Annotated in this window: 117 protein-coding genes, 1 tRNA gene, 1 pseudogene and 1 riboswitch (2 of these 120 only partly in view); of the genes and pseudogenes, 79 read left to right on the top strand and 40 right to left on the bottom strand. The window is 51.5% G+C overall.

The annotated features are described in order from the left end of the window. The 8 genes from ACQGQ5_RS06580 to ACQGQ5_RS06615 form a co-directional block, all read left to right on the top strand. Nucleotides 1-401, top strand: the 3' portion of a protein-coding gene (locus tag ACQGQ5_RS06580; RefSeq protein ID WP_455735762.1) for a UbiA-like polyprenyltransferase. Its footprint begins 469 nt before the window's first position; 401 of the gene's 870 nt are visible here — the last part of the coding sequence; its start codon lies off the left edge, out of view; the stop codon is at nt 399-401. 11 nt (nt 402-412) lie between these two features. Continuing rightward, nucleotides 413-1,000, top strand: coding sequence for a UbiX family flavin prenyltransferase (locus ACQGQ5_RS06585; protein WP_455735763.1), 588 nt, complete (start codon nt 413-415; stop codon nt 998-1,000). Next, entirely contained in the window at nt 990-1,958 is a 969-nt protein-coding gene (locus ACQGQ5_RS06590) for an ABC transporter substrate-binding protein (protein WP_455735764.1), read from the top strand. The genes ACQGQ5_RS06585 and ACQGQ5_RS06590 overlap by 11 nt, the downstream gene beginning before the upstream one ends. A 12-nt stretch (nt 1,959-1,970) precedes the next feature. Continuing rightward, nucleotides 1,971-2,774, top strand: a complete 804-nt coding sequence (locus ACQGQ5_RS06595; protein WP_455735765.1) for an ABC transporter ATP-binding protein — start codon at nt 1,971-1,973, stop codon at nt 2,772-2,774. Further along, a complete protein-coding gene (locus ACQGQ5_RS06600) occupies nt 2,755-3,510 on the top strand; it encodes an ABC transporter permease (RefSeq protein WP_455735766.1) in 756 nt (251 codons plus the stop codon). Before ACQGQ5_RS06595 ends, ACQGQ5_RS06600 begins: the two co-directional genes overlap by 20 nt. 334 nt (nt 3,511-3,844) lie before the next feature. Continuing rightward, the gene (locus ACQGQ5_RS06605) at nt 3,845-4,405 is read left to right on the top strand and encodes an N-acetyltransferase family protein (RefSeq protein ID WP_455735767.1); all 561 of its coding nucleotides are present in this window, start codon (nt 3,845-3,847) and stop codon (nt 4,403-4,405) included. A 50-nt stretch (nt 4,406-4,455) separates the two neighbouring features. Continuing rightward, nucleotides 4,456-4,944: an N-acetyltransferase family protein gene (locus ACQGQ5_RS06610; protein ID WP_455735768.1), complete on the top strand. Its 489-nt coding sequence runs from the start codon at nt 4,456-4,458 to the stop codon at nt 4,942-4,944. A 121-nt stretch (nt 4,945-5,065) separates the two neighbouring features. Then, nucleotides 5,066-5,614, top strand: a complete 549-nt coding sequence (locus tag ACQGQ5_RS06615; protein ID WP_455735769.1) for a flavin reductase family protein — start codon at nt 5,066-5,068, stop codon at nt 5,612-5,614. Nucleotides 5,615-5,626: 12 nt separating this feature from the next. On the opposite strand, the gene ACQGQ5_RS06620 is transcribed toward ACQGQ5_RS06615, so the two are convergent. Beyond that, nucleotides 5,627-6,211, bottom strand: coding sequence for a nitroreductase family protein (locus ACQGQ5_RS06620; protein WP_455735770.1), 585 nt, complete (start codon nt 6,209-6,211; stop codon nt 5,627-5,629). Nucleotides 6,212-6,256: 45 nt separating this feature from the next. Continuing rightward, entirely contained in the window at nt 6,257-6,778 is a 522-nt protein-coding gene (locus ACQGQ5_RS06625) for a nitroreductase family protein (RefSeq protein WP_455735771.1), read from the bottom strand. 140 nt (nt 6,779-6,918) lie between these two features. On the opposite strand from ACQGQ5_RS06625, the gene ACQGQ5_RS06630 reads away from it, so the two are divergent. The 15 genes from ACQGQ5_RS06630 (at nt 6,919) to ACQGQ5_RS06700 (ending at nt 21,730) form a co-directional block, all read left to right on the top strand. After that, nucleotides 6,919-7,302, top strand: a complete 384-nt coding sequence (locus tag ACQGQ5_RS06630; RefSeq protein ID WP_455735772.1) for a winged helix-turn-helix transcriptional regulator — start codon at nt 6,919-6,921, stop codon at nt 7,300-7,302. A gap of 160 nt (nt 7,303-7,462) precedes the next feature. Beyond that, nucleotides 7,463-8,191 (top strand): LytR/AlgR family response regulator transcription factor, encoded by a 729-nt coding sequence (locus tag ACQGQ5_RS06635; protein ID WP_455735773.1) that lies wholly within the window; start codon nt 7,463-7,465, stop codon nt 8,189-8,191. A gap of 172 nt (nt 8,192-8,363) precedes the next feature. Then, a complete protein-coding gene (locus ACQGQ5_RS06640; RefSeq protein WP_455735774.1) occupies nt 8,364-9,515 on the top strand; it encodes a sensor histidine kinase in 1,152 nt (383 codons plus the stop codon). A 131-nt stretch (nt 9,516-9,646) separates the two neighbouring features. Beyond that, complete coding sequence (locus ACQGQ5_RS06645) at nt 9,647-9,802, top strand: cyclic lactone autoinducer peptide (protein WP_455735775.1); 156 nt, start codon at nt 9,647-9,649, stop codon at nt 9,800-9,802. Beyond that, nucleotides 9,802-10,395 carry an accessory gene regulator ArgB-like protein gene (locus ACQGQ5_RS06650; RefSeq protein WP_455735776.1) on the top strand — a complete coding sequence of 198 codons (594 nt, stop codon included), beginning with the start codon at nt 9,802-9,804 and terminating at the stop codon, nt 10,393-10,395. Before ACQGQ5_RS06645 ends, ACQGQ5_RS06650 begins: the two co-directional genes overlap by 1 nt. A 10-nt stretch (nt 10,396-10,405) precedes the next feature. Next, on the top strand, nt 10,406-10,606 hold the full coding sequence (locus ACQGQ5_RS06655) for a hypothetical protein (protein WP_455735777.1): 201 nt from the start codon (nt 10,406-10,408) through the stop codon (nt 10,604-10,606). A gap of 300 nt (nt 10,607-10,906) precedes the next feature. Next, complete coding sequence (locus ACQGQ5_RS06660; protein WP_455735778.1) at nt 10,907-12,616, top strand: sensor histidine kinase; 1,710 nt, start codon at nt 10,907-10,909, stop codon at nt 12,614-12,616. Next, nucleotides 12,609-13,385, top strand: coding sequence for a response regulator transcription factor (locus ACQGQ5_RS06665; RefSeq protein ID WP_455735779.1), 777 nt, complete (start codon nt 12,609-12,611; stop codon nt 13,383-13,385). Before ACQGQ5_RS06660 ends, ACQGQ5_RS06665 begins: the two co-directional genes overlap by 8 nt. A 129-nt stretch (nt 13,386-13,514) precedes the next feature. Then, nucleotides 13,515-14,588, top strand: a complete 1,074-nt coding sequence (locus tag ACQGQ5_RS06670) for an ABC transporter substrate-binding protein (RefSeq protein ID WP_455735780.1) — start codon at nt 13,515-13,517, stop codon at nt 14,586-14,588. A 34-nt stretch (nt 14,589-14,622) separates the two neighbouring features. Next, on the top strand, nt 14,623-15,711 hold the full coding sequence (locus ACQGQ5_RS06675; protein WP_455735781.1) for an ABC transporter ATP-binding protein: 1,089 nt from the start codon (nt 14,623-14,625) through the stop codon (nt 15,709-15,711). Beyond that, nucleotides 15,698-17,353, top strand: coding sequence for an ABC transporter permease (locus ACQGQ5_RS06680; RefSeq protein WP_455735782.1), 1,656 nt, complete (start codon nt 15,698-15,700; stop codon nt 17,351-17,353). The genes ACQGQ5_RS06675 and ACQGQ5_RS06680 overlap by 14 nt, the downstream gene beginning before the upstream one ends. 233 nt (nt 17,354-17,586) lie before the next feature. Further along, nucleotides 17,587-19,074: an MBOAT family O-acyltransferase gene (locus ACQGQ5_RS06685; protein ID WP_455735783.1), complete on the top strand. Its 1,488-nt coding sequence runs from the start codon at nt 17,587-17,589 to the stop codon at nt 19,072-19,074. Between the two features lie 222 nt (nt 19,075-19,296). After that, nucleotides 19,297-20,319, top strand: coding sequence for a hypothetical protein (locus tag ACQGQ5_RS06690; protein WP_455735784.1), 1,023 nt, complete (start codon nt 19,297-19,299; stop codon nt 20,317-20,319). Between the two features lie 275 nt (nt 20,320-20,594). Then, complete coding sequence (locus ACQGQ5_RS06695; protein WP_455735785.1) at nt 20,595-21,131, top strand: pyridoxamine 5'-phosphate oxidase family protein; 537 nt, start codon at nt 20,595-20,597, stop codon at nt 21,129-21,131. A 5-nt stretch (nt 21,132-21,136) separates the two neighbouring features. Next, nucleotides 21,137-21,730 carry a lactate utilization protein gene (locus ACQGQ5_RS06700; RefSeq protein ID WP_455735786.1) on the top strand — a complete coding sequence of 198 codons (594 nt, stop codon included), beginning with the start codon at nt 21,137-21,139 and terminating at the stop codon, nt 21,728-21,730. 18 nt (nt 21,731-21,748) lie between these two features. Here ACQGQ5_RS06700 and ACQGQ5_RS06705 read toward each other — a convergent pair whose 3' ends face one another. The 9 genes from ACQGQ5_RS06705 to ACQGQ5_RS06745 all read right to left on the bottom strand — a co-directional run bounded on the left by ACQGQ5_RS06705 (nt 21,749) and on the right by ACQGQ5_RS06745 (nt 31,784). Continuing rightward, nucleotides 21,749-22,330: an NAD(P)H-dependent oxidoreductase gene (locus tag ACQGQ5_RS06705; protein ID WP_455735787.1), complete on the bottom strand. Its 582-nt coding sequence runs from the start codon at nt 22,328-22,330 to the stop codon at nt 21,749-21,751. A 262-nt stretch (nt 22,331-22,592) separates the two neighbouring features. Then, entirely contained in the window at nt 22,593-23,588 is a 996-nt protein-coding gene (locus ACQGQ5_RS06710; RefSeq protein WP_455735788.1) for an MBL fold metallo-hydrolase, read from the bottom strand. Nucleotides 23,589-23,902: 314 nt separating this feature from the next. Next, nucleotides 23,903-25,465, bottom strand: a complete 1,563-nt coding sequence (locus ACQGQ5_RS06715) for a long-chain-fatty-acid--CoA ligase (RefSeq protein ID WP_455735874.1) — start codon at nt 25,463-25,465, stop codon at nt 23,903-23,905. Nucleotides 25,466-25,575: 110 nt separating this feature from the next. Continuing rightward, nucleotides 25,576-26,352 carry an enoyl-CoA hydratase/isomerase family protein gene (locus tag ACQGQ5_RS06720; RefSeq protein WP_455735789.1) on the bottom strand — a complete coding sequence of 259 codons (777 nt, stop codon included), beginning with the start codon at nt 26,350-26,352 and terminating at the stop codon, nt 25,576-25,578. A gap of 36 nt (nt 26,353-26,388) precedes the next feature. Continuing rightward, the gene (locus tag ACQGQ5_RS06725) at nt 26,389-27,246 is read right to left on the bottom strand and encodes a 3-hydroxyacyl-CoA dehydrogenase family protein (protein ID WP_455735790.1); all 858 of its coding nucleotides are present in this window, start codon (nt 27,244-27,246) and stop codon (nt 26,389-26,391) included. Nucleotides 27,247-27,285: 39 nt separating this feature from the next. Then, nucleotides 27,286-28,473 carry a thiolase family protein gene (locus ACQGQ5_RS06730; RefSeq protein ID WP_455735791.1) on the bottom strand — a complete coding sequence of 396 codons (1,188 nt, stop codon included), beginning with the start codon at nt 28,471-28,473 and terminating at the stop codon, nt 27,286-27,288. Nucleotides 28,474-28,575: 102 nt separating this feature from the next. Beyond that, a complete protein-coding gene (locus ACQGQ5_RS06735) occupies nt 28,576-29,079 on the bottom strand; it encodes a hypothetical protein (RefSeq protein WP_455735792.1) in 504 nt (167 codons plus the stop codon). A gap of 46 nt (nt 29,080-29,125) precedes the next feature. Continuing rightward, nucleotides 29,126-30,496, bottom strand: coding sequence for an acetyl-CoA hydrolase/transferase family protein (locus tag ACQGQ5_RS06740; RefSeq protein ID WP_455735793.1), 1,371 nt, complete (start codon nt 30,494-30,496; stop codon nt 29,126-29,128). Between the two features lie 40 nt (nt 30,497-30,536). Continuing rightward, nucleotides 30,537-31,784: an acyl-CoA dehydrogenase family protein gene (locus tag ACQGQ5_RS06745; protein ID WP_455735794.1), complete on the bottom strand. Its 1,248-nt coding sequence runs from the start codon at nt 31,782-31,784 to the stop codon at nt 30,537-30,539. A gap of 513 nt (nt 31,785-32,297) precedes the next feature. On the opposite strand from ACQGQ5_RS06745, the gene ACQGQ5_RS06750 reads away from it, so the two are divergent. The 3 genes from ACQGQ5_RS06750 to ACQGQ5_RS06760 are packed head-to-tail and all read left to right on the top strand — an operon-like array spanning nt 32,298 to nt 34,034. Next, nucleotides 32,298-32,474, top strand: coding sequence for an ATP-binding protein (locus ACQGQ5_RS06750; protein ID WP_455735875.1), 177 nt, complete (start codon nt 32,298-32,300; stop codon nt 32,472-32,474). A gap of 41 nt (nt 32,475-32,515) precedes the next feature. Next, entirely contained in the window at nt 32,516-32,887 is a 372-nt protein-coding gene (locus tag ACQGQ5_RS06755; RefSeq protein WP_455735795.1) for a helix-turn-helix domain-containing protein, read from the top strand. Further along, nucleotides 32,874-34,034, top strand: a complete 1,161-nt coding sequence (locus ACQGQ5_RS06760) for an acyl-CoA dehydrogenase family protein (protein WP_455735796.1) — start codon at nt 32,874-32,876, stop codon at nt 34,032-34,034. Before ACQGQ5_RS06755 ends, ACQGQ5_RS06760 begins: the two co-directional genes overlap by 14 nt. A 147-nt stretch (nt 34,035-34,181) precedes the next feature. Here the strand turns inward: ACQGQ5_RS06760 and ACQGQ5_RS06765 are convergent, their stop codons facing one another. From ACQGQ5_RS06765 to ACQGQ5_RS06790, 6 genes are all read right to left on the bottom strand, one after another. Then, the gene (locus ACQGQ5_RS06765; RefSeq protein WP_444659863.1) at nt 34,182-34,427 is read right to left on the bottom strand and encodes a spore coat protein; all 246 of its coding nucleotides are present in this window, start codon (nt 34,425-34,427) and stop codon (nt 34,182-34,184) included. A 12-nt stretch (nt 34,428-34,439) separates the two neighbouring features. Beyond that, a complete protein-coding gene (locus ACQGQ5_RS06770; protein WP_275714061.1) occupies nt 34,440-34,625 on the bottom strand; it encodes a hypothetical protein in 186 nt (61 codons plus the stop codon). 169 nt (nt 34,626-34,794) lie between these two features. Further along, complete coding sequence (locus tag ACQGQ5_RS06775) at nt 34,795-35,769, bottom strand: D-2-hydroxyacid dehydrogenase (protein ID WP_455735797.1); 975 nt, start codon at nt 35,767-35,769, stop codon at nt 34,795-34,797. 115 nt (nt 35,770-35,884) lie between these two features. Continuing rightward, complete coding sequence (gene asnB / locus ACQGQ5_RS06780; RefSeq protein ID WP_455735798.1) at nt 35,885-37,738, bottom strand: asparagine synthase (glutamine-hydrolyzing); 1,854 nt, start codon at nt 37,736-37,738, stop codon at nt 35,885-35,887. Nucleotides 37,739-37,884: 146 nt separating this feature from the next. After that, the gene (locus tag ACQGQ5_RS06785) at nt 37,885-38,463 is read right to left on the bottom strand and encodes a DUF1836 domain-containing protein (protein WP_455735799.1); all 579 of its coding nucleotides are present in this window, start codon (nt 38,461-38,463) and stop codon (nt 37,885-37,887) included. Then, complete coding sequence (locus tag ACQGQ5_RS06790; RefSeq protein ID WP_455735800.1) at nt 38,460-39,317, bottom strand: AraC family transcriptional regulator; 858 nt, start codon at nt 39,315-39,317, stop codon at nt 38,460-38,462. The genes ACQGQ5_RS06785 and ACQGQ5_RS06790 overlap by 4 nt, the downstream gene beginning before the upstream one ends. Nucleotides 39,318-39,512: 195 nt before the next feature. Here ACQGQ5_RS06790 and ACQGQ5_RS06795 point away from each other — a divergent pair, with 195 nt between their 5' ends. From ACQGQ5_RS06795 to ACQGQ5_RS06805, 3 genes are all read left to right on the top strand, one after another. Next, a complete protein-coding gene (locus ACQGQ5_RS06795) occupies nt 39,513-39,872 on the top strand; it encodes an OadG family protein (protein ID WP_455735801.1) in 360 nt (119 codons plus the stop codon). Between the two features lie 30 nt (nt 39,873-39,902). Beyond that, nucleotides 39,903-41,144 carry a sodium ion-translocating decarboxylase subunit beta gene (locus tag ACQGQ5_RS06800; RefSeq protein WP_442867974.1) on the top strand — a complete coding sequence of 414 codons (1,242 nt, stop codon included), beginning with the start codon at nt 39,903-39,905 and terminating at the stop codon, nt 41,142-41,144. Between the two features lie 188 nt (nt 41,145-41,332). Then, nucleotides 41,333-43,726, top strand: coding sequence for an ATP-dependent helicase (locus ACQGQ5_RS06805; RefSeq protein ID WP_455735802.1), 2,394 nt, complete (start codon nt 41,333-41,335; stop codon nt 43,724-43,726). 77 nt (nt 43,727-43,803) lie between these two features. Here ACQGQ5_RS06805 and ACQGQ5_RS06810 read toward each other — a convergent pair whose 3' ends face one another. The 4 genes from ACQGQ5_RS06810 to ACQGQ5_RS06825 all read right to left on the bottom strand — a co-directional run bounded on the left by ACQGQ5_RS06810 (nt 43,804) and on the right by ACQGQ5_RS06825 (nt 47,067). Beyond that, nucleotides 43,804-44,262, bottom strand: coding sequence for a hypothetical protein (locus ACQGQ5_RS06810; RefSeq protein WP_455735803.1), 459 nt, complete (start codon nt 44,260-44,262; stop codon nt 43,804-43,806). Between the two features lie 412 nt (nt 44,263-44,674). Beyond that, the gene (locus ACQGQ5_RS06815) at nt 44,675-44,908 is read right to left on the bottom strand and encodes a hypothetical protein (RefSeq protein ID WP_455735804.1); all 234 of its coding nucleotides are present in this window, start codon (nt 44,906-44,908) and stop codon (nt 44,675-44,677) included. 254 nt (nt 44,909-45,162) lie between these two features. Further along, nucleotides 45,163-45,477, bottom strand: a complete 315-nt coding sequence (locus tag ACQGQ5_RS06820) for a GNAT family N-acetyltransferase (RefSeq protein ID WP_455735805.1) — start codon at nt 45,475-45,477, stop codon at nt 45,163-45,165. Nucleotides 45,478-45,582: 105 nt separating this feature from the next. Further along, the gene (locus ACQGQ5_RS06825; protein ID WP_455735806.1) at nt 45,583-47,067 is read right to left on the bottom strand and encodes a recombinase family protein; all 1,485 of its coding nucleotides are present in this window, start codon (nt 47,065-47,067) and stop codon (nt 45,583-45,585) included. A 182-nt stretch (nt 47,068-47,249) separates the two neighbouring features. Between ACQGQ5_RS06825 and ACQGQ5_RS06830 the strand changes: the two genes are divergently transcribed. Further along, nucleotides 47,250-47,450 carry a hypothetical protein gene (locus tag ACQGQ5_RS06830; RefSeq protein WP_444659873.1) on the top strand — a complete coding sequence of 67 codons (201 nt, stop codon included), beginning with the start codon at nt 47,250-47,252 and terminating at the stop codon, nt 47,448-47,450. Beyond that, nucleotides 47,447-47,581, top strand: a complete 135-nt coding sequence (locus ACQGQ5_RS06835; RefSeq protein WP_444645042.1) for a hypothetical protein — start codon at nt 47,447-47,449, stop codon at nt 47,579-47,581. The genes ACQGQ5_RS06830 and ACQGQ5_RS06835 overlap by 4 nt, the downstream gene beginning before the upstream one ends. A 195-nt stretch (nt 47,582-47,776) precedes the next feature. Here ACQGQ5_RS06835 and ACQGQ5_RS06840 read toward each other — a convergent pair whose 3' ends face one another. Continuing rightward, nucleotides 47,777-47,953 (bottom strand): hypothetical protein, encoded by a 177-nt coding sequence (locus tag ACQGQ5_RS06840; RefSeq protein WP_455735807.1) that lies wholly within the window; start codon nt 47,951-47,953, stop codon nt 47,777-47,779. A 600-nt stretch (nt 47,954-48,553) separates the two neighbouring features. On the opposite strand from ACQGQ5_RS06840, the gene ACQGQ5_RS06845 reads away from it, so the two are divergent. The 17 genes from ACQGQ5_RS06845 to ACQGQ5_RS06925 all read left to right on the top strand — a co-directional run bounded on the left by ACQGQ5_RS06845 (nt 48,554) and on the right by ACQGQ5_RS06925 (nt 66,330). Further along, the gene (locus tag ACQGQ5_RS06845; protein ID WP_455735808.1) at nt 48,554-49,555 is read left to right on the top strand and encodes an anion permease; all 1,002 of its coding nucleotides are present in this window, start codon (nt 48,554-48,556) and stop codon (nt 49,553-49,555) included. Between the two features lie 70 nt (nt 49,556-49,625). Continuing rightward, nucleotides 49,626-50,258: a DUF47 domain-containing protein gene (locus tag ACQGQ5_RS06850; protein WP_455735809.1), complete on the top strand. Its 633-nt coding sequence runs from the start codon at nt 49,626-49,628 to the stop codon at nt 50,256-50,258. Nucleotides 50,259-50,540: 282 nt separating this feature from the next. Beyond that, nucleotides 50,541-51,311 carry an FAD-dependent thymidylate synthase gene (thyX, locus tag ACQGQ5_RS06855; RefSeq protein ID WP_455735810.1) on the top strand — a complete coding sequence of 257 codons (771 nt, stop codon included), beginning with the start codon at nt 50,541-50,543 and terminating at the stop codon, nt 51,309-51,311. Beyond that, a complete protein-coding gene (locus ACQGQ5_RS06860) occupies nt 51,311-51,976 on the top strand; it encodes a dTMP kinase (RefSeq protein WP_455735811.1) in 666 nt (221 codons plus the stop codon). The genes thyX and ACQGQ5_RS06860 overlap by 1 nt, the downstream gene beginning before the upstream one ends. A gap of 38 nt (nt 51,977-52,014) precedes the next feature. Beyond that, on the top strand, nt 52,015-52,899 hold the full coding sequence (locus ACQGQ5_RS06865) for a GNAT family N-acetyltransferase (protein ID WP_455735812.1): 885 nt from the start codon (nt 52,015-52,017) through the stop codon (nt 52,897-52,899). A 16-nt stretch (nt 52,900-52,915) separates the two neighbouring features. Continuing rightward, complete coding sequence (locus ACQGQ5_RS06870) at nt 52,916-53,455, top strand: DJ-1 family glyoxalase III (RefSeq protein ID WP_455735813.1); 540 nt, start codon at nt 52,916-52,918, stop codon at nt 53,453-53,455. Beyond that, on the top strand, nt 53,446-54,042 hold the full coding sequence (locus ACQGQ5_RS06875; RefSeq protein ID WP_455735814.1) for a 5-formyltetrahydrofolate cyclo-ligase: 597 nt from the start codon (nt 53,446-53,448) through the stop codon (nt 54,040-54,042). The genes ACQGQ5_RS06870 and ACQGQ5_RS06875 overlap by 10 nt, the downstream gene beginning before the upstream one ends. Nucleotides 54,043-54,080: 38 nt before the next feature. Continuing rightward, on the top strand, nt 54,081-55,397 hold the full coding sequence (mltG, locus tag ACQGQ5_RS06880) for an endolytic transglycosylase MltG (RefSeq protein WP_455735815.1): 1,317 nt from the start codon (nt 54,081-54,083) through the stop codon (nt 55,395-55,397). A 20-nt stretch (nt 55,398-55,417) separates the two neighbouring features. Continuing rightward, entirely contained in the window at nt 55,418-56,641 is a 1,224-nt protein-coding gene (locus ACQGQ5_RS06885) for a peptidase U32 family protein (RefSeq protein WP_455735816.1), read from the top strand. 91 nt (nt 56,642-56,732) lie between these two features. Then, the gene (locus ACQGQ5_RS06890; protein ID WP_455735817.1) at nt 56,733-58,334 is read left to right on the top strand and encodes a peptidoglycan D,D-transpeptidase FtsI family protein; all 1,602 of its coding nucleotides are present in this window, start codon (nt 56,733-56,735) and stop codon (nt 58,332-58,334) included. A 370-nt stretch (nt 58,335-58,704) separates the two neighbouring features. Further along, entirely contained in the window at nt 58,705-61,335 is a 2,631-nt protein-coding gene (gene alaS / locus ACQGQ5_RS06895; RefSeq protein WP_455735818.1) for an alanine--tRNA ligase, read from the top strand. Between the two features lie 46 nt (nt 61,336-61,381). Next, entirely contained in the window at nt 61,382-61,720 is a 339-nt protein-coding gene (locus tag ACQGQ5_RS06900; protein WP_141825005.1) for a histidine triad nucleotide-binding protein, read from the top strand. A 39-nt stretch (nt 61,721-61,759) separates the two neighbouring features. Next, nucleotides 61,760-62,299, top strand: coding sequence for a phosphoribosyltransferase family protein (locus ACQGQ5_RS06905; protein WP_455735819.1), 540 nt, complete (start codon nt 61,760-61,762; stop codon nt 62,297-62,299). Nucleotides 62,300-62,329: 30 nt separating this feature from the next. After that, nucleotides 62,330-64,549: a ComEC/Rec2 family competence protein gene (locus tag ACQGQ5_RS06910; RefSeq protein ID WP_455735820.1), complete on the top strand. Its 2,220-nt coding sequence runs from the start codon at nt 62,330-62,332 to the stop codon at nt 64,547-64,549. A gap of 1 nt (nt 64,550) precedes the next feature. After that, a complete protein-coding gene (gene holA / locus ACQGQ5_RS06915) occupies nt 64,551-65,600 on the top strand; it encodes a DNA polymerase III subunit delta (protein ID WP_455735821.1) in 1,050 nt (349 codons plus the stop codon). Further along, nucleotides 65,597-66,193 (top strand): toprim domain-containing protein, encoded by a 597-nt coding sequence (locus ACQGQ5_RS06920; protein WP_141825008.1) that lies wholly within the window; start codon nt 65,597-65,599, stop codon nt 66,191-66,193. Before holA ends, ACQGQ5_RS06920 begins: the two co-directional genes overlap by 4 nt. Nucleotides 66,194-66,245: 52 nt before the next feature. Continuing rightward, a tRNA-Leu gene (locus ACQGQ5_RS06925) sits at nt 66,246-66,330 on the top strand. A 109-nt stretch (nt 66,331-66,439) separates the two neighbouring features. Here ACQGQ5_RS06925 and ACQGQ5_RS06930 read toward each other — a convergent pair. Continuing rightward, nucleotides 66,440-66,610, bottom strand: a pseudogene (locus tag ACQGQ5_RS06930) (SF0329 family protein); the annotation flags it as partial. 259 nt (nt 66,611-66,869) lie between these two features. Here ACQGQ5_RS06930 and ACQGQ5_RS06935 point away from each other — a divergent pair. Then, nucleotides 66,870-67,346 (top strand): RNA polymerase sigma factor, encoded by a 477-nt coding sequence (locus ACQGQ5_RS06935; protein WP_455735822.1) that lies wholly within the window; start codon nt 66,870-66,872, stop codon nt 67,344-67,346. A 12-nt stretch (nt 67,347-67,358) separates the two neighbouring features. Next, a complete protein-coding gene (locus ACQGQ5_RS06940; RefSeq protein WP_455735823.1) occupies nt 67,359-68,246 on the top strand; it encodes a DUF3298 domain-containing protein in 888 nt (295 codons plus the stop codon). A gap of 141 nt (nt 68,247-68,387) precedes the next feature. Here ACQGQ5_RS06940 and ACQGQ5_RS06945 read toward each other — a convergent pair whose 3' ends face one another. From ACQGQ5_RS06945 to ACQGQ5_RS06965, 5 genes are all read right to left on the bottom strand, one after another. After that, the gene (locus ACQGQ5_RS06945) at nt 68,388-68,552 is read right to left on the bottom strand and encodes a hypothetical protein (protein ID WP_455735824.1); all 165 of its coding nucleotides are present in this window, start codon (nt 68,550-68,552) and stop codon (nt 68,388-68,390) included. Nucleotides 68,553-68,684: 132 nt separating this feature from the next. After that, nucleotides 68,685-69,326: a flavodoxin family protein gene (locus ACQGQ5_RS06950; protein WP_455735825.1), complete on the bottom strand. Its 642-nt coding sequence runs from the start codon at nt 69,324-69,326 to the stop codon at nt 68,685-68,687. A 141-nt stretch (nt 69,327-69,467) separates the two neighbouring features. After that, nucleotides 69,468-69,788: a quaternary ammonium compound efflux SMR transporter SugE gene (gene sugE / locus ACQGQ5_RS06955; RefSeq protein WP_141825015.1), complete on the bottom strand. Its 321-nt coding sequence runs from the start codon at nt 69,786-69,788 to the stop codon at nt 69,468-69,470. A gap of 58 nt (nt 69,789-69,846) precedes the next feature. Then, a riboswitch (guanidine-I (ykkC/yxkD leader) is annotated at nt 69,847-69,943 on the bottom strand. 67 nt (nt 69,944-70,010) lie between these two features. Continuing rightward, a complete protein-coding gene (locus ACQGQ5_RS06960; RefSeq protein ID WP_141825016.1) occupies nt 70,011-70,349 on the bottom strand; it encodes a four-helix bundle copper-binding protein in 339 nt (112 codons plus the stop codon). Nucleotides 70,350-70,431: 82 nt separating this feature from the next. Beyond that, nucleotides 70,432-70,680, bottom strand: coding sequence for a hypothetical protein (locus tag ACQGQ5_RS06965; RefSeq protein WP_455735826.1), 249 nt, complete (start codon nt 70,678-70,680; stop codon nt 70,432-70,434). Nucleotides 70,681-71,106: 426 nt separating this feature from the next. Here ACQGQ5_RS06965 and ACQGQ5_RS06970 point away from each other — a divergent pair, with 426 nt between their 5' ends. Further along, on the top strand, nt 71,107-71,667 hold the full coding sequence (locus ACQGQ5_RS06970) for a hypothetical protein (protein ID WP_455735827.1): 561 nt from the start codon (nt 71,107-71,109) through the stop codon (nt 71,665-71,667). 116 nt (nt 71,668-71,783) lie between these two features. Here ACQGQ5_RS06970 and ACQGQ5_RS06975 read toward each other — a convergent pair whose 3' ends face one another. The 3 genes from ACQGQ5_RS06975 to ACQGQ5_RS06985 form a co-directional block, all read right to left on the bottom strand. After that, nucleotides 71,784-72,443, bottom strand: a complete 660-nt coding sequence (locus ACQGQ5_RS06975; RefSeq protein WP_455735828.1) for a hypothetical protein — start codon at nt 72,441-72,443, stop codon at nt 71,784-71,786. A 5-nt stretch (nt 72,444-72,448) separates the two neighbouring features. After that, nucleotides 72,449-73,042: a 30S ribosomal protein S4 gene (gene rpsD / locus ACQGQ5_RS06980; RefSeq protein ID WP_141825020.1), complete on the bottom strand. Its 594-nt coding sequence runs from the start codon at nt 73,040-73,042 to the stop codon at nt 72,449-72,451. A 269-nt stretch (nt 73,043-73,311) separates the two neighbouring features. After that, the gene (locus ACQGQ5_RS06985) at nt 73,312-74,568 is read right to left on the bottom strand and encodes an MFS transporter (protein WP_141825021.1); all 1,257 of its coding nucleotides are present in this window, start codon (nt 74,566-74,568) and stop codon (nt 73,312-73,314) included. 396 nt (nt 74,569-74,964) lie between these two features. On the opposite strand from ACQGQ5_RS06985, the gene ACQGQ5_RS06990 reads away from it, so the two are divergent. The 12 genes from ACQGQ5_RS06990 to ACQGQ5_RS07045 all read left to right on the top strand — a co-directional run bounded on the left by ACQGQ5_RS06990 (nt 74,965) and on the right by ACQGQ5_RS07045 (nt 89,197). Continuing rightward, nucleotides 74,965-76,416: an FAD-binding oxidoreductase gene (locus ACQGQ5_RS06990; protein ID WP_455735829.1), complete on the top strand. Its 1,452-nt coding sequence runs from the start codon at nt 74,965-74,967 to the stop codon at nt 76,414-76,416. Further along, nucleotides 76,413-77,237, top strand: coding sequence for an electron transfer flavoprotein subunit beta/FixA family protein (locus ACQGQ5_RS06995; protein ID WP_455735830.1), 825 nt, complete (start codon nt 76,413-76,415; stop codon nt 77,235-77,237). The genes ACQGQ5_RS06990 and ACQGQ5_RS06995 overlap by 4 nt, the downstream gene beginning before the upstream one ends. After that, nucleotides 77,234-78,217, top strand: coding sequence for an electron transfer flavoprotein subunit alpha/FixB family protein (locus ACQGQ5_RS07000; RefSeq protein WP_455735831.1), 984 nt, complete (start codon nt 77,234-77,236; stop codon nt 78,215-78,217). Before ACQGQ5_RS06995 ends, ACQGQ5_RS07000 begins: the two co-directional genes overlap by 4 nt. Nucleotides 78,218-78,245: 28 nt before the next feature. Further along, complete coding sequence (locus ACQGQ5_RS07005; protein ID WP_455735832.1) at nt 78,246-79,661, top strand: FAD-binding oxidoreductase; 1,416 nt, start codon at nt 78,246-78,248, stop codon at nt 79,659-79,661. Between the two features lie 229 nt (nt 79,662-79,890). Further along, complete coding sequence (locus ACQGQ5_RS07010; RefSeq protein WP_455735833.1) at nt 79,891-81,018, top strand: betaine/proline/choline family ABC transporter ATP-binding protein; 1,128 nt, start codon at nt 79,891-79,893, stop codon at nt 81,016-81,018. Beyond that, a complete protein-coding gene (locus ACQGQ5_RS07015; RefSeq protein ID WP_455735834.1) occupies nt 81,015-82,592 on the top strand; it encodes an ABC transporter permease/substrate-binding protein in 1,578 nt (525 codons plus the stop codon). The genes ACQGQ5_RS07010 and ACQGQ5_RS07015 overlap by 4 nt, the downstream gene beginning before the upstream one ends. A 94-nt stretch (nt 82,593-82,686) precedes the next feature. Beyond that, complete coding sequence (locus ACQGQ5_RS07020; protein WP_038323706.1) at nt 82,687-83,262, top strand: glycerol-3-phosphate responsive antiterminator; 576 nt, start codon at nt 82,687-82,689, stop codon at nt 83,260-83,262. Nucleotides 83,263-83,568: 306 nt separating this feature from the next. Next, nucleotides 83,569-84,351, top strand: coding sequence for an SDR family oxidoreductase (locus tag ACQGQ5_RS07025; RefSeq protein ID WP_038323707.1), 783 nt, complete (start codon nt 83,569-83,571; stop codon nt 84,349-84,351). 79 nt (nt 84,352-84,430) lie between these two features. Then, entirely contained in the window at nt 84,431-85,861 is a 1,431-nt protein-coding gene (locus ACQGQ5_RS07030; protein ID WP_455735835.1) for an FGGY-family carbohydrate kinase, read from the top strand. An 82-nt stretch (nt 85,862-85,943) separates the two neighbouring features. After that, nucleotides 85,944-86,714, top strand: coding sequence for a 5'/3'-nucleotidase SurE (gene surE / locus ACQGQ5_RS07035; protein WP_455735836.1), 771 nt, complete (start codon nt 85,944-85,946; stop codon nt 86,712-86,714). A gap of 275 nt (nt 86,715-86,989) precedes the next feature. Further along, a complete protein-coding gene (locus ACQGQ5_RS07040) occupies nt 86,990-88,999 on the top strand; it encodes a methyl-accepting chemotaxis protein (protein WP_455735837.1) in 2,010 nt (669 codons plus the stop codon). Between the two features lie 48 nt (nt 89,000-89,047). Beyond that, entirely contained in the window at nt 89,048-89,197 is a 150-nt protein-coding gene (locus ACQGQ5_RS07045) for a hypothetical protein (RefSeq protein WP_455735838.1), read from the top strand. Nucleotides 89,198-89,401: 204 nt separating this feature from the next. On the opposite strand, the gene eno is transcribed toward ACQGQ5_RS07045, so the two are convergent. Next, a complete protein-coding gene (gene eno / locus ACQGQ5_RS07050) occupies nt 89,402-90,682 on the bottom strand; it encodes a phosphopyruvate hydratase (protein ID WP_455735839.1) in 1,281 nt (426 codons plus the stop codon). A gap of 378 nt (nt 90,683-91,060) precedes the next feature. Here eno and ACQGQ5_RS07055 point away from each other — a divergent pair, with 378 nt between their 5' ends. Beyond that, nucleotides 91,061-93,997, top strand: a complete 2,937-nt coding sequence (locus ACQGQ5_RS07055; RefSeq protein ID WP_455735840.1) for an SH3 domain-containing protein — start codon at nt 91,061-91,063, stop codon at nt 93,995-93,997. A gap of 603 nt (nt 93,998-94,600) precedes the next feature. On the opposite strand, the gene ACQGQ5_RS07060 is transcribed toward ACQGQ5_RS07055, so the two are convergent. The 8 genes from ACQGQ5_RS07060 to ACQGQ5_RS07095 form a co-directional block, all read right to left on the bottom strand. Beyond that, entirely contained in the window at nt 94,601-96,154 is a 1,554-nt protein-coding gene (locus ACQGQ5_RS07060) for a flagellin N-terminal helical domain-containing protein (RefSeq protein WP_455735841.1), read from the bottom strand. 338 nt (nt 96,155-96,492) lie between these two features. After that, nucleotides 96,493-96,732, bottom strand: a complete 240-nt coding sequence (gene csrA, locus ACQGQ5_RS07065; RefSeq protein ID WP_455735842.1) for a carbon storage regulator CsrA — start codon at nt 96,730-96,732, stop codon at nt 96,493-96,495. Nucleotides 96,733-96,744: 12 nt separating this feature from the next. Continuing rightward, entirely contained in the window at nt 96,745-97,176 is a 432-nt protein-coding gene (gene fliW, locus ACQGQ5_RS07070) for a flagellar assembly protein FliW (RefSeq protein WP_444645116.1), read from the bottom strand. Between the two features lie 63 nt (nt 97,177-97,239). Beyond that, nucleotides 97,240-97,848, bottom strand: coding sequence for a DUF6470 family protein (locus tag ACQGQ5_RS07075; protein ID WP_455735843.1), 609 nt, complete (start codon nt 97,846-97,848; stop codon nt 97,240-97,242). 29 nt (nt 97,849-97,877) lie between these two features. After that, a complete protein-coding gene (locus ACQGQ5_RS07080; RefSeq protein WP_455735844.1) occupies nt 97,878-99,227 on the bottom strand; it encodes a flagellin N-terminal helical domain-containing protein in 1,350 nt (449 codons plus the stop codon). Between the two features lie 30 nt (nt 99,228-99,257). Next, complete coding sequence (gene flgK, locus ACQGQ5_RS07085; protein ID WP_455735845.1) at nt 99,258-100,871, bottom strand: flagellar hook-associated protein FlgK; 1,614 nt, start codon at nt 100,869-100,871, stop codon at nt 99,258-99,260. Between the two features lie 12 nt (nt 100,872-100,883). Further along, the gene (locus ACQGQ5_RS07090) at nt 100,884-101,366 is read right to left on the bottom strand and encodes a flagellar protein FlgN (protein ID WP_444645122.1); all 483 of its coding nucleotides are present in this window, start codon (nt 101,364-101,366) and stop codon (nt 100,884-100,886) included. Nucleotides 101,367-101,413: 47 nt separating this feature from the next. Beyond that, the gene (locus tag ACQGQ5_RS07095; RefSeq protein ID WP_455735846.1) at nt 101,414-101,767 is read right to left on the bottom strand and encodes a hypothetical protein; all 354 of its coding nucleotides are present in this window, start codon (nt 101,765-101,767) and stop codon (nt 101,414-101,416) included. A gap of 334 nt (nt 101,768-102,101) precedes the next feature. Between ACQGQ5_RS07095 and flgB the strand changes: the two genes are divergently transcribed. The 15 genes from flgB to ACQGQ5_RS07170 all read left to right on the top strand — a co-directional run. Next, nucleotides 102,102-102,488 carry a flagellar basal body rod protein FlgB gene (gene flgB, locus ACQGQ5_RS07100; protein ID WP_038323792.1) on the top strand — a complete coding sequence of 129 codons (387 nt, stop codon included), beginning with the start codon at nt 102,102-102,104 and terminating at the stop codon, nt 102,486-102,488. A 37-nt stretch (nt 102,489-102,525) separates the two neighbouring features. Then, nucleotides 102,526-102,975, top strand: a complete 450-nt coding sequence (gene flgC, locus ACQGQ5_RS07105) for a flagellar basal body rod protein FlgC (protein ID WP_038323717.1) — start codon at nt 102,526-102,528, stop codon at nt 102,973-102,975. Nucleotides 102,976-102,981: 6 nt separating this feature from the next. Continuing rightward, a complete protein-coding gene (fliE, locus tag ACQGQ5_RS07110; protein ID WP_455735847.1) occupies nt 102,982-103,287 on the top strand; it encodes a flagellar hook-basal body complex protein FliE in 306 nt (101 codons plus the stop codon). A gap of 37 nt (nt 103,288-103,324) precedes the next feature. Beyond that, entirely contained in the window at nt 103,325-104,944 is a 1,620-nt protein-coding gene (gene fliF, locus ACQGQ5_RS07115; protein WP_455735848.1) for a flagellar basal-body MS-ring/collar protein FliF, read from the top strand. Continuing rightward, complete coding sequence (gene fliG / locus ACQGQ5_RS07120) at nt 104,937-105,944, top strand: flagellar motor switch protein FliG (protein ID WP_038323806.1); 1,008 nt, start codon at nt 104,937-104,939, stop codon at nt 105,942-105,944. The genes fliF and fliG overlap by 8 nt, the downstream gene beginning before the upstream one ends. Further along, entirely contained in the window at nt 105,937-106,722 is a 786-nt protein-coding gene (locus tag ACQGQ5_RS07125; protein ID WP_455735849.1) for a FliH/SctL family protein, read from the top strand. Before fliG ends, ACQGQ5_RS07125 begins: the two co-directional genes overlap by 8 nt. Before the next feature lie 33 nt (nt 106,723-106,755). Then, the gene (fliI, locus tag ACQGQ5_RS07130; protein WP_455735850.1) at nt 106,756-108,057 is read left to right on the top strand and encodes a flagellar protein export ATPase FliI; all 1,302 of its coding nucleotides are present in this window, start codon (nt 106,756-106,758) and stop codon (nt 108,055-108,057) included. A 3-nt stretch (nt 108,058-108,060) separates the two neighbouring features. Continuing rightward, nucleotides 108,061-108,501, top strand: coding sequence for a flagellar export protein FliJ (gene fliJ / locus ACQGQ5_RS07135; protein WP_038323812.1), 441 nt, complete (start codon nt 108,061-108,063; stop codon nt 108,499-108,501). A 42-nt stretch (nt 108,502-108,543) separates the two neighbouring features. Then, complete coding sequence (locus tag ACQGQ5_RS07140) at nt 108,544-109,911, top strand: flagellar hook-length control protein FliK (RefSeq protein ID WP_455735851.1); 1,368 nt, start codon at nt 108,544-108,546, stop codon at nt 109,909-109,911. 24 nt (nt 109,912-109,935) lie between these two features. Continuing rightward, nucleotides 109,936-110,472, top strand: coding sequence for a flagellar hook capping FlgD N-terminal domain-containing protein (locus ACQGQ5_RS07145; protein ID WP_455735852.1), 537 nt, complete (start codon nt 109,936-109,938; stop codon nt 110,470-110,472). Between the two features lie 39 nt (nt 110,473-110,511). Continuing rightward, on the top strand, nt 110,512-110,916 hold the full coding sequence (locus ACQGQ5_RS07150) for a TIGR02530 family flagellar biosynthesis protein (protein ID WP_141825046.1): 405 nt from the start codon (nt 110,512-110,514) through the stop codon (nt 110,914-110,916). Between the two features lie 28 nt (nt 110,917-110,944). After that, nucleotides 110,945-111,883 (top strand): flagellar hook-basal body complex protein, encoded by a 939-nt coding sequence (locus ACQGQ5_RS07155; RefSeq protein WP_455735853.1) that lies wholly within the window; start codon nt 110,945-110,947, stop codon nt 111,881-111,883. A gap of 72 nt (nt 111,884-111,955) precedes the next feature. Further along, nucleotides 111,956-112,159 (top strand): flagellar FlbD family protein, encoded by a 204-nt coding sequence (locus ACQGQ5_RS07160; protein ID WP_038323818.1) that lies wholly within the window; start codon nt 111,956-111,958, stop codon nt 112,157-112,159. 49 nt (nt 112,160-112,208) lie between these two features. After that, nucleotides 112,209-113,081 (top strand): motility protein A, encoded by an 873-nt coding sequence (locus tag ACQGQ5_RS07165; protein ID WP_455735854.1) that lies wholly within the window; start codon nt 112,209-112,211, stop codon nt 113,079-113,081. 62 nt (nt 113,082-113,143) lie between these two features. After that, on the top strand, nt 113,144-113,919 hold the 5' portion of the coding sequence (locus tag ACQGQ5_RS07170; RefSeq protein WP_455735855.1) for a flagellar motor protein MotB. It continues 82 nt past the right edge of the window; the window shows 776 of its 858 coding nt (coding positions 1-776); the start codon lies at nt 113,144-113,146; its stop codon lies beyond the right edge, outside the window.

The following is a 113,919-nucleotide window of genomic DNA, read 5'->3' on the forward strand; positions in this document are numbered from 1 at the left end:
CCGTCACGGGAAAGCCCGCACTGGTCCCGCTCGTTATGGGCGCCGCCAATACCCTGTGGGTCGCCGGGTTCGACATTATCTACGGCTCGCAGGATTATGACTTTGACAGGCAGAACGGGCTGCATTCCATCCCCGTTGCCTTCGGCGTGAAAAACGCCCTGCGTATTGCCATGCTGTTCCACGTCGTCACCCTGATCTGCCTCGTCGTCATCGGGCTTCTTGTGCCGCGGTTCGGAGTGATCTATTATGTAGGTGTGGCGGTCATCGCCGCCCTGTTTGCCGCGGAGTACCGGATGGTGTCGCCCGACAATCTGACCCACGTCAATATTGCGTCCTACAGCGTGAACCAGCTCGTGAGCATCGTCCTGCTGGTGTTCGGGCTTCTGGATGCGTTTATTTAGGAAGGGATAACATGAAGAGAATCATCGTGGGAATCACGGGGGCGAGCGGAAGCGTGTATTTTCTGCGCGTGATGGAAGCACTGTCGCAGCAGGAGCTGGAAATCCATCTGATTGCTTCCGAACAGGGCCGCAAAGTGCTGGCCTATGAAACCGGGGCGGTTCTGGGGGAAAAGGCGCGGCTTTGGGGCGGCGGAAGGGCAAAGATCGTTTTAGAAGACAACGAAAACATGTTTTCCCCGGTCGCGAGCGGCTCTTTCCGGTGCGACGCCATGGTGATTCTGCCGTGTTCCATGTCCACCGTGGCCGAAATCGCCTGCGGCATCACCAAAACGCTTCTGACCCGGGCCGCCGACGTCATGATCAAGGAAAAACGCAGGCTGGTGCTGGTCCCCCGGGAAACGCCGCTGTCGACGGTTCACCTCAGAAGGATGGCCGAGCTTTCGGAGCTCGGCGTGACCATCCTGCCCGCCATGCCCGGGTTTTACGGGCATCCGCAGACTTTGGACGAGATCGTCGGTTTTGTCGCGGGCAAGGTGCTGGACAGCCTTGAAATTGAAAACGATTGTTATCAAAGGTGGGAAGGAAACCATGAAAAATAAAATCATAGCAGTTTTCGTTCTTTTGTTAATGGTATTCACGGCGGGGTGCGCACCGCAAAACACTGCCGGCAGTACGTCGGGCAGTGTGTCCGGGGGTATGGAGAAACCGGTCATCCGCATCGGGATGATGTCGTCCTCCGACGTGATTCCTTATGTGCTGATCAATGAAAACAAGCTCGCCGACAAATACGGCTTCCGGCTCGATCTGGAGGTCTTTACCTCCGCGAAGGATCGCGACGCCGCCCTGCAGGCGGGGGAACTGGACGGCGTGCTGACCGATTTTATCGGGGTCTGCATGTATCAGAACGCCGGGCTGGACGTGAAGATCACCGGGATTACCGACGGGGACTACATCCTTGTAGCCGGCAAGGACACGGGCATCAGGGACATCAGCCAGATCAAAGGGAAAAGCATCGCGATCTCCGAAAAAACGCTGATCGAATACACGCTGGAAGATATTTTAAGCCACAATGACATGACCGGCGACGACGTTGTGAAGGAAATAGTGCCGAAAATTCCGGACCGTCTGGAGCTTCTGCGCAATAAAAAAATCGACCTCGGCCTGCTGCCGGAGCCCTTCGCCACTCTGGCGCTGAACGACGGCGCCGTCTATCTGGGCAGCGCGAACCAGTTCGGGCTGTACCCGGCGGTTTCCGCATTTTCAAAGACCGCGCTGGACAGCAAGGCCGCCGCGATCCACAAGCTGTATCAGGCCTATAACGAGGCCGTGGACTATATGAACCATACGGATATCCGCAAATATGAAAAAACCGTGATCAAGGCGGTGGGCTACCCGGAAGAAATGATCGGCAAGATCACGGTGAAGCCCTTCCGTACCAGCAAGCTTCCCACCAAAGAGGAAGTGGAGAACGCCGTGCAGTGGGCGGGCAAAAAGGGCCTCTGCAAGCCGACCCTGCAGTATGACCAGATGGTGTATGACGTTTATTCCGCATCGTAACGGCGGAAGTTTATGGAGAGCAAGATGCTTGTAATCGATCAGGTAACGGTCAGCTACAAAACAAAAAAAGGCAGAACGCCGGTGATTGAAGGACTCTCCCTGCAAATAGAGCAGGGGGAGGTCCTTGCCGTACTCGGGCCTTCCGGCTGCGGCAAGTCGACGCTGATCAACGCGCTGGCGGGGATGCTCCCCATGGACGGCGGCAGCGTATCCAGCGTGACCGGCGGCGAAAAGCGGCCGCTGAATCCCAGAACGCATAAGATCGGGGTGATCCCCCAGAACTGCGGGCTGCTGCCGTGGAAAACGGTCGGGGAAAACTGCCTGCTTCCGCTCAAACTCCGAAAAGAGCCTATTACCGAAGAGCGCAGGCGGGAGATCGGCGGGATCTGCGGCGCGCTGGAGGTTTCGCGGCTGCTGCACCGGTATCCCGCGCAGCTCAGCGGCGGACAGGTCCAGCGCGCGGCGCTTGCGCGGGCGTTTATTTTCAACCCCGACCTGCTTCTGATGGACGAGCCTTTTTCCGCGCTGGACGCGATTACCCGTCAGGACGCGCGGGAGCTGTTTTTACGGATCTGGAAGCGGAACCGGCCGACCACGATTCTGGTTACTCACAGCATTGAAGAGGCGCTGTATCTGGGAAATACCGTTGTGGTCATGGGGAACCGCCGCGGAGTGCTCCGGTATTCGATGAAAAATCCTTATTTCGGGCAATCCGACCCGGAGTCGGCGGATTACCTGACCGAGAAACGGGTTCTTCATGAAAAATTAGGGCCGGAGGGCGAAAGGCGGGGCGATCTTGAACAGACTGCTGAATAAGTGCCTGCTGTTTTTGCAGGGCTTCCTGCTTTTAAATGTCCTCTGGTTTCTGGCGTATCTTTTGATGCGCACAACGGTCATCCCGGACCCGGCGGTCATTTACCGGAACTTCGGCGCCGCTTTTTCAAACCATATTTTCCTCCATATCCTCGCCAGCCTGAAAAGGATCGCGGCCGGTCTGGGACTCTCCCTTGCGGTGGGGGTCCCGGTCGGAATCCTGATGGCGTATTCCGAAAGCGCCAACAAGATTCTGTATCCGCTCATCTACTTCAGCTACCCCATTCCCAAGACGGCCTTTCTGCCGGTCGCCATGATCCTCTGGGGCATGCGGGACGGCTCCAAGGTCGCCATTATTTTTCTGATTGTCGTCTTTCAGGTGATTGTTGCCGCCAGGGACAGCGTGCGCAGCATCGACCCCTCCGTTTATCTGGTAACCGTCAGCGCGGGAGCGGGCCCCGCGCAGATCATCCGGCATATCACGCTGCCCGCCATTTTGCCGGAGCTGTTCACCAGCATCCGCGTTTCTCTGGGAACCGCGGTATCCGTGCTGTTTTTCGTGGAGGGCTACGGAACAAAATACGGCATGGGCTATTACATTCTGGATGCGTGGTCAAGAATTGATTACATCGATATGTATACGGGAATTATCGTGATTTCCATCGTGGGCTTTGCCCTGTTTGTCGCGATCGACCTGCTTTCGGACCTGCTGTGCAGGTGGAGCCGTCCGCCCGGGTGATGAGCCGGGTCCCGGCTGGGGCATCCGGGCGGCGGCAGGTATCATTTTCATGATTTCCTGCCATCATTTACATTTGCAAACCCGTCCCTTTTTTAGTAAAATAGTGGGGTGCTATGAGAAATGAGTAATTTGGGCCCAGAGATAGTAATAAGTCTTCCGGATGAAAGTTTCTTGCGATATGCCGCTCCGTTATGGGGGCGGCATGTTTGCTTTTATTGTAAGAATTATGATCATGCTGATTTCCAATTCCCTCAAATCGTGGTAAAATAAAGAAAAAAGACGCTGAGTGATCCTTTGTTTTAATAGGATCACTCAGCGGAAGGAAAAACCTGCTATGGATAAAACGATCACCATTCGCATGGCCTCGGAATCGGACGCGGGGCAGATACTGGACATTTACGCGCCGTATGTCACGGATACGGCGATTACGTTTGAATACGATGTGCCGGCCGTCGAAGAATTTACGCAGAGAATCCGCAATACCCTGAAAAAATATCCTTACCTGGCGGCGGTGCGGGACGGCTCCGTCGTCGGTTATGCTTATGCCTGCGCGTTCAAAGGGCGCGCCGCCTATGATTGGGCGGTGGAGACCACGGTCTATATTAAAAGGGACTGCAAGGCGAAAGGAACCGGCAAAAAGCTTTATCAGGCGCTGGAAGAAATTTTAAAGAAACAGAATATCATCAATCTCAATGCCTGCATTACCTGTTCCAATGAGGAAAGCGTCGGTTTTCATGAGCATCTGGGATACAGAACCGTCGCTCATTTTACCAAGTGCGGCTATAAATTCCACACCTGGTACGACATGATCTGGATGGAAAAAATGATCGGGGAACATGTTGAGAATCCGGACCCGTTCATCCCTCTTCCGCAGCTCGCGCTGCTGGAACGGTAAATAAATGAACAATGGTAAAATAAGGTAGATTGGCGACAGGGGTGAGAATAATGAATATATATTTGGCGAAAATTGATGATGAAGAAAAAATAGCCCCATTAATCGCACAGTTTCGGGTAGAGTTAAAGCAATTGAAAGGGATTACATCAAAGCCCAAAATAGACCAGGCCAAGGAAGAATTTCGAGAGTATCTGGAAGCAAAGTACCCTGTTTTTGTTGCTGAAAAGGATAATGAACTGTTGGGCTATTTAGTTTGCAGAATTGATGGAAGCGTAGTTTGGGCAGAATCTATATTTGTTTCTGAAAGTGCAAGAAGAAGTGGCATAGCCTCAAAACTGTATCAAGAAGCGGAGAATATTGCAAGGGGATTAGGCGGTACAACCGTCTTTAACTGGGTTCATCCGAATAATGATAAAATGATCAATTTTCTATCCAAGAGGGGTTATGATGTTTTAAATCTCATTGAGATCAGAAAACCATGGGAAAATGAGGTGTTTACTCAAAAAATCATCGTCGGAAATCACAAATATAACTATTAACGGGCTTTGCATTCGTAAAATATGCAATAAGGGAACTTTTAGCAAGTTCCCTTAAGAAATTGTATCGTATCAACATTGTTCTTTAACATGGACCAAAATAATAAAAGAAGGCGGTGGGAAAATGTCTCTGACGGAACTTCCGATTGAAAAGGCCTTTATGCTGATTGAGCCGGGACCGGTGCTGCTGGTCACCACGCACGACAAAGGCCGCAATAATGTGATGACCCTCTCCTGGCACATGGTGATGGATTTTACCCCTCAGATTGCCCTGACGACAGGCCCGTGGAATTATTCCTTTCAGGCGCTCAGGCATACCGGGGAATGCGTGCTTGCGGTTCCCACGGTAGACCTTGCGGAAAAGGTGGTCGCAATCGGCGACTGCTCCGGCGAACAAACGGACAAGTTTGCGAAGTTCGGGCTTACGCCGCGGCCCGCGGCCCGGGTAAAAGCGCCGCTGATTGCGGAATGCCTCGGCTGTCTGGAATGCCGTGTAACGGACTATCTGGAACCGCAGGGCATCTTCCTTCTGGAGGGCGTACGCGCCTGGATGGATTACGACCGGAAAGAGCGACGGACCTTTCATGCCAACGGCGACGGCACCTTTGCGGTGGACGGAGGCACGATCGATCTGCGCAGTCTCATGGAGGATAAGCTGCCGCCCGGCGTATGAAAGGAAAGTCCCTCATTTGATCATGCGGATGGTCCCTTCTTTGCGCGGCGGGGCGGCTGACTCCGCGCCGATATACCCGATCGCGGCCGCGGAGCAGATGGTGTGTTCTCTGGGAATCCCGAGCTGAAACAGAAATTCGCGCACGCCGGGGTCACTTCTCAGCCAGTGCAGCTGATTGATGTAGCAGGTACCCAGTCCAACCGACTGCGCGGCTAAAAAGATGTTTTCCAGTGCAAGAGCGCAGTCCGCCATGGCGTTTTCGTAATCCGGCCGGTTCGACGCGATAACAAGGGTCGGTGCATGGTAATAAAAATTGTAGTTTTCCTTTTCCGAGCTGGCTTTAGCCCTGACTTTTCCGGGATAATTGTCGTCCGGAACCCAGTTCTGGAAGCCTTCTTTCACCACTTCGTTCAATTGAAGCAGGGTTTCTCTGTTTTGAACAGCGGTAAAAAGCCAGCTTTGGCTGTTGCTTCCGCTGGGCGCCCAGATTGCGGCGTCGAGCAGAGTTTCCAGCTGTTCGGGCTCGATCTGGCGCTCCTGGAACCGGCGGGTGCTTCTGCGCCTGTGGATGCAGTCCAGCACTTCATTTTGAATCATAGGAAATCCTCCTGACCTTTTGCGTTTGTATTGGAAATTCGTATCTCAGGAAAACCGGTTGTAAGACACGGTTTCCTCTACCGGTTTTCTGCTTGTGTGCTGGCCGCTGGGTCCGGCGTCGTCCGCGGGGTATCCCAGCGGGAACAGGGCGACCGGCACCAGATTTTCCGGAATGGAAAAGGCTTTTCTCACGGCTTCGGGATCAAAATGCCCGACCCAGGTGGTGCCCAGCCCAAGCTCGGCGGCCTGCAGCATCATGTGGGTACCGACGATGCTCGCGTCAATATCCCCGCTGTCTTTGCCGTCGTAGTCGCGTTTCCAGCTTACCGTATTGTCGTAGCAGACCAGCAGCGCCATCGGTGCGTTGAAATGATACCGGGTGCAGCCCTTCAGCTTTGCAACCGCTTCCTTACTTTCAAGGACTAAAATTTTCTGCGGCTGATTATTACAGGCGGTCGGGGCCAGCCGGCCCGCCTGCAGCACAAGGTCGAGTTTTTCTTTCTCCACCGGTTTTTCGCTGAATTTGCGAAGGGAATACCGGTCCTGTGCAAGTTCCATGAATTTCATCTGTATCTCCACCTTTTTGTTTTTTCCGCGCGGCAGTGCGCCCTGTAATCGCCCCGCGCGGCTCTTTCCCTATTAGTATATCAGTAGGGAACATATCTGCAAGTACGCACATTTTTGTGCCTTGAAACGGGAGAAATCATATGTCAAAGGAACAGGAAAAAATAAAATCGATTCACGGCAAAAAGTGCGCGGTGGCACACGCTCTGGAAATCATCGGGGGAAAATGGAGGCTGCCGATTATCTGGGAGCTTTCCGCGAAGGAAAGTATGCGCTATAACGAGCTGAAACGGCATCTGGACGGGATCACCAATATCATGCTGACCAGGTCACTGAACGGTTTGGAGGAAAACGGGCTGGTGCTGCGTACGGAAATCTGCCGGATACCGCCCCACGTGGAGTATTCCCTGACCGAAAGCTGCAAACAGCTGCTGCCCGCGCTGGAAATCATCAATGAGTGGGGAAAGGGCAGGATGCTGGACGCCGCCTGCCGGATTTCCGCGGAGAACAAAGATACGAATTCCTGAAAACACCCTCTCAGCCTTTTGGCTGAGAGGGTAAAATTTTGCGTTGATCTTTTTATTTCCGCATAATCAATACAAAATTTTCCAGGAATCTTGACAATCCGACTTGATATGGGTTTAATAAGTAATGTAGTGGAAAAACGAATTAAAGACAGGTGATTATATGCTGGAAATTGCTATTTGCGATGACGATAAATACGAATTGGATCAGCTAAATACCATGATTACAAAGTATTGCAATGAAAAAAGTGTCAGAATGTTTACAAGCTTATACGCAAAAGGGGAGGAATTATTACATAGCGCAAAAAAATTTCATATTATTTTTCTGGACATTCAGATGGGTCAAATGGATGGAATTGAAGTTGCCAAAGTAATCCGCTCGCGGGATAAGAACGTCAAAATCATTTATGTAACAAATTTTTCGAACTATCAAACGGACGCTTTTTCCGTCAGAGCCTTTGGATATGTAACAAAACCGGTTACTTATGAGACGATTTGCAAGCAGTTGGACGACGCCATCGAATATATGAAAATGGAAAAAAGTAAAATTACCTTTACTTTTGATACGAACTTAGGGATCAAAACCCTTAATCTGGAAGATATTTATTATTTTGAATCCTGCGATCACAAAATTGAAATTGTGGCAAAGGACAGAACCTATAAAATTAATGATAGCATTAATAATATTTTCAACAGCTTCAGGCCATATGGGTTTTCCATGCCGCACAAAAGTTTTGTGATTAATCTGTTGTATATATCGAGTATCAAGGGATATGACGTTACTCTGACGAGTGGTGATTTAATTCCAATATCTCAGAAAAGATCGGTGGAATTCAAAGCGGAATTTCACTCTTTTTTAAAAAATAATTTTAATATGTTAATAAAGAGATGATGATATGTTAGAAACAACCATAAAATGGCTGTCTTACGTAATATCGTGCAGCGCCGGAACAGCGATTTTATTTAACTTCATGAACAAAATGTATGAACCTCAATTTTTGGAAAAAAGGACAAAGATCATTTCCTATTTTTTATTTACAATCTTGTGGATCAGTATCAACTTAATGGATATCCCGTTCCTCAATTTTACATATTTTGTGGTTATCACCTTTCTCGTCGCGTATCTCTATAATGTCAGGCAGGTCAAGGAATATCTCCACATTATCGTATTTATTATTACTTTTGCGGGATGTGATGCACTCGTCTCTTCCTTACTGACGGTTATAACGGGTTCGATTCCTCTTTATAATCATCATTCCGTTGTCTTTTTGTTTAATGTGATCGTTGTTCAGACCTTTATGTTTGCCGCCTGTAAGTTGCTGATCATTTGTTTTAAAAGGCAGAAAATCACCTATCTGTATAAAAAACAGTATGTTTTTCTGGCTTTGCTTCCTGTCTCGAATGTTGCGATTATTTATTTTATTGCGATATTGGCCGCCTACAAGGTTGACCCGGCTACTACTCATTTTATTATGATGATGCTTGCGGTGATTTCCATCATACTGAATCTGGCAGTGATCTATTTTTTTGAAAATGTATCAAAATCAGATCAGTTGGAGAATGAAATCGTTTTGATTCAGCAAAGAATGGATATGCAATACAATTATTACCAGCAGTTGGAAATGGAGTATAATAACTCCCAGAAAATCATGCACGATATCAAAAATCACATCAAAGTGTTCGAGCGGCTTTACACGGCGGGTCAAAATGAGGAAGGCCTTGAATATGCTAAAAAAATATCGGAAATCGTAGATGAACTGGGGATGAAATTCAATTGCAACAACAGAATTTTAAATATCATTGTCAATGAAAAAATGAAAATCTGCCATTTGGATGGAATCGAATTTGTTTATTCTGTGGAAAATCTGAACCTGAATTTTATTGATGATATCGACATTACGGCGATTTTTGCCAACTTACTGGACAACGCCATAGAAGCGTGCAACAGGATTGTCGACAGTACAAAAAGAATAGAGCTGCGTATCTATCAGTTTCACGATATGTTTATTATTAACCTCATCAATTCCATTCAGGAAATCCCTGTAAAAAGTGAAGAAACATTCCTTTCCAACAAGAAAAACCATAAAGCGATCGGCCTTTCCAACGTGAATTCCTCTGTGAAAAAATACGACGGAGATATTAATATAGAAGTTGAACAGGGCAAATTTTCTGTAAGCATTATCTTTCCGGTGAGCCGAAGAAACAGCAATCTGTAAATGTGTTTATTTTCCTATAACGGCATAATATCTGTATTTCAGTCCAAAAAACTGTAAGTTAGGGAAATCCCCTTGTGAACGGCCAAAATCCGATTATAATGGAGTCAATAAATTAACAAGGGGTGTTGAAAATGAAAAACGGTCAGAAAAATGTAAAAATGAAGGCACTGGATTTGGTTTCTAAAATCGCGATGCAGGAAGCTCGCCAGTCCGCCAATACGTCTTGCGTACTACTTGCTTATCAGGACAAGCTCCCTGAAGCGGTAAAGAACCTCAGAAAATTCTGATGCTGACCAATTTTTCCAACTGGATCGTTAAGGCCCTGAGTGAGAGCGGCTTGATCTCGGAAAAAGATAAGGATCTCTATTCTTTTGGAGTGCAAACCGCTCTCCTCAAAATAATTCATCTTTCCACTATGTTTTTCGTCGGTCTGTTCCTCGGTATGCTGTTAGAGACTTTTGTATTTATCGTATCGTATTCCTTCCTTCGGGTTTATGCGGGCGGTTACCACGCCAAAACCAAACTGGGATGCTATGGGATATCGTGGCTGATGATCCTTTTTGTGCTGTTGCTGACGAAATTATGCCCGGGCTATATGGCATTTATCACGTCGCTTGCAGTCGTCATTCCAGCCTCCCTGATTGTTGTGATTTTAGCGCCTGTAGAAAACATCAATAAACCACTTGATGATGCTGAAGTACACCACTACAGAATGAAAACCAGAATCATTCTTTCCGTAGAATTCATCGTAACAATTGTCTTCTTACTTGTAAACAGTATTCAATTTTCTTTTGTCGTCAGCCTTAGTATATTTTGGGTCTCTGTTATGCTGATTCTCGGAAAGGCCCGGATGATGACGGCTGATCATGTATCAGTGTGAGGTGCCCTCTATGTATTACAGTGATTTATCCCGTGACGAAGTTACGGAAATAGAAGCACACATGCAAATCATTGAGCTATGCGAAAGATGGTATAATCTGGCTCATCCAAACGGCGATTTTGTGAAATACTTTAAGAAGCATCCCGATTTGCTGAGTATCGAGCAATGGCCGTGCTTTATGAAAATCGGAGAAACAAAAACGTTCGATTAAAAATTCTTTGCATTTTTAAAACAGCCCTTTTAGCCGGATAAAAACGGTTAGAAGGGCTGTTTTGGTGACCGGCCGTTTTTTCCTCTTCTATAGAACTCCTATGCGCCGGTCCTGACGGGGTAATGCCGCCGGGATCGGCGCGTTTCTTTGCGCCGACGTCCGCCTGGAATGTCTGAACCCCTGAATTTTGAGGATACGGACCACAGGAAAGCTTGTTAATTCTGACAAAATATGCTTTAATGAAAACGAATTATCATTGAATTTGTACCTGCATACGGAATTGCGGGCAAGGCGGGGATGATGGAATTGCGTACGGGAGAAACAACGAACAGCCCTTTTAAAAAGCAACTGGAAAAGCAGGCGCTGCAAAAGATTATTTTTTTGGTCATGATCGGCTGCCTGCTGTTCTGTATCCCTATTTTCGGCTTGAATTATCTCAATCAGAACTTCAATATGGAGGAACATCTGAACTTTCTGAACCGCACGTTTGACGAGGTTTATGAAGACGTTACCGCTTATCTGGAGGATGAAGAAAACGAGGGGTTTTTTCTCCGCTGTATGACCGGCGTTTCCGACAGCCGGGAGGTGCAGTACTCCCTCAGCAAGCATAACGTGGTAAGCCCGGTGCGCGTCCGTATGATTCTGATGAACCGGGAAAAGCAGATCGTCTATACCAGCTTTGGGCAGGAAGCGATGAACCTGCACAGAACGGAATTCAATAAAATCGTGGCGGACAATGCCCTGAAAGCAAATCTGCCCGTTTACACGACCGTTTATTATTTTTCCGGAGACAACTCGGAGTGTGTTTTTGCAAAACCCGTTTACCAGCATGGGGCGCTGGCCGGATTTGCCGTGGCTTATCTGAGCGGGAACGACTGGGGCAGCCTTTTTTCAGGATACCAGTATGACTGCATCATCACAAACCTGAACGGGGATATCATTTACTGCTCCAAAAACGCGTTCCTTTCCGAGCGCAACACCAACAAATACAGGGCGGATCCGTCCCAGCGCTTTGTGACGGTGCAGGAGAACCGGTACCGGACCGGCGCGCGGGTTCTGACGGATAAAAAAGCGGTGCTCTATTCGTTTGTGTATTCTCCCGGGAATTCGCTCTATATCATCATCGGGGTCATGACGATCGTTCTGCTGGGCTGCATCTGGCTGTTAATGTTCCGAAAGCTGTCCCAGATGATGGCGGAAAAAACCGCTCAGTCCGTAGAGGCGCTGGTGGGGGAGATCCGCGTCATCCGCCACGGGGACAACGAGCACATTATCCGGATCGACACCGGGGACGAAATCGAGGAGATCGCGGCGCAGATCAATAAAATGGTGAAAAGCATCAACGAGCTCAACACGCGAAACACCGATCTGATCAAATTAAACAGCATGATCGAGATGAGGAACCTGCAGACGCAGATCAATCCGCATTTTATTTACAATACGCTGGACAATATCAAGTACCTCATCCTTGGAGACGCGGAAAAAGCTTCGTATCTGCTGGAAAAATTTACCCACATTCTTCGCTACAGCATCAACAATACCAAACAGGACGTCCTTCTTTCGGAGGATATCGGTTACATAGAGGATTATCTGTATATCCAGAAAACAAGGTTCGGGGAGCGTTTCCGGTGCCGGATGAAAATAGAGCCGGACTGCAGCCAGTGCATGATTCCGAAGCTGCTTTTGCAGCCGCTGATTGAAAACAGCATCAAGTACGGTTTTCAGAAGCAGATGGAGCTTTCCGTTCAGATCAGGGCCTGGTGCGAGGACGATTATCTGTTTCTGCGTGTTGAGGACGACGGCCCGGGGGTTCCTGTGGAGATGCTGGAACGCCTGCAGAGCATGATTGTTTCCGAAGGGATCAAGACCGAGCACAACGGCCTGCAGAACCTTTCCCGTCGGATCATTCTGGAATATGGGGAGGAGTGCGGCCTGTTTATCAACAGTGAGGAAGGAAAAAACTTTACCGTTACGGCAAAGCTGCTGCGCAGGGGGAGAAAAGATGTTTAGCGTAATACTGGTGGAGGACGAGGATATTATCCGAAAGGGCATCCGCTACGCGGTGCCGTGGGAAGAGCACGGCTGTACCGTGGTGGGGGAAGCCCGCAACGGCGTGGAGGGAAAGGAGCTGATCCGGACGCTCAACCCGGATATCGTGATTACCGATATCAACATGCCGGTCATGGACGGGCTGCAGATGATTGCTGAAACGAAATGCCAGAACGATTATGTGGCAATTCTTTTAACCGGCTATTCCGACTTTGAATATGCCAAGGAGGCGATCCGGAACGGAGTTTCCGATTATATCCTGAAACCGCTGAATCAGGAAGAAATGATGGAAGCGCTTGACCGCGCCGCCCTGGAATGTGAGAATATCCGTATTTTACGCAAACAAAATAAAGGTGTGGCAGAGCTGAAGGATATTTCCCTGTTCGGCAATATGAAGCTGGAGCATCCGGAGGACCCCGTGGTCGTGCAGATTCTGGATTACATCGCGCAGAATTATACTCAAAAAATCACACTTGCGGAATTGTCGGAGAAGCTGTTCTATTCCGACCGGTACATCAACCAGAGGTTTCAGAAGGCGCTGGGGACCACGGTGATCGAGTACCTGAACCGGTACCGCATCCAGAAAGCGCTTTCTCTCCTGCAGGAAAACCGGCTTCCGATTTCCGGGATCGGGGGAGCGTGCGGCATAGGGGATTACAAATATTTCAATCATGTTTTTAAAAAGTATGTGGGGTGCTCGCCCAAGGAATACAAGCTGAAAATTCGCTGAGAAAAGATACCGGATGAAATTGTTCGGTATTTTTTCTATTTTGTTCCGTAATTCAGGTATTAATTTTATGCAATATTTTTGTAAAATAAAGATACCGAATTGAAACACCAAACTAGAGGAGGAAATGAAATGAAAAAGCTAATGGCACTGATTCTTTCCGTTGTGCTCGCCGTTTCCGCGGCGGGCTGTTCTTCCGCGCCGGCCGCTTCCCAGGCGGGCGGAGCCGGCAGCGCCGCTTCCGAAGCCGCGTCTTCGGAAAAACAGGGCGGCGGCAAGCTGGTCATCTATTCCCCGAATTCCGAGGGCCTGATGAACGCCACCATTCCGCTGTTTGAAGAAAAGTACGGCGTGGATGTCGAAGTCATCCAGGCGGGTACCGGCGAGCTGATCAAGCGCATCCAGTCCGAGAAGGAAGACCCGTACGCGGACGTTATGTTCGGCGGTTCCTGGTCCTTGGCGTATGACAACAAGGATCTGTGGGAGCCGTATGTTTCCAAGAACGACGCCGGTGTGCTGGACGCCTACAAAAACACCTGCGGGTTCATTACCGGCAACGTTCTGGACGGCAGCTGCCTGATCGTCAACACCGACCTGATCGGCGACATCAAGATCGAAGGATATGCCGACCTGCTGAACCCGAAGCTCAAAGGCAAGATCGCCACGGCCGACCCGGCCAATTCCTCTTCCGCTTTTGCGCAGCTTACCAACATTCTGCTGGCGATGGGCGGTTATGAAGACGAAAACGCGTGGAAATATGTAAAAGATCTGTTCGCGAATATCGGCGGTAAAATCTGTGAAAGCTCCTCCGCGGTTTACAAGAGCGTCGCGGACGGCGAAAATGTGGTCGGACTTTCCTACGAGGACCCCTGCGCGCAGCTCGTGCGCGACGGCGCTCCCGTCAAGGTGATCTACCCCAAGGAAGGCGCGGTTTACCTCCCGGCGTCCGCTACCATCATCAAGGGCGCCAAGAACATGGATAACGCGAAGCTTTTCACCGATTTCATCATCAGTGAGGAAGTGCAGAACATCTGGGGCAGCACGCTGACCAACCGCCCGGTGCTGAAGGACGCGAAAACCAGCGACTTTATGACCCCGATGTCCAAAATCCACGTCATTGAGGAAGATATCCCCTATGTCAGCTCTCATAAACAGGACATTGTAAACAAATATACGGATATCTACACCAGCCTTCAGAGTAAATAAGAGCGACCGTCTATAAGAACTGCGGGGGTATGAAATGAGTAAGATCCTGATCCAAAACGCCGTAAAGAAATACGGGAGCAATACGGTTATCCCGGATTTGAATATTGAAATAAAAAACGGGGAGCTTTTTACGCTGCTGGGTCCCTCCGGGTGCGGAAAAACAACCCTGCTGCGCATGATTGCCGGCTTCAATTCCATCGAGGGCGGTGATATCTACTTCAACGACACGCGTATCAACGACATTGACCCAAGCAGGCGGAATATCGGCATGGTTTTTCAGAATTATGCCATCTTTCCGCACATGACGGTGCGCGACAACGTCGCCTTCGGGCTGAAAAACCGCAAAATGGAAAAAGAAAAAACACAGGAGCTGACGGAAAAATATCTGCAGCTGATGCAGATTGCGCAGTATGCCGCACGAATGCCGAACCAGCTTTCCGGCGGGCAGCAGCAGCGTATCGCGCTGGCGCGCGCCCTTGTGATTTCGCCGGACGTTCTGCTGATGGATGAGCCGCTTTCCAATCTGGACGCGAAGCTGCGTCTGGAAATGAGGAGCGTCATCCGCCACACGCAGAAAAACGTCGGAATTACCACCGTATATGTCACGCACGATCAGGAAGAGGCCATGGCCATCAGCGATACCATTGCGGTTATGAAGGACGGCGTGATCCAGCATGTCGGCGCGCCGAAGGAAATTTACCAGAGGCCGAAAAACGTGTTTGTCGCAACCTTTATCGGCCGGACCAATATCCTGCCGGCCAGGGCGGAGCGGGGCACCCTGATTTTCCCCAACGGCTACCGGGTGCCACTGGAATGCCTGAATACGCTGGAGGACCAGGAAGTGCAGTGCTCCGTCCGCCCGGAGGAATTCGTCATCAGCAAGCAGGGCGGCGAGGGGATTCGCGGCGTCGTAAAGGAATATACATACCTTGGCCTGAATACGCATTACGCCGTGGAGACCGAGAGCGGGCTCACGGTGGAGATCGTTGAGGAGTCGTCCCTGGAAGATGAGCTGAAGCCCGGACAGAACGTGCTGCTTCAGGTGAAAAAACACAAAATCAATGTGTTTGACAAAGAGGGCAGCCGCAACCTTGTAAGGAGCGAAGCTTATGAAAGACAATAGCAAATTCCGTCTGGATATCTGGGGAGCCCTCACGCTGTGCACCATCGCGGTCTATCTGCTGTTCCTGATCTATCCGATGGCCCATCTGATGCAGCAGTCCGTTTACGACTCGAAGACCGGGCAGTTCACCCTGGAAAACTTTGTAAAGTTCTTTTCAAAAAGCTATTACTTCGATACCCTGTTGAACAGCTTCAAGGTCTCGCTGGCGGCGACTGCCCTTTCCATAGCCATCGGCACCCCGCTTGCCTACCTCTTCTCCGTTTTCAAGATCAGGGGAAAGTCGGTGCTGAATATCCTGATCGTGGTCGCGTCCATGTCCGCTCCGTTCATCGGCGCGTACTCCTGGATTCTGCTTCTGGGCCGCAGCGGGGTCATCACGGCTTTCTTCCGGAAGCTGGGCATTCTCCTGCCGGACATCTACGGCTTCGGGGGAATCGTGCTGGTCATGTCCCTGCAGCTTTTTCCGCTGGTGTTCCTGTACGTGAGAGGCGCCTTGAAGAATATCGACAATTCCCTGATCGAAGCGGCGAACAACCTGAGCTGTTCCGGCGTGAAATGCTTCTTCAAGGTGGTAGTCCCCCTCATCATGCCGACGTTGCTCGCGGCCGGCCTGCTGGTCTTTATGCGGTCGTTCGCGGATTTCGGTACGCCGATGCTGATCGGCGAGGGGTACCGCACGTTCCCCGTCGTCCTGTATACGGAGTTTATCAATGAAGTGGGGGGGAACGACGGCTTTGCGGCGGCAATCGCGATGATCGCCATTGTCATCACCACCGTTGTTTTCCTTGCGCAGAAGTATGTTTCCAACAGGAATGCCTTCGCCCTGAACGCCCTGCATCCCATTGAGGAAAGGGAGCCGAGGGGGGGCAGGAAGGTGCTCGTATATCTTTTTTCCTATCTGGTGGTGGCGGTCGCCATCCTGCCGCAGGTATACGTCACCTATACGTCCTTTAAAAAGACCTCGGGCAAAATTTTTATCCGCGGCTATTCTCTGGGCAGCTACGAATCCGCGTTTTCCAAGCTGGGAAGGAGCATCCAGAATACCATTATCATCCCAATGCTTTCCCTGATCGCGATTGTCCTGCTCGCCGTGCTGATTGCCTATCTGGTCGTGCGGCGCAGGAACGCCCTTACCAGTACGGTCGATATCCTTTCGATGATTCCGTATATCGTGCCGGGAACCGTTCTCGGCATTGCCCTGCTGACGGGCTTTAACCAGAAGCCCCTGATGCTGAGCGGGACAATGCTGATTATGGTGATCGCCCTGATTATCCGCAGGCTGCCGTATACCATCCGTTCTTCGGTGGCCATCCTTCAGCAGATTCCCATCAGTATCGAGGAAGCGGCCATTTCGCTGGGCGCTTCCAAGATGAAAGTCTTTTTCCGCGTGACGGTTCCGATGATGGCCGCCGGCATCGTTTCCGGCGCGATTTTAAGCTGGGTAACGATGATCAGCGAGCTGTCCACCGCGATCATTCTGTATACGGGCAGGACAAAAACGCTGACCGTCGCCGTCTATACGGAGGTCGTCCGCGGCAATTACGGAGTGGCGGCGGCGCTCTCTTCGATTCTGACCCTGCTCACGGTGGTTTCCCTGCTGGCGTTTAACAAAGTGAACGGCGGAAAGGATCTCAGCCTGTAACGGTATTCCAAAGATAAAATCCGAACCTCTTTCCGAAAGGAGAGAAGTTCGGATTTTTGCGGTGCGAAAACTTCCGGCTGCGCCGGGGAGAGTGGCAATTCCCAACATATGCCTGAAAAAGATTACAAAATAATTACAACTGTTAATAAAATGTTTGCATTTTTATGATTTAATAGTTAAAGAAACCAACCAAATCGGGATACGGGCCAATTGCAGGTTTAGGGGGTGCTTTTTTGTCGTTCATCTCGCTGGAGTTTTTTCTGTTCTTTTCTGTCTCGACGGCGGTCTATTTTGTTCTTCCCCACAAATTCCGATGGATTTGGCTGCTCGCGGCCAGTTATTTTTTTTACATGTGCTATCATCTGTGGTACGCCGTCTTTCTGGGCGTTTCCACACTGGTCACCTACGCGAGCGGGCTGCTGATCGGAAAATCCGGAAGGCTGGCGGATCCCGGCAGAGCGGCGCGGCAGAAAAAAGTCTGGGTAGCCCTGAGCTTCTGCATCAATATCGGTATTTTGTCCGTCTTCAAATATCTGAACCTGTTCAGTGAGATCGGCGCGGGTATCCTTTCCCTGACGGGTGTTCCCGTGGCCGCGGCGCATTTCGATCTGCTGCTGCCGGTGGGAATCTCCTTCTACACCTTTCAGGCTCTGAGCTACACCGTGGACGTTTACAGAGGGGACGTTCCGCCGGAGCGGCATCTGGGAAAATACGCGCTGTTCGTTTCCTTCTTCCCGCAGATCACCTCCGGCCCGATCGAGAAGTCCAAGAACTTTCTCCGCCAGCTGGACGAGGTGCATACCTTTGATTACGACCGGGCCAGAAGAGGACTCCTGCTGATGCTGTGGGGCTGTTTTCAGAAAATGGTCGTAGCGGACCGGCTCGGGGTCCTGGTTGATACGGTATACGGAAATCCGGCGCGGTATTACGGGCTCCCCTCCGCCGTTGCCGTCGTCTTTTACGCGTTCCAGATCTACTGCGATTTTGCCGGCTATACCAATATCGCCATCGGCGCGGCGGAAGTGATGGGCTTCCGGCTGACCACCAATTTTGACCGGCCGTATTTTTCAAGATCGATTCAGGAGTTCTGGCGGCGCTGGCATATTTCGCTGGGCTCCTGGTTCAAGGATTACCTGTACATCCCGCTCGGCGGGAGCCGGTGCTCTGCGCTCCGCCGCTGCCTGAATCTGATGACCGTGTTTGTCGTCTGCGGCCTCTGGCACGGGAGTTCGGTCAATTTTCTGATCTGGGGCGCCCTGCACGGGCTTTATCAGGTGGCGGGACTGCTGTCGAAGCGGCTGAGAAAAAACGCCCGGGACCGGCTGGGAATCGGCGAAGATTCCGCCTGGTACCGGGCTGTGCAGACCGCCGTCACCTTTTTTCTGGTCAGCTTTGCATGGATCTTTTTCCGTGCGGAAACGCTGCCCGACGCGGCCGCGATGATCGGGAATCTGTTTCGGTTCAATCCGGCGTTCCTGTGGGACGGCTCCCTTTTCAGCTTCGGCCTCACGCAGCCGGAATTTCTGGCCGCGGTTTTCGGGATCCTCGTCGTGGCCGCGGTGGACTTCGTAAAAAGGAAATGGGACCTGCGCAGCGCCCTGCTGGGCAGCAATGCCGCGGTGCGGTGGTCGGTGTATCTGACAGCCGCCCTGACGCTGGCCGTCTTCGGCACTTACGGGCCGGAATACAACGCCCAGCAGTTTATTTATAGCAAGTTTTAGGCCCCGTTCGCAAATCAGGAGTCTTGTCATTCGCCTGAAATTGCTTCTGACCGTATCAAAATGCCCGGCATACGGGCAGGCTGAAGCTGCGTGCCCGTTTCGCACGCCGGCCGCTTTGAAGCGTGTTCAAAGCGAGGAATACGGAAACCCGTATGGAACGGGCTGTCATCGTGGACGCGCAGGCGGGTAAGACACTCGAATAAAGCCAAGTGGAGGAAACGAATGCGTAAAAAAATCATTGGAAAAGGTTTGCTTTTTACCGCCTTGCTGGTTGCTTTTCTCGCCGCGCTCAGCCCGGTCTTTGTTTACAAAACAGAGCACCGGGCAAAGCTGGAGGAGGGCCTGTATCTGTCCGACGACCGGTACGACGTTATTTTTATGGGTTCCAGCCATATGAACGGCGGGCTGGATCCAAACGTCATCTGGAGCCAGCAGGGCATCCCAAGCTTTAATTATGCGACGGGCGGACAGCCGCTTGACGTGACCTACTATTTGTTAAAAGAAGTTTTAAAAACGCACAAGAATCCTCTTGTCGTTGTGGACTTATTTTATCTTGGCATGACAACCCAATACGGGGAATCCGGGCTGATCAGCAACACGGTGGACAATATGCGATTTTCGGGAAATAAGCTGAAGGCTATCTGGAACTGCGTCTCTCCGCAGGATCGGATTGCGTATCTTCTGCCGGTCCTGAAGTATCATTTCAGGTGGTCGTCCCTGCAGAAAAAGGACTTCGGCTTCGACGCCGCGTCCCTGTACTACTCAAAGGGGTTTGCGGCCGGGACCGACCGGTACGGTAAACCGAATTCCGAATGGAAGGCCACGGACAACCGGATCGATATTCCGGAAAAGTCCCTGGAATACCTGAATAAAATTATCGATCTGTCAAAGACGGAGAACTTTGACCTCATTTTTGTAAATATGCCCTGCGACTACAGCGAAGCTGAAAAAGAAAGCGATTGGGTGAACGACTGCGAGGCTCTGTTCAACACGGCCGCGGATGTGGCGCGGGAAAACGGGATCCCGTTCCTCGATTTCTATGATAAGAAGGACGAGGTCGGGCTGGATTTTGCGAACGACATGAACAATGCGGGGCATCTCAACCTCTGGGGCGCTTACAAAATCAGTTCTTACTTTGGGAATTATCTCGCTCAGAATTATGATCTGGAGGACCATCGGTCGGACGGCGTTTACGCGCGGTGGAACGAGGACTATCAGTATTCCCAGGCTGCTTCGGTCACATGAAGCCGAAATCGTTTACGCCGCTGTGCCGGGTCCGCCCCGGCGTAATCGATAAGGCTTGAACACGCAGGTTCTGCCTCTGTTCCGGGTTTGTGCGCAAGAGCATGAGGGCGTCGCTAAAAGGCAGGATGAGTGTTGCATTTTGATGTGCAAGTATGTTATATTGTATTTGTAATATGAAATTGCCGCCGGGTAAACGTCTTTTGTTCATTCCATTAGGCCCTTGAAGGAATGAAGATCAGGCGTTTTATTGTTTTATTTATGAAAGAGGGATCTATATGTTTCGAGAAATGCGCCGCAAAAAACAGGCTTTATCCTCAGAGGAATGTATTCAAATTTTGAGCCGTGGAACGTCGGGAGTGCTGGCTGTGTCCGGGGACGACGATTATCCCTATGCCGTCCCGCTCAGCTATGTCTGTCACGGCAATAAGATTTTCTTTCACTGTGCCAAAACAGGTCATAAGCTGGACGCTATCGCCGGAAACGAAAAAGTCTCCTTTTGCGTGATTGATAAGGATCAGGTAGTGCCGGACGAGTATACCACTTATTTTCGCAGTGTGATTGTCTTTGGTAAAGCCCGCATTCTCGAAGAGGAAGCGGAAAAAAGAAACGCTCTTGAGATTTTAGCGGTAAGATATGCCCCCGACCATGACGAAAGCCGTCTTTCACAGGCGATCGAAAAAGAGTTTAACATAGTATGCATGATAGAACTTACAATTGACCATATGACCGGCAAGGAAGCCGTCGAACTGGTTAAAGCGAAGCATCCGCAAGCTCAGTCAGATCAAGAGATAAAAAATAAATTTCGGGAGTGACGGCAATGGAGTATTCCATGATCAGGAAAAACTTTGAAAAGCACGGTTTTTCAACTCAGCTTTTTTCATCCAGGGAAGAAGCGCGCGATTATCTGGTGAACACCCTTCAGCGTCAGACGATTGGTTTCGGCGGAAGCGCGACTCTGATGGAAATGGGATTGTTTGAGGCTTTACAGCAAAACAACGCCGTGGTATGGCACAATAAGGTCCCTTCCCGGGACGTCCGGCGCCTGGCCAACTGCGCAGATATTTACATAACGAGTGCGAACGCCGTGACTGAATCCGGAGAGATCGTCAATATCGACGCGACGGGAAACCGCGTGGCTATGACGGCCTTCGGTCCCGAAACCTGCTACTATGTTGTGGGGAAAAATAAAATCACGGCAAATCTGAGTGACGCGATCTACCGCTGCAGGAACGTGGCCGCCCCCAAAAACGCCAAACGGATGAACGCAAAAACTCCATGCGCCAAAAACGCGGACAAATGCTATGATTGCAACAGCCCCGAGCGGATTTGCCGCATAACGACCGTGATAGACCGCGCCCCGATGGGTATGAAGTGTGAAATCATCTTTATAGACCAGGAACTGGGGTTTTAACAGCGCCCGTTTCGGGATTTATTGGATTTTCTGCGGCAATTCGTGAATGGCCGCCTCCATAATGCTTTCAACTTCCGTCGGTTTAGCGTCAAGACCCTCTGCCATGATGCAATAACTGTTTTTAATGCCAAACAGACCGGCTAACGCCTTAACGGTCTCATACCCAAGGTTTGCATTCCCGACGTATCCTCCGCAGGTTGTGACGTAGTATAGATTGTCCGCGCCGCACAGGCCCACCGAGCTGCCGCTTTCATCGTATTGGTAGGTAATGCCGGGCATACTTGACGATTCCATGTAGTTTTTTAACATTGCCGGAAAAGTAAACTCCCAATACGGAGCGGCGATTACGATACAATCCGCCGCTGCAATCTGACGGGAATAGCGAAACATTCCGTCCGAAAAATCACCGTTTTGAGAAAGGGCTAACCTTTTTCCCAAAGTTTTGGAATTTAAGGGCTGAATGTTTTCTTCTTCGAGAACCAGCTCGGTGACAGCGTACTCCTCTTTCTCCTGAAGCAGCTTTATTAGTTCCTTACTCAGGCGATTTGTACGGGATGTTTCTCTGTTAACACATGCGTTGACAAATAATAATGCTTTCATGGTTTGTAGTCTCCTTAAGCTTTTATGATTTATCTTATGAAACACTATCATAATGCTGCCATACCTGTGGCCGCCGGCCTCTCAGTCACATTGAGCGGAAGCCGTCGGCACAGGCTGAGCCTGCATGCCCGCTTCGCACACGGGCTCCTTTGAAGCGGATTCAAAAGCGGGGAAACAACCCGTATGGAAGCTGCCGTCGCGGACGCGCAGGCGGGTAAGACATTTTGTACCCGAAAACCCGTCGATCATTTGCAAACAGGGCTTAGGAAATTCTTGTGTAGGAATAGATATCATTGTCCAGCTTCATAGAAGCTTTTCCGATATATACCAGATGGACAAGGTGCGCCACCGTTTCCGCAACCGCCAGCACTTTCTGGTAATCGGGCAAATCATCCCATAAGCGTGCTCTGGACTGCCATCTGATTTCCTTTGCGACTTCAACTCCGGTCATGGTCCGGCTCCCCAATATATTCAGTATATTTTTCAGTCTTTTTAAATGATGTTCCCTCAGTTCTTTGATTCTGTGGCTGTAAGACGAAAAAGCGTTCCCGTGACCCGGTAAAACCATATCGACCGCAAGCCCTGAAACTTTATCCAGGTTGTTCAGGTATTCGCCCAGATAATCCCGCGTGTTGGCGGGTTCGTCCCAGATGATTGTGTTTGGGCTGATCTTTTCAAGTATGTGATCGCCTGAAAACATAATTTTCTGATTCGGCTCGTACAGGCACAGGTGTTCGGAGGCGTGACCGCTGGTTTCAATGACATGCAGGTCCATGGCGTCCACCTGTAACACATCACCGGTATGAACCGTATGGATGTGTTTGATGTTGTGAAATTCAGATTCCAAAAGTCCGCCGAAAAAACCGGGCCGTTCATCCGTCCGCACTCCGTAATCCGCAAGCCCGCTGTGCAGCAGGAATTCGTTGTATCCTGTTTCATGGCGGGTGTTTTTTCCTGTCAGGATCTCCGCACAATAACTGCACGTGTAGACAGTCGTGCTGTCTTTGGAAAGATATCCGACCAATCCCATATGATCCGGATGCGCATGTGTGATGAAAAGATCCGTATTTTCCATGGTGAATCCAATCACCTGCATCGCCCGACTCAATTCGTTTCTGCATTCCGCATTGTTGACTCCCGTGTCAATCAGCATGTTTCTGGCTGTTCCACGGATGAAATAACAATTCAGTGACTTTAAAGGACTTCCTGTCAGCGGAATTTCAATTCGGTAAATATTGTGAAATAGTTTTTCGATCATTTTTCTTACTCCTCGCAAAGTTTGTCGTCTGTATCAACTGATCAGGAGTCCGGCCATTGATCCGGCGCGGCATTGACCTGTGATCCGCATTCAGTGTAAACAGGGGAAAGCGCGGTCCGCCGAAGGGCTGCTTCACGGCAAAATTCCGAACAGCCGTTGCAGCTTGCTGCCGCGGCGGCGTACGGGTACAAAAGAAGAGTTAACCTCCATTATAACCATCTGGTTTGAAATGGAGGTTAACTGTGGTCCGTATAACGACTGCATCCGGTGACATGCAGCGTAACGGAATGGAAAGGCGGCCGGTCAAATACGCATTATTGTTCCGGTTGAGCCGGCGAGTCAACCGGCGCGCCAAAGAGTTTTCTGATTTCGGGTTTCATGATCTTTCCCGCGGGATTGTGCGGCAGCTCGCTTACGATTTCGACGTAGCGGGGCCTTTTGAATTTGGCCAGTTTGTCGGACACAAACTGTTTGATGTCTTCAGGCGCCACAGCTGTTTCAGGAAGCGTGGAGACAACAGCTTTGACCGATTCCCCCCATTCCTTATGCGGAATGCCGATCACGGCGACCTCTGAAACGCCGGGGTAGAGCATGATGGCGTCTTCGACTTCCTTGGAATAGACATTCTGTCCGCCGGATATAATCATGTCCTTGGATCTGTCCATAAAGTATATATAACCGTCCGTGTCATATTTTGCAAGATCCCCGGTCATAATCCAGCCGTTGATAAGCGTGCGTGCTGTTTTTTCAGGGTTTTTGTAGTATTCCAGCATATGGGATTCGGCGGAAACGGCCAATTCGCCGACAACATCGGGTTTCTCGATCTTATTATAATCTTTGTCAACAATGACGAGCTCCGCTCCGATGGAACCGTTCAGGCCGATGGAACCGGCTTTTCTGTGAATATCCTCCGGGAAAAGCGCCGTGCCAAACGGCCCTGCTTCCGTAAGCCCGTATACCTGCATAAACCGGCCGTCAAGCTTCATATCCCGGATAATCATTTCCTGGTCCGCCGGGGAACAGGGACTGCCGCCCATAATAAAGAATTCTACCGAGGACAGATCGTATTTGCTGATGTCATATTTCTTTACACAGGTCAGGTACACCACCGACGGACCGAAGAAATGCGTGATTTTCTCCTGTTCAATCGTTTCCAGAAACTTCTTGCAATCGAACTGATCCAGCAGGACAACAGTCCCGCCCGCCCAGAACGTTCCAAGCATATGGTTGTTCAGCGGAGCCGAATGAAACAGCGGCATCATGATCAGATTCCGGGTCGAAAAATTGAAACGATGGTTGATGACACCGGCGGTTATCGCGTTGTAATTGGCGGCGCGATGCGTAAAAACGGCTCCGGTCGGCTTGCCGGTGGTACCTGAAGTAAAAAGGATGCAGCAGCGGTCGTTTTCGTTTATGTCGACCCGGGGCGGTTCTTCGGAAGCGTTTTGAATCAATTCATCATAGGTAACGGCGTATTCCTGCCGCATGGAACCCACGACCACCGTTTTTTGGATCTTGGGGGCCAGCTCTTCGATGCCTTTGAGTGTTTCGCAAAAATCGTCGGAATAAAACAGAATCTTGGAATCGCTGTTATCAACGATATAAGCGACTTCCGGCTTCATTAATTTACTGTTGATCTGTACGACCACGGCGCCCGCTTTGAGGATGCCGAAATAAACGGCGATAAATTTTTCCGAGTTCGTCATCATCATGGAAACCTGATCGCCTTTTTGAATGCCCACACTGATCAGACCGTTTGCAACTTTGTTTGAGAGCCGGTCCAATTCGGCAAAAGTCCATGTGTGTTCGTTGTATACAATAGCGGCTTTATTCGGATATTTTCTGGCATTACGATAAAGTATTTCCGGGACTACCATATGTTCCAAGGATTTATCATTTTTAATATTCAAAATTTTTGATGAAAGCCGTTTTCGGCTTCATCCCTGCCTCCTTTATATGATAGTAAATTACTTAGTATTCACTAAAGTTACTTCCCGTTGAATTCTGGTTTGCGTTTTTCAAGAAAGGCGTGCATTCCTTCTTTCTGATCATCGGTGCAAAACAGCAGCGCCCACGCTTTTCGCTCAAAGGCCAAGCCGGCCGCGAGGTCGATGTCCCGCCCGTGATTCATGCATGCCTTGGCGGCCCCCATTGCGAACGAACCCTTTTCGCTCAGGGATACCGCAAGTTTTTTGGCGGTATCCAGCAATGCGTCCGCCTGCACGACTTCCTGTACAAGGCCGATCTGCAGCGCCGTGTCGGCTTTGATGTTTTTTCCTGAGAAGATGAGGTATTTGGCCCAGCCCTCACCCACCAGGCGCTGCAGCCTCTGTGTGCCGCCGGAACCGGGGATGATTCCAAGGTTGATTTCGGGCTGGCCGAAGACGGCGGTGGCGGAAGCGATGCGGATATCGCAGGCCAGCGCGAGTTCGCAGCCGCCCCCCAGCGCCAACCCGGAAATCGCGGCGATGAACGGTTTGCTCATATTGCTTATTTTGTTCGTCGTTTCCTGGCATTGATCAATGAATTGCTCCATTTCCCGCGGAGAGGCGTCGGCCATAAACCGGATATCTCCGCCCGCGGCAAACACTTTTGTGCCGCCCGTCACCACAACGGCCCTTACCCCGGGGTCGTTTTCAATTTCCGTTAGAACCGCATTCAGCTCGCCGATCATTTCGGCGTTCACCGCGTTGTAAGCCGAGGGGCAGTTGAGCGTAATCATGCCGACGGCGTTCTCTTTGCTGTAAAGCAAATTGTTATACATAAAGACCGGGTCCCTTTCCCTTGAATTTTGCGAATATCATTTTTTAGGGTACTTGTGGAAACCTTTTCCGGTTTTCATACCCAGATTTCCCGCTCTCACAAGCTGCCGGAGGCATTGCGCGGGGCGGTATTTTGAATCTCCGAACTCATGATACATGTGTTCAGATACCATTAGGCAAACGTCAAGTCCCACCATATCGGCAAGTTCCAGCGGCCCCATGGGCATACCAGCCCCAAGCTTCATCGCCTTGTCAATGTCCTCTGCGGAAGCGAGGTCCTCCTGATAAGCAAAGAACGCCTCCGTCATGTAGGGGGTGAGAATACGGTTGACAAGAAATCCCGGGCTTTCTTTGACCCGTATCGGTTCCTTGCCGATCGAAGAAAACAGCTCCATCACGGTGTCGACAACCACATCATCCGTTTCTTTTGTGGGCACGATTTCCACGAGCTTCATTGCCGGGACAGGGTTGAAAAAGTGTGTGCCCAGAACAAGCTTTGGCCGTTTCGTCACGGCGGCGATCTCGGTAATGCTCAGCGCGGAGGTATTGGTGGCAAGAATTGTTTCCGCTTTGCAGATATCATCCAGTTTTACGAACATTTCCTTTTTCAGATCCATCTGCTCCGGCACAGCTTCAATGACGAGGTCGCATTCCGCCAATGCTTTCATATCTCCGCTGGCGACCACCCGGTCGAGGCTGGCATTCTTTTCCTGCTCCGTGATTTTTCCTTTTTCTACCGCCCGGCTCCAAACGGAAGCCAAACGTTTCAGCGCGTTTTCCACAGCGGCGGGAAACGTATCCACTACGACCACGTGAAGACCGGCTTCAGCAAATACCTGTACGATGCCCAGACCCATTCTTCCGGCTCCCAGCACACCAACTTTTTTTACAGCCATAATTTATTCCTCTCATTTTCTGTAAGATCCGAAGCGGGTTTATTGCAGATTCTCAACGATGAATGCAGCGCCGGGCCCGCCGCTTGCACACAGGGCGGCGCAACCGTAACGGCTTCCGCGGCGTTTCATTTCTCCGAGCATGGTTACGATCAAACGGGTTCCTGTCGCGCCGACGGGGTGGCCAAGCGAGATACCGGAACCGAGAGCGTTCACTTTGTCCAGAGGGATTTTCAGCTCGCGGTTGGCGCCGAGCATCTGCGCCGCAAACGCTTCATTGAGCTCCCAATAATCGATTTGATCCTGACTGAGACCGGCAAACTTCAGGGCGCGTCTGACCGCCGGCACGACGCTCATGCCCATAATGCGGGGCTCCACCGCGCCGGAAGCGGTCGCAACCACTCTCGCCAGAGGCTTCAAGCCCAATTCCTCAGCTTTTTCGGCGGACATCATGATGATCGCGGAACCCGCGTCGTTCATGCCGGAAGCATTAAATGCCGTAACCGTGCCGCCTTCTTGGAATACAGGCGGAAGCTTTGATACAACTTCCATTTCGCTGTCGGGACGGGGATGCTCATCCGTGTCGAAAACGACGGTTTTTTTCTTGATTTTCACTTCGATTGGGATGATTTCATCTTTGAACAGGCCTTTTTTAATCGCCTCGCCGGCTCTCTGATGGCTCATCATGGCATACTCATCCTGTTCCTCGCGGGAAATATGATACATTTCGGCAATATTTTCGGCCGTTCTGCCCATATGATAGCCCAGGAACGGATCGAGCAGTCCGCCGTAAAGAAGGCCGTCCTTGATCGGAACGTCCTGAAACAGCTTATATCCTTTTCTGGCGCCAAACAGAAGGTAGGGCATGGAACTCATGTTTTCATATCCCACGGCGGCGCCCACGTCGATTTTGCCGAGCATGATTTCCTGTGAAATGATCTCGGCCGCGCGCATGGAGGACGGGCATTGCTGGTTGACTGTCATCGATACGGCTTCAGGAGGGCACCCGGCTTTGAGCGTTACCCACCGCGCGGTATTGGAGCCCTGACAGCTGGCCTGTCCGCAGTGGCCGCCGACGACTTCCTCAATGATATCGGGAGAAATATGATACTTCTCCATGGCCCCCTTGAATGCGATTGTACCCAGTTCGTTGGCAGGAACGTCCTGCAGCGAACCCATGTAATTTGCTATGGCGGTTCTGGCCCCACCAACAATGACAACGTCTCTCAATCTATCCAACTCCTTTAAGAACTTTGTAAGATTTCGTTATGATTTTATCCGGGATTATAATAACAGAATTATAATCCCGGATAAAGGATACAAGAAGTAAATTTATTCGATTTTCGGTTTACTGACGGAGGCAACGATCGTATTGACGAGAATGCAGCCAAAAATGATCGCGGTGCCCGCAATGGCTGTGATAGCCATCCATTGGAAAGGCAGGAACGGTTTTCCCATTGCGGCAACCAGGAAGATCATGAATGTGAAGCTGTTGAGGAACCAGGGAAGCAGTGGGCCAAACAATACGATGCAGCCAACAAAGATAAGGATAAATATCAGAGAGGAATAAGAGGCGCCTAATGCTTTCATCGTGGCGGGAATCCACAGGGCCTCCATGACCCACAGCAGGAACTCTCCCGTCAGAGCGCCGACGATAATTTTCACAACTTCGCTTTTTTTCTGCTCGGCAAGGAAGAAAAGAACCATGACAGCAAACATCGGCCAGGTGGGAAGCGCAATTAGTTCCAAAACAATCGTGCCGACCGCGATCAGTATCAGCAGTAAAATCGTGGTTAGGACTGAACCTTTATTGAAAACTTTTTGTAAAGACGCCATTTTCATATCCTCCGATCAATTTTTAAGAATGGGGGGTAAGTGCGTGCTAAATGGTCCGGTGCATGCTCTTCAGGTCAACGTCGCTGAGAGAATGGATAAGGTTCATCCTCTTTGCTTCATAAAGCAGCTCCTCGCGGAAATCGGGGTGCGCGATGCTGATGATCTTGGCGACGCGCTCTCTCATAGTGCATCCCTTGAGGAATACGATGCCGTATTCCGTGCACAGGTACTGCACGTCGTTTCTGGCGACGCCGACCCAGCCGGTCACGGTGGGAACGATCTTCGAATGCACCTTGCCCTGTTTGTCCGTGTACGTGGAGGGCAGGCAGAGAATGGCCTTGCCGCCCTTGGACTGCCAGGAACCTTGAATGAAGTCCGCCTGGCCGCCGGTGCCGGAGAATTGCAGATATTTGATATTGTCGCAGACACACTGGCCGGCGAGGTCGGCCTCCAGCACGCAGTTGATGGCTATGAAGTTGTCGTTCAGAGCGATGATGTTGGGATCGGCGCAATCATTGATGCCGTAGATCCATATGCCGGGGTTGCGGTCAACCCATTTGTACAATTCTTTCGAGCCGGCTACCAGGGTGCCCACGCAGCGGCCGGGAAGATACGACTTTTTACTGTTGTTCAGCGCGCCGCACTTGAAAAGATCCAGATATGCCTGAACGATCATTTCGGAGTGGCAGCCGAGATCTTTTTTATTGGAAAGCAATTTCCCGATGGCATTGGGCAGGCTGCCGATCCCCAGCTGGATGGTCGCTCCGTCCGGCACCTCCTGCGCGACGTAAGTGGCGATCGCGGTGTCGATTTCGCTCGGCTCCTCCTGAGGCAATTCGATAAGGTCCCAGTTTGCCTCCGTCAGGGCGGTCACTTCGGAAATATGAAAATGGTTGTATCCATAGCAGGTAGGCGCGTTTTTGTTTACTTCCAGAAACAGCTTGGTGGGCAGACCGTGCTGCTGGCGCCATCTGTACAGAGAATAGGTGTGGGAGCAGTTGAGCGCGCAGCTGAAATAACCGTGTTCATCCATGGGGGACGCCGTCATCCAGCATACGTTCGTACCGCGCACATCGCTCATCAAACGTGCATTTTCGAAAAATCTCCATACAAGGGGGTCGATGGAATTGTCCGCCGCCGCCTTGCGCTCCAGCGGGCCGATATAGCCGCTCGCGTAATGCGACCTGTCCAGCACCTCCTGCTTGATCATATGGGGTGCGTTCAGGTTCAGACCGCTGACAAACTCGATGTTCTTCACCTTGTCCGCGGCGATCCTGTCACACAGAGCCTTTGAAATCATGCGGGGCAGACCGTTCATGGTCGGGCAGGATACGCCGTCGCCGTCCTCAAACATCGTGGCAATTTCTTCAGGAGTCCTGAATTTCTCTCTATACATTTCTTCGTAATACTGTGACATTGGAACCTCCTTAATAGTAAAAGTATAGGGGGGACGACGCTTATTCGTAGATTTTTTCACCATCGGCAAACGCGTTGATGCAGTCGCATTCGCTGTTCCGCTTGCTGAGGTTTTTGAGCTCTTCTCTGCGCTCCGTATACCATTCATGTTGAACGATGTTCAGCATGATTTCACTCGTGCCGGTCCAGATCGTGGCAAGACGCAGGTCACGCACGATCTTCTCGATCGGATAAACGTCCGTATAGCCGATACCGCCCATGCACTGCATGGAAAGATTGGCAACGTCCCAGCAGCTTTCGGTGACAAATTTTTTGCTCTGCGAGCAGAGACGGCGTACATATTCGGGTTCACATTTGCCGCTGTCTACCGCCTGGGCCGTCGTGTAAATTACGGAGCGGCAGGCGTCGAGCTTTATCGCGGCTTCCGCGATTTTAAAGCTTACGCCCTGAAAACGGTTGATGGTTTTGCCAAACGCCTTGCGCTTCATTGTGTAGTCGGTAGCGATTTCCAGAGCCGGACGGGCCGCGCCGATGGTCATGGCAGCCGTACCGAAACGCTCGGGGATCATCATCTGATAGAAGGTCGGATAAGCGTTGTTTACCCCGCCGAGGACGTTTTCCTTCGGAACACGGACATTATCGAAAACAAGGCGCGCGGTTCCGCCGCCGCGGCAGCCCATCAGGCCGTACTGGTATTCCGTCTTGACGCCCATATCGCGCTCGACGATAAAGCATGTCATCGAGTTCTGGGGGCCTCCCTCGGGATTCGTCTTGGCGTAAACAAGGAAAATATCCGCGCCTTCGCCGCCGACAATAAACCTCTTCTGCCCGTTGAGAATAAAATCATCGCCATCCTGCACGGCCGTCGTCGTCGCGCCGAAGAAGTCGGAACCGCCGCGCGGTTCAGTAAGGCATTCCGCGGCAAAAATCTCTGCCTTGCAGATGCCGGGCAGATATTTCATCTTTTGTTCTTCCGTGCCGGAAAACATGATGGCTTCCGGAACGAGGCAGCCGGTGACTCCGTATGTACAGGACATGATGTAGCCGTTGACCGCGATTTCCTCAAGTGAAATCACTTCGTCCGCCCAGTGCATTCCGCGGCCGCCGTATTTTTTAGGAACGCGAATTCCGACAAGACCCCTGCGCGCCGCTTCCTTGATGAATTCTTTAGGATACTTGATCTTGTCCGCGTCCATATCCAGCAGATACTGGCGGTCGATGGACTTGGCAAACTCCCGAGCGTTGTCCCTATGCTCGATTTGTTCCGGTGTCATTAAAAACTCATACATCTGACCCACTCCAATCACAAAATTTTTATTGTCCGATTGAAATGTGATATGACATTCGTCGTTGACCGTGTAATATTCACTTGGCGTAAATAACGGGGAAAGCCTGCTCAAGAGGAAACTATCCTGTTCGAGTCGCTTTACACCAAGGGATTTCTGCTGTGCTGTCATATCGACCTTTCAACTCTGTAATAAACTTACCACGTTTGTAATAATAAGTCAATACATTTCAGCGTAAATTTTTAGAGATAATTAATTAATTCTTTAAAAAATATAAATATAATTTAGGCAATATTTTAAATCTACAATATTTTTAACCGGTTTGCAATCAAAAAATCGGACATTGCTTCCGTAATACTATAGCTTATTAGGATATCCTTGACATGGAATTACATATGTGATAGATTATAGGAAAGATAAATTTCAAAATGCTGCGTGATCTGCAATGCTTAAAAACTCTGTAAAAACGATTCCTTATTAAGCATTGCGCAGAGACAGGAGGTAATAACATTGTATGTGATCGATCCCAAGCTCTGCTCGTTCTGCGGTTTATGCGCGGATGTTTGTCCCGTAGAGGCGGTCAATTCGTATGGAGCGTTTCGTATTGATCCGAATCTCTGCAACGATTGCGGCGAGTGCAGTGAAAGCTGCCCGTCCGGTGCGATCAAACGAGTCGCGTCAGACCGCCGTTAATCTATATTTTATTGCCATAAAATCGGGAGAAAGTTGAAAAAATGAACTTAGACGTTCTCGGACATAAAATTCAGGCGCTTCGCGAAGAAAAAAAACTGAGCCAGGAGCAGCTGGCAAATCTGGTTGGCTGTTCGCAGTCTGCAATATCGAACTATGAAAAAGGGAAAAGGCACATCTACCTCGATCATCTGGAGAAGCTGTCCGACATTTTCGATACGCCCATCAGTGCGTTAATGGAAGGGGAAGACAAGAGCGAAAACTCATCCGCCCAGGCCTCTTCCAATGGGAATCAAATATTGGAGATCATCCAAAAGCTTTACACTTTGGACAACTGTGAATTGAACGAACTGGACAGCTTCATCAAATATCTCATATGGAAACGTAGTAAAGGGGGAGCGTATGATGAATTTTGAATTGAGCGAGGGCCAGACCACTTTGATTCAATTGATCCGCACCTTAAATGCGGAAAAAATCGTCCCCTATCTCAGAGAACACAGGTTTACCGAAAAGAACGGCTTCAGCCAATATCTGCTTGACATCCTGCGGGAGCACAATTTGCTTTGTCCCGTCGTCCCAAAGGAATATGGCGGACTTGGAATGGATTACATGTCCGTATCGCTTGTCGTGGAAGAAATCGCAACGGTTTGCCCCGGCCTGGCGTTTGTAGTATCCAACAATGTTCATGCGGTGCAGCCGATTTTACTTTCCGGAACGAAGGAACAGAAACAGAATATCCTGCCGGCCTTTACGGGGAAGGAGGCCTGCCTCGGCGCGTTTGCCAGCACGGAACGTGCCAGCGGTTCGGATGTTTCCTCCTTTCAGTCGCTTGCCGAGGAGAAAGACGATCATTACATCCTTACCGGACAGAAGGAATACGTGCTCAATGCCGGTACGGCAAAATATTTAACGGTGTTTTCCAGCAGCAGCTTTTCTAAAAAAAAGGCGTCTTTACGCTGCTTCATGATCCCGAACTTCCTGCCGCATTTCCGGCTGGGAAAAGTTTGCAAGGTTGCTGCGCCTCTGCTTTTCGACCCGATGGAGATCCTTTTTGACCACGTGAAAATCAGCAAATCCAACGTAATCGAGGATAAAGACTACAGCGGCTACCTGCTGCTGAGCCAGACTATGGATATGGGACGCGCGCTGACAAGTGCCGTAGCCGTGGGGATTGCCAGGGCGGCTTTTGACCTGGCCGACGACTATGCCAGAAAGCGCGTTTTGAACGGCAAGACCATTATCTCAAACCAGGTTATTGCCCATTCCCTTGTTGAAATGGCCGTTATGATCGAAATGAACCAGTTATTGGTGCGTAAGGCCTGCTGGCTCATTGACAAGGAAGAGGATTTTGCCATGGTCAGCAATATGTCCAAATTATCCGCAAGCAGGTTGGCCATAGAGGTGACGTCGAGAGCCAGTGAGATTTTCGGCGCCCGCGCGTTTCTCGTGACTTCAAAAATCGATCAGCTGACGCAGTGCGCCCGCATTATTTCTGTGATCGACGGGACAGACAACATCCAGAAAAACACCATTTCAACGATCATGAAAGTCAACGAAATATAGGATTTTAGCCCTTCCTATGTCCGGCCAGGGATGGACATAAAAGCAATGTAAGAAGAAAGAAGCTCCTGAGCGAACGGAAGAATCCGTTTCTTCAGGGGCTTCTGAACTGATAGAAATGCTCTGAAATTGCCGGGCATCTCTGGAAGATCAGCCCTGCAGCTGCGTTTTGATCTGCTGAATTTCCTGTTCGTTCGCCTGTGCGGCCGGTTTGTAAAAGCCCTTTGTCTCGGCAAGCTTGTACAGCTCGTACTGCGAAGTTTCGCACTTGTTGCGGATTTGCTGGAGCGTTGACCTCAGATTCTGGTTCGCGCATTCGGAAATCGCGTTAGCGTAAAAAGTCAGATCGCTTTTCTCCATGGACAGAGCGTCGTTCACCATTGTTTTTTCCTGCATCGTTTACACCTCCTACTGTAAAAAAGTCATAAGCTGTTGTTTGGTGCTCTTTGCGTCCTGAGCGGCCTTTTCAAAGAAAGATTTTACCTGGGGGTCCGTTGCCTGCTGAGCATAGGTCTGCATTTTTTCACAGGCGGTGTCGTGTGCTCCCAACATATGCCGCAAGTTCTGCAATTCCATTTGATTTAGCTGTGCCATATGGAACATTCCTTTCTGTATGAATTTTTCATTATAGCTTGCGATGTTTTTATCATTTTATACCCTGAGGGAATGAAAAAACAGAATATTTCAGCGGAACGGGAAAGCGCTGCGGCCCCACATTTTTTCGGGGCTGCAGCGCTTTTATCTTTGGGAGAACCTTTGGAATTTATTCTTTTTTCACCCGATAACCGGTGGCAAAGTCGACGGTGTTGTCGAGCGGCTCGCCGTTTGCGTAATGCTTCAGGTTTTCCGCGGCAATGCGCACCACGCGCTCAAGGGTTTCCTGCAAATGGTAAAACCCCGATATATGGGGCGTGACCACGGCGCCGGGGATATCCCAGAGCCGGTGGCCTTCCGGCAAAGGCTCCGGGTCCGTCACGTCAAGACCGGCTCCGAAGAGGCACCCGCTTTCCAGCGCGTCGCAGAGCGCTTCGGTATCGATGAGCGTGCCGCGTCCGACGTTCAGCAGAATCGCGCCTTCCTTGAGCAGGGCGAGGCGCTCGCGCGAAAACAGGTGATCGGTTTCCTTTGTGGCGGGCAGGCAGAGGGCGACAATGTCCGCGCGGGGCAAAAGACTGTCCAGCTCCGCGGTCAAATGCATTTCGTCGGCGTACTCCGGCTTCTCTCCGACGGTGCGGCGCAGACCGATGACGTACGCGCCCAGCGCTTTTACCTTTTGGGCAAATTCGCCGCCGATATCCCCCATACCGAGCACCAGTACGGTGGAACCATAAACGGACTTCACCTTTCCCTGACCTTTCCAGACATGCAGTTTCTGGGCGTCGCGGTAAGTGTGAAGGCGTTTGAGGATCTCCAGAAGCATGGCAAGCATATGTTCGGAAACCGCAAGGCCGTACGCCCCCGTCGAATTCGTCAGCGCCGTGCCTTTGGGAAGGGCGCCTTCCTTCAGGTAGGGGTCCACTCCGGCGCTGCTGCAGTGCAGCCACTCCAGATTCGGGGAATCCTTCAGGTACTCCGCCGGCGGGTTGCCGATGATGATCTGGGCGTCCTGCACCTGCTCTCCGGTGACGCTTCTGTAGGAGCTGTACGTAAACCGGCAGTCCGGGGCGGACTGTTCGAGCAGCGCTTTATGCCGCGCTTCGGCGGGAAGAAGAACAAGGATTCGCTTGGAAAAAGTCATATGGATACTCCCTTGCAATTTTGATAGGATCTGTTTTTCTGACCTGAAATTTGTTTTATTGTATAACAGGAGCTTCCAAATTGCAACCGGGAGATACTTTCATCGGGACGGGGAATTACAGTTCAATCGCGATATCGTATTTCTTCAGCCAGTAGTTGATCTGAAGCAGATAGGCCGTCATCTGGGGGCCCGCCATCAGCTGGCCGAACCACGGCTTGCCGTAATCCGATTTTTCGCTGAGCAGCTCCGCGGCGGCGGTTTTGCTGACGAGCTTGTGGAGCGGTTCTTCCCCGTCCGACAGGATTTCCGCCAGCCTTTGCTTCACAAGCGTTTCGTAGGCCGGATTATGCGTTTTGGGATAGGGGCTCTTTTTGCGCATCAGAATGTCTTCCGGCAGCCATTCCCGCGCCGCGTCGCGCAGCAGGCCTTTTACCACGCCGCTGTGACATTTGTACTCCCAGGGGGTGTTGAACACATACTGCACGATCCGGTGGTCGGCGTACGGCACACGCACCTCAAGCCCGCTTGCCATGCTCGACCGGTCCTTGCGGTCAAGCAGGGTGGACATAAACCAGTTGATGTTCAGAAACGAAATTTCCCTGCGCCGCTTTTCCTGCGCGCTTTCGCCCTCCAGCACGGGGACGGCGGCAACGGATTCTTCATACCGCATATTCACATACTCCCCGATGTGCAGCGCGTCGGCGATTTCGGGAATCAGCAGCCCGGTCCGGACGGACAGGTCGGGCGACCACGGGAAGCAGCGGCCTTCAAACGCCTCTTTCTTATGGAACCACGGGTAACCGCCGAAGATTTCGTCCGCGCATTCTCCGCTGACGCCCACCACATGATTTTTCCTGATCAGGCTGCAGAAATACAGCAGGGAGGAGTCGACGTCCGCCATGCCCGGCAAATCCTTCGCCTCAACGGCGTCGTAAAGCTTGTCGGCCAGCGTTACGTTGCCGCATTCCAGATAATGGTGATCGGTCTGAAACAGCTCCGCCATTTTGGCGACCCATGGCCTGTCGGCGTCCGGCTGGAACGCCGTGGGCTGAAAGTACTTGTCGTTCCCGGTAAAATCGAAGGAATAGGTGGAAAGCGTTTTGCCCGCCGCCCGGTAATTCCTTGCCGCCAGCGCGGTGATGATGCTGGAATCGAGACCGCCGGAAAGAAAGGTGCAGAGCGGCACATCGGAAACAAGCTGTCTGGTAACGGCGTCCTCCACAAGGTACCGTACCCGCTTTACGCTGTCCTCGTAGCTGTCGGGATGCTCGTAGCTCTTCAGCTTGAAATAGGGATATGTTTCAAAACCCTGACGGTCAAACACAGCGATACAGCCGGGCTTGATTTCCAGTATGTTTTTGAATACGCCGACTCCGGCGGTTCGGGCCGGTCCGATTCCGAATATTTCGCACAGCCCCTGCCGGTCGATCACAGGGTTGATTCCCGGATATTCAAACAGCGCTTTGATTTCCGAGGCGAACACGAGCCGCCCGTTTTTCATGGAATAAAACAGCGGCTTTACGCCGAAACGGTCACGGCACAAACAGCAGCAGCCGCGCCTTTCGTCGTCTACCGCAAAGGCGAAGATGCCGTTCAGCTTTTCCGCGCAGGCAAATCCGAATTCGATGTAGCATTTCAGAAGGACCTCGGTATCGCTTTTGGTTTCAAACGCATAGCCGAGCGCTTTCAGCTCCGACCGCAGCTCCGCCGTGTTGTACAGCTCCCCGTTGTACACGACGGTGTAGCGGAATCCGTCCGCCACAGCGGTCATCGGCTGTTTTCCGCCCTCAATATCCACAACCGCAAGCCTTGTGTGGGCCAGCGCGGCGTGGGCCGAGACATGGACGCCGCTGTCGTCCGGGCCGCGGTGCTTGAGCTTTGCTCCCATCCTTTTTGCCAGCGCGCGCCAGAACAGCGCTTCCTCGCTCAGATCGTCGTTATAGTCGCAGAATCCCGCAATTCCACACATAGCCATCCCCCGCTTTCTTTTGTTTTATATTATGCTCATCCGTCATTATGGTTTACAGTTCCGCATCGTTTATGTGGGGAGGGGAATAAAAAAACCGCCCCGGATGACGGCGGGACGGTTGGATTTCCGGTTTTGCGCGGTTTGCCTTATTTTTCTTTTTTTTCGCCTTTGCCTTTTTCCTCTTTCGCTTTTCGTTCCTGTTCGGCAGCCAGCTCGCTCAGGATCCTTTCCGCAGCCGTACGGCGCGCGGCGGCCTCGATGGACAGCTCGATCGCCAGCCGGGTCAGCTCGGCGTCGCCTTCTCCCGCGGTGGAGCGGACGCGTTCGCCTACCTCCTTCAGCGCGACGGAGTGCGCTTCGCAGAAACGCCTGTACATCTCGTCCTTGGAAGCGTCCTCCAAAAGGGTTTTCAGCAGGGACGAAATGTCCTGGATGGATAAGACCTGCTTGAGCATACAGATGACCATCAGCATCGCCAGATGCTCGCGGGAATATTTTTTTTGCTCGGGCCGGGGAAGAACCCCGTCCTTTACGTAGTTGTTGATCATGCTCGACGTCAGAAGGCCGGTGCTTTCATTGCGCTCAAAAAGGCAGAGCTGTTTGTTCATATAGGTCAGCACCTGGTCCATATATAAATAAATTTCCGGCAGCCTTTCCCAGTCCACCGAGCTGTATTCTTCAATTTCCTCCGCCCATTTTGCGATTTGTTCGGCTGCTTCGCTCATTTTGAGTCCTCCTTCGTTTTTGCCGCGCGCTCATAGCAGGTAAAACGGCTTGGCGGCGTACCCATACATTTTTTGAATACGCGGGAAAAATACAGCTGATCGGAAAAGCCCGCCGAATATGCGACCTCGCCGACCGACAGATTTCCGGATTCCAGAAGCTCGGAAGCCTTGCTGATGCGGTAGCGCATCAGATACTCGTTCGGCGAAAGGGAAATATGCTGCATAAACAGCCGGTACAGGTGACTGCGGCTGATCCCCACGCTGGAGGCGATATCGGTGATGCCGATATCGCTGGAATAGTTGTATTCGATAAACTTGATCGCCTTCTGCACGTATTCGTATCCGTTTGCCTGCTGTGTGGAAGGGACCCCGAATTTGTCCATCAGCGCGGCCAGAAACAGCAGAAGACCGGATTCCATTCTCGCCTCGTCGCTGGGGCTGGAACCGGAGGTATTGCAGATTTTCAACAAAAGCTCCTCAAAAAGCCGGTCTTCCTCGTAGTGAAAAACAGGGCTGCGGTCCAGAAGACCTGTCTGGCTCATCAGTCTTTTTGCGTCGCTTCCGTTGAAGCCGACCCAGCAGTATTCCCACGGATCTTCCCGGTCCGCAGCGTAATGGACGACATGGGACGGTTCCACCAGGAAGCCGTCCCCCGCCGAGAGATGGTATTCCTGTCCGCCGCTGGTAAAAGCGCCGCGTCCCGACAAAATATAGTGAATCAGGTAATGGTCGCGTACGGCTGGCCCCCAGGAATGGCACGCGCCGCAGCGCTGGACACCGCAGCTGTAAACGGCCAGCCCCAGGCTGTTGTGAAAGGGCACCCGGAAAGAACGCCTGAATTCATCATTTGTCATCAGAAAATCCACCCTCCCTTCCGATATTGCTTTCTAATTTATTATAATTCGCACGTCACATTTATGCAATAAAAATCAAAAAGTAGTAAAATATAATTGAAATAAATACCTTCTTCGTTTATAATTAAATAAAATCATTGTATTTTTCCTTTATTATGATATCATTCTATTTTTCAGAAACGAGGGAATAAAATTATGAGTCTTGACCAAAAAATACAACTTTCTGTCATTGTTTTGCTGACTGGCCTGGTCATCGTTTTTATTGTGCTGATCTTTCTGACTTATGTTATTAAAGGCTATGGCAGGGTACTCAACGGACTGCAAACCAATTCAGACGGCAAAAAGGAAATTTCTGAGCCGCTTGCTGCTGCCCCCCTCCAGTCATTGTCTGTTCAGGGCGGTATTCCCGAAGAAACGGTAGCGGTCATTTCCGCAGCTGTTTACGCTTTATACGGCACGTCCGCCGGGAGGGTGACCGGTATCCGCCGCTCTTCGCAGCCCAGCCGCTCCGCATGGGGAATGGCGGGATTATTGGAGAGTACGCGCCCTTTTTAAAATTGAAAAACAGAAGGGACTGATCCGGTATTGATGATACTGAATGAATTTTTGCGATCCATCCAGGGAATTTTCCAAGCGTCCGGATTTTCCGTAAACGACTGGCGCAACTACGTTATGATAGGGATTGCCTGCGTTTTGATCTATCTCGCCATCAAAAAGCAGTTCGAACCCTTGCTCCTTTTGCCGATTGCGTTTGGTATGCTGCTTGTCAATCTTTTTCCCGCCATTATGGTTCCACCGCAGACGACCATGCAGCTTGTTTCCGATTATATGGCTGCCCACGGCGGCGCGGTGGGAAATTACCCGATTGTGGTTTTAAATGGCCAGCAATACTATCAGGTCACACAGGTCGGCGGACTGTTCTACTATCTGTACCAGGGCGTTAAGCTCGGTATTTATCCTCCTCTGATTTTTCTCGGCATTGGTGCGATGACCGATTTTGGCCCGCTGATTTCCAACCCGAAAAGCTTTTTATTGGGCGCGGCTGCCCAGCTCGGGATTTTTACTACCTTCATCGGCGCGATTTTTCTTGGTTTTTCGGGAAAACAGGCGGGTTCTATCGGAATTATCGGCGGGGCGGACGGCCCGACGGCCATTTTTGTTACTTCAAAGCTTGCTCCGGAGCTTCTGGGTCCGATTGCGGTCGCGGCGTATTCCTACATGGCGCTGGTCCCCATTATTCAGCCGCCCATTATGAAAGCGCTGACAACAAAGAAAGAGCGCAGTATCGTTATGGAGCAGCTTCGTCCGGTTTCCAAGCTGGAAAAGATTTTATTCCCGATTATTGTAACGGTGATCGTTTCCCTGCTGCTTCCGGACGCCTGCCCTCTGGTGGGAATGCTGATGCTCGGCAATCTGTTCCGTGAAAGCGGAGTGGTGGGACGCATTTCCAATACGGCTCAAAATGAATTGATGAATATCATTACGATTTTTCTCGGTGTTACCGTCGGTGCAACGGCGACAGGAACGGTTTTTCTGTCCCTGCAGACGATTGAGATTATTGTTCTCGGGCTGCTGGCGTTCAGCTTTGGCACTGCCGGCGGTGTGCTGTTCGGTAAGCTTATGTGCTGGGCGACACACGGAAAAGTCAACCCGCTTATCGGGTCGGCCGGGGTATCCGCCGTTCCTATGGCGGCCCGCGTGGCGCAGAAGGTTGGCCAGGAAGAAAATCCCGGCAATTTCCTGCTGATGCATGCAATGGGTCCGAATGTGGCCGGCGTCATCGGTTCTGCGGTTGCAGCCGGTGTGCTGATCAGCATCCTTGGATAATATGGCATTATTAAATAACGAAACAACATATTTTTTTATGAAATACCCGCACTTGGTTTGGTGCGGGTATTTGTATGTTTCCCATTTCTGTTTGCTATTGTATTTGAAATATTGTATAATAAAAGTTATGCAACAGGAAACTTATGGGCGGGCTTCCGCCCAAATTATCAAGTTCTGGCGGTGAATTCATGAACAATACTACAACGGATCAAGTGATAGAGATCAGGAAAGATGTTCTGGATAAGGAATTTTTCAGAATGAACGACAGGCAGAGGGAAGCGGTTTTCTGTGTAAACGGCCCCCTGCTGATCCTTGCCGGCGCCGGAAGCGGGAAAACCACCGTGCTGGTGAACCGTATCGCCAATATCATCCGTTACGGAAACGCCTACATAAGCAAAACCATTTCCGGCGATCTGACGGAGGAAGACCTGAAAGCAGCCAGAAGGTATCTGAGCGCGGACGAGCCGCTGACGCCGCGGGTGAAAAGCCGTCTTGCGGTGGAGCCCTGCCGCCCGTGGCAGATCCTTGCCATTACCTTTACCAATAAGGCTGCCGGGGAGCTGAAAAACAGGCTGATCGCCATGCTTGGGGAAGAGGGAAACGATATCTGGGCTTCCACATTCCATTCCACCTGCGCGCGCATGCTGAGGCACGACGGGCAGAAGCTCGGCTATTCCAATCATTTCACGATCTACGACACGGACGATTCCCGCCGGATGATGAAGGAATGTCAGAAAACCCTCGGCATTGACGATAAGCTCCTCTCTTATAAGTCCGTTCTTTCGGCGATTTCCCACGCGAAGGACAGCCTGATCCTGCCGGAGGAATACCTGCGGCAGGCCGGCAGCGACAGCAGGCTGGGGATGATCGGGCAGGCGTACAAGCTTTATCAGGCAAAGCTGAAGGAAGCGGACGCCATGGATTTCGACGATTTGATCTGCAACGCGGTGTATCTGCTTCAGCAGAACCCGGACGTGCTGGAGTATTATCAGAACAAATTCAGATACGTTATGGTGGACGAGTACCAGGACACCAACCACGCGCAGTACCTGCTGGTAAAGCTGCTTGCCCGGAAGAGCGCAAACCTCTGCGTTGTGGGCGACGACGATCAAAGCATCTACAAATTCCGCGGCGCGACCATCGAGAATATCCTGAGCTTTGAAAAGAGCTTTCCAAACGCGAAGGTGATCCGCCTGGAGCAGAATTACCGTTCCACCAAAAATATTCTGAACGCGGCCAACGCGGTCATTGAAAACAATAAGGAGCGCAAGGGAAAAACGCTCTGGACGGACAATCCGGCGGGGGAAAAGCTCGGCGTGCACACCGCTTTCAGCGAACAGGACGAAGCGGATTTTATCGCGAAGAAGGTACTGGAAGGCGTGGCGGCCGGCCGGAAATTTTCCGACCACGCGATTTTGTACCGTATGAATTCCCAGTCGAATATCCTTGAAAAAATCTTTGTAAAATCCGGCATCCCCTACCGCATCATCGGCGGCCTGCGCTTCTATGAGCGCAAGGAAATCAGGGACATGATTGCGTATTTGAGCGTCGTCAACAACCCTTACGACGAGATCCGGCTTCGCAGGATCATCAACCAGCCGAAGCGCTCCATTGGGGACAAGACGATTGCGCAGGCTACAGAAATCGCCGCCACACTGGGGGAAAGCGTGTTCGACGTGATTAAAAACGCGGATCAGTACGAGCCCCTGAAGCGAACCGCGCCCAAGCTTTTGCAGTTTGCCGCGACCATGCAGCAGCTGATCGACGCCGCGAACGATGAAAATACGAGCCTGAATGAGCTTTACCATTTGATTCTTGACAAAACGGATTATATCGGCAGCCTGAAGGCGTCCGAAAACGACGACGTGCAGGACCGGATCGACAATATCAACGAACTTGCGTCCAACCTGATCAAGTACGAGGAGGATAACGGCGAAGAGGCGACCCTTTCCGGCTTCCTCGAGGAAGTTTCCCTGCTGACCGACATCGATAACTTCGACGCGAATTCCGACAGCGTGGTCATGATGACCATTCACTCGGCAAAGGGCCTGGAATTTCCGGTCGTGTTCCTGCCCGGATTTGAGGAGGGGATTTTTCCGGGGATGCAGGCGATCTACAATCCTCTGGAAATCGAGGAGGAGCGCCGCCTGGCCTATGTCGCAATTACCAGGGCAAAAGAGGAGCTGTATGTTGTCAACGCGGAAAGCCGCATGATTTTCGGCAGCACCTCCCGCAACAAGCCCTCCCGCTTTGTTGAGGAAATTCCCGAAGAGCTGGTTGTCCGCAGCCGCACCAGGGAATGGAAAAAGCCGGCCCCGGGAATGGCTCTTCCCACCTCCGCTTTTGAGGCGCGGGCGGTTACGACCGAATCGGCGCGCAGCTTCGGCCCGTCGAACCTGATCCACAGCGAGCCGCCGAAGGTCCGGCTCAAAGTGGGGGACAGCGTGGTCCACAAAACGTTTGGGACGGGGATGATCCTTTCCGCTTCTCCTATGGGCAACGACACCCTTCTGGAGATTGCTTTTGAACAAGCCGGAACAAAAAAACTGATGGCCAATTTTGCCCGCCTGCAAAAAGCCTGATCAAAGCGATATAAATTCAAAGCCCGCCTGAAAAAACAGGCGGGCTTTATCTGTACTCGACAGAATGCTGTCTGACTTTATGCTTTGTGGGAACGGTCGTTGCAGCTGCATTCAGTGACCTTGGGCGGGAAAAACTCGTCGGTCGGAAACTCAATGCGGCGGAACATATCGCATGGATTGTCTGATGTAGTGACACATTCTTTTTCCGGGATGCAGAAGTCATACGCAGGGATCAGCATTTGTACATTCCTGACAATTTGGACGATTGTAAAAATGCCGAGTGTAACATAAACAGTACGATCGGAAGCGAAGTCGAGCTGCCCCCCGAAATGTCTGCAGATAGAGTCGGGAATCCGGCAGCAGCTTTCCTTGCAATGCGACTGGCAGTCGCAGATTCTGGCGGACAGGCAGATCGGCTCCGCAATCTGACAGGTCGCTTTGGGGAGCACGTTGCCGCACACAGAAGATGGGCTGTCGATGTCGTCCTGCGTGCAATCGGAACTGAACATTTTTACGTTGCCCTCGCTGCCATACAAAATTACCCTCTTGTTGAATATGGATACACCGTTTACAATGCAGGGGTTTGTGGCCAACGGACAGAATACGTCTACGCATACATCGAAGAAAAAGGTCATATCCACCGAATAAAAACCCTTGTTAAATGGTACCGACTCCAGATCGAGGAACACGGTAATGACATCAGCGCTTCTAAGCCTGACGTTTGTCGCATGCTCAATCAGGTCGTGCTTATCCGGTGGGAAATAAACCCTTAAATCTTCAAGGCAATCTTTATCAGAAGAGTATACGGGCTATCAGTACACTCTGGTGGTCAGGTTCGAGTGCGAAAGCAGGTTTGGCATTTTTTATTATATTTGTTATTCATTCGTAATGATATCATCCATTCCAGAATACCCGGCAGGTGCTATGTATCGTTACAGAGAGACGCGCTTATGCGGGCATATTTTTCAACAGGTACTGTTTAACCGGGCATTCGTCAATACTTTCGTAGTCTTTGTATTCGCCGGTTTCGGAAATTCCTTCCAGATGCAGGAAGGCGGGGTGAATCAATTTGTCGTCGATCTGGCTTGCGACAATATGCAGCTCAATTAAACCCATTCCGTCTTTTTCGATTTCCATCATTTTTTCTTTCAGAAGCTTGAGATTTACGCTTATTCTTTGCATTTCAAAAACATCCTTTATTTTTATTCGTTGCGCAACATGTTGTAATTTTAGAGGAAATGTTTCAAAATTGCAATAGCGAAAAAAGTCGCAATTTTAGAAATTTTAAGGAATGAAAAAAAATAGGATAAATAAACAAAATGTCAAGCTATATGATTGTTTTTTTATGAATATTTTGATGCTATTTTGTAGAAATAAGACTATTTTGATTTGTGAGAAAAATGATATTCAAATGTTTCCTGTCGAAGCAGTTAGATTTACGGCTTGTTTATGCAGATATCGTAATATTCGGGATGGTTATCAAACCATTTCACGGCGTAGGAGCAGGTAAGACGCGCTTTCCGGTTTTGCTGCCTCAGCAAAGCGGCTGCCGCTTCCATCAGCTTGCCGGCAATTCCCTGGCCTTGAAGGGAATCATCCACGAAGGTGTGGTCGATGTTGACCGTTTGTTCGTCAATGTCAGGGAAGGTGACCTCGGCGACGATGCGGCCGGACTCATTTTCGGCAAAAATCCGGTTTTTTTCCTGTTTCCATTCCAATATTAACCCCTCCTTTTTCTTGTAGTATGCCATTTCTGACGGCACTTTGTCAATGTGCGGGACTTATTTTCTGAAATCTCTTTCCCCTTTCGGGCAAAGCGGCGCCCGGATACTCCAAAGACAGCCGGAAGGATCGGTCTACGGATAAAACGGTTTCAGATACACCTCCAGTGTGAACTGCGCGGGCCTGGCGCCCTTTTCCTTGCAATAGACAATTCTGTCTACCATCGCTTTTAAGAGTAGATTCCTTTTTTGCAAAGAGGCCGAATCATAAGCTTCCAGCACGTTACCGATTCGGTTACCGGTGATATCGCGGCTGCCGGGACGCGGGGTCACGGCTTTTTGTTTTATCTCCTCCAGCTTGCTCCTTTTTGCTTTTAAATAGGTCTGACGTGTCAGAAATGTATCCGGGTCGTAAATTCCCTGCTCCAGAAAATCGTGCAGCTTTTCCATCTGGCTGTCGGTGGTTTTGATTTCCGATTCGAGGGCGCTGAGCATTTCCCCGCTGCCGGACTGCCGTATCGCGGAATCCTCCTGCGTGATGATGAAACGGTCCATACCGTGTTTCAGCGTGTCCAGCACCGCGTTTTCCACCAGGGGAAGGGAGGAGGACACCATGCAGCCGGGCTTCTGGCAAAGCAGATAGCTTCCGCCGCGGCGGGCCGCCTGCCGCTGCATCAAGGAGCCGCAGTGGGCGCAGTAGACAAGACCGGCGAGCGGATTTTCCACATGGCCCGTATTTGCCGGAGGATGGGACCGGCACGCCGCTGTTTTCTGCGCCTGTTCAAAGAGCTCCCCGTCAATGATGGGCGGATGGATTCCCTGTACAACGGTCCATTGATCACGGGGATTTTTCACGGTGATCTGTTTTCTGCCGCCTTTCGCGCCTTTCCGGAGCTGCGTTTTCTGGTTCCAGACAATTTTGCCTGTGTAAGTCGGGTTGTGCAGGATTTTCATGACGGAAGACCTGCCGAACTTTTCGGAACGGTGCGGTTTTGCGCCCATGGCGTTTATTGTGTCGGCGATCTGCTGGCAGCCCATCCCCCTGTGGACGTACAGGTCGAACATCGTCCGTACAAACCGGGCCTCTTCTTCCAGAACCGCAAGCGTCGGCCTTTTGTTGACCGTCGTTTTCACGTACCCGTAAGGGGCGTTGGCGATGTACCCCCCCTCCGCAAGGGTCCTTTGAATGCCCCGTTGCATCCGGCGCTTGATTGCCTTCAGCTCCTGCCGGGCCATAAAGGTCTCAAATTCCGAGTAGGTCTCATCCATCTCGTTATTCAGGTCGTACACCTTGCGCGGCGTAATGATCTTTGTGTCCGCGTTTTTGAGTGTCTCCAGAATGACCCCCTGGTCGCTCATGGCGCCGCGCCCCAGGCGGTCGATATCCATGCAGAGTACGGCGTCGTATCGGCCGCGCCCCACGTCGGCCAGCAGCTGCAGCATTTGGGGGCGGGCGTACAGCGATTCCCCGGAAACCACTTCCTCATATATTTTTACCACGGTCAGATCGCTTTTTGCAGCGAATTCCAGCAGGGTCTCCCTGTGCCGCTTTAATGTTTCATCAACCGTGTCGCTCAGCTCTTCCGCACGGCTTTTCCGCAGATAGACGGCTGCGTTCATTTTATCACCCGCTTTCTCTTCCTATATTTATGGAAGAGTCCCGTGAATATTCCGGCCTCCGAATCCTTCTGGACTCGGAGGCCTTTTCCGTTTCTGAATAATTTTGGAATTACCGCGTCGGAAACACTTTGGCGCGAATAGGACAAACATCGGAATTCATATTTTTTACCGAGGTGATGCATATGCGCGACACAGGAAAACCGGCCGTCACCGTACATATTTTATCGGGAACGGCCGGAGAGATCGCACACAACAGGGAAAATCTGCGGTATGTAACGGAGCAGATCTGCGGCGAAAAAAGGGGATCCGCCGTGAAAGTGACCATTGACTGGGGAGCGCCGGCGGAGAAAAGCCTTATGAATGGAAAGGGGAAATACCCATGAAATACGAGGTCCTTCAGGGATATATGGCCCTGTGCCGTTATTACGGATGGAAACCGACGTGGGCCGGACTGAAAGCATTTAACCGCGGAGAGCGTGCAAAGAGTCTGAAAAAGGGGGAAAGCAAAAAATGATCTGCGCGCCATGTGAAAAATGTAAGAGAAGGTCCGACAACAGGATTTGCCGCCGTTTTTGCTCCGCCTATAAACGTGCTTTTGAACGGAACGTGGAACGGCAGCTGGATGAAACGCTGTTCCGCCGGCTTGCCAGGATTTCCAAATAAAGCGGGAAGAAAAACAGAACCGCCCCACACGGGGCGGCAGCGTTCCCTATTGTTTTCCCATATACTCCGCAACGCGGTCGTGAAAATGCTTGTAGGAAGTGCTTCCGTTCAGCAGCTTCAGCTGCAGGTCATCCGACAGGGAGAAAAAGAAATCCTTTACCTTTCTGTCCTGCTCGGGCAGATCCGACGGAAATGGGAATTCGTAATATCCTGTATAATCCAAACCAATCACCTCTGGAATAGTGTATGACTATTTTTCCGAAACATGCAGAATTTTCCTTTTTTATTCCGGAGAGCGATGAAAGAAAGGCAGGGCATTCGGGTCCGTATGTATCAAACGTGTTTACTGTTCTTCACTGCATGAATCATATACGCGCAGTCCGTCTATGCATACAGCTTCGTTAAAATTTCCTGTGTTTTGCACATTTGCAGATGTTTCCGTGCAATTTCCATCCATAAAATAATCCTCCTAACACATTTAGTGAAACCTTTGTTTCTCAATACCATTTTATGGCGGCTGTTTCATTGTGTTACAGAAATATTTTCCTATTATAAGCCAGATTTTTCAAAATCCCAAAAACTAATCAAATGATATAAAATAATAAATATATAGTAACATTAATCATTATAATAGAGTAAAAATCTGCAAAAAATAAGCAATCAATACAAAATTAGCTAATTCCATCCTGATTAATTCGTCCTTTTATAAAATCTTTTCTATTTATATTTTATTAAGATTCTGTTATAATTGTGTTAAATAAATGCAAGATGTTAATCAAAGCTAAGAATTCATCCCTCGACAGGACGAAATGAGGTTAATTTCATGTCACTTGCGCTCATAATCGCGCTTCTCCTTGTGTGCGCCTCCATCTTTGTCAACGGCTGGACGGACGCGCCGAATGCAATTGCCACTGTTGTTTCGACCCGGGTGCTTTCCCCGCGGGCGGCCGTTTTAATGGCCACGGCTTTTAATCTGGTGGGCATCATGTGCTTCGGTACGGCTGTTGCCAGCACCATTGCGAATCTCGTCGATGTCGGAACCGGTTCCAGCCCTTTGATCGCCATTTGCGCGGCTCAGCTTTCCATAGTAATATGGTCGGTGTCGGCCTGGAAGTTCGGAATCCCCACGAGCGAAAGCCACGCGCTGATTGCCGGTCTGATGGGTTCGGGAATTGCCTACAACGGCTTTTCCGCCTTTAAGCTGGCCGAGTTTCAGAAGGTGCTTTGGGGAATCGTCATCTCGACGGTCGTCGGTTTTTTTGCGGCCTATCTCGTCACCAAGGCGATCGGCTTCTTATTCCGCAGGGTGAAACGCGCCAAAGCAAACCGCTTTTTTTCTTTGGGGCAGATCGCTTCCGCCGCTTTAATGGCTACGAGCCACGGCGCACAGGACGGTCAGAAATTTATGGGCGTTTTTGTGCTTGTGATTCTTCTTGCAAACAATCAGCCTGTTCCGGAAACGGTGCATATTGATATCTGGATTATGCTGCTGTGCTCGCTGGTGATGGCGATTGGCACCTCCGTGGGCGGGTACCGCATCATCAAGACCATGGGCATCGATATGGTCAAGCTGGAAAAGTACCAGGGCTTCTCCGCTGAAATTGTGGCGTCAGTCTGTATGCTGGTTACGACCGTGTTCTCCGGAATTCCCCTTTCCACCACCAACACGAAGGGCACCGCAATGATGGGTGCGGGCGCGGCCAGGCGCTTTTCCGACGTAAACTGGGGAATTGCCAAAGAAATGGTGATGGCGTGGGTGCTGACCTTCCCTGCCTGCCTGATTCTCGGTTATGCGATGACCAAACTGTTTATACTGATCTTTTAAAACGGTATAGATGGTATAGAATATGGATATAGGAAAGAATCTGTGTATTTGAAGGGTAAGGGAAATTATCATGAGTAATTTTTTTACTAAAGGGCCGGACTATTTCTCCTTGTTTGAAAAGGGAATCGGTATTTCCTTTCAGGCTGCAAAAGTGCTTCAGACCTCGTTTACGGATGGAACGATCGACAAAAAAGAAATCACCCTGCTGAAAGAGCTTGAGCATGACGGGGACAAGCACGTTCATTACTGCTCCAACCTCATTGCGGACGCTTTTATCACGCCGATCGACCGTTCGGATATGATGGATATGGTCCGCGCGATCGAGTCGATTACGGACAGCATCGACGATATCGGGAATCAGATTTATATGATGCATATTTCCGAGGCGAATGAAACGACCGTCAAGCTGGTGGATCTGATCGTCAAAAGCTGCGAGGGCCTGTGTACTTTAATGGCCGACTTTAAGCAGTTTAAGAAAAATCTGAAAAGCATTAAGCAGATGTCTGTTTATGTTAACCATCTGGAAGAAGAGGGAGACGCTATTTTCAGCGAAGCAATGAGAGAACTGTTCGACCCGGCAAACAAAATGGAAATGATCGATGTGATCCGGCTCCAGAATCTATACAATACCATGGAGAATTCGCTGGATTACTGTGAGGACGTCGCCGACATTGTAGAACAGATTATTATTTCCAACACCTGAGTTCATTGTTTTTTTAAGCTCACCTTTCCGACAGGTGGGCTTTTTTATTTTGTAGGGTACCCCCTGGCAGGGTCTTCAGAGAAGCTTCCGCTCCGGGCAAGAAACGCGGGTCAAGCCCGCCCCCAACCCCTCCTGTTTTTATATTGAGCGAAAATAAGCAGTAAAGAACTTTGCCCGAGGGTTTTACGGCAAAAAGGACGGAAAAGTTGCATATTGAACCGCGTCCAATAGTTTGCTATAATACTCTTAATAATGACATCATTGTGTAAAAGGGGATTTTTCATGGCAAAGGTTACTTTGATTGCTTATACTCCCGAACCGGAAAAAACAGTTGCGCAGGCGGCAAAGCTCTGTTACTCGCCTGCTTCCATAGAAGATATATCGGAAGGACTCACCGACGAAAAGGTTGCGTCCTTTGTGGACATGCTGGCCGAAATCGGGCATGAAAGCCCGGTCGAGCACGCGTCCTTTACCTTTGGGATCGAAGGGGTCTCCCGTTCCTTCCTGGCGCAGATGACCCGCCACCGCATCGCCTCCTACAGCGTGCAGAGCCAGCGCTACGTGACCGAAGCCTGCTTTGAATACGTGATTCCGCCGGAGATTGAGGCGATTCCCGAAGCGAAGGCGGAGTTTCTTCTGGCCATGGAGGAGGACCAAAAACACTATGAAAAACTGACGTCTCTTTTAAAGCAGAAGCATAAAAAAGCGCTGATGGACGCCGGAAAGGATGAAAAGTCCGCCGAGCGCGCCGCGCAGAAACAGGCGATCGAGGACGCGCGGTTTGTTTTGCCCAACGCCTGCGACACCAAGATGGTGTGCACGATGAACGCCCGCTCGCTGTATAATTTCTTTTCCCACCGCTGCTGCAACCGCGCCCAGTGGGAAATCCGCGCCGTCGCGGTGGAAATGCTGCGGCTTGTCCGCGGCGTGGCGCCGCACCTTTTCAGGCGCTGCGGGCCGCCCTGCCTGCGCGGCGCGTGCCCGGAGGGAAAAATGTCCTGCGGCAAAACCAACGAGGTGCGCGAGTTTTTTAATGGAATAGGGGAAAACTGATGAGCGGAAAATTAATTACCATGGAGGGCCTGGACGGCAGCGGAAAGGCAACGCAGACCGCGCTGCTCTGCAAGGCTCTGGCCGGACGGGGCGTGCAGCTGCGCCGCGTTTCCTTTCCGGATTATAACGAGCCGTCCTCCGCTCTGGCCAGGATGTACCTGAACGGGGAATTCGGCTCCGACCCCGACGATGTGAACGCGTACGCCGCTTCCTCGTTTTACGCGGTCGACCGTTATGCGAGCTATCAAAAACACTGGCGGCAGGATTACCGTAACGGCTCCCTGATTATTGCCGACCGGTACACCACCTCCAACATCGTGTTTCAGCTTTCCAAGCTGCCGCGGGAACAGTGGCCCGGTTTTGTGGAGTGGGTGCAGGATTATGAATACGACAAGCTGGGCCTGCCCCGTCCCGACCTGACCATTTACCTCAATATGCCGGTGGAGGTTTCGCAGAAGCTTTTGAGCGGCAGGTACCATGGAAACGAGGGGAAGAAGGATATCCACGAAAGCAACGCGGAGTACCTGCGCGCATGCCGTGTCAGCGCGGATTACGCGGTGCAGAGGCTGAACTGGAAAACGGTTCAGTGCGCGGACAGCGGGGGCCTGAAAACGGTTGAACAGATTCACGGCGAAGTCTTGGAGATTGCGGCGGGCGTGCTGTAAGCCCGCGGCTTCCCCGCGAAGGAGAAGGACGGTTTGGTATGATTCGTTTTGCTGACTGGGAAATGCGCGGCGAGCTTGCCGAAATCTGGGCAAGCTGCTTTCACGAGCCGGTGCGTCCGGCAAAATATTTCCTGAATAATTATTATAAACCCGAAAACTGTCTGGTTTATAAAATGGGGGAGAAAACCGCGTCCGTCGTTTATCTTCTGCCCGCCCGGATCCTCGCCGGCCCGGCAGAAGTGCAGGCGCACTATATTTATGCGGCGGCTACTCTGCCGCAGTACCGCGGGCACGGCTGTATGGCGGCGCTTCTGGCCGCGGCCGCGCTGGTGGGGTCCAACCGGGGGGATCAGTATTCCGCGGTGCTTCCCGCCGAACCGGGGCTGTACGGCCTTTATGAAAAGTCCGACTATACGAAATTCTTTCAGGCCGGTACCGTTTCTCTGTCGCTGGAGGAAATGTGCTCGCTGGCCGATTCGGGAATTTCCGCCAGAACCCTTCTGACGTATGGTCAGATGAACGGGCTCCGCCGGGAAAAGCTGGCGGGGAGAACCGGTTCCGTGCTTTGGAGCGACGAAGCGTTTGCCTTTGCCGCCGGAATGGGCAAAATTTACGGTGACAGAATGATCTGCTCCCGTACCGGTGAAAAATTCGCGTACGCCCTGTGCCGCCGGACGGATTCCGACGACTGCATGGTTCTGGAGCTGATGGCGGACGGCGACACCATCCGCGACCTTGCGGCGAACATCATCAGCGGCCTGCCGGCCGAACGGTATACGTTCCGCCTGCCCGTGTGGGAGACCCTTTTGGGTAAACGGGGGAAAATATCCGATTTCGGAATGCTGAAGCCCCTCGGGGGGGCTTCGCTGGACCCGCTGCGGCAGGCTTCGGCCGCGCCGTATCTGGGATTGCCGCTGGATTAATTTTGGAGGTGTGAACATGATTTATCTTTTTCTGGCAGACGGATTTGAGGAAATCGAAGCGCTGGCGACCGTCGATATTTTAAGGCGCGCCGGCTGCGACGTGGTTACGGTCGGCGTCGGCGGCAAAAAAATCACCGGGGCGCATCGGATTGAAGTGACCGCCGACATAGAGGAAAAGGAAGCGGTGACGGACGGGCTGGATATGGTGGTGCTGCCGGGCGGAATGCCGGGAACGCTCAATCTTGAAAAATCCCCGATTGTGAAAGCCGTCGTCCGTTACTGCGCGGAAAACGACCGATATCTCTGCGCGATCTGCGCGGCCCCCTCCATTTTAGGCCATATGAATCTGCTGAAAGAACATACGGCGACCTGTTTCCCGGGCTATGAGCAGGAACTGCGCGCAAAAGCCGTGTCCACCGAACCGGTCTGCGTCAGCGGAAAGATCATCACGGCGAGGGGCGCGGGCGTCGCCGCCGAATTCGCGCTTCAAATTGTGGAGGTGCTGTTTGGCGCTGAAAAATCAAAGATGCTTAGGAAGTCGATGCAATGTATGTAAGAAATATCCGGGAAATCAAGATGAATCTGCGCGCGCGCTACCGCCAGTTCCGCGAAAAGCTGGGGGAGGACCGGAAAATCAGCCTGGACTCCACAATCCAGAGCAGGCTGCTCGCGCTTCGGGAATACGCGGCGGCGGACACGGTCTTCACGTATGTCAGCAAGCCGATCGAGGTGGACACGGTTGCCCTGATCAAGGCCGCGCTGGCCAATCACAAGCTGGTCGCCGCGCCGCGGTGCGTTCCGGACACCTACGATATGGAATTCTTTTATATCACCTCTCTTGACGATCTGGAAAAAGGCAGCTTCGGCGTGCTGGAACCGATCGTGTCGAAGTGCCGCAGGGTGACCGATTTTTCCCGGGGTTTCTGCATTGTGCCGGGACTCAGCTTTGACGCTCAGGGGTACCGCCTCGGCTACGGCAAGGGGTATTACGACCGTTTTCTGGCGGAGTTCGGCGGGACCGCCGTCGGGATCTGCTATTCCGGCTGTGTCCAGTGGAATCTGCCGCACGGCTACTACGACAAGCCGGTCGACATTCTGATTACAGAGAAATACATCAGGAGAATGGCAAATCAGAAAAAATGAAATGCCCATCCGGATGTTCAAAACAGGAGGACGTATCGATGAACGACGAAAGGGATCTTAACGAGTACCACCAGAAAAAGGTGGAAAGCTTTAAGCTGAATATTCCCGATGAGGATTTGGGCGATACGCCGGGTACGAACCTTTCTTCCGATCTGCGCGGTACGGACGACGACGGTGCGTCCAACAGCGTCATCAGCAGCTACAGCGACCCGCGCGAGGCACAGAGGGCAAGGTCCATGCGGGACGAAGCGGAAATCAAGGCGGAAAGGGCGCACCAGCTCCGCAACAAGGAAAAGGGCAGAAAAAACAAGGGCTTTTTCCGGTTCATCTGGATCATTATGGTTTTGTTTGCTTCCATCCTTTTTTCACAGTTTCTGATTACGGGGATCAACGACATGCTTGCGGTCGGCAAGGAAAAGGTGAGCGTGACGGTCGAAATACCGAAGAACGCTTCCGGCAGACAGGTCGCGGAAGTCCTGAACAGCGCCGGTATCATCCGCGATACGGGTTTTTTTCAGGTTTATTCCAAGCTGACGAAGGCGGACGGCCATTACAGCAACGGCAGCTATAAGATCGATACCAATATGGACTATGAGGCCATTATCAATAGCCTTCAGTCCAATATAAACCGTGTGGACACCGTTAAAATCACCTTCAAAGAGGGCGCCAACATTCTTGAAATTGCGGACCTGATGGAAAAAAACGGAGTCTGCTCCTCCAAGGATGTGCTTTCCGCTGCAAATTCCGACGCCTTCGATAAAAGCTATGAAATGCTTCAGGCAATCACAAACGGGCCGGATCGCTACTACAGGCTTGAGGGCTATCTTTTCCCGGACACCTATGAATTTTATAAGGACGAGGACCCCAAACAGGCGGTCGAAAAGCTGATTAGCAACTGCAGCAAGAAGCTGACCAAGCAGATCCGCAACAAGGCGGCGGCGGAGAATATGACGATTGACCAGCTGATGACGCTGGCTTCCATGATCCAGGCGGAAGCGGCGGACAAAGACGATATGTACAAAATTTCCTCCGTTTTCCACAACCGCCTGAACAGCGGCGGAGAAGGCGACCTGCTTCGCCTGCGTTCGGACCCGACCACCTATTATCCGTACCGTACCAAGGCGGCCGTACCGTCCGATCTGCGCGAAACCTATAAGAGCAAATACGATACTTATACCATCAAGGGCCTGCCCGCGGGGCCGATCTGCAACCCGGGCGCGGACGCGATCGACGCGGCCCTGAATCCCGCAAGCACTAAATATTATTACTTCTGCCACGATAAGGACGGAAAAGCGTATTATGCGGCGACCAACGCGCAGCATGAGGCGAATCTGAAAAAGGCGGGACTGAAATAGAAGGCTTTGGAGGACAGAAATTGACGGATACGAATCAGCGCGTTGAGCTGCTTTCCCCCGTGGGGGACTGGGAACGGCTCGGCGCGGCAATCAGCTTTGGCGCCGACGCGGTTTATCTGGCCGGACAGGAGTTCGGTATGCGCGCGGCGCCGTCCAATTTTACAAACGAAGAACTGGTCCGGGCGGTGCGATACGCGCACGGCAAAAACAGGAAGGTCTATCTGACCTGCAACACCGTGCCGCACAACGACGAGCTTTCGCGTCTGCCGGAATTTCTGCGGTTTGCGCAGGAAGCCGGGGTGGACGCGCTGATCATCGCGGATTTCGGGGTGATGGCGATGGCGAAGAAATACGCGCCGAAGTTGGATATCCACATGTCCACACAAGCCGGCGTCGCGAACTACGTCAGCGCCCGCGAGCTGTACGACCAGGGCGCTTCCCGCGTTGTGCTGGCGCGTGAGCTGAGCCTTGGGGAAATTGCGGAAATCCGAGCCAAAACGCCCCGGGAGCTTGAACTGGAGGCTTTTGTGCACGGCGCTATGTGCGTTTCGTTTTCCGGCCGCTGCCTGTTGTCCAGCTATCTGACGGGGCGCGACGCGAACCGCGGCGACTGCGCGCAGCCGTGCCGCTGGGAATACGCGCTGATGGAAGCCAAGCGCCCGGGCCAGTACATGCCGGTTTCTGAGGACGGCCACGGCTCCTACATCCTGAATTCAAAAGATTTATGCATGATCGAGCATATTCCGGAAATTCTGAAAACCGGCGTGACAAGCCTGAAAATAGAGGGCAGGGCAAAGTCTGCGTACTATGTTTCGGTGACGACCAACGCCTACCGGAACGCCATTGACGAATCCTATGCGGACCCGGAAAAAAAGGTCTCCCCATGGATCGTGGAGGAGCTGAACAAGATCAGCCACCGCGAGTACAGCACCGGCTTTTACTTCGGGACCGAACCGGGGCAGGTGTACGGAAACGGCGGCTATGTGCGGGAATACGATGTGATTGCCGTCTGCGAAAGCTATGAAAACGGCGTGGCGGCGCTTTCCCAGCGCAACCGCTTTTTCAAAGGCGACACCGCCGACGTGCTGGAGGCGGGAAACCGTCCGTACCTTCTTTCGCTGAACGAATTATACGATCAGGACTGGAACCCGATTGATTCGGCGCCCCACGCCACGATGACCGTATTTCTGAAAACCGACCGGCCCATGAAAAAGGGCGCGATCCTGCGCAAGGCGAGAACCTGACCGATCGTATCGATTCCATGCATTGGCAGGGAAAATCATGATTAAAGCTCCTCCATATTGGGAATCCTAACCAGTATGGGGGAGTGTTTTTATGGAAAAAAGAACGGCCGCTTTTTTCGGTGTGTTTATGCTTTGTCTGTTTCTCTGTGTTTTAAGCCTGTACACGGTGTCGGACGGCGCCCAGCTTGCCGCGACCGCTAACAACCAGAGCAGTTACAAGCTGGTTGTGGCAAAAACAAGAGGGACCGTTTACGACTGCAATAAAGTCTCTTTGACGGGCGCGGATACGGAGTACGCCGCCGCCGTCGCGCCGAGCGTGGAGGGCGCGGCCGCGCTCAGCAAGGTGCTGACGGAAAAGGAGTTGGAGAGTGTTTATCCGTCCCTGACCGCGGGCAAACCGTTTGCCCTGAAGCTGCCGAAAAGCATTGCCGCAAACGGGGTCGACGTATTCCCCGTTGAGAAAAGGTATGCCGACAAACAGACCGCCGTTCACACCATAGGCTATCTGGACGGCTCCGGCGCGGGCGCCGCCGGGATAGAAAAGGCGTTCAACAAGCAGCTGACGCAGAATCAGGGACAGATTTCCGTCACCTATAAGGTGGACGCCGTCAACCGCGTGCTGGCGGGAGAGGACAAAAAAATCAGCGATTCCTCGTATCTGCACAACAGCGGGGTCGTGCTGACAATCGATAAGAATATTCAGGAGATCGCCGAAGAAGCCGCGGGGAAATATCTGACCAAGGGCGCGGTGATCGTTACGGAGGTGCCGTCGTGCAAAATCCGCGCGATGGTCAGCCTGCCCGACTTTTCCCCGAACAACATCTCGGCGGCGCTGAAAGCGGAGGGCTCCCCGCTCGTCAACCGCTGCCTTTCCGCGTATAACGTGGGTTCCGTATTCAAGCTCGTTTCCGCGTCCGCGGCTCTGGAATACGGTATTTCGCCGGACACGCAGTACACCTGTACCGGCTCGATCGACGTGGACGGAGGCATTTTCCATTGCTTTAACGGGGAGAGCCATGGCGCCGAAAATATGAAATCGGCGATCGCGCAGTCCTGCAACACCTATTTTATCAATCTCATGAAGCAGGTGCCCCAAGCCCAGTTTTTGCTGATGGCACAGAGCATGGGCTTTGGCCGTTCCTTTGAGATCGCGCCGGGCGTCTCGTCGGCTTCGGGCAATCTTCCCACCTTAAAAAGCCTCAATATCCCCAGGGCTCTGGCGAACTTTTCGTTCGGGCAGGGGGATCTGACCGCCACGCCCCTGCAGATTGCGGCGATGGTGAACGCGATCGCAAGCGAAGGGGAGTATACCCAGCCCTACCTGTATGAGGGCCTTGTGGATGAAAATCTGAAATACACGGCGAAAGCGCTCGCGCAGGAAAGCACTCAGGTGATTTCACAGAACACGGTGGACCTGCTCCGGGATTTTATGAAGGAGTCCATTGAGACGGGAACCAGCAAAAAGGGCAAACCGGCCAAGGGCGGGGCGGGCGCGAAAACCGCGACCGCGCAGACGGGACGGTATGTGAACGGGGTGGAGGCGGTGGAATCCTGGTTTTCCGGGTTCTATCCGTATGAAAACCCGAAGTACGTGATCACGGTGTTTGCGGAGGACGGCACCGGCGGCGGCGCGACCTGCGGACCGGTTTTCAAGCAGGTTGCCGACGCGCTGGCCGATAAAATCGGTCAATAACCGACAATTAGATTGACAAGCCGCGGGATTCAGTTTATAATCAGGATGAAATAAAGTGAATCGTGCCGGGAACCCCGGCACAGTAATAAAGGCGATGAAGGGTACGAAGGTGCCGGGCACTGCAAAAGAGAGGAAATTCACGGCTGAAAGATTTCCGCGGCTGCCGTCACCGAAGCCAACCCGCAGCCCCGCGGTGAAGAACCGCGGCGTTTTCCCCGCGTTAAGGGGGTTCAAGCGGCGCTCAGGCGCAATTTGGGTGGTACCACGGATTTCTCCGTCCCATTGTGGATGGTGAAGTCTATTTTTTTGCGGCGCGCCGCAATTTCAAAGTCAATTATTTTTGCCTGACAGGCGGAATGGAGTTATTGTAATGGAATGGACAGGGTTAAATGAACTGCGTGAAAAGTATCTGTCGTTTTTTGAATCGAAGGGGCATCTGCGCCTGCAGAGCTTTTCGTTGATTCCCAAGGACGACAACAGCCTTTTGCTGATTAATTCCGGCATGGCGCCGATGAAAAAATATTTTACCGGAGAGGTGACTCCCCCGCGCAAAAGAGTGACGACCTGCCAGAAATGCATCCGCACGCCGGACATTGAGCGCGTCGGCATCACCGCCCGGCACGGCACCTATTTTGAGATGCTGGGCAATTTTTCTTTCGGCGATTATTTTAAGCACGAGGCCACCGCGTGGGCGTGGGAATTCTGCACCAAAGTGCTGCAAATGCCGGTAGATAAGCTCTGGGTCACCATTTATACCGATGACGACGAAGCGTTTGAAATCTGGACGAAAGAAGTCGGCGTCGACCCGTCGCACATTGTCCGCCTGGGAAAAGAGGACAATTTCTGGGAGCACGGCTCCGGCCCCTGCGGCCCCTGCTCCGAAATCTATTTTGACCGTGGCGAACAGTACGGCTGCGGCTCGCCGACCTGCGGCGTAGGCTGCGACTGCGACCGCTACGTCGAATTCTGGAACGTGGTGTTCTCCCAGTTCAACAGCGACGGCAAGGGCAACTACCCGCCGATGGAGCATCCCAACATCGATACCGGCATGGGGCTGGAGCGCCTTGCCTGCATCATGCAGGGCGTGGACAACCTGTTCCTTGTCGATACCGTCCAGAACATCATGAAGCACATCTGCCGCATTTCCGGCGTCAAATACGGCGACGACCCGAAAAAGGATATTTCCCTGAGGGTCATCACCGACCATATCCGCAGCACCACCTTTATGATCGGCGACGGCGTCATGCCGTCCAACGAGGGCCGCGGCTACGTCCTGCGCCGTCTGCTGCGCCGTGCCGCGCGCCACGGGCGCCTGCTCGGGATCGGCCGCACGTTCCTTGCGGAGGTTGCGCAGACGGTCATCGACGAGAATAAAAACGCATATCCCGAACTGGATGAAAAACGCGCCATGATCACAAAGCTCATCGGCGTGGAGGAAGAAAGCTTTGCAAAAACGATCGATCAGGGGCTTCAGCTTCTGAGCGGCTATATCGACAACAGCGGCAACAAGGTATTTTCCGGCGCGGACGCATTCCGCCTCAACGATACCTACGGCTTCCCGATCGACCTGACCAAGGAGATTCTGGCGGAGCGCGGCATGACCGTTGACGAAGAAGAGTTTCAGCGCCTGATGCGGGAGCAGCGCGAACGCGCGCGGGCCGCGAGAAAGAACGCCGGGGCGGACGCCTGGGAAGGCGAAAGCGACCTGCTGGAAAATGTTCCGGAAACCGGGTTCCTCGGCTATGGTCAGATGGAGACCGCGGCCAAGGTCCTTGCGATTATCCGCGGCGGCGAACGCGTACAATCCGCAACCGCGGGGGACGAAATCACCCTGGTGCTCGACCGGACCGCTTTCTATGCGGAAAGCGGCGGCCAGGTCGGCGATACCGGCTCGATCGAGTCGGCCGACGCGATGCTGGAGGTCAGAAACACCACGAAGAACCACGCGAAAAATTATCTGCATCACGCCGTTGTGACGGCCGGGCAGATCAGCGTCGACGAAGAGGTCAAAGCTTCCGTGGACCGGGAAAGACGCCTCGCAATTATGCGCAACCACACGTCCGCGCATCTGCTTCAGGCCGCGCTGCGCAAAGTGCTGGGCGACCACGTGGAGCAGGCCGGGCAGCTTGTCAATGAAAAGCACGTCCGCTTCGACTTTACGCATTTTTCCGCTCTGACGAAGGAAGAGCTGGGAAAGGTCGAGCAGCTTGTCAATCAGGTGATTCTGAGCGGAACAAACGTGGAGTGCCGTGAAATGCCGATCGAAGAGGCGAAGAAGCTGGGCGCGATGGCCCTGTTCGGCGAAAAATACGGCGATATCGTCCGCGTTGTCACCGTCGGCGATTTCAGCCGTGAATTCTGCGGCGGTACCCATATCGACAACACCGCGAAAATCGGCTTGTTTAAAATCCTGTCGGAAAGCTCCGTCGCCGCCGGCGTGCGCCGGATCGAGGGTGTGACCGGCACGGGCGTGCTCGATTTGCTGAACCGTACCATCGGCGAGATGGACGAGGCGGCCGCCGCGCTGAAGCTGAACAATTCCTCCGAGCTGGTGCAGAAAGCGGCCCAGCTTTCCGCGGAGCTGAAGGAAAAGGACAGGACCATAGAGGCGCTCAACTCCAAGCTGGCGGGAATTCAGATCGACAGCCTGATTGCCGGCGCGAAGCAGGTGGGCGGCGTTCAGGTCATCACCGCCGTATTCCCCGGAACGGAGCCGGACGCGCTGCGCGCCCTCTGCGACAAAGCGCGCGACCATGCCCCGGACATGGTTGCCGTGTTTGCCGGGACCCGGGACGGAAAGGCCAACATCGCCGCGTGTGTTGCTAAGGAAGCGCTGGCGAAGGGTGTCAACGCCGGTCAGATCGTGCGCGCGGTCGCACAGCTTGCGGGCGGCAACGGCGGCGGCAGGGCGGACAGCGCCATGGCCGGCGCGAAGGATTTGTCAAAGCTGGACGGCGCTCTGGCGGAAGTTGAGAAAATTGTTGCCAATATGCTCAAATGATACTATAATAATAGCGTTGCATTGTTAGAACAAAGGAGGTCTCGGCGTGGACTGCGTGTTTTGCAAAATAGCGAACGGCGAAATTCCCAGTAAAAAGGCGTATGAGGATGACCGTGTGCTGGCGTTTTACGATCTGGATCCCCAGGCGCCTGTGCACATTCTGATTATTCCAAAAGAACATATTCAGTCTGTGGAAGATATCACGGAGAAAAACAGCGCGATCGTCGCCCATATTTTTGAAGTGGCGGCGAAGCTCGCAAAGGAAAACAATCTGGAAAAAGGGTTTCGTGTTGTCAGCAATGTGGGAAAGGACGGCGGCCAGAGTGTGCCGCACCTGCATTTCCATCTGCTTGGGGGCCGTTCCATGAAGTGGCCTCCGGGCTGATAAACAGCGTTTTATTTCAATCGGAAAGGTCGAATAATAATGGGTGAATATTACAAGATGACAATCGCGGGCTGCGAGCGCGAATTGCCGATTTGTCCGATCAGCGATACGCTTGACATCGCGGGCTTTGTGATGCTCGGCGACGTGGAGATCACGGAGAAAACGGCGTCCGCGCTTCTCGAGAAATGCCCGGAGCATGACGTCGTCGTCACGGCGGAAACGAAGGGAATCCCGCTCTGCTATGAAATGGCCCGCCAGGGCTGCCGCCGTTACATTGTCGCGCGCAAAAGCGTAAAAGCGTATATGCGCAACCCCATTCACGTAGAGGTGAAATCCATCACCACGGATCATGTGCAGAAGCTTTATCTTGCGGAAGACGATTATAAGGGACTGAACGGCAAGCGCGTCCTGATTGTGGACGACGTGATCAGCACGGGAGAATCCCTTGCGGCAATGGAGGATCTTGTCAGGCAGTTCGGCGGCAAGATTGTCGGCCGCGCCTGTGTGCTCGCCGAGGGCGACGCCAAGGACAGGGACGATATTATTTATCTGGAGCCTCTGCCGTTGTTTTTTAAATAATCCGGACATTTTCATTTCGGGGGAGTTATGATGAAGCGGCCGCTTGTGCTGGTGGGTTTTTGTTATCTGCTGACACTGGCGGCCGCTGTTTATTTTGGCCCGGAGCTATCGCTGCTTCTTGCCTGTGCCGCCCTTGCGGGGTTCCTGATTACCGCGCTGGCGCCGAAAACGCGTGCTGTCGGCGTGTTTCCCGCCGCTTTGCTTACGGTGTCGCTGGCATTCGGTGGTTTTTACGCGTATCGTCAGTCCCAGGTGGAACCGGCGGAGCTGCTTGCCGGTCGGGATGCCGTGATCGACGGCACTGTCTGTGAGCTTCCTTATCAGGCGTACAACCGGTTTTATTATATTGTGGAAGTCAACGACATCTCTCTGAAAGATGCTCCCAGGCCGCTGAAAATACGGATTTCGTCACAGGGCGCTCTGAACGTGGAACCGTATTCCCATGTGAAAGGGAAGGTACATCTGTTCCTGCCTTCGGGCGGAGAGGGCTATTCCTCGCGCTCCTACTACGCTTCCAAGGGAATCACCCTGTTTTCCTACCTTTATGAATATGAAAACGTGCGGGTGAGCCCCCCTACGCGAAAGCCGCCGTACTATTACGCGCTGAAGCTTCGGTCCGCATTGCTGAAATCCATCCGCTCCATGCTGCCTTCCAACGAGGCCAAGCTGGTCAACGGGGTCCTTTTCGGCGATCAGACCAGCCTTTCCCCGCAGGTGACCTCCGACTTCCGGGCCATCGGCGTTTCCCATATTTTATCTGTTTCCGGGCTGCACATGACGACGATGGCGGAACTGATCCTGATGCTGCTCCTGTTTTTCAGGGTGCCGAAGAGGCCCGCGGCGGCTCTGGCCGGTGTCGGCGTCGTCTGCTTTATGGCAGTTACCTGCTTTGTCCCATCCGTTACGCGCAGTGGGGTGATGTGCCTGATCTACCTTTCGGGTATGCTTTTGTCCCGTCACCCGGATTCGCTGAATTCCCTGAGCATTTCCGTCCTGCTGATCGGCTGGTCGAACCCGTACGCCGCCGCGGATGTGGGCTTGCTGCTCTCGTTTTCCGCAACACTGGGGCTGATTTTATTTTCCGGACAGACGGCTGGCTATTTGAACCGGAAATATGATAAAATAAAGAAGATCGGCCCCCTTGTGCGCGGGGTCAACGGAATTCTGGGGACTACCGTATGGGCGGTGCTCTTTACGCTGCCGATCGTCATCCTTTCTTTTCAAAGTGTTTCGCTTGCCGCGCCGATTGCCAATCTTCTGGAGCTGGTCCCTTCTACGCTGATGATGAATTTTGCGGCTATTGCCGCCGTAATCAATCTGATTGCTCCGCAGTCCTTCCTTGCCATGCCGTTTGCGCTGGTTTCGGGGCTGCTGGCGAAATATATGCTTGCCTGCGCGCACTGGCTCGCGCAAACTCCGTTCGCCTCTGTTTCGGCGTCTTACGGCTTTGTGACGGTCTGGCTCTCCGGTACGGTTCTTTTGATTGCCGCGACCGTCCTGATGATGAAAAGCCGGAAGCTGTTCCGGGTCACCGCGCTGCTTTCGCTGACGTTGCTTCTGACCGGTATTTTTTCCTATCAGCTTTCCATGCGCAACGTGACGCGCCTTGCCGTTCTGGACGGCGCCGGGTCCGTCGTTCTTACGCGCAACGGCCGCGCGGCGGTGATCGGCTGCGGGGACTTTCGCTCCGAAACCGTCGGCAGTTATCTGCGCAGCCAGGGGGTAACGAAGCTGGATGTCCTTCAGCCGCTGACCCTGACGGCGGAGGAAGCAAAAAACGCGGCGGAGCTGATGACTGCGTTTACGCCGGACAAGCTTGTGATCCCGAAGGACGGGATGGTCGATACGTATATCCGTAAGGCGGTTACGCAAGCGGGCAGCGTGGCTCCATACGATCTTTTTGCCGACACGAAATTGTGGGAGAATACGGAGGTGCAGGTGCGGTTTGACGGCACCGCTGCCGCGGCAAGGATTACGGCCGGCGGCGTGTCGGTTCTGGTCTGCCCCGCCGGGGCAAAGCTTGACGGCCTGCCGGAGGAATGGCTTACTTCCTATTTTGCGGCGGCGGATTCCGTTCCGAAAAACGCAGACCTGCTTCATCCCCTGTTTACCATCCTTTCTGCGGATGGGGAAACGATGAGGCAGGACGTTTCACAGATAAAAAAGCTGAACCCGATCGTGACAGGCGGCGCCGGAAATATTGTGCTGCAGATAAAGGATGACGGGACTTTACAATTAAGGAGGGAGTAATATGCCCGAAATTACCGAGGCGGAACTGAAAAAACAAATTGAAAAAGCGGATTTTGCAAACCTCTATTTTCTGCACGGAGAAGAAAAGTATCTGGTCGGATTCTATGCGAAAAAGCTGATCGCCAAAGCCGCGGGAACCGCGTTTTTAGATTTTAATTTTCAGCGCTTTGACGATTCCGCCACGATTGATCAGATCGCGGCGGCGGTGGAAGCGCTCCCTTTCATGGCGGAGCGCAAATGTGTGGCGGTCTCCGACCTGGATGTGGAAGGCCTGCGCGCGCAGGAAGCGGCCAAGCTGGACGAGCTTCTGAAAAGCGTTCCGGACACAACCGTGCTGGTGCTTTATCTGCCTTCCATGGAAATCGATTATAAAAAAGATAAAAAATGGAAAAAGCTGATGGATACGGTCAATCAGGCGGGCGTGACGGTTCACCTGAAAAAACGCTCCGGACCGGACCTTGAAAAAGCCCTGTGCGCAGCGGCGGCAAAACGGGGCTGTGAGCTCTCGAGGCAGAACGCCGGGCGTATTGTCGGTTACTGCGGAAACGACCTGCAGACGCTGTTCAACGAGCTGGAAAAGCTATGCGCTTTTGTAAAGGAAGGCGCGATCACCGCGCAGACGATTGACGCGCTGGTGGTGAAGAATCTGGAAACCCGGGTATACGATCTGTCCAAGGCGGTTATCGCGGGCCAGTACGACAAAGCCTACGGGATTCTGGACCTCCTGTTTTATCAGAATGAGGAGCCCGTTTCCGTTCTGGCGGTGCTTTCCTCCGCGTATATCGACATGTACCGCGTCAGGGCTTCCATTCAGAGCGGATTCACCGCGTCGGAGCCCGCAAAGCACTTTGACTATGCCCGCAAGGAATTCAGGCTCGCCAACGCGGAGCGGGACGCGAAGAAACTGACCACGCCCATGCTGCGCCAGAGTCTTCAGGCGCTTCTGGGGGCGGATACCGCGCTGAAAAGCGCGCGCGGCGACCGGCGCATCATTATGGAAAAGCTGATCGCGCAGCTTTTACTCATAGCGGAAAGGGAGAAAACGGCTTGATTAAAATAAAGGAAGCGGTCATAGTAGAGGGGAAATACGATAAGATCAAGCTTTCCTCGATCATTGACGGTTTAATTATAGAGACGCGGGGATTCCGGATTTTCCGCGATAAAGAACAAATGGAAATGATTCGCCGGCTGGCGGACAACCGCGGAATTTTGGTTTTGACGGACAGCGATTCCGCCGGATTTCTCATCCGGAACTACCTTTCCGGCGCGGTCAGCCCGGATAAAATCAAGCATGCCTATATTCCCGATATTTTCGGGAAAGAGGGCCGCAAGGATAAACCCTCCAAGGAAGGAAAGCTCGGGGTGGAAGGGGTGCCTGTGCAGGCAATCGTTGACGCCCTGCGGCGCGCGGGTGTCACCTGCAGCGAGGACGAAGCTCCCGCGGGACGGAAGATTGCCAAAACGGACCTTTATCTTGCCGGCCTGTCCGGTGGGGAAAACAGCGCGCAGAAAAGAAGGACATTTTTAAAAGAGCTGGCATTGCCGGAGCATCTGGCGGTAAATTCGATGGTTGGCGTTCTGAACAGCATTATGACTTACGACGAATTTTGCAGTTTAATTGACAAACTTTTTAAAAATTCGTAATTTGGGGTTGACAATGGGATGAATAGAATGATATAATAACTCTCGCTGAGTCGCGCGAGTGCTGGAACTGGCAGACAGGCACGTTTGAGGGGCGTGTGTTGTATGACGTATGGGTTCAAGTCCCATCTCGCGCACCAATAAAAACCCGGAAAGCCGCATGAATGTTGGTTTTCCGGGTCTCTTTTTTTGTATAAAAGCTTCAATGGGCTTCTCGACCTGCGAGTAACATCCCGGCTTCGGGTGCCTGTAATAGTCTTGCTTTAGCGTGCACATATTATAGACTTCGACTCCGTCAACGGCAATATAAGTTCTGCCGATACCATCATGCATACGGTAGTTCGAACTGAAAAACTTTACTCTATCTTTCAGCGAATCACAAGTGGAATTTTCCAATTTCTTTTTGGTTTGACTCCACATTTCAGGAACTCCTTATATTTAGATTAATTTTCCGGAAGACCAAACAGCTATGGCCAAGAAGTCGGACCACCAGCCTCACAGACAAAGAGAAAGCTTCATCGGACAAACCGGTGGGCTTTTTTAAATTTACAGGGTAGGCCCTTCTGACCGTTTATTGCAGCATAAAGAGGTAAAAAAAGTTTCGGTATCGAGAACTTTTTGCATTGCTGGTGCGTCTTTATTAACGAGACCGAACAGATGGGAAAGCGGGAGAAAAACGATGCGCAAACAAATACCGGACGATTTAAAGGAATGTATCGAAAAGAACAAAGAAAGCATGTATCGCTTGGCTTACAGTTATACGAAGAGCAGGGAAGCGGCGCTGGACGTCATTCAGGAAACGGTGGTGCACGCTTTGGAAAAGGCGCATACGTTGCGGGATCCCTGTAAAATGAAGAACTGGGTTTTCCGCATACTGGTAAATGAGAGTGTCAGCTGGTATCGGAAGAACAGGCGTACGGTATCGCTTTCTGAGCAGGACGAAGTACCATTACAGGACAGAACGGCGGAAGTCACCGAGGCGCTGGATGTTTACAGGGCCGTACAGGCGTTGAATCCAGAACTGAAAGCCGTCATAATCCTTCGGTATTATGAAGATATGCGGTTGGAAGACATCGCGAAAATTACGCATACGCCATTGAATACGGTGAAATCCCGGCTGCGGCGTGGCTTGGACCAGATTAGAAAATACCTATAAGGAGGGTCTCTTATGTTGCTGGAAGATTATCTCAGAGAGTCAAAAGGCTACTACCGTGAAATTCCAACCCCGGCGGAGCTGCAGGACAGAATTGCAGCTGCATACCGCTCGTTCCGCCCGGAAACTGCCAGGGAAATGCGCGTTTTGCGGTGGATAGCGGTGTCTGCGGCGAGCATGTTCGCAGTGTTTGTTATTTTGCTTAACAGCAGCCCGGTGTTTGCCCGTTCGACTCACGGAGTCCCGGTGGTGGGCGACATTGCCCAAGTCTTTACGTTTCGCGAGGATTTCAAGCAGGATCCAGGTCAGACTCTTACCGTCAGGGAGCCCAAAATTTCCGGACTGAAAAATAACGCCAATCAGAATCAAATCAATCTCCTCATTCAGACGAAGGTAGAGACGGCGCAGAAAATGCTGGAAGAGAGAAGCGAGCAGGAACGCGAAGCCTTCCTTCAGACAGGAGGCAAGGCGGAAGATTACATTCCCGCCAAATCATCCATCACATATTCTATAAAATGCAATAATACCAAAATGCTCTCCTTTGTATTGGACATCACATGGGATAGAGCACAATCTTCGCTGGAACAGGTTTTTTACAACCTGGACCCTAACACCGGGGCCGCATTGACACTCGAAAATCTGCTCGGCAGGGATTACAAAACCGTGGTGGATGACAGTATCCGTAAGCAAATGAAGGAACGCACCGCACAGCATAGCGACTGGATGTATTTTACCGGGTCCGATGGGTTTCAGGGCATTCGTCAGGACCAGAAGTTTTATGTTAACGCGGATGGAAAGGCGGTCGTTGTGTTCGACAAATATGAAATTGCCCCCGGATTCATGGGCCCGCAGGAATTTATCATTTCTGCCGTACGGCCGTCAAGCGCGTCCTCAGCAGGCTGATCCATGAAAGCCCTCTGTTTTCCCGACAGAATCGATCCAATGTATCCTGTTCCGATACCATTTCGGCTGCACGGAAAACCATTTATCTGGAGAGTGGCTCTCCGGGTGCAAAAATGCCGCCCGTTGAGGACGGCAAGAGAATTACATGGATGGGTCGCTGTCTTTCCTGCTTCCGTTTTGAGCAGGTTTCGCAGTTTCCTTATCCTCTCTGGGAATCGGCATTAGGATTGGTACCGGAGCTGGAACGGTTGGAATCTGTGCGGGAGAAACCGAGTCCGGATCAGGCACAAGCAATTTTTCTTTCATCAATTCAATCTCCTTTCGGAAATTAGCCTGTCCAATCGCCTGGGTTTTATCAAAAACGGCTCTCACTGTGAAGCGAGAGCCGCAAATATTATTCAAAAGATGATCTTACCGGCGACGATGGCCTCCCTTACGTCATTTGCCTGCAAGACGGGCTCCCATTTCAAATGCTTTCCGGCAGTCAATTGGAAACTGCTCCGCTTTTACGCGGGCTTTGTGTTCCTCGCTGAACATGGACGCCTCGTATTTGGAATAGTCATTAAACTGATAGGTGTCATTGCTGGCGATAAATTCGGATGGTCCGCCCAACCGTTCCAGCAGAGCTTTATAACGGTCGAACAGTACGTTGTAGCCAAGCTTTTCCATAGCGTCTTTCGGGACATTCATTGTGTAGATAAAGCCTGATGACAGTTTTCCCTGAAAGGTGGAGGGATGCCCGGTATTGTAAGTCATGGCAGAGAACAGCAGACGTTCGAGAAACGAGAGCATTTCACCCGTTATATTCGCAAAATAGATCGGTGTACCAAGCAGGAGTACATCACAGTGGATGATCTTTTCAAGTACGTCGGTCAGATCGTCCCGCATTGCACAGCGGCCCAGTGCCCCGCCTTTTCTTTTACATGCGAAACAACTGATGCAGCCTCTGTATTGCAGGTCGTACAGGTGGATCATTTCGGTCTGTGCCCCCACCGATTCCGCGCCGTCCAGCGCGTTTTGCAGCAGGGTAGCCGTATTCCACTTCTTTCTAGGACTTCCATTCGCAGCGATTACGTTCATAAGGGGTCATCCTTTCAAATATTTCATTGTATGGAATTATTATACTCTTCCCGTCAAGTCCCCTTATGTCTGTATGCAGTATAGTACGGTTTTAAAATTCTAGGCCAGGAACCGCCGCCCCGGAAACAAGCCGCTGACGCATTATTGAGGGGAAAGCAATTTTAAGCCGATAATTCCCGCTATGATAAGAGCAACGCAGAAAATTTGGGGGATGCTGATTTGTTCATGGAAGAGAACGATCCCTAAAATAAGCGTTCCCGCCGTACCGATTCCGGTCCATACGGCGTAAGCCGTCCCGAGGGGCAGATTTTTTAAAGACAGAGATAAAAAATAAAAGCTTGCGATCATCCCTGCCACCGTTATCACACTCGGAACAGGCTTTGTGAAGCCCTGTGAATATTTCAGGCTGACAGCCCAACATGTCTCGAAAATCCCTGCTATTGCCAACAGTAACCAATGCATGTTTTTCACTCCTTTTAAAAATGTACAAAAAATAAAAAGCCATGGAAGATATAAAAATATCTCCCAGGCTTTTGTCCTTCCGTGAACGCAGTATCCTGCGCGCTTTATCTCGGTGCAGACCAGCTGTTAACTGCGGAACCCTATAAAGCTTTTCCTAGAATAGCAAATCCAATGAAAAATGTCAATATGAAAAGCAATATTGAATACAAATCCCGCCGTCGATTACTGCATGGACTGACATTCCCGCACGCATTTTTTACATTCTGCGGCGCATTTCGCACAGTGGTCGTCTTTAAATGCTCCGCATTCCTGAGCGCACTCATTGCAAATCGTCGCGCATAGTTTGCATAATTCCATCGCATGGCAGGAATCCACCGCCATAAAGGAGGATGCTTCCCTACAGATACAAGCACATTCATGAAGCTTGGCAATGCACTTTTTCCTGTTTGCTGCGTCGGGTTCGTCAAGGCACATTTTCATACATTCCAAACACGCCTGTGCGCATTTGTTGCATTGGTCAATGCAGGTTTGATTTTTATTATTCATATTTACAATCCCCATAAACTAACTCCTGCAGATTTTATTTTTACTATTATTTCTGAGAAGTTAAAATTTATGTGGGATGATGTCCGATAGCCGTTCTCTATTCCTGCCACTCGTAAATGGCGAGGATACGCGGCGTAAACTCATGAAAACGATGTTCTTCGTTCGTAAGCGAAACGAGAAAATGACCCTCGGCACGATATACGCCGCTGGTGTAAAGATGCGCTTCGGCATCGCTTGACCGGCAAGCTCCGCAGTTTGCACAGCTGCATGCGTCCGGGTTTTCAAATTCCACCCAAACCGGTTTTCCGTTATAATCCGTTAAGTTCCGAATTATTTTTCCCTTCATAATATCACCTGCTTTATGTTATTATACTTCACTTTTTCCTGATTGTACAATAATATTCTTCCCGAATAGCCGGGATGCTTCTGTTAACAGCTTCATAGACAAATCCACGCCGAATTAATTGGTAAGTTTTTTTCTTGAAAATCATTAACCATTCTGCTATAATACAATTAAAATTGAGCTTTTATAATTATGGGGGATAGGTTTGTGCACGAATCTATAATACAATAATTAGCTCAATTCACAATTTGGGACACCCTCTCAACTGCTTTTGGGCGGCTGGGAGGGATTTTTAATTAGGATTAAGGCGGCAAGACCGCCGGATTTGAACTAACGCAGAATATTAATCATTGACCAACAGCGGAAATTTGCCTATTTCTCCATTACCCGTCATAGATTTTATAGAAATGCTTGATAGGGGGAGTTTGCATGAAACTGCTTTTCTCAAAGCAGGTAAAAAGGTTCGTTGGGCTTGTAGTTGTCGTTTGTTTGCTGGTTGCGGCGCTTTTTAATACGGCGGGGTACTTCTTTCACTGCAAATATATCAGCGTTGCGGCAGCGGTGGCCGAGGTGGATCAATACGAAGTAAGGACCGGGCTTTTGATGGATGCAATGGACCGGGTAGGGGTATGCGCGCCGGAAGCAGCCGCCGTGGTATGGGCTGACGGTCTGAAAAGCAGAAGCGGGGCGATGCAATATTCCGTAATGGATTCCAAACTCAAAAAAGAGTATGTCAAACAGCTCGGCCAATACAATCCCAATTGGGTAACGGGAATGTCCAGTCCCTGGATAGAAAGCTATAAAATCACCAACCAAACGCAGGCGGGAAGCGATCAATATGCGATTCAGCTTTCTTTTTCCACGGCAACATCGAGCGGTCCCGCCGGGGACTATAACGCTGCGCTGACGGTCGTCAAAGACGGCGACTTTTGGCGTATCACGAAAATATCCGCAGACGAAGGGTTACACCCGTATATGGGTGTATTATAAAAGAATAATCTAATTATAAAAGGCTGCCGCCAAACGATAATCATCGTTTGGCGGCAGCCTTTTATTGAGAATCATTCTATTGGCAGTTCGCTTTTTGAATTCGCCGCGGGCCTTCTTCAAACCAGACAGCCGGCCCTGGTATTGAGCCAGTTAAGAAACAGATATTTCGCAAACGGCTCCGTTTCGAACCGGCGGCATAATTCATCCAATTGGGAATAGGTGTATCCGAATTCCTCCTGAAACAGTTCTTCACACCAGACCTGCTCTTTCAGATAAAAAACAACCTTTTCCACGTTGGGGAAAACGTTCAGGCTGAACAGGACGTCCTGGCATTCCCAGTAGCGGTTGAAACGGTCACAGAAGCTGCTCAGGGTAGCCCACTGCGTTTCCGCGGAACGGCGCCATACGGCGCTCAGTTCATAGACAAAACCGCTCATGGCCAGCCGGTGCGGAGAGTCGGACCTTCGGATTGTTTCCAGAAGCTCCGGGGGAGACTGGACCGGGGTCATCAGCCGACCGTTTTCGGGATGAAGAACATAGTAACATACGGTGGGGAGAAAGACGTACTGCACAAAACCCAGCACCGATTCGATACCGGGATGGCAAGCCCAGTTGCTGTCCAGCAGGAGACGCTGTCCGTCCACCGCACAGGCATTGATAAAAACGGAAGTTTCCAGCTGCTCCGGCGGAACGAACAGGTCGTTCCACACGTCCTGTTTTCCTAAAGTCCATTCCCAATAGCCGGGCTGCCGATATTTGCAGGACGGGCCGGGCATGGCGGTTACCTCGAGTAGTGCTCGACGACCAGCTGATCGTCGATTTCCACGGGGATTTCGTCCCGGAGGGGCAGGCGGAGAAGCGTGCCGCTGAAAGCGTTGAAATCCCGTGTCACATAAGGCACGGCAAATCCCTTTCCCTCCAGAAAATTAGCGCGGAACGCTTCGTTGCTTCTGGATTTCTCACGAAGGGAAACCACGTCGCCCGGTTGGATCGTATAGGATGGGATTGTGATTTTTTGGCCGTTTACCAGAATATGGCCGTGCGTTACCTGCTGGCGCGCCAGACGGATGGAATTGGCGAAGCCGATCCGGTATACCATATTGTCCAGACGGCGTTCCAGCGTTTGCAGTAGGGCGTCGCCCGTTTTTCCCGGAGCCCTTTCCGCCGCGGAATAATAACGCATCATCTGTTTTTCCAGAATTCCGTAGTATGCCTTGACTTTTTGCTTTTCGATCAGCTGCAGGCCGTATTCCGAAACCTTCCTTCTCTTACTGAAGGCCGGTGCGTTTGCCCTCTTCATCGCTTTTGGGTGTCCGCAGATATTTACCCCCAAATGTCTGCATTCCTTGAAACGGGGGCCTCTTCTTGTTGCCATTCTTGTTCGTCTCCTTTATCTGTTTCATTTCATGTTGCCTTCAAACAAGTTAGTCTTGTCTAACTACCGGGCCACACAACATATTTTTAACGAAATTATTATAGCAGATTTGTAAAATCATGGCAAGGCGTAAAATCAAAAGAAGCAAGAAAATGGTTTTTTGATAGGAATCATTAATAGCAGAAGGGGGCCTGCCGCCAAACACAGCGGCAGGCCCCCTTTTTTCGGAGCATTTGTTGAGCAAGGGTTAAACAGAGTTTTTATCAAGCTCAGGCAGTCTCGGTGCTGCCCGCTTTCTTTTCGTCCTTTTTGACAATCCGGAACAGAACGAAAGCAAAGACACAGCAAAGAGCGGCCATTACCAGGGCATAGACAAACATCATGTTATAGCCCGCTTTGCCGGGGTTCGCGTCCATCCAGCTGCCGATCATGGTGTACATGAAAATGTCGGGGGAATAGCCCAGGAAGGATACGAAGCCGGAAACACGGCCGGTGGAATTGACCGGAAGATGTGCGTCGTCGATGATGGCGAAGTACATGGAACGTACAACATAGATGATGAACAGGCCGAAGATGAAGTTGACAATAACGACGTTCAGCACCGCGGCAGATTCCGGCAGGACCAGGAATCCGAGGAAGGATGCGATGAACAGTACGGCAGAACCGATGATGACCTTGATACGGGAGCCGATCTTATCAGCCAGGAATCCGCCGAGGACGCCGCCAATGGCCTGAATGACGTAGCGGAAGGCGCCGAGCGTTGTGCCCACGGATTCCGGAGCGCCGTAAACCTTCACACAGTAGGTGTTCAGGTAGCCCAGCATCCCATAAATGCTGTATGCGGTAAAGACGATCGCGCAGATAACCCATACGCGCGGCAGCTTCATGGCGTGCAGCATGCCTTTTGCAATGTCGAGGATGCCCTCGGAGTTTTCTTCTCTTTTTGTGTCTTCAATAAAGAACCAGTTGAGGACACCGATAATAATAACGACAATCGCGCAGACACGGATGGCCCACTGTGCGCCCAGAACCTTATCTGCAAAATGATTGTAGGCCGCCATCATACCGAATACCAACAGAGCGTTCATAATGCCGCGAAGGCCTTCCTGAAGGCCGAACAAGCGGCCCTGCTCCTCGCTGGAACCGAGCATACGGGTCGCTTTGATGCACGCCGACCAGTATGTAATAATGGTGGAAATACCCATCAGAACAAAGATGATGCGGCAGACGTTGTAGCCGGGGAACATGGAGAACCAGAGTCCCAAAATACCGGTTGTGATGAATGAAAAGGTCAGCAGTTTCCTTGCGGAAAATTTATCGGCGATCATACCGCCGACGAAATAGGATAACAGGGCCATTGAAGCATAACCGGACGACAGAAGCCCCATCTGTTCGTTGGTAAGCTGCATTGCGTTTTGAATCTGAACATAGAAGGTTTCACGGATGTACGGTAACTGGAAAATGATGCCTGCACCTGCGGCAAGCAGCAGGAGAGTGCCGTATTTTTTGATAAATGCTTTGTTCATTTAACATTTCCTCCTCTTTTTTGTTTAGCTGCAGGATGACGAGAGACGCCCTGAAATTATCTGTGCACAATAATTTTAGAGAAAAAAAAGAGTAACTTCAACCCATCCGCATGGACGGCGGATCGGTTGAAGTTACTCAATCTCTCAATCTCTCTGATAGTAACTGATGACAGTATACAGCAAATATTGCGAGTTGTCATTAAACAAAAACGCTAAATAAAATTCAGCAGAACTGGTCAAATTAAACAATTGACAAATAAAGTACCAGCCGTTATACTGAAGTCAGTTACCAAAGAGAGTAAGAGAAAGTAACTTTTTAATGGGCGTATACCCATTTGAAAGTTGCTTTCTCTTTTTTTATTGGTCAAAATGAGATGAAGAAAAGGAGTAAACAGCATGGCACTAATTGAAAGACAAAGCATCGTGGAAGGCCTGATCCGAATTCTTGGAAAAGAAAACGTAATCACGGATGAACAGGTTCTGAAAGAAAGCAGCCTTGATCGTTACAGAAAATATGAACAGGTCTGCGAAGTATATACACAGCCGATCCCCGCGGCAGTTGTTTATGTACACAGCACGGAAGAGGTCGCTGATGTGCTGAAATTCGCAAATGAATATCAGATTAATATTGTGCCGCGTACCGGTCATTCCGCAATCGAGGGCGGGCTGGAAACAGCTTTGGAAAACTCGGTTGTTGTCGACGGTTCCCAGATGAATAAGGTCCTGAAGGTGGATCAATACAATATGCAGGTTACCTGCCAGTGCGGCGTTCCCTTACAGGACCTGGACGATATGCTCCGTGAGCAGGGCTATACCACCGGACATTCCCCGCAGTCCAAGCCTCTGGCACAGATGGGCGGCCTGGTAGCCACCCGCAGCATCGGCCAGTTCTCCACTCTGTACGGCGGCATCGAAGACATGGTCGTCGGCCTGGAAGCGGTTTTTCCCAACGGAAAAATCTGCCGCATCAAGAACGTTCCGCGCCGCTCCGTCGGTCCGGATATCAGAAATATCATCATCGGCAACGAAGGCGCCCTGTGCTACATTACGGAAGTGACCGTCAAAATATTCAAGTACCGTCCGGAAAACAATCAATTTATGGGTTACACGCTGGACAACATGAAAACCGGCTTTGAAGTGCTTCGTGAAGTGATGGTGGAAGGCTACAAGCCGTCCATCGCCCGTCTGTACGACCCCGCCGACGGCGCCATGAGCTTCTCTCATTTCGCCGCTCCCGGAAAATGCGTGCTGATCTTTACGACGGAAGGCCCTGCGGCGATCGCCGAGGCCACGGCAGCCGGTATCAAGGAAATCGTCGCACGATATGACGAGTGCGAAGCAGTCGACCCGAAATATATTGAGAAGTGGTTCAGCCACCTGAACTGGGGCCCGGAGCAGATCGCACAGGAGCGCGAGGAAATCAAGGCGACACAGAACATCGGTATCACCACAGAGGTTTCCGGCTGCTGGGACTGCATTTATGAAATCTATGACACCGCCCGCAGGCGCATTATGGAAGAAGTGCCGGACATCACGCTGATCGGCGGCCACTCCTCCCACAGCTATATCAACGGCACCAATATGTACTTCGTTTACTATTACAATATCGTCGACTGCCCGCCGGAAGAGGAGATCAACAAATACCACAACCTCATCAACCGGATCATCTGCGAACAGGTCGTTCAGTACGGCGGGTCCATCGCTCACCACCATGGCCTCGGCAAAGCCAGAGCGCGCTATGTTCATGAAGAGTACGGTTCTTCCTTCTATATGCTGGATACCCTCAAGAAGGCGTTCGACCCCAACGGCATCATGAATATGGGAACGCTGATTCCACTCAGAAAATGATGAAACTCTTACTTCCTTTTTCCATTACCCCGGATCTGGAGGCCCTTTCCGAAGAGGATTGGGCTCTCCAGCCCGATTTAAAAGTTGATACGTCGTTCACGCCGCTGGACTGGAATAGCTTTGATGAAAGTGCGCTGGAAATGAGCCTGAAGCTATCCGACAACGGAGCTGCAGGCTCTTTTTGCTTTTACCGGTGTGCGCTGACCGTCGGCGGAATGCCCAGCGACCGGTTTTTGAAAACGCTGGCCGCGCTGAAATTCGACGAGCTTGTCCGGGTCGACCCCGGGGACGCGGATTTACGGTTCCGGCCCGAGGTGGTCGCCCGGCTCATCGCGGACTTTGCGCAGACACAGGCGCATCCTGATTTTATTCTGATGGGCCAGCAGACACAGGTCGGCGACAACGCCTGCACACCTCTGCTGACAGCGGAATTGCTGGGGTGGCCTTGCGTAACACAGGTGACTGCGCTGGAGCCGGCGGACGAACACCGCCTGCGCGTTACCGGCGCGGTTGACGGGGGAACGTCGGTACAGACGGTTTCCGCGCCCTGCGTTCTGAGCATCGGCGACGCTCCGTGTACCTATCTGCGCGTTCCGACGCTGAAGGACAAGATGGCCTACGGGAAGAAGCCCATTACCCTGCTGAAGCTGTCGGATTTTCCGGGAGCGGAAGCCCTGCTGTCCAGCCCCAACGCGGAGCTGCGTTCGCTGGTTCCCATCCGGAAGGAGCGGGAAGGCGTCCTGATCGAGGCGGATACGCCGGAGGAAAAGGCGGAAATTCTGTACCGAGACTATCTGAAAGGCAGGCTGAATCGCTTATGAAAGGAATACTGGTGCTGAACGCCTGCACGAACGATTACCCGGACCAGTGCCGGCTGCTTGCAGGATTCCTAGAGCAGCGCACAAATGGAATCGAGGCGGACATGGCCGTTGTGTTTCACAGGGAAGAAGCCGATCGTGAGGAACTGCTTTGCGCGGTCCCGGTGCCAAAAGCCGTGTTGATCGGCCTTCCGCAGGCGCGGACGGAAACCATGCTGAATCAGCTTGCCGAGCTGGGAGGCAGCGGGGAAACAGCAGTCTATCTGTTTGCCGGGAACTGCTTTGGGTCGGAGCTGGCGGTGCGGATGGGGCAGCGCTGCGGGGGCACGTTTATGGCGGCGGTCGACGGTGTGCAGTGCGCCGGGGAGGAGATTACCGTCACCAAATCCGTATACGGAGGGCATATGGAGGCGGAATTTGCGCTGAAGAAAGCGCCGTACTGCCTTTCCGTTTCCCGGTCCTGTGCCGAACCGGCGAAAGGGAACGGCCGGTCCGCCGTGGCCGTAGAGGAGCGAACGGTCCGGGAAGGCCCGGAAAACGGCTTCTCCGAGGACTATGCTTTTATTCCCGGAAAAGAGGAAAAAAATCTGGAAACCGCGCCGTTTATTCTTGCCGCCGGATGGGGGGCAAAAAGCCGGGAGGGCGTCGAGGCCATGGCGCAGGCCGCGGAAAAGATAGGGGCTGAATTCGGGGTCAGCCGCCCGGTCGCCATGAGCGCGTGGGCGCCCATGAGCCGCCTGATCGGCGTTTCGGGTGTCATGACAAAGCCGGAAATCTGTATTGCTGCGGGTGTTTCGGGCGCGCCGGCCTTTTATGCCGGAATTGAAAAAAGCGGGTTTATCGTTTCCGTCAATTCGGACCCGCGGGCGCCGATTCACCGAAAATCCAACGTTGCGATCGTGGACGACTGGCATAGGGTCTTACAACATCTCAGCGAGATTTCCGAAAAGCCTTTAAAAGCAACCCGAAAGAACCAAGAATGATTATAATCTGATAGTGGGGTATGATTTCATGAACAGCCGTCCAATTTTTCCTATGGACGAATCGTATACGGAATATATTCGCGATGAGTCCCAGTTTTCCGGAGGCGCGCAGAGTATTTCGTTTCCGCGCAGCGAGGAAGAAATCTGTGCGATCCTCGGCGAACTGCGCGAGCAGCGGATTCCGGTGACGGTACAGGGGGGCAAAACCGGCATTGTCGGCAGCGGAGTGCCGCTGAGCGGACATCTGATGAATGTGGCCGACTGCAGCCGGGTACTGGAATATTCCGAAACGGACGGAAAATATCTGCTGACGGTGGAGCCCGGTCTGCGCCTGTCGGAGCTGAAGCAGGCGATTGCAAGGCTGGGCGGACCCGTCCGTCTTTTCTGGCCGCCCGAGCCGACGGAGGCCACCGCGACGGTCGGCGGCGCAGCCGCAATGGCGGCTTCCGGAATCTGTGCTTATGCTTACGGGGACGCCAGGCAGTACTTTGAAGCGGCGCGCGTGATTCTGGCCGACGGTACCGTGCGGGATATCCGCCGTGGGGAACATTTTCTGGAAGTAAACGGCGAACGGCTCGATGAGCTGGACGCGTTTCTCGGCAGCGAGGGGATGCTCGGCATTTTCTCCGCTCTGACTCTCCGCCTGATGCCCTGTCCCGCGGAGCAGTGGGGCATCGCCTTCTTTTTTGAAAGACCGCGCGACGCGTGGCGCTTTGCCGACGAGCTGCAGAGCGACCCGGTGGGGTCGGAAAAAGCGCGGGTGACCGCGGCGGAGTATATTGATGGGGATTCCCTCCGGCTCATAGAGCAGAAAAAAGAACTGCTGAGCAGTCTTGACAGTATTCCGCCCGTCGATCCGGCCTTTCACGCGATGATTTATCTGGAAATCGCGGGGGAGGAATCCGAAATCGAGGCTGTGGCGGAAGCCCTGATGGAGCGGGCGATGCAGTGCGGAAGCGACCCGGACCGCGCATGGGCGGTATCCGGTGAAAAGGAAATCGAGTCTCTGCGGGACTTTCGTCACGCAATTCCGGAAACGGTCAATCTCGTGGTGGGGGAAAATCACCGGAACCATCCGGAAATCACCAAGCTTTCCACCGATATTTCCTTTCCCGGAAAGCCGTTTACCCGGGTGATGGAGTGGTATGGGGACTGTCTGAAGGACCTCAGGCCCGCGCACTGCATTTTTGGCCATATCGGGGAAAATCATGTGCACTGCAACCTCTTTCCGAAGGATTCTTCGGAGCAGCGGCAGTGCGAGGCATGGATGCGCTGGATTCTGCATGAGGCGGCTGCTTTCGGCGGCTGTGTTGTCAGGGAAAACGGCGTCGGCAAAGTTAAACGGCATTGGATTCCGGCGGATGACGCCGCGCTTTTGCGGATGCGCGAACTGAAAAAACGGTATGATCCGGAGGGTTTCTGGAATCCCGGCAATATGTTTTGATAAAAAACCACCTTGTACACGCAGTATAGGGAGATGAAAATGGCGGGACAATAGGAATTGATCCTTCCCTGATTTGCTGTTTTTATATTTTTATGATGGAAGATCTGTATAAAATGATTCCCAAGAGGATTGACCGGCTGGAATAGAGAACGTTGCCTGAGCCGGAACTGAAAAGGCGGACAAGCGTTTGGCGCTTGCAAATCGTAAAATCTGTGGAGGAGGTGCCCCTATGATCCGATTTGAAAACGTAACGAAGGCATTTAAACAGGGGGAAGTAATCAAGGGCCTGAACTTTGAAATTCAGGATGGGGAAATGGTCGTCCTAGTCGGGCCGAGCGGATGCGGGAAAACCACAACGCTGAAAATGATCAATAAACTGACACGCCCCACTTCCGGGAGGATCCTGATCGACGATCAGGATATTGCCCAGCTGGACACTGTGAAACTGCGCAGGAAAATAGGCTATGTCATTCAGAAGACCGGCCTTTTTCCCCATATGACGGTAAAGGATAACATAGAGATCATTTTGCAGATAGAAGGAATGAATGCGGAGAAAAGAGACCACGTCACTTCCGAGATGATGAGAATCGTGGGTATGGACCCGGAGGCTTATCTGTACCGCTACCCCTCGCAGCTGAGCGGCGGCCAGCTGCAGAGAATCGGTGTTGCCAGAGCCTTTGCCTCCGATCCGAAAATCGTTCTGATGGACGAGCCGTTCTCCGCGCTGGACCCGATTACCCGGGCGCAGCTCCAGTCCGAGCTTGTCGGGCTGCAGACCCGGCTGAAAAAGACTGTTGTCTTTGTCACGCACGACATGGACGAAGCGATCAAAATAGCCGACCGCATCTGCATTCTTGACGAAGGGCGCATCATTCAATACGATACTCCGGAAAATATATTGAAGAATCCGGCAAATGACTATATTTCCAGCTTTGTGGGGAAGAAGAGAATCTGGAACACCCCGGAATTGATACGCGTCAGGGATATTATGATGGCGAATCCCGTCAGCTGCACCCCGGACACCGCTCTGGAGGAATGCGCGGAGCTTTTGGGAGCCAACGAAATCAACGCGATGCCGGTTACCGATTCGGAAAAGCGTCTGGTAGGAATCGCGTACGGAACCGATATTCAGAAACAGGCCGACCGTACCCAGCCGGTCGAAAAAATCATGAAAACGGAATTTCCAACGACGGCTCCCGAAAAAAACCTGCTGGAAATTCTTGCTTATATCCGTGAGCGCCAGCTGGATTTCGTGCCCGTTGTGGACGGGGAGAGCCGCTTGATCGGCCTGATTACATCCAAGAATCTGATGACTGTTTTAAGTCAGCAATTTGTCGATACGGAGGGTGAACGATGACGGAATTTTTTACGAGCTTCTGGAACATCCGCGAACAGGTACTGTCCCTGCTGCTCGACCATATCCACTTAACGATTCTGTCCGTGGGAATCGCGGTTTTGATCGGTATTCCCGTCGGAATTCTCATCAGTCATTCGCCAAGGCTTGCAAAGCCGGTGCTTGGGATGACGAATATTGTGCAGGCGATCCCCAGCCTTGCCATGCTGGGATTTTTGATTCCGTATCTCGGCATCGGTACGGCTCCCGCCATTTTCTGCGTGGTGATTTATTCTCTGCTGCCAATTGTGAAAAACACCTGTATCGGTTTGAACAATATAGACCCCGACACGCTGGAGGCGGCGAAGGGCATCGGTATGACCCAGGGGCAGGTCATGGGAAGGGTCCAGCTCCCGCTTGCTCTCCCGGTGATTATGGCCGGTATCCGTATCGCCGCGGTCAACGCGGTGGGCTTTGTGACCATCGCAGCCTTTATCGGCGCGGGCGGGCTGGGGTATCTGGTCTACTCCGGTATCCAGACCAGCAATACTTATCTGATTCTAAGCGGCGCCATCCCGGCGTGCATTCTGGCTCTGGTGGTCGACTTCGTCGTCGGTTTCCTTGAAAAGGTCGTGACCCCGGTCAACCTGATTCATCCGACGGTCGATATGAATAAGGAAAAAGTCCGGCGCCACAAGAGAAAGCGCTGGATCGTTTCCACCGCGGCGCTCGCCGTTATGGTTGCGATCATTATCGGTTCGGTTGCTCCCATCAATAAGGCCGAAGGGAAGGTGATCCACGTCGGTTCCAAGAACTTCACCGAACAGCTGATTCTGGGAAATATCTATGCCGATCTGATCGAGGACAAAACGGATATCAAGGTTGTTCGGGACCTGAACCTGGGCAGCACCGACATCTGCTATAACGCGCTGAAAAGCCGTCATATCGACATGTATATCGAGTACACCGGCACCGCTTACGGCAGCCTGCTCAAACAGGGCTCGTCCACCGACAAGCAGCATATTTATACCACCGTTAAGGAGCTGATGGCCAAGCAGGGCATCGAGGTACTGGACCCCATCGGGTTCAGCAATTCGTTCGTGCTGGCGGTCCGTCAGGAGACGGCCGACAAATATCGTCTGAATACCATCTCCGACCTGGAAAAAGCCAGCAGCCAGCTGATTTTTTCGCCTACCATCGAATTCAACAACCGGCAGGACGGGGTTGCCGCCTTATACGCCGCCTACGATAAATTGAAATTCAAAGAGTCCTCACCCATGGAGGGCGGGCTGGGCTACCCGGCCATTGCGAGTAAGAAATGCGACGTCCTGACGGCTTACGCCACGGACGGCCTGCTGAAAACCTATCAGCTAAAGGTCCTTGAGGACGACAAAAATGCCCTTCTTTCCTATTATGCCATCCCGATGATCAACGAATCGGTCCTGCTGGAATACCCGGAGCTCAAGGATGTCATTGCCTTGATGACGGGGCTTCTGGATGACGAATCCATGCGGGACCTCAACTACCTTGTCGATCAGGGAGGCCAGTCCCCGGAGGACGTAGCGCTCAACTTCTTAAAGAGCAAAGGACTGCTGTGAAAAATTTGTATAAACAGGGGGGCCGTGGTATAATAAACCGAAATGAAAAACCAGTTGCCGAATGGAAATCCAAATCGACAAGCAGAGGTGCAATATGAAATTAACAACGGAAGAGTTCTTGGAAAACACGGAAATCTGTCCGGTAATAGCCGCAGTCAACAAATGGGAAGCCGTGGAGAAGTGCGGAAGCGTGGATTGCAAGATGGTCAACGTTCTGTTCGGGGATATCTGCACCATTGCGGATATTGTCAAAGAACTGAAGAAAATGGAGAAAATCGTTTTTGTGCATGTTGATCTCATTACGGGCTTCGCCAGCAAAGAGATCTGTGTGGACTTTATCCAGAAATACACGGAGGCCGACGGCATCATCAGTACAAAGCCGTTTCTGATCAAGCGTGCCAATGAGTTGGGCCTGTTCACGATCCAGCGTTTTTTTATGATTGATTTTATTACCTATGCCAATGTGGTCAAGCATGTCCGTGTCACCAATCCGAATGTGGTGGAATTGCTTCCGGCGGGTTTGTCGAAGGTCATCCGGTACCTGTGTGCTGAGATAGACCGTCCCGTGATTGCGGGCGGGCTGATCCTCGACAAGGACGACGTGATCGGCGCGCTCAGCGCAGGGGCGATCGCCATATCCACCACCAATCAGGAAATCTGGCGTGACTGAACACATCCTCTTTTAGAGAGACCGGTTCTGCAAATTGTACAAAAATATGCTAAAAAATTCGCACAAAATAGCATTGACAAACAGAGGTATATTCTTTATACTAAACACAGTTACTAAGAGATGAAGAGAAAGTAGCTTCAAGACAGCGTTATGCTGTCTTGAAGCTGCTTTTTTTGTTGCGTGGATGTTTATTATATTTCACGCGTACGGAAAAAAGTATCGGGAACAGTATAGTGTGCAGATATTGCTCGGCGGTGCGGCTCTTCGTCTCACAAACACAATACATAAACAATGGAGGTAAACATTATGAGCTACGATATCAATGATTTTTCTTTGGACTTCTTCAGCCTGAAAGGGAAGAACGCGGTCGTTACCGGCGGCAACAGCGGCCTTGGACAGTGCTTTTCACTGGCGCTGGCAAAGGCGGGCGCAAATGTGTTCGTCGCCAGCTTTCTGGAGGACGACGGAACCACGCAGAAGCTGATTGAGGAAGCCGGCAGCAAGATGGGCTTTATGAAGTGCGACCTTACTGAGAAAGGCGTTCCCGCGAAAGTCATTGAAGCCTGTGTCAACCAGTTCGGCAGCATCGATATTCTGGTAAACTGTGCCGGTATCTGCAAACTGAACGACGTTCTGGACTTCGACCGTGCCGACTGGGATCCGATGATTGCGACCGGTCTTACCGCGGCTTTTGAACTGAGCCATGAGGCCGCCAAATACATGGTCCCGCAGAAGAGCGGCAAGATCATCAACATCTGCTCGCTGTTCTCCTATCTGGGCGGACTCGGCTCCCCGGCCTATGCCGCTATGAAGCACGGTATTGCGGGCCTGACAAAAGCGTATGCGGACGAGCTCGGCAAATACAATATTCAGGTTACCGGTATTGCCCCCGGCTACTACGCAACCAACATCACCGTGGAAACCCGCAGCAACCCTGTTACCAACCAGAGAGTGCTTGACCATATTCCGGCCAACCGCTGGGGTGAAAGACAGGATCTGATGGGAACCGCCGTGTTCCTCGCCAGCCATGCGTCCGACTATGTTACCGGCACGCTGCTTGTTGTCGACGGCGGCTACCTGGTTCGCTGATTGACCGGTTTTTATAGAGCGGTGGGGAGAGGGTTTTCTCCCCGCCCCAACACTATCCGAAAGGCAGTAGAGGTTTGGTATGAGTAAAAAATACATTTTAGCCGTCGACGGCGGTTCTCAGAGTTCTAAAATCGTAATTTTTGATCTGGAAGGGAATATTGTCTGCGAAGAGAAAGAAAACCTCAGGCCGGTCAATCTGCCGTCGCCGGGGATCGTAGAGCATCCCGACGACGATCTGTGGGATTCCATTGCGGTTGCCAGCAAAAAGACGCTGGCGAAATTTGACGGCGACGTCAAGGACATCATGGCGGTTGGGCTTTGCACCATCCGGTTCTGCAGGGCGCTCCTGAAAAAGGACGGTTCCCTGTATTCCCCGGTGATGAGCTGGATGGATCAGCGCGTTTCCCGCGTACATGAACAGGTCAGCGACGAAATCGCCTATGTCACCACTTCCTCCGGTTATATCACTCATCGCTTTACCGGCAATTTTAACGATACGGCCGCCAACTATCAGGGCGTCTGGCCGATGGATACGGACACATGGCAGTGGTATGAGGACGATCAGAAGATTGCCGAATATAATCTTACCCGCGAGATGCTGTTCCATCTGCAGATGCCCGGCACGATCCTTGGCTATGTGACGAAGGAAGCCGCCGAGGCGACCGGGATTCCGGAAGGGCTTCCGGTCGTGGCAACCGCGAACGACAAGGCGGTTGAGGCGCTGGGCGCGGGCTGCACCGGCGAAAAGACGGCGCTGATCTCCCTGGGCACCTACATTGCCGCAATGGCTCAGGGCCACGACAATCCGAAGAATACCGTGAATTTCTGGAGCAACTTCGCTTCCGTTCCCAACCAGTACCTGTATGAGAGCAACGGCATCCGCCGCGGCATGTGGACGGTCAGCTGGTTCAAGAACGTACTGGGCGACAGCTACGCGGAGAAAGCCCAATCCATGGGCATGTCCGCGGAAGAGCTGCTGAGCAGGGAAGCGGAAGAGGTCCCCGTCGGAAGCGACGGCCTGATGACCGTTCTCGATTTCCTGGCTCCCGCGGACCAGCCGTTCAAAAAGGGCATCATGATCGGCTTTGACGGGCGCCACGGCCGCGCGCATATGTACCGTTCCATTCTGGAAGGCATTGCCATGACCATGAAGAGCCGTGTGGACGAGATGTGCGAGGAGCTTAACCTTAAGCTGGATAATATCATCATTTCCGGCGGCGGCTCCAACAGCGATCTGTTCATGCAGATTTTCTCCGATGTTTTCGGGATTCCCGCGTCGCGCAACGTGGTGAACGGTTCCGCGGCGGTCGGCTCGGCAATCTGTGCCGCCGTCGCAGTCGGGGCTTACAAAACCTTTGACGAGGCTGTGGCCCATATGGTCCGCATGCGCGACACCTTCCGGCCAGATCTGCAGAATACCGAGAAATATACGAGAGCGAACGCGGTCTATCGCGACATTACAAAATGTACGGATGACCTCCTGAAGCGCTCCTATGAAATTTTCAGTTAACCGATTTTAACAGACATTGCAGAAATACTGCAGAGCGACTGCAGTATTTCTGCCCATTTTCGGCTAAGCGCGGGGGAACGATATGAAACCTTTGATTCTGATCACGAACGACGATGGAATATATTCTCCGGGTTTGCGCGCGGCGGCGGAAGCGGTTGCCGATTTGGGCGAGCTGCTCATTGTTGCGCCGCATCGCCAGCAGACCAGTATGGGCCGCGCTTTTCCCCGCACGGAAGACCTGGGGATCATTGAAACGACCACCCTGATGATTTGCGGAGTGCGGACAAAAGCCTACGCCGTGCACGGGTCGCCCGCCTACGCGGTGGCTCATGCCGTGCTGGAGCTTGCAAACCGCAAACCGGATTTGTGCGTCAGCGGTATCAATTACGGGGAAAACCTCGGCACCATTGTTACCTGCAGCGGAACCTTGGGCGCCGCGTTTGAAGCGAATTCCCATGAAATTCCCGCCATTGCATCCTCCCTGCAAATCCCGCTGCAGCTGCAAAGAAAAACGGATTACAGTCCAGCGGACTGGAGCGCCGCGGCGGAAATCACCGGAAGAGCGGCGCAGTCCGTGCTGAAAGACGGCATGCCCGACAAAGCCACCGTCCTGAATATCAATATTCCCGACCAGCTGCGGGATACGGAACATTATCATATTACGCGGCAGAGCCATCAGAACTATTTCTGTTTTATACGGCCGGGAGAGCGGGATTTTTCAAAGAGATTTGAACTGAAATCCCGGCTGTCCGTGAATATGGATACCCTGGAGCCGGACAGCGATATCTATGCCGTTTACATAGATAAGGCAATTTCCATTACGCCAATGACCTGGAATATGACAGCGGTTTAAAAGAATCCGGAGAAGAAGACAGGCAAACAGCAGGAACGCGGCAATTTTCATTTATAAAGGCTTTGGCCACAGTTGAGGAATGCAAAACGGGAGATGATGATTGAGGCGGCGATAAACCGCCTCTTTTTTTATGCATTCCCGATTTGGTATTTTTTTCCTGAAAGCCCTTTTCCGGAAAGTATATTGATGAAAGGTTGAAAAGTAGAATGTTTCATTTCTTTAAACGTTCCGCAACAATTCGGGAAGAATCTCACGAATCAGTTAAAAAATCCAGTTTGAAGAAAAAGCTCAGCATCATTTTTGCCATTGTGATTGCAGTTCCTTTTGCAGTGATGTCCCTGTTTATACTGCCCAACCAGATTCAGTCGCAGTACGTCGAGTCCAGCAGCCAACAGCTGAAGCTGGCCGATAAGAATATGGAGACCTTTTTTTCAGAGATTCAGTACAATCTTGACTATATGGCGCCGGCAAGCCTGATGAAAGCGTCGAAGGGACATCTGACCAGCTATGTGAACAAAGGGGAAAATGACGACAGGGTGCTCCGGTCGTCCAAAGCGGGCGGGATGGAGCAGGAAATCTTCCAGTCCTTCGACTCCTTCCGGCAGGCGCATCCCTATGTCACCTATGTCTATTACGGGCTGGAAAGCAAGGAATATATACAGAGCCCGGAGGGCGGGGCGGTAGTGCCGAATTACGACCCCACACAGCGGCTTTTTTACACGACCGCGATTACGGGCAAGGGGAAATATGTGTATACGGAGCCGTACGAGAACGACGGCAATATTATCCTGGGCCTGGTCAAGGCGGTATACGACGGCAATGATCTTCTGGGCGTTTCCGGAATTGACGTCAACCTGAATTCCATGACGGAAATGCTCAATCAGGTGAAGATCGGAAAGAGCGGATATCTGATCCTCGTCCATCAGAACGGAACCGTTATTTCCGACTCCATGGACAAGGAGCATAACCTAAAGAAAATCGAAGAGCTGAAAATTACGGGATTGGAGAATGCGGGGAAGATAACCGATGGGGTAAAGAGCACCGGATTGGACGGGGAGAAATTCCTTACCAACGTTTACACCTCTCCCAATACGGGCTGGAAGGTCATAGCGATGATTCCCCAGAAGGAGATTGACGCCGCGAGCTTCAGCATCTCCACCGCCGTGCTTTTGATTGCGTTCCTGACTTTGCTGATCGGCTTGGCTGCCGTATGGAAATTTACGGACGCGATCCAGATTCCGCTGAAAAAACTCAGCCAGCGGCTGGAGCTGCTTTCCCGCGGCGACCTTCACTCCGAAGTTCCCTCCGTCAAAACAAAGGACGACGTCGGGGTTTTGGCAAATTCCCTTTTTTACACGGTAGAGAATATGAAGAATTATATTGCGGAAATTGATGCCGCGCTGGGGAACATTGCGAACGGACAGCTTGATTTTGAGCTCAGGCAGGAATTCCTGGGCGATTTCGTTTCCATCAAAGCCTCCATCCAAAAGATCACGGATTCTCTGAACGGCACCCTGACGGAGATCAGCCGCTCCGCGGCGCAGGTGGATTCCAGCTCTGCCCAGATCGCCAACGGGGCGCAGGCATTGGCCCAGGGCGCGACGGAGCAGGCAAGTTCCGTCGAAGAGCTTGCGGCCACGGTTACCGAAATTTCCACCCATGTCAAACAGAATGCGGAGCACGCTGCCGAGGCAAATAAAAATGTAAGCCTTGTCCGAACCGAAATAGAAGCCAGCAACCGGCATATGGATGAAATGGTGTCTGCGATGGCTCAGATCGATGAATCCTCCGGGGAAATCGGGAAAATCATCAAAACCATTGAGGATATCGCTTTTCAGACCAATATCCTCGCTTTGAACGCGGCTGTTGAGGCGGCAAGAGCGGGGGCCGCGGGCAAGGGCTTTGCCGTTGTGGCGGACGAGGTCCGTAATCTGGCGAGCAAAAGCGCGCAGGCGGCGAAAAACACCACCGCTTTGATCGAAAATTCCACCAGGCAGGTGGAGAACGGTACCAAAATCGCGGACCAGACCGCGAAAGCCCTTCTTCAGGTGGTCGAGAGCGTAGAATCCGTTTCAGATGCGGTTGCGCAGATCACAGAGGCGTCAAGCCGTCAGGCGGAGTCCATCAGTCAGGTGACACAGGGCGCCGATCAGATCGCCGCGGTGGTTCAGACCAACTCGGCGACCGCGGAAGAAAATGCCGCCGCCAGCGAGGAGCTTTCCACGCAGGTGCAGATCATGCGGTCGCTTGTCGGAAAATTCCGCTTAAAGAAGGGGACGGATTAAAATCTGTCCGGTCGGTTTACGGCAGTCACCCTTGAAGAAGCAAATGCATTGAAAATCGTTCAATTTTATCAAAAGCAGGCAGAGTGGTCCACTCTGCCTGCTTTGCTGATTTTTCGGGAAGGGTTTGCTTGTCAACAGCTTTCCCGCTATTTACTTTCGGAATTTATGAAACAGACGGCGGCTTATGGAATATCCTGATATTGATCCATTCTTTTCAATTGAGGTGATCGCATGCAAACGGTTATTATCAGATTCTTTGATAAAAAAGTTGGATACAGAGCCGCGAATTTTCTCAGAAGCTTGGGATATCAGGTGAATTCCGTCGGACGGACCTATTGGAACAGCTTTTATCCGTTTGCTTCGTGTCTCCTCCTGGAAATCAATTATGAAGAATAACAGCTGTTAATGAAAGCAGCTGTTTCCGGGGAAACGGGCGCCGTCTCCCAGATCGGATTCAATCCGCAGCAGCTGGTTGTATTTTGAGACACGCTCGCTGCGGCTAGGGGCGCCGGTCTTAATCTGGCCCGCGTTCAGCGCGACCGCCAGATCGGCAATGGTGGTGTCTTCCGTTTCGCCCGAACGGTGGGAGATGATCGCCGTATAGCCGGCTTTATGCGCCATCTTCACGGCGTCCATTGTTTCTGTCAGGGAGCCGATCTGATTCAGTTTAATCAGGATGGAATTTGCGCAGTGCAGGTTGATCCCCTTCTTCAGCCTTTCCGTATTGGTAACGAACAGATCGTCGCCGACAAGCTGAACCGAATCGCCCAGCTCTGCCGTCAGCTTTTCCCAGCCCTGCCAGTCGTCCTCGCCCAGCGGGTCTTCAATGGAGCGGATCGGGTATTTCTGGCTCAGGGTCTTCCAGTACGCGATGAGCTGGTCCGTCGTATAGGAGGTATGGTGCTTCGGAAGCAGGTAGCCGCTGCCGGACTTCCACTCGCTGGAGGCGGCGTCGATCGCGAGAACAAAATCTGTAGAGGGCTGGTAGCCCGCTTTTTTGATCGCTTCCAGAATCAGTTCGATCGCTTCTTCGTCCGTGTCGAGGTTGGGCGCGTAGCCGCCCTCGTCGCCGACGGAGGTGGACAACCCTCTTTCTTTCAGGATGGATGCAAGCTTATGGAACACTTCCGCGCACCAGCGCAGCCCTTCCCGGAAAGACGGCGCCCCTACGGGCATAATCATGAACTCCTGAATGTCCACGTTGTTTGCCGCGTGCGCTCCGCCGTTCAGTATGTTCATCATGGGGACGGGGAGAGTGTCGGCGTTTACGCCGCCGATAAAACGGTACAGCGGCAGATGGAGCGCGTTTGCCGCCGCTCTTGCCGCCGCAAGGGAAACCGCCAGAATGGCGTTTGCCCCCAGCTTGGATTTTTCTTTTGTGCCGTCAAGCTCAAGCAGCTTTTGGTCAATGGCCGCGGTCCGGGTGCTGTCCCATCCGCTGAGAGCGTCGTTTATGATTGTATTGATATGATCGACCGCTTTCAAGACGCCTTTTCCGCCGTAGCGGGCAGAATCCCCGTCGCGAAGCTCAAGGGCCTCAAACGAGCCTGTGGACGCTCCGCTCGGGACAGAACCCGTTCCCACGGTGCCGTCGTTCAGCGTTACAACCGCCTCAACCGTTGGATTGCCTCTGGAATCCAGAATTTCTCTTGCAACAATATTTTTAATACGATAGTCAGACATATTGATTGCCCCCTTATGGTTTTTTCATCTCAGTTAGCGAAAACTAACTGCCTTTCATTAAAAGTATCACAATTTACTGAAAATGTCAATTGACGGATCCGATATCTTCCGGTTTTTTCTGTTAAAAAAAGATTAAAAAATTGGATGTTGCAGCCGGAAAAAATCGCTCGTTCCAAAGGGGCGGAAATTGTTAACATTTGGCATATTAACTTGATAATTGCCAGTTTTTAGGGTATAATCGAACCAGTAATGTCAACGGATGCCAGAGCTGATTTGATGATAAGGCAGCGCGTGTATTTTATAGGAAGGAAAAATCCTTCCCTGTCGGGGCCTGCTGCCGGTCTGTATTATAAATACTACATAATTGGAGTGAATGAATTGAAAAGTCTGAAAAAGCGGATTGCGGCGGGAGCGGTTTCGCTGATCTGTGCCGCGGGTGTTATGATCACCCTGCCGCCGGCTGTTTCCGTAGCGGCTGCTGCGACCGCACAAACAACGGATTATTTGAATCTGCGCGAAGGCGCGGGTGTGGATAAAAAAGTGATTCTGACACTCAGCAAAGGAGTCACCGTCACGGTTCTTGACTCCTCCAATGCGACATGGGCGAAGGTGCAGACCTCCGGCGGCAAACAGGGGTACTGCAGCAAGCAGTATCTCAGTATCTCCGGTACCGCTTCCAATTCCGGGTCTTCGTCTTCCGGGACGACCGCGGTCACCACAGCGTCTTTAAATATGCGCGAGGGCGCGGGCACCGCCAGCAAAATTATCGTTACCCTTCCGAAGGGGACTTCCGTCAAGGTGATCGACAGCTCCAATCCTTCCTGGCTGAAGGTGCAGACGACGGACGGAAAACAGGGATATTGCAGTAAGGAATTTTTGAACGTGTCCTCCTCGTCCGGCTCCGGTACAACGACAAATACGGGCTCTGCCAATACCGGTTCCACTGCGTCGTCGGCTTCTGCGCTGACTACGGACTATCTTAACCTGCGTGAGGGCGCGGGTACCAATTATAAGGTAATACTGACCATCAGCAAGGGGACGACCGTAAAGGTGCTGGACAACTCCAACGCCCAGTGGACAAAGGTGGAGACCTCCAGCGGCAAACAGGGGTACTGCAGCAAACAGTATCTGAAAATCGGCACTTCCACCGGAACGAATACGAATACCAATACCCCTCCTTCCACGGGAACGGGAACCACCACCACTGTTACGGGGGTAACCAATTCTTCCCTGAATGTGCGCAGCGGTGCGGGAACGACCTACGGGATCGTTGTCACGCTGGCAAAAGGCGTTACTGTTACGGTAACGGATAATTCCAATTCCGTCTGGGCAAAAATCAAAACTTCGGACGGGAAAGAGGGCTATTGCAGCAAGCAGTATTTGAATATCAGTACTTCCACCGGAACGAACACGAATACCCCGCCCTCCACGGGAACCACCGGCACTGCCACGGCGGTGACGACCGCTTCCCTGAATGTACGCAGCGGCGCGGGGACCGGCTACAGCATCGTTGTTACGCTGGCCAAGGGTGTTACCGTAACGGTGACGGATAATTCCAATGCATCGTGGGCGAAGATCAAGACTTCCGATGGGAAGGAAGGCTATTGCAGCAAGGAATTCCTGAATATCTCCAACACACAGACTGGAACGGACAACAATAACGGCACGGATACCAATACGAACCCCGGAACGGATACCGGTACCGGGGATAATACAGGCTCCGATTCCCACACCGTTACGGGTGCGAGCGTAACGGCCGATATGCTGCGGCTCAGGGAATCGCCCGATACAAGCGCTAAAATCCTGGCAAACCTGCCGAAGGGGACGAGCCTGACGGTGCTGGATACTACCAATTCGGCCTGGACCAAGGTGCAGACCGCCAGTGGGGTTGCGGGTTATGTCAGCTCGGAGTACATTCAGCTGCATTATTCCGACGACGTAACGAACACTACCGCGCTTTCGCTTTCCACCACAGCCCAGAGCATCCCGGTAGGGAAGACGCTGTATATTCAGGCCAGCATTTCCCCGAGCGGGACCTATATTAGCTGGACAAGCAGCAATCCGAATGTCGCCACGGTTTCAAACGGATATGTCTGTGCCGTTTCCAACGGTACCGCCGTGATCACGGCTAAATCAGGAACCTATACGGCGACCTGCAATGTCACCGTGACGGATGCGGAACCGGTAAAGACCGCGTTTGCATCTCCGAATATTGCGAGTACGGGCGCGACGGTAACGCTGACCGCGGTAACCGATACCACGCGCGACGGCGTACAGTTCGTCATTACGATGCCGGACGGCAGCAAAAAGGCACTGAACGCCGATTCCTGTACGGATGAGTCCAAGCAAAACACCTATACGAAAAAGTGGACGGCTACCACGACCTTCAGTGCGGCGGGAACCTATTCCTTTACCGCTTATTCGTCGCTGAACGGAAGCATGAGTTCTGCGGGCTACACCACCAACGCGTATGTTTCCAATCAGCAGGATTTCGTTACGACTTCCAGTGAGGAGCGCAGGGCCAGCGACCAGATGATTTCTCTGATTGCCAAATGGGAGGGCTACAGCTCGACTGTGTACGCCGACCAGCTGACGTCGAATCAGGTGCCTACGATCGGGTATGGCTGCACCTTCGGGGCAAACGCGATTTTCTACAACAATATGACGGAGACGGAAGCATGGTCGCTTCTGGTCAATAAGATCAATAATTCCTCTTACACCACCGAACTGAATAAAATGATTCAGAACAATCATTTCCTGATGAGCCAGAATCAGGCCGACTGCTTAATCAGCTTTGCCTATAATGTCGGCGCGGGCTATTTCAACAGCAGCGCGGAGATGGATTTCAGAAGGATTATGAAAAACGCGGTGGTCCCGCCGGCGCTCTTCTCCGGGGAAACGCTTTCGGCGACTGTGACAAAGGATACTATCGTCAGGGATCAGCCCAGTATCAGCGGGAACGAGGTCTGCAGTGTGCTGTCGGGCACTTCGCTCAATGTGACCGAATGCAACTTCGCCAACACGAAGGACGGCTGGTATAAGGTACAGCTTTCCAGTGGAAGTACCGGTTGGGTCAATTCCGGATACATCAACCTGTCCAACTCCGACTCCCTGACCCATGACCTTAATTACACTAACGCCAACGCGTTCGGCTCCGACCTGATCCGCTGGAATCAGGCAGGCGGTAAGTTCTATGCCGGCCTGTTCTACAGAAGGCTCGGCGAAGCGAACGTATACAACTACGGCGATTATGAAGCGGTGAAGTTCAACCGTTACAATTACACCTATCCCAACGCGGCGGCGGGACTGAGCTAAAGGTTTGGAACGGACTCCCCCAGTCAGGCTGCGCCACAAGTTAAGGCCCACTCTTTGAGTGGGCCTTAACTGTATATTTTGGTCGGAATACGCTTGCGACGGGGGAGAGAACAAGCAGCTCTTTTGTCCCCGTACCCCCGTCAATGAAAACCACTGTGGCATCGTATTGCGTAATGGTGTTTTGGGGATACCTGGGGGTGCAGGGGGATTTTATGGAACCCTCCCGCCGGGAATTAAAAATCCCCCTGCGCGTCCTTTGCCTACTTTCGCCCAAGATCGAAAGTAGGGGCCCGCCCGGCCTGAGGGCGAGCTAATAAACCGACGGCAGACTTGTCGGTCGGGAAAGGTCCACGTCCGGTGTGACAGAAGGAGTGGGAAAGCTTGCGGGAAAAGGACTCTCCCCGTCAGTCTTCGACTGGCAGCCGTCAATTCCACATTGGACCGATTAGGAGTAACGCCGCAGGCGCTTCCCGACCGGCAGGTCCGCGCCCGGCGCGACGAAGGGCGTTACACTGTAATGCGAAAAGACGCGAAAAGCGCCCGCGGACATTGTCCGTGGGCGCTTTGTAAATGAAGTAATATGCTGTAGGAATAATGAATGAATTACTGTAAGAGTTTCAGAACATTCTGAGGCTGTGTATTTGCCTGAGCAAGCATGGACTGAGCGGCCTGAGCAAGAACGTTGTTCTTGGTCATTTCCATCATCTCAGCAGCCATGTCAACGTCACGGATACGGCTCTCAGCGGAAGTCAGGTTCTCGCTGGTGGTACCCAAGTTGTTTACAGTGTGCTCAAGTCTGTTCTGCAGTGCACCAAGGTCAGCTCTTGTGCCGGAAACCGTGTTGATAGCGGCTTCAATTGTCGCGATTGCGGCAGTTGCATCGTCCTGAGATTTAACAGAAACCGAAGAAAGTCCTAATCCCTTTGCACTCATATCAGCAATGCTGAGAGATACTTGCTGATCTGCAGTTGAAGAAGCACCGATCTGGAATGTCAATTTTTTACCGCCAATGGTACCAGTGCCATCGGTAATGGTCATTGCAGTACCGCCATTAAAGCCTGTTTTAATGGCGGAACCCAACTGTGAACCCTTAAAGTCAACAGTAACTCCTTTTAAGCCATTGTCTTCTAAAAGTTTGTTAATATCAGTAGCAGTATAAGTAGTATCGTCGTTTAAAGTTAACGCAACAGTTCCAGAACCGTCATTTGTGTAGCTTGCACCAGATGCACCCGAAGTAATCTGCAGAGAGGTAACACCCAATTTACCAGCATCAAAAGACAAAGAGAAACCGTTTCCGAAAGTCACACCGCTTGCGACAGAAGCCGTTGTAGCATCAACCATCTTAATGTCAGCGATTGCCGCATCGACCGTACCATCGGCTGCTTCAGCGGCTACAGAAAGGTCTGTAGCCGGATTTGCAAATGTTACCTTTGCATCCGACGGGACACCTGTTGCTGCTTTTATCATATTATTGATATCATCTTCACTATAGGCCAAAGCCTGGTTACTAGTTTTATCATCCTGCGACAAAGTAATTGTCAGGGTTTTACTGTCAGCATCCCATGCAGCACCGTCAGTAGTATTCTTTGTCGCAGCGGTTGTTGCTTCTGCAAACACAAATTTAACAGTGGAGCCTTTTTCAAGGCCACTAAAAGTCATATCTCCATTAGTGGCACCTGTTCCGGTAATCTTAGTTCCTGCCTTACTGATACCAACTGCGCTGGCTGTAGAATCAAGCGAACCATCCAACAGATTGATCTTGTTGAAGTTGGTGGAAGTGGAAATTCTGTCGATTTCCTTTGTCAGTGCGTCGACTTCCTTGCTGATGTTCTCGCGGTCAACGTCGTTCTGGTAAGTACCGTTAGAGGACTGAGTGGCCAGCTCTTTCATTCTCTGCAGAATGGAAGCAGTCTCATTCAGCGCGCCTTCAGCGGTCTGTACAAGGGAGATACCGTCGTTTGCGTTGTTGGTTGCCTGATCCAGTCCACGGATCTGGCTTCTCATTTTCTCGGAAATCGCAAGGCCTGCGGCGTCGTCGGCGGCGCTGTTGATGCGGTAGCCGGAAGACAGTTTCGCAAGGTTTTTGCTGACGGCGTTGTTGTTGCTGGCCAGCATTCTGTTTGCATTTAAGGCTGCAATATTGTGTTGAATACGCATAATTTTTTTCCTCCTGAATTTTGTTTAGTACGTGCGGCAAAAAGCCGGTCACGCCTTTTTGAAAGAACGTCCATGTTCTTTGCTGTGCGGTTGGATTCCTGCCCCGACGGGCCCTGTCGCGGCAGAAAAAAGATGCGATTGTAAATTTTTGCTTACAACTGATATTTCGGTATGAATCTGGAAAAGTTTAGGGTATTTTGCAGAATTTCGAAAAATTTTCTGAACTCGTGACTCCTTTCCTTTGCCTCCCTCTTTGAGGGAGGTGTCGCGCTCGGCGCGACGGAGGGAGTTCGGGAGCTGGGTCCGCTTGGCGCGACGGAAGGAGTGACCTGATAGTCCTACTCCTTTGGCTTTTTCTGCAAAGCCTTTTTCAGCTGATCAAGAGCCTGCTTTTTAGGCGCCACGCTGGCTTCCTCATTCATGGCGCGGGTTTCCCAAAGCTCTTTGCGGATGATCGGAATTTCCTTTGGCGCGTTGATGCAGATTTTGACGCGGTCGCCGCTGATTTCGGATACAATAATTTCAATGTTGTCTCCAATGATAATGGATTCGGAGACTTTTCGGCTGATGACGAGCATCGGAAGCGCCTCCTATCTTTTGTCGCTGAATAATGGATAGCGGATGGGATAATCTGAATTTTCCAAAATAATCTGTTTCGCCTTCTTGGTGTTGACGTCGATCACGATCGGCGCTTTCAGGTTAATGACGGATTCGCTCAAATTCGGTTTGATGACCGCCACTACCAAAACACAGAGGTTTTCCGCGTCCGTTTCTCCGAAATAATCCAGCTCCGACTGGGGGAAAACAGGACTGTAGTCATTGACGATCGGGTAGGGGTCCACTACCACGAAGGAGGGAATGTCGCTGTGGGCGGCCTGCAGGCTCCAGATAATCCCATTTTCCTCTTCATGGTACAGAAGATATTCCTTGATATCCTCAAAGCCTAAGATCCCTTCTTCAAAATAAATGATATTTTGAACTCCGGTTTCCGTGTTCTGTAATTCTGCCTGATTCGTGTCCATAATTTCCTCCTTGTTAGCTGTCAGAAAAAACAGCCTCCCGAAGGGGGCTGTATCCATTTTGCATTATGCGGTCACATTCATCTTCGGCGGCTGATAGTCAGGGCTGGCCGACGGAGGAACGTACTGGGGCTTGCCCAGATATTTGAATTCCACACGGGCGTATTCCTTCACGACAAATTCAACGCTTGCGGGGGTGAATTTCAGCTTCGGCCTGTTTTTCGACAGCCACTCGTAATTCTGCCTGTCCGTTTCGTATTGAACGGAAAGACTCTGCGTGTCCCAGTCAAAATCGGCAGGGTAAGCAGGAATCCCGATTGTGCTTTGGATGGTAGGCTGAATATGCTGAAAAGCAAGAGAGCTCAATGTGCTTGTGCTGCTTTGTGTCTCCATTAGCGATTTCTCTTCCTTTGCAAGATCGGCGGTGCCGCTCATGGACATCAGAATCTGATCTTCGTAGGAAACCTGGTCGGTTTGGTTTTGCGCGGCGGTTGATCTTACTTTGTATTTGTACTCATGTGTATCGAAATACAGCCTGGACGTGTAAGGGGTTAAATCCGTAAAATCCACAATCCCCTGCTGGGAAAAAGTGTCGTCCGATATTTCCAGTTTCGCATTGTGGACTTTCATTTCAAAAGAAATGGGAACATGAATGATATCCAAAAGCTGTTCCATTTTAACTCACCTCGCCTGCTGCGTGATTACTAATCCATAAAGTCCAAAAAGGTCGGCTGAAGAATCTGTGAGCCTACCTTTAAAGCGGCGTTGTAGGAAGACTGCTGATAGAGCTGTGCCGTAACGGCTTCTTCAAAATCAATATATTCGGTGCTGTCGATTTTTTCAAGGACTTTATCGCCGATGGATGTCAGGTTAGTCAGTGTTGTCGAAAGGAAAGTGGATTTTGAACCGTATTCTGCAATTTTGTCGATTACAGCGTCGCTCTGGTCGTTGAAATTGTCCAGAAGGGGCTTTATTTCATCGTAAGAATAAGTAAAATTAGAAGCGTTCTCTCCGCCGTCAAGCTTGTCGGCAATCTGCCCGAGAAGGGTGTAAAGATTGTTGGAAATGCCGTTTTCCGTACCGTCCGATGTACCATAGCCAATAATCGATATGCCGGGTATAGCGGAGTTATAGACGCTCTGGCTGTTGATTGCCGTGCTTCCGCTTTCCGTATTGAGCCCCAGACCGATGTTGATAAAGGTCTGCTCATTGGCAAGCTTCTTCAGGCCTTCCGCCCCGATGGTATCCGTCGCCGTGGCTGTCTGGGCCGAAGTGTCTACCGGGCAGTTCATATCGCCTGAGATCGCTGCCTTCGACAAATCGAAAGTAACGGTATTGTCATCAGAAATCAAACTCGGAGAACTTTTCAGCGCCGTCAGGATATCGCTGTTTTTAGCACCGGTCGGCAAAGTGACGGTTAATGTTTTAGAAGAGGTATCCGCCGAAACGGAAGGAGTGGCTCCATCCGCGGTGTTCACCTGAATTTTGTAGCCGTTAAACTGCGAATCGCCCAGCGTGATCTGTGCACCGTTATAGCTCAGAGTGGAGCCCGCTTCAATTTTGCCTGTGTTGACATCGATGCCTCGGTACAACAGATTCCCGCTTTCGCCGACGGAAAAAGGAGGGTCGTTGGTATCGGCTCCGCCAAAAAGGTATCCGTCGCCGAACTGGGTGTTCATTTGTGTTAAAATGGTTTGCTGATACCCGCGGAGCGTTTTCGCAATCGCACTCCGCCCGGTGTCGGAAGTGGTGTCGCTGATGGCCTGAAGGCATTCGCCCGATCCCGCTTCTGTCAGGACCTTTTTGACGCTCAGAAAGGTTGTGTTTGCGGTTGTAAGTTTATCAGCCGCGTCATTCAGCTCGCTCTGATAGCTTTGGTTCCTCAGATATTCACGCCGGAGCGCGAATGCCTTGGAAGCCGAAAACGGGTCTTCCGACGCTTTGTCGAACTTCCGCAGCGTCAATTCCTGCTGGTTCGCCGCGTTCAGTGCATTCAGTGAACGATTCAGGTTTGTGTTATATTGCTTCATGACCATTCCCATGGTGATTCTCATAGCTTCCGTCCTCCTTTTAAACCGTGGGGATTATCTTCCTACTACTCCCATTTTACTGATGATCGTATCCAGCGCCTCGTCCAGAGTCGTCATAAACCGGGAAGAAGCGGTGAGGGACTGATTGTACATAATCAGGTTGATGCCTTCCTCGTTAATGTCAACAGAGGATACGGAGGCTCTCTGCGAGTCGATTTCCGTAAGGGTAGAATTATAGGTAGTGTTCTGCCGGTTAATATCGCTTTTTTGCAGGGCGAGCACGGAAACCGATAAGTCCGATATAAAGGAATCGATCGATGTAGTGAACAGGGTCGTGCCGCCTGTATTATCGTCGTTGGTCGTGTAAGTTTTGTCTTTGCCAAGCTGGGTGATCATGTAAAGCACGTTGTCGCCCTTGCTGGAAGTATCCACGTCGCCCGTCTGCTTGGTGGCGGTGATATAAGAGCTGGTCGCGGTGTTCCACGCGGTGGAAATACTGATATTCCCTGCGGTGATACCGGCGGTAGACGTGCCGTCCGTGGTGGTGAACAGCGGCTTGTTGTAATCTCCGCTTGTGTTTGTACTGTTGGCTTGGTTCATCGTGTCCGCGAAATCCACGGCGAGCTTGTCCAGCATCTTCTCATAATAGCCAAGGCCGCGTTCCGCGGAGGCGGAGTCGAATTCTCCGCTTTCGTTCAGCATGGAAAGATATCCGCCGAACGCTCCTTCCGTCAGGTCCGCATTGGTCATAGCGATGGGGTTGCCGGTGCCGTCAACAATGGGATTTCCGTCCGAATCCATTGCTTGTACCTGGTTTCCGGTGGTAGCGTTGGTCAGCGCCATGGTGACGTAGCCCGTGCTGCTGTTTGTTGTCATGCTGAACTCGCTGTAATCCCCGTTTGCCACCAGGCTGAATTTCTGATCGCCGGACACAAGGTCAATATGCAGTTCCGAGACCGAACGGTCGGAGCCGACATCCACAGTTTCTGTAGAAACCTCAATATTGGCGTACTTTGACAGCTCGTCAATCATAGTATTGCGCTGATCGGTCAGCTCCAGCGCGGAGGTGCCGGAAATTTCCGAGCTTTTGATTTCCTGATTCAGGTGCGCTATATTTTTTAAGAGATTATTTACTTTTGTAATCGCGTCGTCCTGCAAAGACTTTGTCTGCTCTTTCCGGATTTTCGACAGCTGCTGGGATGCGCTGTTGAACGCCTTGGTCAGAAGCATGGCAGAGTTCTTGACGATGTTCTCGCTGGAATAGGTGGGGGAAGACGCGAGCGTATTCAGCTGTGTGATCAGGTCCGAAAACTGTGCGCTGAGTCCGTCCTTGGAGGATTCGTCGAAAATATCCTCAAGGTCGCTCAGGGTATCCAGCTGAACGTCGGTTTTGCCCACATAGGCATGTTCCGCGCGGTAGCGGATATCCAGATACGGGTCCCTGATCTGACTGGTCCCGCTGCAGTACACGCCGTTGCCGATGGCAAGATTGCCGCCCGAATAACGCATGTTTCCGGCGGTCGGGCCGACCGAATAGGAGTCCACCCGCTGCCTTGTGTAGCCTGTGGTATTTACATTGGTCATATTCTGGCCGGTTATCTGCAGATTGGCCCGGGCTGCCTGAATTCCGCTTTTGGCAATATAGAACCCGGAAAAAGTTGACGACATGGGAATACCTCCTTAAACCTTTTTGGACAGAATGCTTGGGGGAGTGGATCCCTCTTCCGCTTTTGAGGAGTATATCCGCTGCAGTTCGGGATTGTTTTTCAGTTTACCGATCTCTTTTTCGACTCTGTGCAGCTTTAACTCGGTGAGCTGGTTGCAGCGAAGGTTTATTTCCTTCAGATTCAGCGTCACCTGTGAGAGTTCGTCAAAAATGCTTTTTGCCTGCGGCTGAAGGGAAGGCTCGAACATCGGGATCAGCTGCCGGAAGGTCGACTCTGGGCTCCCGGTTTTTGCGATCAGCTTGTCACGCTCCAATTCAAGCCCCCTGGCCTTGAGCATGAACGCCTCTTCTTTTCTGACGTGCGCGTCCAGGGTCGTGACGTTGTTGTTTGCTAAATCGTTGTATTTTTCAGATTCGATTTCCAGAAAGCTTTTATAAAAATTCAGGTAATCGCGAAGGAATTTCAGCAGTTTTTCTGCAAGCTCTTTGTCTATCATTCTCTCTGTTCACCCGCCCTTTGATTTTTTACATCTGTTTTGTATATTCATTCGTTATTGTCCGTCAAAAGTATTTTCGCAATTTCCACAGGGTTTACGGCATACTGCCTGATATTCAGCTGTTCCTTGATTCTGCTGATGGCTTCCGTATCCTTGTCTCCATTTATTTCCGCGATGATTTTATCTTTGGTTTCCGAAAGAAACTGACTGTTATTTGAAAGGCGCGCAGCGTCTTGCGATATTTCAATTTTATCCATCTTGGAAGCATTTACCGCCTTATTCAGATTGCCGGAAAACGCCGGCCCGGCCGCTGTGCCGTCTGTGTCGGTCCTGCCCGGCTGTTTGGCGGGATATTGGCTGGTTATATAATTGAAATTATGGTCAGCACTATTAATAATCATCAATACTCACCTCTGCAGAAATTATCGGCATGTTTTATCAAATATTTAGAAAAAAAAGCTTAATTTATAAATACTTTTTTAGTATATTTATCATTGCATGATTATGAAATAAAAAATACAATCGAAATATTTCGAATTAAGAGAATTTTAAGCGAATTTCAGTTGACTTTTGTCATTATTTGCATATATAATTAGGTAAAATATATGATATAAAACAATTATTATTGTTTATAAGTTTGGTCACGAATTTATATCTTTGAAATTATTTGCTGAATATTCAGAGAAATTCGTGACCGCACTTTAATGACTTTAATGAATGAAAGAAGGGATTGCTTTGGATTGGTTTAACAGTGTTTCCGCCGCGTTATTGAACAAGGACCTGGACGGCCTGTGGACGAGGCAGCGGGAAATCTCCGACAACATATCCAACATTGAAACACCGGGGTATAAGAGTAAGTCCGTCAGCTTTGAGGACCAGCTGAAAAATCTGATGGCCGAGGGCGGCGAAAACAGCGGCGATCTGATCAGCCGCATTGAAAGCACAACGCCGCAGACCAGCGTATCGGATGACGAATCCTTACGGCTGGACGGAAATAACGTGGACGCGGAAAAAGAGAATATAGAGCTGGCGAGGTCGCAGATTAACTATTATTATTCTCTGCGTGAGCTTTCGGATTATTTTTCACGACTGAGATACGCCATTACGGACGGGAAGTCCTGATGGGATTTCCTAAAATGAAATAGTAGGAGGAATTCGTGTGGCCTTTTTAAATTCGCTGGATATCAGCGGTTCTGCTCTTACTGCGAGCAGGCTTCGCATGGATGTTATTTCTGAGAATATTGCAAACGCCTCCACCACCAAAACGGAAAACGGGGGACCCTACCGCAGAAAAGTCGTCGTTTATGAACCGGCGGAACAAAATTCTTTCCGGCACATTCTTGACAGAAAAATGAGTGAAAATGAATCGGAACAGACACCCAAAGGGGTAAAGGTTTCAGAAATTGCGGAAGATCCCAGCGATTTTACCCCTGTTTATGACCCCACCAATCCGGACGCGAACGAACAGGGCTATGTGATGATGCCGAACGTGGACCCGATCAAGGAAACGCTGGACATGATGTCGGTCACCAGAGCGTACGATGCAAATCTGACCGCCTTTAACGCCGTAAAGGGAATGGCGGTAAAGGCTTTGGAATTGGGGAGGTAACGTAAATTGCAGATAACGCCGATCGAAAAAATCAATTCTATCATTGACCCTGAAAGCTCTGGAAAAGTATCTTCTTCCGGAAATACCACGGGAGTTCCGTTTCAGGATCTTTTTCAGGATGCTGTCCAGAATGTAAAAACGACCAATGCCGACCTTGACGGGGAGCTTTACAAGCTGACCACCGGCCAGTCCGACAATTTGCATGATATCGCCATTGCGTCTACAAAAGCAACCCTTTCCGTGCAGATGCTGGTTCAGCTCCGCAACAAGGCCCTTGACGCATATAATGAAGTCATGAGGATAAGTGTTTAGGCCAAAGTATACTGGAAGGGTGATTGCGGGTTAAACAATGAATATACAAATTAAAAAATATATTGACCCAATTAAATCTTTTTGGGCAAATTTAACAAAGAAGAAAAAAATAATCGTCGTAAGCGTTCTGGGCGGAATTGTCCTGCTTTCTGTAATCGTGGGAATTCTGCTGAACAGGCAGCCCTTTGTCGTGCTTTATCCCGGGATGGATCACACAGAGGCCGTTGAGGTTATGAATGAACTCCGCGATCGGGATATCAGTTATAAAGAGGACAACGGTACCATCATGGTCCCTAAGGACAAGGAAAATGCCCTGAGGATGGAACTGGCCAACGAGGGATATCCGAAGACGGCGCCGAACTATGATTTCTTTACCAATAATGTCGATATCATGTCCACTGATTTTGAAAAGAAAACCATAGAAAAATATCAGCTGAACCAAAGGCTGGAGGCTGTTATCAAAACACTGGACTGCATCAAAAATGCCAATGTGACCATCAGCATTCCCGACAGCAGCAGCTATGCGTGGGATGAAAATTCCGAAACGCCGACCGCTTCCGTCACGGTAACGCTGGCGACGGGGAAAACGCTGGAATCGTCCCAGGTCAACGGAATCAAACAATTGGTCGCGAAAAGCGTGCCGAATTTAAAAACGGACGACGTGGCGGTCATCGATACGGCCACCGGCAATGAGTTAAATGTCTCCGACACAGACGGAACGAGCCAGGTCAACATTTCACAATTTAAGCTTGAAATTGAAAAGGAATATGAAAACGATATTGAGAAAAGCGTTCTGAAGGTCCTGACGCCGCTTTTTGGCCAGAACAATGTAAAAGTGACTGCCAAAAGCGTGATGGATGTGGACAAAAAGGTACAGGAGATTATCACTTATAATCCGTCACAGGACAATAAAGGTGTTATCAGCGAATCCGAAACGCAGAAGGAGCAGGAAACGGGCGGCCAGAAAACAACCGGGGGAGCCGCCGGGACCGAATCCAATACGGAAACCACGACCTATCCGGGCGTGACCGTGAACGGCGATACGATTTACACGAAAGACAGCGAAAGCTACAAATATCTTGTGAGTCAGGTAAAACAGCAGATTCAGGGAGATGCCGCAAGCGTTGCGGACATGACGATTTCCGTTGCCGTTAACAAGGAAATGATGGACGACACTCAGAAGCAGGAGATTGCAAAGCTTGCCGCCTACGCCGCTGCCATACAGCCGGATAAGGTGGCTGTATACAACGCCGTCTTCCCGGGCGGGGATCAGCAGACCAGCGGACCGTCGCCGGCGGCCCTGCCGCTAAACCAGATCCTGATTATCGGTGGTGTTGCGCTGCTCACCCTGCTGATCGTCATCCTTGTTGCGGCGATGGTTGCACGCGGACGCAAGAAGAAAAAGATGCTTGAGCTGGCCCAACTGGAAGAGGGCGAAAATGAAGAGGATGCTTCTCTGAAAGACCGCCTGGAAGAAAAAGAAGAGCAGTCGGCGGAAGAGGAGATTGAACTGCAGGCAATTGAAGACGCACGTGCTGAAAAAGCGTCCAAGGAACAGGCTCTTACGAAAGAAATCCAGGACTTCTCCTCACAGAATCCTGAAATTGCAGCTCAACTGATTCGATCCTGGCTGAGAGGAGACGATGGCAATGGCTAACCAGCAAATGAGCGGTCAGCAGAAAGCCGCCGCTGTCATTATCTCGTTGGGAGCGGAAAACGCTTCCAGGGTCTATAAATATCTGAAAGAAGACGAAGTGGAGCAGCTGACCTATGAAATCGCGAGAATGTCCCACATGCCTTCCGAAGAGATTGAAAATGTCCTCGGAGATTTCTATCAGGTCTGTCTGACCCAGAAGGTCATTACGGAAGGCGGCATGGAATACGCAAAGAATGTTCTGGAAAAGGCGTATGGCGCCCAGACGGCGTCGTCTCTTCTGGAACGCGTCACCAAGTCGCTGAGAACCAAGGCCTTTGAGTTTATCCGGAAAACCGACTACAAAAATCTGATGGCAATGATTCAGAACGAGCATCCGCAGACGATCGCCCTGATTCTTTCCTATGCCAGAGCGGATCAGGCGGCCATGATTATTGCGGATCTTCCGAAAGACAAGCGGCTTGACGTCGTGGAACGGATTGCCACCATGGACCGCACTTCCCCTGAAATTATCAGAATTGTGGAAAGCAACCTTGAAAACAAGGTCTCTACGCTGATGTCTATGGACTTCATGGAGTTCGGCGGCGTCAATTATATTGCGGACATTATGAACAATATGGACCGCGCCAACGAAAAGTATATCTTTGATGAACTGACACGCAAGGACGCACAGCTCTGTGATGAAATCAAAAAGAGAATGTTCGTCTTCGAAGACATCACCGTTCTGGACGATATGTCCATTCAGCGTTTCCTGCGCGAAGTGGATTCCAAGGATCTGGTATTCGCGCTCAAGGGAGCAAATCAGGAGGTTTCCGACGTCATCTTCAAAAATATGTCGAACCGTACAACCGAAACCATCAAATCCGATCTGGAATTCACACACAACGTCCGGCTCAGAGATGTCGAAGAAGCACAGCAGCGTATTGTCGGTGTTATCCGGCGGCTTGAAAGCGAGGGCGAGTTAGTCATCAGCAAGGGCGGAAAGGATGAGGTTATTGCCTAACGTTATCAAAGCTTCCCAGTATGTCACGGTTAAAAACGGTACTGCCTTTCCGGCGAACAACGGAAGCGTTCCGAAAGTGCCTGATCCGCCTCCGGAAGAGGATCAGCATAGAAAGATTGTAAACGAAGCCTTTCAGAAAGCTCAGCAGATTATAGAGGCCGCCCAGAATTACACCATGAACAAGGTGCGGGAATCCACACAGCAGATGAATCAGGAAGCCGCTCAGGTTCTGGTGCAAAGCAGGGAGGAAGGCTACGGCAGAGGCTTTGCCGAAGGAAAAAAAGAGGGACGGGAGCTCGGGTACCGGGACGGTTATGAGGAAGGCTGCCGGGCCGGTCTGCAGAAAGCCGAAGAAGAGAATCGGGCGGCCGCCGAAGAGCTTTCCAGGATGCTGGATACCGTGGAAACCGGGAAAGCCGAAATTCTGCAGAGATATGAGGCCGACCTTAAGAAGCTGGCTGTCTCGATTGCGGAAAAAGTCATCCGGCGGGAACTGAGCATGAATGAAAAAGCGATGCAATCCATCATTATCAACGCTGTGGATGCCTACCGCAATCAGGAATGGGTCAGAATCTTCGTCTCGAAAAACACGAAAACGCTGCTTCAGAAGGTGGATAAGTCCGTTGTTGAGGCGCTCAGCGATGTCTCAGACAGCATTAAAATTGAAGTCTCTCCCGATATGGACGACGGCGACTGTATTATAGAAATGCCCGATCGGATGGTCGATGCCGGCGTGAACACACAGATGGAAAAAATCAAACAGGCACTCCAAGTATAACACTGCAGTCAATTATTAAAGATGGAGCGAAAAATGTTGAATTTTCAGGATTCCTACGATGTTTTGGAAAAATTGAATCCGCTCTGTTATATCGGCAAGGTGAAAAATATCGTCGGCATGATGATTGAGACCTCCGGCCTGAAGGCCAATGTCGGCGATATCTGCACCATCCGCAATTCCAACGACGAAAAAACAGTCATGGCTGAAGTCATCGGGTTTAAAAACAGCAATATCCTGCTGATGGCTTACGGCGATATCAAGGGCATCGGCCCCGGCAGCCTGGTGCGTTCCACCGGCAGCAAGCTCCGCGTTCCGGTGGGGGATTTCCTGGTGGGCAGGACCATCGACGCCGCGGGCAGGCCCATTGACGGGCTGGGCGAATTTGATATCCGGCAGTATTACGACGTCGATTCCACCTATACCAATCCTCTGGAAAGGCCCAGGATCAGCGAGCAGCTGACCTTTGGCATCAAGGCGATAGACGGGATGCTGACCATCGGCAAGGGGCAGAGAATGGGGATTTTCGCCGGAAGCGGCGTCGGCAAGAGCACTCTCATGGGAATGATTGCGAAAAATGTCAAAGCCGATATCAACGTAATCGCTCTTGTCGGGGAAAGAGGCAGGGAAGTTACCGAGTTTATTGAAAAGGATCTGGGGAAGGAAGGGCTGGCGCGCTCCGTTCTGGTGGTCGCCACCTCCGACCAGCCGGCCATGTACCGCGTGAAATGCGCTACGGTCGCCACCGCGGTCGCCGAGTATTTCAGGGATCAGGGCAAGGACGTCCTGCTGATGATGGATTCCCTGACCAGATTTGCAATGGCACAGAGGGAAATCGGCCTGGCGGCCGGGGAACCTCCGGTTGCCAGAGGATATACGCCTTCCATCTATGCCGAGCTCCCCAAGCTTCTGGAGCGAAGCGGAAACTTCAAAAAAGGCTCCATTACCGGTATTTATACGGTGCTGGTGGAGGGAGACGATACCAACGAGCCGATTTCCGACAACGTCCGGGGTATTATTGACGGTCATATCGTTCTGACCCGTTCCCTTGCCCATAAAAACCACTATCCTGCGATCGATGTGAACGGGAGTGTTTCCAGACTGATGAACGATATTGTGTCGGAGGAACATAAACAGGCCGCCGCGAAGGTCAGGAACCTTCTGTCCGTCTATTACCAGAATTACGATTTGATTTCGATCGGCGCTTATAAGCCGGGGATGAATCCAAGGTTGGACGAAGCGGTTAAGAAAATAGATGCAATCAATGCTTTTTTGTGTCAGAGAACCGATGAGAGCTTTTCGTTTGAAGAAACCCTGAACAGGATGAAAGAGTTGTAAGATATGAAAAAGTTTGCATTTTCGCTTGAAAAAGTACTCGGCTTTAAACAGCAGACGCTCGATGTCAAAAAGAACGAGCTTGCATTGCTGCAGATGAAGCTGACCGAACTGGAAAAAGAAATTTATGCACTGAACGATCAGTTCACAGCTACCAACCGCAAAATGCTTGAGGAGCTGCAAAATGGGCTGAGTGCCGGCGACATGCTTATATATAAAACGTATTTCAATACCCTGAATCAGAAAATTTTACATTTGATCGATCAGAAAAAACAGCTTTTAGATATTATCGCACAGAAAAAAGCCGACATTGTGGCCGTCAACAGCGAAATTTCGGGACTGGAAAAGCTTCGCGACAAACAGCTGACGGAGTATCTCAAGCAGATTCAGAAAAGCGAGGAGCTCGCAATGGATGAATATGTCGGTCAGGCGCGCGGCGCCGTTTAAACGCTTATAAATATTTTATTTATAAAATATCCTGATAAGGAGGTGATAAAAACGATACAGCAAGTCACACGTTCCACCGTACCGCAAAATTCCAAAGCATCCCAGACAAAGAATCCCTCGAACGCCTTTGATACTTTCATGCAGATGGCGACCCTTGGCAGGGAGCTGAAAAGTACGGCCCAGACGGACTCTGAACCCGGAGAAGAGGAAGCGAAAGGTGGCAAAGCTGTTTCCGAGGGAAATTTACCGGTTTTCAATCCGGCGGATGTTTCTCTTTTAAGCCAGCTGCTGCCATCAGGACAGTTTCCGTCCGTTGTACCGGAGCCGTTACCGGTTTTGCCGCAGGCAATGACCGCGGACCCGGTTCTGAGTGCGGATACCGTTCAGCAGCAGCCGGCCGGTTCCGGCCTCCTTCAGCAAGTCCAGCCGCAGGCAGAAACCGCTGCCCCGCTTTTGACGGCGGATACCCTCCCGCAGACGGCGGCGAATATCCCGGCGCCCGGCAATGCGTCTCAGCAGATGACGGCAGATGCGGCCTCGTCCGTAAGCGCAGCCGACGCACAGGCGATTTCCTACCAAAACGTGCAAACACAATCCGTTCCGGTTCCCATTACCGCCGGTACCGATGCTTCCGCGCAGACGGCTCCGCAGATGAATCGTCAGTCGGGTGTCAACTCTTCTCAGCAGGTTCCGGATGCGGCAACCGCTATTTCGGTCCAGTCTTCAGCACAGCCGCAGGAAAGGGGTTTATCGGTGCAGCAGACTCTTTCAGAGGTGCAGGCAAAACCCGGTGCGGAGAAAATGCTTTCTGCTTCTGATCCAACGCTTGAAATTCAGCCGAAGAATGCTTCTCCTGCTGATGACAGGGATTCTCTTTCGGCAGACGGTCAAAGCCAGAGTACGGCACAGTTTTCCGACCTTTACCGGACGGGCAATGTGGTGATCAAAATTTCCGACGCTCCGTCGGATACCGCAAGGACAACCAGTAAGCAGGTTGCCGACCAGATCCTTGTTAACTATAAGGCGGGAAAACCGGAGTTTCAGATGGACCTTTATCCCCGGGATCTGGGAAAAGTATCGGTGAAGCTGGCAATGCAAAGCGGTGTGCTGACTGTTTCCATTCAGGCGTCGAATCCCAAGACCCAGAGCATGCTGATGGAGAACAGCTCCGACATCCGTACTCTTCTGCAGACAACCGTCACCCAGCCGGTGCAGATTTCAGAACCCGCCCAGGAAAAGGCGTGGTACCAGCAAGATCAGCAGAGCCGGCAGGATCAGGCGCAGCAGCAACAGGAAGAACAGCAGCACAATCAGCAGCTTCACCGGGTCGGTTTACGGGACGACGATACCAGCACCGGCGATTTTCTTTCCGTTATGCAGCTGCTGAAGCAGCAGGCTTATTCACTGTAAAATTCAGGGAAAGGAGGACTTCATTTGGCAATCAATCAGATCAATGCCTATTCCTACGGCACGAATTCCACTTCCGGTACCAGTTCCGTTTCCGGCACTTCGCAAACCGCTGCTTCTCAAAACTCATCTGTGCTTGGCCTGAATGATTTTTTGCAGCTTTTGGCCGCCCAGTTTGCCAATCAGGATGTGATGAATCCGACGGACAATACGGAATATATTTCCCAGATGGCCCAGTTTTCCGCTCTGCAGGCAATGCAGGAGCTTTCGCAAATTTCCTATACGCAGTACGGGGCGTCCCTGATCGGCAAAAAGGTCGTGGTCGCCAGTTATGACACGAACGGAAAGTATCAGGAAGATACCGGCATTGTGGACAGCGTCAACTTTGCGAGCGGTTCCAACGTCCTTGTGGTCAACGGCAAGGCGTATGATATTTCCTCCGTCATGCAGGTCGTCAATCCGGATGCCGTAGCACCGCCGGTAACACCACCCGACGAGACGCCGGACGATCCGGACGATCCGGATACTCCCGATGTACCGGATACGGGCGGAGAATCGGTTTGAATCCGCTTTTTACAGGGTGAAACAGTTAGGAGCACAGTCATGGATGACATTCAATTTAAAAAGAATTATTCCTCGTTTATCAATCCGAATTACACGGTGCCTCCCGTCAGCACAAATACGCAGAAGACCGGCGCGGCTGATCCGGGCAACAGCGAATTCGGGCAGCTTTTCCGCAAGACTGTGGAACAGCAGCAGCTTACCTTTTCCAAACACGCACTGCAGCGCATGGATTCCAGAAATATTCCGGTTTCCCCGCAGCTCGTTTCCCAGATCAACGGCGCGGTAGAAAAAGCAAAATCCAAAGGCATTAAAGACGCTTTGATTTTAAACGGGCAGACTGCATTTATCGTGAATGTTCCCAGCAGTACGGTGGTAACGACCATGAGCGGCCGGGAAATGAGCGAAAACGTATTTACAAATATTGACGGAGCCGTAATTTTATAACCGGACCTCTTGAGGAAGTTATTGAGCTTTGACTGACAGAGAAGCTCATGCGGTTTCAAAAAGAAAGAGAGAGATCAAACTTATGATGAGATCATTGTTTTCCGGAGTAGCCGGATTAAAAGCATATCAGACCGGTATGGACGTCATCGGCAACAATATCGCCAACGTCAACACCTACGGATTTAAGTCCTCCAGAACAACCTACCGCGACGTTTATTACCAGACAGTTGCCGGGTCTTCCGCCACCAATGCGACCAGTGGCATTGGTGGCAGCAACCCAACACAGCTTGGTTATGGTGCTACCGCCGCAACGGTGGATGTACTCAATACTCGTTCCGGCATGGCTACAACAGGTAACCCCATGGACTGCTATATCAATGGCGAAGGGTATTTTGCTGTCGCGGATGGAACAGTTGATACAGACGGTAAACCGGGCGGTTATCTTTATACCCGGGTCGGTTCCCTGGGATTCGACGGGGAAGGCTATCTGGTGGACGGCAATAAAAAAATTGTCTGTGGAAGCAATGTTGATGGAACGTCTGGCGAATTAGTACCTAAACCAGACACAAACGGTGGAATTACTGATCCTGTGGCAATTAAGGTTGCAGATTACAATAAGTATACAAATGTTACCATCGGCGGCGACGGGAAAATAACCGGGGAACTGGATGGAGTAGTGAAAACACTAGGTACCATTGCGATGGCCAATGTTCCGAACCCCAATGGTCTTACCCAGCAGGGCGGTTCCTATTACAAAGCGGTCAGCAATACGGGAACCCCAACATATTACACCCCTGGCAGCGGCGCAACCGGAGGCCTGGTCACCAGTGCGCTGGAGTCCTCCAATGTGGATCTGGCAAATGAATTTTCACAGATGATCATCACCGAGCGCGGATTTCAGGCGAACTCAAAAATCATCACGGTCAGCGATGAAATGCTTGAGGATCTCGTTAATTTAAAGAGATAATTTAATGACTGCCGTTTCTGAGGTCAACTGCGGCCTCAGAAACGGTCAGTTAGTTAAAAAAGGGGAATTGAGATGATAAATCTAACCGGCCTAAATGGTGTTTCGTTTGCCTTGAACCCAAATCTGATTGAAACAATAGAAAATATACCGGAGACAAAAATTACCCTGACCACAGGAAAATATTTCCTTGTCGCGGAGGAAAGACAGAATGTCATTGATGCAATCATTCATTATAATCGGCAAATATTTCAAAACACAGTTAAACTAATGGATTAACCTCAACGGGATATTCCCGTATAGGCATCTTATTCAAGGGAGTGTTTATGTGGATTTTACCAGTATCATAGGGTTGATCGCCGGTCTTGGATTGGTTATTTTCGGAATCGTTTTCGATCCCTCTGCCGGAGTCGTCTGGTCTACCATTATGAATTTCATCGACGTACCAAGTATGGCAATTACTTTTGGCGGTGCGATTGCCGCTACCGTCATTGCATTCCCGATTACTTATTTCAAAGACATTCCGAAGCATATGAAAATCATTGTTTCACGAAATAAGTACAATCCGCAGCAGTACATTGATACAATCGTGGACTACGCGCAGGAAGCCAGAAGAAAGGGCCTGCTTTCTTTGGAAGATAAGGCAAATCAGGAGCAGGACCCATTCCTCAAAAACAGCATCATGCTGATCGTCGACGCCATTGATCCGGCAAAGGTAAAAGAAATCCTGGACGACGAACTGGACGGGATGGAGGATCGCCATTCCCACGCATGGCAGTTCTACGAAAAGTTTTCCACCTTTGGTCCGGCGTTCGGTATGATCGGTACCTTAATTGGACTGATCAATATGCTTGCCAATTTGGATATGAACGCAGACGGCGGCGCTACCAAAATGGCGCAGGGCATGTCCACGGCACTGGTAACTACTTTCTACGGCTCCATGCTGTCCAACCTGGTATTGACTCCGTTGGCCCATAAGCTGCACATGCGTCATGATGAAGAAATGGTGTGTAAGGAAATTGTTGTGGAAGGCGTTATGGCGATTCAGGCGGGGGATAACCCGAAGCATATAGAGGAAAGACTGAACGCTTACATATGCGAAAAGAAGAGAAAGGAAGCCGGCGGTAAAGGGCAGAGTCCTTCCCAGAGCACGCCCGACGCAGCTGAAGGAAAAAAGCCAAAACGCAATAAGAAAAAGTAACCTTGTTCAGAAAAACCGGAGCTGAGTTTCAGCATATTATAGAAATGCAGGAGTGTGAAAAAATGGCCAGAAAAAAAGCGGATCCCGGCAGCGGCGGCCCCAACTGGCTGGATACATATGCGGATATGGTAACGTTACTGCTGACTTTTTTCGTGATGCTGTTTGCTATGTCTACGGTTGACGCTACCAAATGGCAAACACTTGTAAAAGCTTTTTCTACGAATAAACAAGCGGCCGCGACCATGGAGCAGGCCATACAGTCGGATGCCCTGAATTCCGACAGCGGCGCCTATTTTGACGCCGACACCAGCAGTATGAGCTCCCAAGCCGGACAGGGTACGAGCTCGGATGCGGGAAACAGCGGTGCCCAGGTAACGGACTTTGACAGCCTGTACAAATATTTAAACGATTATGTCCATAAAAATGGCCTGCAGGATTCCGTGCAGGTACATAAAAATGAAAATTACACCTTTTTGACTTTTCAGAACAGCATCTTTTTTAACGGAGACAGCTCTGAACTGCGAGATGATGGGAAAAAAATCCTGGACTTTGTCTGTGACGGAATTAAAAATATTCCGGATCAGATCGGTGAAATCCGTTTCTATGGCCATACCGCCCGCGCGGGCAACTCAACAACCACCACCGCACAGGCTTTTGACCGCGCTTTGTCATCCGACAGAGCAAAAAATGTTTTGCTGTATGTCCAGTTGAAAAATATAATTGACCCGGCCAAAATGGTTTCAGAGGGCTACGGAGAATACCGGCCGATCGTGCCGCATGACGGGACGGAAGCCACCCGGGCAAAAAACAGAAGGGTCGAAATTTATATTTCCAAAGC

The organism is Caproiciproducens sp., from assembly GCF_053840905.1.

Excerpts from the sequence above, each read along its gene's own strand:
- ACQGQ5_RS06585 (WP_455735763.1), top strand. The coding sequence starts at position 413 with ATGAAGAGAATCATCGTGGGAATCACGGGGGCGAGCGGAAGCGTGTAT.
- ACQGQ5_RS06590 (WP_455735764.1), top strand. The coding sequence starts at position 990 with ATGAAAAATAAAATCATAGCAGTTTTCGTTCTTTTGTTAATGGTATTC.
- ACQGQ5_RS06595 (WP_455735765.1), top strand. The coding sequence starts at position 1,971 with ATGGAGAGCAAGATGCTTGTAATCGATCAGGTAACGGTCAGCTACAAA.
- ACQGQ5_RS06605 (WP_455735767.1), top strand. The coding sequence starts at position 3,845 with ATGGATAAAACGATCACCATTCGCATGGCCTCGGAATCGGACGCGGGG.
- ACQGQ5_RS06610 (WP_455735768.1), top strand. The coding sequence starts at position 4,456 with ATGAATATATATTTGGCGAAAATTGATGATGAAGAAAAAATAGCCCCA.
- ACQGQ5_RS06615 (WP_455735769.1), top strand. The coding sequence starts at position 5,066 with ATGTCTCTGACGGAACTTCCGATTGAAAAGGCCTTTATGCTGATTGAG.
- ACQGQ5_RS06620 (WP_455735770.1), bottom strand. The coding sequence starts at position 6,211 with ATGATTCAAAATGAAGTGCTGGACTGCATCCACAGGCGCAGAAGCACC.
- ACQGQ5_RS06625 (WP_455735771.1), bottom strand. The coding sequence starts at position 6,778 with ATGAAATTCATGGAACTTGCACAGGACCGGTATTCCCTTCGCAAATTC.
- ACQGQ5_RS06630 (WP_455735772.1), top strand. The coding sequence starts at position 6,919 with ATGTCAAAGGAACAGGAAAAAATAAAATCGATTCACGGCAAAAAGTGC.
- ACQGQ5_RS06635 (WP_455735773.1), top strand. The coding sequence starts at position 7,463 with ATGCTGGAAATTGCTATTTGCGATGACGATAAATACGAATTGGATCAG.
- ACQGQ5_RS06640 (WP_455735774.1), top strand. The coding sequence starts at position 8,364 with ATGGATATCCCGTTCCTCAATTTTACATATTTTGTGGTTATCACCTTT.
- ACQGQ5_RS06645 (WP_455735775.1), top strand. The coding sequence starts at position 9,647 with ATGAAAAACGGTCAGAAAAATGTAAAAATGAAGGCACTGGATTTGGTT.
- ACQGQ5_RS06650 (WP_455735776.1), top strand. The coding sequence starts at position 9,802 with ATGCTGACCAATTTTTCCAACTGGATCGTTAAGGCCCTGAGTGAGAGC.
- ACQGQ5_RS06655 (WP_455735777.1), top strand. The coding sequence starts at position 10,406 with ATGTATTACAGTGATTTATCCCGTGACGAAGTTACGGAAATAGAAGCA.
- ACQGQ5_RS06660 (WP_455735778.1), top strand. The coding sequence starts at position 10,907 with ATGGAATTGCGTACGGGAGAAACAACGAACAGCCCTTTTAAAAAGCAA.
- ACQGQ5_RS06665 (WP_455735779.1), top strand. The coding sequence starts at position 12,609 with ATGTTTAGCGTAATACTGGTGGAGGACGAGGATATTATCCGAAAGGGC.
- ACQGQ5_RS06670 (WP_455735780.1), top strand. The coding sequence starts at position 13,515 with ATGAAAAAGCTAATGGCACTGATTCTTTCCGTTGTGCTCGCCGTTTCC.
- ACQGQ5_RS06675 (WP_455735781.1), top strand. The coding sequence starts at position 14,623 with ATGAGTAAGATCCTGATCCAAAACGCCGTAAAGAAATACGGGAGCAAT.
- ACQGQ5_RS06680 (WP_455735782.1), top strand. The coding sequence starts at position 15,698 with ATGAAAGACAATAGCAAATTCCGTCTGGATATCTGGGGAGCCCTCACG.
- ACQGQ5_RS06690 (WP_455735784.1), top strand. The coding sequence starts at position 19,297 with ATGCGTAAAAAAATCATTGGAAAAGGTTTGCTTTTTACCGCCTTGCTG.
- ACQGQ5_RS06695 (WP_455735785.1), top strand. The coding sequence starts at position 20,595 with ATGTTTCGAGAAATGCGCCGCAAAAAACAGGCTTTATCCTCAGAGGAA.
- ACQGQ5_RS06700 (WP_455735786.1), top strand. The coding sequence starts at position 21,137 with ATGGAGTATTCCATGATCAGGAAAAACTTTGAAAAGCACGGTTTTTCA.
- ACQGQ5_RS06705 (WP_455735787.1), bottom strand. The coding sequence starts at position 22,330 with ATGAAAGCATTATTATTTGTCAACGCATGTGTTAACAGAGAAACATCC.
- ACQGQ5_RS06710 (WP_455735788.1), bottom strand. The coding sequence starts at position 23,588 with ATGATCGAAAAACTATTTCACAATATTTACCGAATTGAAATTCCGCTG.
- ACQGQ5_RS06715 (WP_455735874.1), bottom strand. The coding sequence starts at position 25,465 with ATGGTAGTCCCGGAAATACTTTATCGTAATGCCAGAAAATATCCGAAT.
- ACQGQ5_RS06720 (WP_455735789.1), bottom strand. The coding sequence starts at position 26,352 with ATGTATAACAATTTGCTTTACAGCAAAGAGAACGCCGTCGGCATGATT.
- ACQGQ5_RS06725 (WP_455735790.1), bottom strand. The coding sequence starts at position 27,246 with ATGGCTGTAAAAAAAGTTGGTGTGCTGGGAGCCGGAAGAATGGGTCTG.
- ACQGQ5_RS06735 (WP_455735792.1), bottom strand. The coding sequence starts at position 29,079 with ATGGCGTCTTTACAAAAAGTTTTCAATAAAGGTTCAGTCCTAACCACG.
- ACQGQ5_RS06740 (WP_455735793.1), bottom strand. The coding sequence starts at position 30,496 with ATGTCACAGTATTACGAAGAAATGTATAGAGAGAAATTCAGGACTCCT.
- ACQGQ5_RS06745 (WP_455735794.1), bottom strand. The coding sequence starts at position 31,784 with ATGTATGAGTTTTTAATGACACCGGAACAAATCGAGCATAGGGACAAC.
- ACQGQ5_RS06755 (WP_455735795.1), top strand. The coding sequence starts at position 32,516 with ATGAACTTAGACGTTCTCGGACATAAAATTCAGGCGCTTCGCGAAGAA.
- ACQGQ5_RS06760 (WP_455735796.1), top strand. The coding sequence starts at position 32,874 with ATGATGAATTTTGAATTGAGCGAGGGCCAGACCACTTTGATTCAATTG.
- ACQGQ5_RS06765 (WP_444659863.1), bottom strand. The coding sequence starts at position 34,427 with ATGCAGGAAAAAACAATGGTGAACGACGCTCTGTCCATGGAGAAAAGC.
- ACQGQ5_RS06770 (WP_275714061.1), bottom strand. The coding sequence starts at position 34,625 with ATGGCACAGCTAAATCAAATGGAATTGCAGAACTTGCGGCATATGTTG.
- ACQGQ5_RS06775 (WP_455735797.1), bottom strand. The coding sequence starts at position 35,769 with ATGACTTTTTCCAAGCGAATCCTTGTTCTTCTTCCCGCCGAAGCGCGG.
- asnB (WP_455735798.1), bottom strand. The coding sequence starts at position 37,738 with ATGTGTGGAATTGCGGGATTCTGCGACTATAACGACGATCTGAGCGAG.
- ACQGQ5_RS06785 (WP_455735799.1), bottom strand. The coding sequence starts at position 38,463 with ATGAGCGAAGCAGCCGAACAAATCGCAAAATGGGCGGAGGAAATTGAA.
- ACQGQ5_RS06790 (WP_455735800.1), bottom strand. The coding sequence starts at position 39,317 with ATGACAAATGATGAATTCAGGCGTTCTTTCCGGGTGCCCTTTCACAAC.
- ACQGQ5_RS06795 (WP_455735801.1), top strand. The coding sequence starts at position 39,513 with ATGAGTCTTGACCAAAAAATACAACTTTCTGTCATTGTTTTGCTGACT.
- ACQGQ5_RS06805 (WP_455735802.1), top strand. The coding sequence starts at position 41,333 with ATGAACAATACTACAACGGATCAAGTGATAGAGATCAGGAAAGATGTT.
- ACQGQ5_RS06815 (WP_455735804.1), bottom strand. The coding sequence starts at position 44,908 with ATGCAAAGAATAAGCGTAAATCTCAAGCTTCTGAAAGAAAAAATGATG.
- ACQGQ5_RS06820 (WP_455735805.1), bottom strand. The coding sequence starts at position 45,477 with ATGGCATACTACAAGAAAAAGGAGGGGTTAATATTGGAATGGAAACAG.
- ACQGQ5_RS06825 (WP_455735806.1), bottom strand. The coding sequence starts at position 47,067 with ATGAACGCAGCCGTCTATCTGCGGAAAAGCCGTGCGGAAGAGCTGAGC.
- ACQGQ5_RS06830 (WP_444659873.1), top strand. The coding sequence starts at position 47,250 with ATGCGCGACACAGGAAAACCGGCCGTCACCGTACATATTTTATCGGGA.
- ACQGQ5_RS06835 (WP_444645042.1), top strand. The coding sequence starts at position 47,447 with ATGAAATACGAGGTCCTTCAGGGATATATGGCCCTGTGCCGTTATTAC.
- ACQGQ5_RS06845 (WP_455735808.1), top strand. The coding sequence starts at position 48,554 with ATGTCACTTGCGCTCATAATCGCGCTTCTCCTTGTGTGCGCCTCCATC.
- ACQGQ5_RS06850 (WP_455735809.1), top strand. The coding sequence starts at position 49,626 with ATGAGTAATTTTTTTACTAAAGGGCCGGACTATTTCTCCTTGTTTGAA.
- thyX (WP_455735810.1), top strand. The coding sequence starts at position 50,541 with ATGGCAAAGGTTACTTTGATTGCTTATACTCCCGAACCGGAAAAAACA.
- ACQGQ5_RS06860 (WP_455735811.1), top strand. The coding sequence starts at position 51,311 with ATGAGCGGAAAATTAATTACCATGGAGGGCCTGGACGGCAGCGGAAAG.
- ACQGQ5_RS06865 (WP_455735812.1), top strand. The coding sequence starts at position 52,015 with ATGATTCGTTTTGCTGACTGGGAAATGCGCGGCGAGCTTGCCGAAATC.
- ACQGQ5_RS06870 (WP_455735813.1), top strand. The coding sequence starts at position 52,916 with ATGATTTATCTTTTTCTGGCAGACGGATTTGAGGAAATCGAAGCGCTG.
- ACQGQ5_RS06875 (WP_455735814.1), top strand. The coding sequence starts at position 53,446 with ATGTATGTAAGAAATATCCGGGAAATCAAGATGAATCTGCGCGCGCGC.
- mltG (WP_455735815.1), top strand. The coding sequence starts at position 54,081 with ATGAACGACGAAAGGGATCTTAACGAGTACCACCAGAAAAAGGTGGAA.
- ACQGQ5_RS06890 (WP_455735817.1), top strand. The coding sequence starts at position 56,733 with ATGGAAAAAAGAACGGCCGCTTTTTTCGGTGTGTTTATGCTTTGTCTG.
- alaS (WP_455735818.1), top strand. The coding sequence starts at position 58,705 with ATGGAATGGACAGGGTTAAATGAACTGCGTGAAAAGTATCTGTCGTTT.
- ACQGQ5_RS06905 (WP_455735819.1), top strand. The coding sequence starts at position 61,760 with ATGGGTGAATATTACAAGATGACAATCGCGGGCTGCGAGCGCGAATTG.
- ACQGQ5_RS06910 (WP_455735820.1), top strand. The coding sequence starts at position 62,330 with ATGAAGCGGCCGCTTGTGCTGGTGGGTTTTTGTTATCTGCTGACACTG.
- holA (WP_455735821.1), top strand. The coding sequence starts at position 64,551 with ATGCCCGAAATTACCGAGGCGGAACTGAAAAAACAAATTGAAAAAGCG.
- ACQGQ5_RS06935 (WP_455735822.1), top strand. The coding sequence starts at position 66,870 with ATGCGCAAACAAATACCGGACGATTTAAAGGAATGTATCGAAAAGAAC.
- ACQGQ5_RS06940 (WP_455735823.1), top strand. The coding sequence starts at position 67,359 with ATGTTGCTGGAAGATTATCTCAGAGAGTCAAAAGGCTACTACCGTGAA.
- ACQGQ5_RS06945 (WP_455735824.1), bottom strand. The coding sequence starts at position 68,552 with ATGAAAGAAAAATTGCTTGTGCCTGATCCGGACTCGGTTTCTCCCGCA.
- ACQGQ5_RS06950 (WP_455735825.1), bottom strand. The coding sequence starts at position 69,326 with ATGAACGTAATCGCTGCGAATGGAAGTCCTAGAAAGAAGTGGAATACG.
- sugE (WP_141825015.1), bottom strand. The coding sequence starts at position 69,788 with ATGCATTGGTTACTGTTGGCAATAGCAGGGATTTTCGAGACATGTTGG.
- ACQGQ5_RS06960 (WP_141825016.1), bottom strand. The coding sequence starts at position 70,349 with ATGGGGATTGTAAATATGAATAATAAAAATCAAACCTGCATTGACCAA.
- ACQGQ5_RS06965 (WP_455735826.1), bottom strand. The coding sequence starts at position 70,680 with ATGAAGGGAAAAATAATTCGGAACTTAACGGATTATAACGGAAAACCG.
- ACQGQ5_RS06970 (WP_455735827.1), top strand. The coding sequence starts at position 71,107 with ATGAAACTGCTTTTCTCAAAGCAGGTAAAAAGGTTCGTTGGGCTTGTA.
- ACQGQ5_RS06975 (WP_455735828.1), bottom strand. The coding sequence starts at position 72,443 with ATGCCCGGCCCGTCCTGCAAATATCGGCAGCCCGGCTATTGGGAATGG.
- rpsD (WP_141825020.1), bottom strand. The coding sequence starts at position 73,042 with ATGGCAACAAGAAGAGGCCCCCGTTTCAAGGAATGCAGACATTTGGGG.
- ACQGQ5_RS06985 (WP_141825021.1), bottom strand. The coding sequence starts at position 74,568 with ATGAACAAAGCATTTATCAAAAAATACGGCACTCTCCTGCTGCTTGCC.
- ACQGQ5_RS06990 (WP_455735829.1), top strand. The coding sequence starts at position 74,965 with ATGGCACTAATTGAAAGACAAAGCATCGTGGAAGGCCTGATCCGAATT.
- ACQGQ5_RS06995 (WP_455735830.1), top strand. The coding sequence starts at position 76,413 with ATGATGAAACTCTTACTTCCTTTTTCCATTACCCCGGATCTGGAGGCC.
- ACQGQ5_RS07000 (WP_455735831.1), top strand. The coding sequence starts at position 77,234 with ATGAAAGGAATACTGGTGCTGAACGCCTGCACGAACGATTACCCGGAC.
- ACQGQ5_RS07005 (WP_455735832.1), top strand. The coding sequence starts at position 78,246 with ATGAACAGCCGTCCAATTTTTCCTATGGACGAATCGTATACGGAATAT.
- ACQGQ5_RS07010 (WP_455735833.1), top strand. The coding sequence starts at position 79,891 with ATGATCCGATTTGAAAACGTAACGAAGGCATTTAAACAGGGGGAAGTA.
- ACQGQ5_RS07015 (WP_455735834.1), top strand. The coding sequence starts at position 81,015 with ATGACGGAATTTTTTACGAGCTTCTGGAACATCCGCGAACAGGTACTG.
- ACQGQ5_RS07020 (WP_038323706.1), top strand. The coding sequence starts at position 82,687 with ATGAAATTAACAACGGAAGAGTTCTTGGAAAACACGGAAATCTGTCCG.
- ACQGQ5_RS07025 (WP_038323707.1), top strand. The coding sequence starts at position 83,569 with ATGAGCTACGATATCAATGATTTTTCTTTGGACTTCTTCAGCCTGAAA.
- ACQGQ5_RS07030 (WP_455735835.1), top strand. The coding sequence starts at position 84,431 with ATGAGTAAAAAATACATTTTAGCCGTCGACGGCGGTTCTCAGAGTTCT.
- surE (WP_455735836.1), top strand. The coding sequence starts at position 85,944 with ATGAAACCTTTGATTCTGATCACGAACGACGATGGAATATATTCTCCG.
- eno (WP_455735839.1), bottom strand. The coding sequence starts at position 90,682 with ATGTCTGACTATCGTATTAAAAATATTGTTGCAAGAGAAATTCTGGAT.
- ACQGQ5_RS07060 (WP_455735841.1), bottom strand. The coding sequence starts at position 96,154 with ATGCGTATTCAACACAATATTGCAGCCTTAAATGCAAACAGAATGCTG.
- csrA (WP_455735842.1), bottom strand. The coding sequence starts at position 96,732 with ATGCTCGTCATCAGCCGAAAAGTCTCCGAATCCATTATCATTGGAGAC.
- fliW (WP_444645116.1), bottom strand. The coding sequence starts at position 97,176 with ATGGACACGAATCAGGCAGAATTACAGAACACGGAAACCGGAGTTCAA.
- ACQGQ5_RS07075 (WP_455735843.1), bottom strand. The coding sequence starts at position 97,848 with ATGGAACAGCTTTTGGATATCATTCATGTTCCCATTTCTTTTGAAATG.
- ACQGQ5_RS07080 (WP_455735844.1), bottom strand. The coding sequence starts at position 99,227 with ATGAGAATCACCATGGGAATGGTCATGAAGCAATATAACACAAACCTG.
- flgK (WP_455735845.1), bottom strand. The coding sequence starts at position 100,871 with ATGTCGTCAACTTTTTCCGGGTTCTATATTGCCAAAAGCGGAATTCAG.
- ACQGQ5_RS07090 (WP_444645122.1), bottom strand. The coding sequence starts at position 101,366 with ATGATAGACAAAGAGCTTGCAGAAAAACTGCTGAAATTCCTTCGCGAT.
- ACQGQ5_RS07095 (WP_455735846.1), bottom strand. The coding sequence starts at position 101,767 with ATGATTATTAATAGTGCTGACCATAATTTCAATTATATAACCAGCCAA.
- fliF (WP_455735848.1), top strand. The coding sequence starts at position 103,325 with ATGAATATACAAATTAAAAAATATATTGACCCAATTAAATCTTTTTGG.
- fliG (WP_038323806.1), top strand. The coding sequence starts at position 104,937 with ATGGCTAACCAGCAAATGAGCGGTCAGCAGAAAGCCGCCGCTGTCATT.
- fliI (WP_455735850.1), top strand. The coding sequence starts at position 106,756 with ATGTTGAATTTTCAGGATTCCTACGATGTTTTGGAAAAATTGAATCCG.
- fliJ (WP_038323812.1), top strand. The coding sequence starts at position 108,061 with ATGAAAAAGTTTGCATTTTCGCTTGAAAAAGTACTCGGCTTTAAACAG.
- ACQGQ5_RS07150 (WP_141825046.1), top strand. The coding sequence starts at position 110,512 with ATGGATGACATTCAATTTAAAAAGAATTATTCCTCGTTTATCAATCCG.
- ACQGQ5_RS07160 (WP_038323818.1), top strand. The coding sequence starts at position 111,956 with ATGATAAATCTAACCGGCCTAAATGGTGTTTCGTTTGCCTTGAACCCA.